The sequence below is a fragment of the Litoreibacter meonggei genome, from assembly GCF_003663885.1.
GTDB classification, from domain to species: Bacteria; Pseudomonadota; Alphaproteobacteria; order Rhodobacterales; family Rhodobacteraceae; genus Litoreibacter; species Litoreibacter meonggei.
Genome location: NZ_RCCE01000003.1, coordinates 297,501 through 410,705 on the forward strand (window position 1 = coordinate 297,501; position 113,205 = coordinate 410,705).

The window sequence follows — 113,205 nt, forward strand, 5'->3', positions numbered from 1 at the left end:
ATTCATCATACCCAGCTTACTGAACCAGGCATGACGTCTTAACCGTTTGGTTGTGCTTGAAGTTATCAAAGATAACAAAAAGCCGTCCAAACAGTGAAGCTGACCTCACATTATCGCCCAATCATCCGAAAACGACCAAACTAGTGAGTTTTGATATGTGACGAGGTTGATCCATCGAAATGGCCAAACCGCCCACATATCTCTTCATGTGTATCTATCAATTTCAAAGAGCGTAGAGACAAAAACAAACCGAAGCGCCTAACGTGTTTGGCGCATCAACCTGCATAAGTCTCTGTTTTTATTCCGCTTTCCGAACCAACCAGCCCGTCCAGCGCCCCGACACTGCATCACTGCCCCGCCGGTGAAGGGGGTTCTAGGCCCACTCGCCCACGCCCGCAACACCTTTTTTCAACTTAATCATCAAAAACTTGAAGTGATCCATATTATCGTTTATTTACAGCACTCTACGGATCAAAATTTCCTAGGAAACCTCAGGCAAATGCTGCAAGTGCAAAGGGGACATTGGCGCGGTTCCCATTTCGACTTGGGGTTATCCACACGAGAACCACAAAATGTGGATTGTTTAGCCGAATCCGAGGGACTCGCCTGCGTTTTAATCTCCGACTCGGCGGCGATTCAGACGTGGGCGACTCAAATGACTCGGCTTCATGGCAAAAGTCTTTTCCCACGCAGGGCCAATAGACTCAAAATCACGGCCAGATAGATCAATGGCTCAGCCTCCCAGACTTTTTGCACCATGACATAATGCACACCGCCCAGAACAATTGCCGGATAACAGAGCTTGTGCAGCCGCTGCCACGCGACCGGCCCCATCAAACGGATCATCGCGTTGTTTGATGTCATCGCAACCGGGATCAGCAGCAAGAAGCCTACCATCCCGATCGTAATATAGGGCCGCTTCAGAACATCCGACCAAGCCTCGGCCCATCGGAACTGGATATCAAGACCAAGCCAGATGCCCAGATGCAGGACCACGTAAAAGAATGTCAGCAACCCCAAGGGACGCCGGAACTTGATCAGTTTCAAGCGGAAGCGATCACGCAGGACGGAAATCAGCATCGTCGCGATGAAGAATTGCAGCGCCAGTTCGCCTAGCCAGTGCTCAATGGTTCGAGCGGGATCGACGCCAAGGCTATTACCAAACACATCATAGATGCCCGACAAAGCCAGCGTTATGCCAACCAATATGTAAATTCCCGGAAGTGCGCCGACCAAATAAACCAGCCAAGTCGGCACTGGACGCAGAACGGCGTTGATCCGTTCCGCTGGGGTCAATGCATGGGACATCAATAACACTTAGAAGTTCTTGGCGAGGTCCATGCCCTCGTACAGACCAGCCACCTGCTCTTCGTAGCCGTTGAACATCGGCGTCGGAATCCGCTTGGCCAGCAGACCGCCACCGACGCGACGCTCGGACGCCTGCGACCAGCGTGGGTGATCCACCTCCGGGTTCACATTACTGTAGAAGCCGTACTCGCGCGCGTTGATCGTGTTCCAACTGGTTTCTGGCTGGGTGTCGGTAAGCGTGATCTTCACGATCGATTTGATCGACTTGAAACCGTATTTCCACGGCACCACCAGACGCATGGGCGCGCCGTTCTGGTTCGGGATCGGCTTGCCGTAAATACCCGTCGCCATGATGGTGAGCGGGTGCATCGCCTCGTCTAGTCGCAGACCTTCGCGGTAGGGCCATGGAACGAAGCGCCGCTTCTGGCCCCACATCTCCTCGGGGCGGAGCAGGGTTTCAAACGCGACGTATTTGGCACCGCTTTGCACGCCCGCCATGTTCAGCAAATCGGCCAGTTCAAACCCATTCCACGGGATGACCATCGACCACGCCTCGACGCACCGGAAGCGGTAGATACGTTCCTCCACGGTCATGGCGGCCATGATGTCTTTGAAGGAATAGGTGCCGGGCTTGTCGACCAGGCCGTCGATCTCGACTTCCCACGGATCGGTGGTCAACGCCGACGCATATTCAGCAGGGTCGGACTTGCCGGTCCCGAACTCGTAGAAGTTGTTATATTGCGTAATTTCATCCCACGCGTTGGGCTCTTCGTCAGTCGAGTATTGCGACGCCAAGGCAGGCCCCGCGATGCCCGTAGCGGCCAAGGCCGAGGCACCAGCCATGAAGGCCCGCCGGTTCAGGAATACGTTTTCGGGAGTGACGTCGTCCCATGTCAGATCAGATTTGAACCGGTTGGCCATACTATAGAGTCCTCGCTATTGCGTGTTCCCTTATGACTTACGCGCCCCGAGGCGCAAAACCAAATGAGGCCTGCTCACGAAACTGTGGGAATGGTGTCATCGTAGCGTGAGCTGTTTCACCTCGCGCGCGCCGACAAGATCAATACAAACGGGTTCTCTCGTCGACAGAATGATCATCTTGCACCTCATCCAAGGTTTGTTTCCGCTCTACAGTTTCAAGAACCCACTCCGCCAACGTGGGGGCGGTTTTACGTGCTGGCCAGCTGTCCGGGTACCAAAGTCGGGACCGAATTAACGATTTGGAGCAGTGCATAAATGCTTCCTGCACCTCAACGACCATGGCCAGAAGCGGCTCTTTGCCATTGATCGCGTGACGTTTGTTAATCGCGCTGTCTCTTACGATGCGAGCTTTGCCTGCAACGCGGAGAGTGTCGCCATGCCCCGGCACAATGAACAAAATAGCTACATTGGGATCTTCAAGAATGTTCTGGAAGCCATCGACACGGTGATTGCCCAATCTATCAGGAATTATCAGCGTTTTGTTGTCATAGACTTCGACAAAACCAGCGGGATCTCCCTTCGGCGACACATCAATCAGTCCGTCCGTGGATTTTGTGGCCACAATAATGAAGGGCGCAGTGGCAATGAACTTCCGTGCGACGTCGTTAAGCTGATCTGTGACTTTGAGAAACGTGTTGGTGAAGCCCTCGGTCGGTAGCAATTCGCGTAGCCGTGACACGCTCGTAATTTCTTCGTCCACTGTCAGCATCGAGAAATCCTTCTTGCGTAATCGCCATGCATTACTTGCCAGCGGGATTACTATAGCAGATTTCAAAGACACTCAGGGGATTAGTCGAAGGGCTCCTGCCCACAAGTTGCGATCAAAGGGGTAAAGCCCCCGTTAACCTGCGTCCTTCACCGGATACAACACATCCATCGGCACCGATTTCCCCGTGTCCTGTACAAGCCGCACATGTTCGCGCCGCATCTGGCGCGGCTCGGGAACGCCGACGGAGTGAGCGATCAGCTCCACCTCCTTCACGATGCTTTTGGCATAGCGGGCGACCTTCTTATATTTGTCCTCCGGCACCAGTCCCTGTTGGAACCTTGGATCGTGCGTGGTGATGCCTGTAGGGCAGGTGTTCTTGTTGCACTTCATGGCCTGAATGCAGCCAAGGCTAAACATGAATCCCCGCGCGGAGGTCACGAAGTCAGCCCCGGCAGCCAGCGCCCAAGCGACATCGCCGGGCACCATCAGCTTGCCGGAGGCAATCAGACGGATGCGGTCTTTTAGGCCATACTCACGCAACAAGTTTGCCACTTCGGGCAGCGCTTCCTTGATCGTGACACCCACCAGATCCATCAACGGCAATGGTGCCGCGCCAGTGCCGCCCTCGCCACCGTCTAGGGTGATGAAATCCGGTGCTTCGTCCCTCTGAAGCACCAGATCGAACAACTCACGGAAGGGCGCGTCCGATCCAAACACGGTTTTGATCCCTACCGGTTTGCCGGTCACTTCACGAATATGAACAATCAAATCGAGCAACTCGCTAGAGTTCGACACTTCTATGTGGCGGTTGGGCGAGATGCTGTCTTGCCCCTCGTCGATCCCGCGAATAACGGCTATCTCGGCTGACACCTTAGCGCCGGGCAAGATACCGCCCTTACCTGGCTTGGCCCCTTGTGCCAGCTTCAGCTCGAACATCTTCACTTGCGGATGCGCCGCAACCTCGCGCAGCTTATCGTCGTTCAGTGATCCATCTTTATTGCGCACGCCATACTTCGCCGTACCGATCTGAAACACGATGTCCGCCCCGCCTGCCAAATGGTAGGGGCTCAACCCTCCCTCGCCGGTGTTCATCCAGATGCCCGCATCTTTAGCCCCACGTGACAAAGCAGTCACGGCAGGACGGGATATCGCGCCGTAGGACATGCCGGACAAATTGAAGAACGATTTGGCCTCATAGGGCTGGCGCGCTGCAGCTCCGATCACCAAGGGTTCGGACGACGCGAATTGATTGTCTAACGGCGGGAAAGCGGCATTCACAAAAAGCGGCGTACCAACCACCGACAGATTGCGGGTGGACCCGAACGCAACGGTATTTCCCTCTCCACTGGTCGCACGCTTCACCCAGTCACGTTGAGCCCTGTTGAAAGGAAGTTCTTCACGATCCATTGCAAAAAAATACTGACGGAAGAATTCGCCCAGCTCGGTAAAGATATGCCGAAAGCGCCCGATAACGGGATAGTTGCGCCTGATGGCGTCACTCGTCTGGGACCGGTCGATGACAAATAGAACCAAGGCAAGAAGGGCTACGATCCCGATAACCCCCACAAAGGCGAGCGCCATCACTTCGATCACCCAGCCCGCCCAATCAAACATCCACATACCGGTTCCCCATTTAATGATGTGCCTACTGTCGGATGCGCCGCCAGAACACGCAAGTGAATGCTCCATACCCCGCGTTGCGATCACGGGCGATAACAAGAATGTCATTGGAAAGCCGGAAAACCGTTTGCTTAGGCCAAGCTCAAGTTTGGTCAAGAATGGAAAAGTGCTGATCGGCGACATCCTGCCGTGGGGTTTGTGCGTATCGGTTCCGATGCTCAATCACGAGCGTCTTTTGTAATGAACAGGAGACTACGAAATGATCCGCAGAACTTTTATCGCTCTGACCGCCGCCGCAGCCCTGACGGCACCAGCCTTCGCAGATGGCCACTCCAAGGACATCGTCGATACAGCCGTCGCCGCTGGCAGCTTCGGCACCCTTGTGGCCGCCGTGCAAGCGGCAGGCTTGGTTGACACTCTGAAAGGCGAAGGCCCGTTCACCGTCTTCGCACCCACGGACGAGGCATTTGCCGCCTTGCCTGAAGGCACGGTCGAAACTCTGCTCAAGCCTGAGAACAAGGATCAGCTAACCGCGATCCTTACCTATCACGTCGTGGCTGGCAAAGTGATGTCGGGCGATCTGTCCGACGGCATGACGGCTGCGACCGTGCAAGGTGGCGATGTAACAATCAAAACCGAGGGTGGCGTGATGGTAAATGATGCCAACGTAACCGCGGCCGACATTGAAGCGTCCAACGGCGTCATCCACGTCATCGACAAGGTCATTATGCCCGCAAGCTAACGGGCCAAACCTGAATAATGAAAGGGCGCCCGAAGGCGCCCTTTTTTACGTTAGTGAACCACCGCGTCGTCCGGCTTTGGTCTGTTGGACGCACTTATGCGCCCACCAACCAGCAATCCGTCCGGCCCTGCGCTCACTTCGACGGTCGAGCCATCAAGCACCTCGCCCGCCAAGATCATCTCGGCCAGCGGATCTTGCAGTGCACGCTGAATGGCGCGCTTTAAGGGACGCGCCCCGAACACAGGATCGTAGCCCTCATCGGCAAGCCATTGCTTGGCATCCTCGTCCAGCGCCAAAGTGATCTTGCGACCAGCAAGACGTTTTTCCAAACGCGCCATCTGGATGTCGACAATCGCGTTCATGTCGTCTCGGGCAAGGCGGTCGAAGATGATGGTCTCGTCCAGACGGTTCAGGAACTCGGGGCGGAAATGCGCCCGCACCGCGTCCATCACGTCGCGCTTGGCAGCCGCGGCGTCTGCACCCTCGGGAAGCTGGCTCAGCGCCTGCGCCCCAAGGTTCGAGGTCAGGATGATCAGCGTCTGCTTGAAGTCCACCGTGCGACCTTGGCCGTCCGTCAGAACCCCGTCATCCAATACCTGCAACAGCACGTTGAACACGTCAGGGTGCGCCTTCTCGACCTCGTCGAACAGCACAACCTGATAAGGCCTGCGCCGCACGGCCTCGGTCAAAACGCCGCCTTCGTCATAGCCGACATAGCCTGGAGGCGCACCAATCAAACGCGACACGGCGTGTTTCTCCATGAACTCGGACATGTCGATACGCACCATCGCGCTATCATCATCGAACAAATACTCCGCCACGGCCTTGGTCAGCTCGGTTTTACCTACGCCGGTTGGCCCGAGGAACAGGAAGCTGCCAAGTGGACGGTTCTCGTCGTTCAGCCCAGCGCGCGCACGACGCACGGCGTTGGCGACCGCCTGCACAGGAAGACGCTGCCCGATCACACGGCGACCCAGCTCTTCTTCCATCTTCAGCAGCTTCTCACGCTCGCCTTCCAGCATTTTGGAGGTCGGAATACCGGTCCAACGTTCAACAACGCTTGCGATCTGCTCAGGCCGCACGGCCTCTTCGACCATCTGCGTTTCTTCGCGGCTTTCGGCCTCGGTCAACGCTTTCTCCAGATTTGGGATCACGCCGTAAGACAGCTCCCCCGCTTTCGCGAGGTTGCCTTCACGTTTGGCGATATCCAACTCGGCCCGCGCACGGTCCAGCTTCTCTTTCAGATCACGCGCGCCTTCCAGCTTGTCGCGTTCCGCTTGCCAAGCCGCCGTCATCTCGGACGACTTTTCTTGCAGCTCGCCAAGTTCCTTTTGCAAGGTCTCCAACCGATCCACCGACGCCGCATCATCCTCTTTTTCCAAAGCGGCAGCTTCGATCTGCAATTGCAGGATCTGGCGGTCCAACGCGTCCAGCTCTTCCGGTTTGCTGTCGACTTCCATCCGCAACCGCGACGCGGCTTCGTCTACAAGGTCGATGGCTTTATCCGGCAAGAAGCGGTCGGTGATATAGCGATGCGAAAGCTCCGCCGCCGCAACCAAGGCACTGTCAGAAATTCGCACCCCATGGTGCAGCTCGTACTTTTCCTTGATGCCCCGCAGGATCGACACCGTGTCTTCAACGGTCGGCTCGGCCACCAGCACAGGCTGGAAACGCCGCGCTAGGGCCGCGTCTTTCTCGACGTGTTTGCGGTATTCATCCAAAGTCGTGGCACCAACGCAGTGCAACTCACCCCGCGCCAAAGCAGGTTTCAGCAAGTTGGAGGCGTCCATGGACCCCTCGCTTGCACCCGCACCGACCAGCGTGTGCATCTCGTCGATGAACAGGATGATTTCGCCCGCTGCCGCTGTCACTTCCGACAGGATCGCTTTCAGACGCTCCTCGAACTCCCCGCGATACTTCGCACCCGCAATCAGCGCGCCCATGTCCAAAGACATCAGCTGCTTGTTGCGCAAGGATTCCGGCACGTCACCATCGACGATGCGCAATGCAAGACCCTCGGCTATCGCAGTTTTACCAACGCCGGGCTCCCCGATCAAAACCGGGTTGTTCTTGGTGCGGCGTGACAGAACCTGCATCGTGCGACGAATTTCTTCGTCACGGCCGATGATCGGATCAATCTTGCCTTCTCTGGCAGCCTCAGTCAGGTCACGCGCGTATTTCTTCAGCGCATCATAGCCTTCTTCGGCATTGGCACTGTCGGCGGTGCGCCCCTTGCGCACGTCATTGATCGCGGAGTTCAGCTTTTGCGCCGATACGGCACCAGCATCCAAAGCATCTTTCGCGGGGCTTTTCACCATTGCCAAGGCGCATAGCATCCGCTCCACCGGCACAAAGCTGTCGCCAGCTTTCTTTGCCAGTTTTTCCGCCTCATCCAGCACTTTGCCGGTTTGGCTGTCCATGTAGACCTGCCCGCCGGAACCGGTGACTTTCGGGATTTTTCCCATCGCCAGTTCAACGGCCTCTTTCACGCGCGCAGGCGCCCCGCCAGCGGCAGAAATCAGGTTGGAGGCAAGCCCCTGCTCGTCATCCATAATCGCTTTGAGAAGGTGTTCAGGGGCAAGGCGCTGATGGTCCTCACGCATTGCGATCGTTTGCGCGGCCTGGATGAACCCGCGGGCGCGCTCGGTGAATTTTTCCAAATCCATTGGGTACGTTCCTTTCATTAAGCCTTTGTCGAATTGTAGCCCGCTAGGCGGCACTGTGCTTTGACAAATCTCAAGTCTTAAATGGGGAGTAGCCTCCACCTGCTCAAGGGGGTGTGATCACAAAATTTCGACGTTACAAGGATTCACTACGTTGTGACCGGCCTTTGGTAGCGACGGAACCTTTTCAACCCTACGTTGTTGTTAGTGAAAAGGAGGTAACTATGAGCAGTTATCAAACAGAAGTGCAGAACTTGAACTACAACGCCGCAACGCGGTGTTTCGAGGCCTTGGTTGTATTTCACGAGGGGCACGAGACCCGCAAGGTCCCGATCTCCACTCCTTTGCCAATCGCCACAGATTTTGAGGCCGTGTCTACCGTTTTAGTTGCGCGCGCGAAGGCGCACCGCTCCAAAGGCCGCGCTAGACTCGTGTCGCGGTCACCCATCCAGAAGTCGGGCCGGCTCATCCACATCAACGACATGATCCGCCAACTCAAAGACACCATGGGTCTGAAGGATATGCCCGCCGCAGCTTGACGACGAAGCGTCAGACAGGCAGCTAGGGAAAAATCCTAGCTGCAAAGGCCCGTTCCCATGTCTGATGACCGTCTGATCGTTGCAATTGACCTCCCCAATGCCCTCGCTGGACTGGAATTGAGCCAGCGCCTCGGCGATAGCGTAAATTTCTACAAAATCGGCCTCGGGATGCTGACCGGCGGTGGCCTTGCGCTCGCCAACGAGCTCAAGGACGAGCATGGCAAGCGCATCTTTCTCGACATGAAACTGTTCGACATCGGGGCAACCGTCGAGGCCGCCGTTCGTGGCCTTGCGCAGTTTGATCATGACTTCCTAACCGTCCACGGCGACCCCCATGTGGTGCGCGCTGCCAAGGAAGGTGCGTCGGGGACCAACATGAAAATCCTTGGCGTTACGGTTTTGACATCGCTTGACCGTGCCGATCTTGATGATGGCTGTATCAAAGCTGGTGACATTCACGAGATTACGCTGGAACGCGCGGCAAAAGCCCTAGAGGCAGGGGCCGACGGCGTCATCGCCTCCCCGCAAGAAGCCGCGATGATCCGCGCCCTCCCCGAGGCCGAGGGTCGTTTGATCGTCACCCCCGGCGTGCGCCCGTCTGGTTCGGCACTTGGTGACCAAAAACGCGTCGCAACTCCAGCCAAAGCTATAAGCGACGGGGCAGACCATATCGTGGTAGGCCGCCCGATCTGGCAAGCAACAAGTCCGCGCGCGGCAGCCCAAGCCATCCTTGACGAGCTGTCATAAGAAAACGGGCTCCTCGGTTAAGAGGAGCCCGCTTTTTTCGGTCTCGGAAGGAGATCGTATTGATTAGTTGCGCGCTGTGCGCTCAGCGGCAGAGTCGTTGCCAAGGGCGAAGAATGCTTGAACGTCGCGGCTAACATCAGCGCCACCGATCATTGCGTTCATTTCAGCTGCGGATTCATTGGCGGAGATACCGACTTTCAGCGCTTTCGCCACGTTGCCAGTGGATGTTTCGCTCACGGTCAGTTCAGCGGCAGAGTCGTTGCCCATGGCGAAGAAAGCTTGCGGGTTGCTCACATCAGCAAATGCAGGTGCGGTTGCGGTCAGGGCGATAACAGTTGCGATAATGGTTTTCATTTTGTGTACTCCGGTTTCGGTTTTTAAGTTCAGCGTTGTTGCTGTTGATGAACCAAACTTGGAGCTTTCCCCGCTCACACTCAATGAACAGCTTCGTGAGAATTGCGCACGATTGGTGCGTGTATGAACAGACTTGGTGCAAGGTTGAGCAGCGGATAACAAGCCCGTTAGAACTGATCAAATCATCAAGAAATTTGAAACTATCTGGTGGCTAGATACGTGAAGGCCCGCACCAAAGGCACGGGCACATGATCTTTTTACTCAGTTGAAAAAAGGAATCAGTTCTCGTTGATATCTTTGTCCCAAACTTTGACCTGACCGTTACGGCGACCAAAGTACTGGCGCAGCCCCAACCAAGTGAGGAGCGACACCGCCCCGTAAACAGATAGCGTTATCGGCAACGAGTCCATCATCATCCCTGCCGGCCAAACCCCGGCTGCGAACACAACCCCCATTGCCGCCGCCGCAAGGGCGAAGCCCAGCAGGATGTATCCAGGCATCAGGATTTCGAACACGCCCAGCAACAACGCCAGCGCGAACCAGACCCAGTATTGGTTCCAAAGAATGAATTGTTCCATCAGGTCCTCCCCTTCAGAAGTTTAAACGCGTCGCCAAAGGCATCCAGCGCGGCGGACGGCAACAACACGGTTTGCTTGCCGGCCCCTTGAGCAACTTCAGACAATGCCTCTACTTGCTTCAAAGCCACTTGATATTGCGCAGCCTCCACGCCGTTTTCCTTGATCGCGACAGCAACCACTTCGGTTGCGTAGGCTTCGGCATCCGCTTCGATACGACGGGCTTTTGCCAGCTGCTCAGCGGCATAAAGCTGGGCATCAGCGTTCAATTCAACCGATCGTTTGGAGCCCTCGGCTTCCGTCACCTGCGCACGACGTGCCCGTTCAGCATTCAACTGCTGCATCATCGCAGCGCGGGTCGCGTCATCAAGATTAACGTCCAAAATCTCGGCCCGGGTCACTTCGATGCCCCAATCATCCACGACTTTTTCAAGCGACGACTGGATGCGTTCGATCAACTGGCCGCGGTTGGACTGGACTTGGTCCAGCTCCAGCGTACCCAACTCGGAGCGCACGATACCAACAACAGTGGTCATGATCGCCGCGTCGATGTCGCGAATACGGTAAACCGTCTTTTCCGGCTCGATGATGCGGTAAAACACGCTGCTTTCGACCTGCACCAACACGTTGTCAGACGTAATAGCATCTTGGCGATTGGTCGGGAGTTGGCGTTCCAGAATGGAAATCTTGTGCGCAACACGATCCAGAAACGGCACGATAAAGTTGATACCAGGCCCAAGCACCGAGCGCAGGCGACCGAAGCGTTCAACCACGAACTTGTCGCTTTGAGGGACGATCCGCACGCCCGCGAGGACGACGACGACCAAAAAGACGAACAACAGCAAGAATACTGCGTTATTGCCCAAAAACCCCAAAATAATGTCTTCCATCAATAAATTCCCTTCACTGTCCTAAAGGTTATATGGGGTGCGCAAGGACCGTTTAGAAGAAAGAAACAATCTGTTTCGGTCGATATCGGCGGCTAGAGTCTTTCCAGATACACCCGCAGGCAGTCCTGCAAATGCGCGATAGCATCGCCGCGGGACAGGTATTCGTCCGGGGACATGAGCGCCCAGCGCTGCCCTTCATCTCCGAAAACTACGCCCAATTCCGCTCCGGCAGGCAAATGAGCTGCGAAGAAATACGAGGTCCCTGCGGGCACGGTTGTCTGATACGCCCTTTTGCCGACCAGTTGATCCGACATCAATGTCAGCCCGAACTCTTCCTTCAGCTCGCGCAACACGCATTCCTCGGGGCTTTCCCCCAACTCTCTTCCGCCTCCGGCAAAATCCCAGCACGCCGGAAAAGGGATGTGATCAAAATCATCGCGCAACGCGACCAACACCCGCTCCCCAATAAAAACCGCTACTTTTGCCCCATGAAATTCCATGCGCCATAGATAGCATAAGATTGCCGCTTACACCCCGCTGGCGTATCACCACCCCATGCCATCGCTTTGCCGAACCTGTTTCCATCAATATGACCAAGGCGCCCGCTGCCCCGCCTGCGGGTCGCCCCGCGTCATGTCACATCCGGAACTGTTCGACCTTTCCATCGCACATATGGATTGCGACGCCTTTTATGCGTCGGTCGAAAAGCGCGATAATCCGGCGCTACGCGACAAGCCGGTGATAATTGGCGGTGGCAGGCGCGGCGTGGTCTCTACCGCCTGCTACATCGCCCGCATTAAGGGTGTGCGCTCCGCGATGCCGATGTTTCAGGCGCTCAAGCTTTGCCCCGAGGCCGAAGTCGTACGCGGCCGCATGGACGTCTATGTAGAGGTCTCGCGCCAAATCCGCGCTTTGATGCAAAAGTTGACTCCCGCTATCGAGCCACTGTCGCTGGATGAAGCATTTCTAGACCTGACCGGAACCGAGAAACTGCACCACGCCCCGCCCGCTGTTATGCTGGCGCGGCTGGTAAACAGGATGGAAAGCGACATCGGTGTGAGCGGCTCCATCGGCTTGAGCCACAACAAGTTTCTCGCAAAGGTCGCGTCCGACTTGGACAAGCCACGCGGCTTTTCTGTTATCGGCAAGGCGGAAACTGACGACTTCCTGCGTGACCGCCCCGTCTCTTTGATCTGGGGTGTCGGCGCGGTGACCCGCGAGAGTCTGGAAAAGGCCGGCATTCGCACATTCGCCGACCTGCTGCGGTGGGACCGCCAAGACCTGCACACGCGCTTCGGCTCCATGGGGAACCGCTTATGGCACCTTGCACGCGGCGAGGACCGCCGCCGTGTGTCCGCTCATGAACCGGTCAAAGGAATCTCGAACGAAACCACGTTCCATGATGACACCGCCGACACTGACCTGCTGGACGGTCACCTATGGCGCATGGCGGAAAAGGTAGCGGATCGCGCGAAGGCCAAGCAAATTGCCGGTCGCGTCGTCACGCTGAAGCTGAAGACCGCCAAGTTCAAACTCATTACCCGCCGCCAATCCTTGCGAGACCCGACGCAACTGGCCGACCGCATTTACCGCACGGCGCGGGATTTGATGACGAATGTACGTGAGGGTCCGTACCGCCTGCTGGGCGTCGGCATTTCGGACCTGATGCCCGAAGACGACGCCGACCGCACCCCGGATTTGCTTGACCCCGACGCCGCAAAGCGCACCGAGGCAGAGCGTGCCACAGACAAAATCCGCGAAAAGTTTGGTAGCGATGCGATCAAAAAAGGCCGCTCCCTGCGCTGAGACCTACTCGGCGGCCAGTGGCAGTTCTTGGCGACCCACATCAGCAATTTCCGCCACGATCCGTTCCATCAATGCCCGGAAGCTGTCGAAGTTGCCGTTCGGCCTGACATATTGCTCGTTCATATAAAGAGCGCGGTCAATCTCGATCTGGACGGCGTGATGGCCCCGCGATGGGCGACCGTAAGCCTGCGTGATGTAGGCCCCAGCAAAGGGCGCATTGCGGCTGACCCGAAGCCCTGCTTCCAGAAAGACAGTCTCGATCAGGTCGACGATTTTTCCGTCCGCCGCCGCCCCGAACCGATCGCCAAGCACAACGTCTGGGCGCGCAAATCCTGTGTGAACCGCGGATTGTACAGCCTCGTGCGGCATGGAGTGGAAGTCGACCAGCACCGCGCGGCCAAAGACGCGGTTGGTGTCCTCCATCAATTGCCCAAGGCGATTATGATATGGACGCCAGTACTGCTCCACGCGTGCGTTGGCCTCCGCCATCGAGAGCTTTCCGGAATAAATCGCTCGCCCGTTCGCCACGACCCTCGGGATCACCCCAAGTCCTGACGCGATCCGTGGGTTGTGGCCAGGGCGGCGCACGTCTTGCACCACTGCGGGGTCCAACTCGTCACAGGCCCGGTTCAGATCAATGAAGGCACGCGGCATATGGGCTGCCAGAAATGGCGCGCCAAACTTGGCGGCGGGGGCCACCAGCCTGTCCATGAATGCATCTTCCGATGAACGGATCTGCAATTCATCCAGAACAGAGCTGCGCAGGAAAGCGCGCGTATAGTTCCGCCCGCTATGTGGACTGGCAAAGACCATGCAGCTGGTCTGGACCTCTGGTAGGGTCAATGTGTAGGCGTCGTTCATCATGCCCGCTCCTGTTGCCATAAGTATAAGGCTAAAATTTGCTCATTCAAAAGCCCTTGAACAGCTTTCCGACTCCTTCTATAGAGCGCGGACCAACGTGCTTCGGCTGCGTCCCCTTTGCTGTGGGACCGGTTCGGAAAATGAAGGTCAGATGGGCGCTTAGCTCAGCGGTAGAGCACTTCGTTGACATCGAAGTGGTCACTGGTTCGATCCCAGTAGTGCCCACCATCTGAAGGAATTTTAATTGAAGGCGCCCTATCGCGCTGGACGAATAGGAGAAGAGACATGAAGGTTAAGAACTCACTTCGCTCCCTGAAGTCGCGCCACCGGGATTGCCGGGTCGTGCGCCGCAAGGGCCGCGTTTACGTGATCAACAAAACCCAGCCTCGCTTTAAAGCCCGCCAAGGTTAATTTCTTGGGCTAAGCTTGAGCGCTTAGGCGTTTTGCTAAAAATTTTAGAGGCCGCTCCTTCGGGGGCGGCCTTTTTCGTTGGGGGGCGACTACTAGAAGAGATCGAGGCCCAAAGTCCGCTATGCGGACAAAACTGCCATTGCGCAATGCAATTCGAATGTCCGCAATGACTGCAGACATTCTGATGTTTAACACGAAAGAATTCCCTCAAAAGTCAGCAAAGTAGTCCAGTGGTACTCATCCTAGGAACCTTGCGAGTGTGGTAACGGATCATATCCCAGCTGCAGCAAAACATGCGGGACATCAACAAACACCCAGTTCTCGACAAGCAGCTCATTTTCCCGTCGCCACCAGTCACAGACACGCATGAATACCCGCTCCTTCGTGGGGCCTTGCCCTAGGAATGGCTTCACGTTGACACCGGTTAGGGATGGCCAACCGCCCGAGCACGTATAATTTCCGTCACCATATCTTGTGAAGTGCTTGGTCATCCCATTGCCCTTGGACCCGCCTGACCATCCGTCAAATTGGGACTCGAATGGAACCTGAAACGATGCAAATTCCTCAATGCCTACAAAACTTCCAAAGGCGCCCGGACCGTACCACATCATATTGTCGTGCCAATAAGGTCGCCATGCTTCGTCCTTGGTTGCAAGTTCTGTGAGCATATCCGTCACGATCTGATAACTGCGTTGGCCCTCGGCTGGATCGGGTTCATTCGTGATGACGCCGTCTTTGCTCGCCGGTCCTTGGATCAACCCAGTATAGCCGCGCGACAGACCCGGCCCAATGGGCAGCGGCCATTGATTGCAGGCGATCATCAATTCCGGGATGTCGAGGTAGATATAGCTTTCGACCGCTTTTCCGTTCTCAATACGGTGAAATTCACCATAGCGTAGATAGCTTAGCGTGCCTGTGGCTTTGATACCGATCCAATCTTGGGCAAAGTGCCCGACGAAGTAGCCTGTGGAACTGATCCAATCCTGTCCTTCAAACTGGCCAGCCATGAAAATGTCGTCGCGTCTGTAAAGCCCTTCGAATGAGTGCTGTAACGGATGCAGAAATTTGTCGAGGTACGCGTCTGCCCCCTGCAATTCATTGAACGGGTGGACAACGTTGATGTCGGCATCCGCGGAGAAGAATGCGGCAATTGCTTCAGACCAATCAGATGGGTGTTGCAGGGCATCTGCGTACCGCAGATAGAGTGAACGGTCATGTGATGACATGATGTTTCCTTTTTGAATGCGTCGATTTGATGTGGTGGGTCAGGTTATTGGTGACCTGGACCCGCACGCATTCTGGAAAAAGGAATGCGACCCGGACGCCTTGACCGCACGGCCAGCAAACGCATGGTTGCGTTCTTGGCGGATGATTGCATCGATTGAAGGCTCTTTGATCCCATACTGTGACCGTAAAGTTTTCGATGCGACAGGCAAGAGTAAACCAGCGTTTTACGGCAGCGCTTCCAAGAGAGAGGAAGCCGAATAGGCGTGAGTCCTGTTTAGAAGCCTTGATCTTGCAAAATGACACCAAACAAAGCCGACTTTCGTGCGACTTGCAGCATCGGTTGTTTTGGGCTCAGAGCCGCCATTCCAACAAACCCCTGCCCGCTAACTCCGCCAGTCAAAGAAGTTCTTGGGTGCCCGTGCGGTCAAACGATCCGCCACGGCACGGCCCATTTCCGCGGCATGCTCAATCGTGGACGTCTCGGCATCGCTCAATGCCTCTGACCCGTCAGGGCGCAAAATCTCGGCACGGAAATTCACTGTGTCGCCATCAAGCTCTGCCAAGCCCGCAATCGGCGTCTCACAAGAGCCTTCCAGTTGCGCCAGATAGGCGCGCTCACACGCCAGCCGCTGGCCGGTGGGAATATCGTGGATCGCCGATAGCATCTCCGCCACGCGGGTGTCATCACCGCGTCGCTCGATCCCGATCGCACCCTGCGCTACGGCTGGCAGCATCTCAGTCGTTTCAATTCCCGTCGCTGGAACGCCATCCATCGCAAGACGGTTCAACCCCGCCATCGCAAGGAATGTGCATGTCGCGACCCCAGCATCCAGCTTCTTCAGCCGAGTTTGCACATTGCCGCGGAACTCCACCACATTCAGGTCAGGGCGACGGTGCAAAATCTGCGCACGGCGACGCAGGGAAGATGTCCCTACAGTATCGCCCTGCGCCAATTCGGCAATGCCCTTCGCTTTCAACGACACAAACGCATCGCGCACGTCCTCGCGCGGCAGGTAGGTGTCCAACAACAAGCCCTGCGGCTGCTCCACCGGCATGTCTTTCATCGAATGAACCGCAATGTCGATCTGGCCCGACAGCAGGTCATCCTCGATCTCGCGGGTAAACAATCCCTTGCCGCCGATCTCTTTCAACGGGCGGTCCAGAATGGCATCGCCTGTGGTCTTGATCACCACAACCTCGAACGCCTCTTCCGGCAAATCGAACGCCGCCATAAGCCGCGCACGCGTCTCGTAGGCCTGCGCCAAAGCCAGCGGCGATCCGCGGGTGCCAATCCGCAAGGGTGAGGTCGGGGTGGGTAGGTTCAATGCCATGACAGCTTGCTTAAATGGGCACACGAATGCTGACAAGCTGTCGCCTTGACATTCGGTCGCCCGAGCGCGGACAAGAGGTCGCAATAGAAGGAGTGTGGCCATGGCCGAGCAGAAGAAAATCATGCGTGCATTGGCAGGCGAAACACTGGATACGCCACCGATCTGGATGATGCGCCAAGCGGGCCGCTATCTGCCGGAATACAAGGCCACCCGTGCGCAGGCTGGCGACTTCCTGTCCCTGTGCTACAACCCCGACCTGGCGACCGAGGTCACGTTGCAGCCGCTCCGCCGCTTCGATTTCGACGCGGCCATTCTGTTCGCCGACATCCTGCTGCTGCCACAGGCATTGGGGGCGGATTTGTGGTTCGTCACCGGCGAAGGCCCGCGCCTATCGACGGTGACCAGCGCCGCCGACTTTGCCAAACTCAAAGGCCCGTCCGACGTGCACGAGCACTTGGCCCCCATCTACCAAACGGTACGCAACCTTGCAGGCGAGCTACCCAAGACCACCACGCTGATCGGCTTCGCGGGTGCTCCATGGACCGTGGCCACCTACATGATCGCAGGCCAAGGCACCCCAGACCAAGGCCCCGCCCACAAGCTGCGCGTCGAGCAGCCAGAGGTGTTCGACGCCCTGATCGACCTGCTGACCAATGCCACCATAGAATACCTGTCCGCGCAGATCGACGCGGGCGCCGAGGTGGTCAAACTGTTCGACAGCTGGGCGGGCTCGCTGTCGGGTGACGCATTCCAGAAATTCGCCCTCGCGCCCACCACTAAGATCATCCGCGCGCTGAAAGCCCGCCACCCGAACACGCCGATCATCGCCTTCCCGCGTGAAGCAGGTGACAACTACATCGGATTCGCAAAGGCGACTGGCGCGGATTGCGTGGCGCTCGACAATTCCGTCTCCGCCGATTGGGCGGCGGCCAACGTGCAGGTTGACGGCTGCGTTCAAGGCAACCTCGCCTCGCGCCACATGGTCACCGGCGGACAGGACTTGGTGGACGAGACCCGCGCCATCGTCAAAGCCTTTTCCAAAGGCCCGCACATCTTCAACCTCGGCCACGGCATCACTCCCGACGCCGATCCCGACAACGTGCAATTGATGATCGACACGGTGCGCGAAACCGCGTCGGCCTAGGCGCATATTTCACTGGAACACCAACCGCCCGTCCCGCTAGGGTCGGGTGCATGATGACTCGTATCCTGTTCGCGCTCTGCGCCGTTTTCGCCCTGTCCTTCCCCGCCCTCTCGCAAGAGGCATCCAGCGAAGGTCAAGACGTCACTTCCCCGTCGCAAGCTGTCTCGGTCGAACCTACGGCACGGGACGAGCAGATCGCTGACCGGATCGTCGGCATCCTGCGCTCGACAGGCTGGTACAAGTTTTCGCGCGTCGAAGTGAAGGACGGCATCGTCTTCCTCGACGGGCGCACCACCAATGACGACCACAAAAGATGGGCGCGCGATCTGGCGTCACAAACCCAAGATGTGGTCGCCGTGGTCAACCGAATACAAGTGGTGCAAGAAGCCAACTGGTCCTTCGGCCCCGCACTGGGGGAGATCAAGTCCGTCGGCAAACGCATAGTCACCTCGCTACCTCTGATCGTGCTGGCGTTGATCGTTCTGCCACTGACATGGTGGCTATCCTCCCTCGCCGCGAGGGGCATCCGCCGTTGGCTTCTCGGCGGCATCGCGTCACCGTTCCTGCGCGACATCGTCAGCCGCGCTATCGCGCTGCCCATCTTCCTGATCGGGTTGTTCGTGGTGTTGCAGGTGGCGGGCCTCACGCAAATTGCCGTCTCCGTTGTCGGCGGCGCAGGGGTGATCGGTATCGTGGTCGGTTTCGCGTTCCGCGACATTGCAGAGAACTTTCTGGCGTCGTTGCTACTATCCATCCGCCGCCCCTTCCAGTCCGGTGACTACATCGAAGTGGCAGGTATGGCAGGCTCGGTGCGCTCGATGAACACACGGTCGACCGTGCTGCTCAGCCCAGAAGGCAACCACATCCAGATCCCCAATGCGACGATCTTCAAAAGCACCATCGTCAACTACACCAGTTCCGCCAACCGCCGCGACACGCTGGTGATCGGGGTCGGATACGATGTGTCAGTTGCCCGCGCCCAAAGCCTGATCCTCGAAGTCATCGCAGGCCACGAAGCCGTGCTGAACCAGCCAGAACCGATGATCCTCGTCGACGGCCTCGGCAGCTCCACGGTGAATATCAAGGCGTACTACTGGGTGAACGCCAAAGACTTCTCCGTGCTCAAGGTCAAATCCGCGCTGCTGCGACAGGTTACCAAGCGGTTGACCGAGGAAGGCGTCTCCATGCCCGACGACGCACGGGAGATCATTTTCCCTCAAGGCGTCCCGGTCCTGCAACTCGAGGGGGCCGCCGAAAAATCCGCGCTCGCCATCGCCAGTCAGGAGTTTTCCGAAGGTGCCAAGCAAGTCGCCGCTGCGGCCGCCGCAGACGATGCGATACCGGAGGTTGAAGGCAATTTGCTCAACGAGCAAAGCGATGTCGAACAAGCGACCGCCGACGCCGTGGTCACCGAAGAAGACGGCGCGGACCTTTTGTCAGACAAAGCCTGACCCCTCCCCGCGTTTCATCTTGGCAAAAATATTCTCAGGGGGTCCGGGGGATGAAATCCCCCGGTCGGTCGACGTGCGCCAGCGCGGCGAAACTCAATACCACTTCGCGACAGGCGGCAGGCTCATCAGAACGGCATTGGCATCATGACCCGTCTCCAATCCGAACTTGGTCCCACGGTCGTAGACGAGGTTATATTCCGCATACAGCCCGCGATGCGCCAGTTGCGCCTCCTTGTCGGCCTCTGACCACGGCGCGTCACGCCATTTTTCAGTGACACCCAGAAAAGCAGGTAGAAACGCGCGGCCCACATCCTGCGTGAACGCAAAGTCCGCATCCCAATCACCGGTGTTCAGATCGTCATAAAAGATGCCACCAACGCCCCGCGCACGGTTGCGGTGTGGAACGTAAAAATACTCGTCTGCCCATTCCTTGAAACGCGGGTAATAACCGGCGTCATGCTTGTCGCAGTACTCTTTCAACACGCCGTGGAAAAACGCAGTGTCCTCCTCCCGCTCAATGCAAGGGTTCAGGTCCGACCCACCCCCGAACCACCACGCACCCGGCGTCCAGAACATGCGGGTGTTCATGTGCACGGCTGGCGTTTGCGGGTTCTGCATGTGGGCCACCAGCGAAATCCCCGCCGCCCAGAACCGCGGGTCCGTATCCATACCGGGCACACCCCGCGCGGCCATGGCCTTCTGCGCCCGCTCGCCCAAGGTCCCGTAGACCGTCGAGACGTTCACACCCACCTTCTCGAACACGCGCCCGCCGCGCATCACGCTCATCAGGCCCCCGCCCGCATCTGATCCGTCGTCAGAACCGCGCGTCGTCTTGGTCACTTCAAATGCGCCTGCTGGCTGGTCCGCAAACGGCCCTTGGGTCTGGGTGTTCTCCAAGCCTTCGAATGCGGCAACAATATCGTCGCGCAGGCTGCGGAACCATGCGGAGGCTTGGGTTTTCTTGGTATCGAAATCGTCCGTCACGGGCTTGTCCTATTTGTTTCACGTTGTGCTAACACTTGCGGGGGACAAGTGTCACGTTCCCTTGCCGTCGCAGCTGGAGTATTATCGCCTTATGAGAACAGTCCTGATCGCCCCGCTCCTCTTGCTGGCTGCTTGCGCCAGCCCTCAAGATACCTGCCTGCAAGATGCGGTCAAAGACCTGCGCATCGTTCAGGCTCTGATTGCGGACACACAGGCCACACTAGACCGGGGCTATGCAATTCAAACCGAGACGCGGACGGTGATTTACACCAACTTCTGCGTTGGAACAGGAATCGGCGGCGACGGGAGATTCAGTTTTTGCAACTATCCTCAGCCGGTTACGACCAAAAAACCGGTTGCCGTCGACCTGGAGTTAGAAAAACGTAAGCTTCGGTCTCTCAGGGCAAAAGAAGCTGAACTAAAGCGTGAAAGTTTGCTGAAACAGCAACGGTGCGAGTTAGAGTTCCCAACAGCGTCCTGATACAAGTTTTCGGACATTTAGTAGATGACAGCCCCACTGCCACTAGATGTTGCTGAGGCACTTCAATGACACCCCTAAACTGCCTGAAACTAAACTGTTTTCTGAATCCGATCTTTGTGCTAGCGGTGTTTCAAAGGTCGGTGATCGGCTGAAAAATAATAAATGGGGATGCAACGTCATTCCCGAGGCAAAATGGGCAGACGTCGTGGTTTTACGTCTTTTGAACGCAGTCCGTGTAGGACTGGTTATTATTGTGGCATCCGCTTGGGCTGGGGCAACCTACGCAGCACCCTATGCGGCGCTTGTGATCGATGCGCGCACCGGTGAGGTGCTTCATTCCCGAAATGCAGACACGCGGCTTCATCCGGCCTCGCTGACCAAGATGATGACGCTCTACGTCACCTTCGATGCAATTCGTCGTGGGGAGCTAACGCTCGACACCAAAGTTAAAATTTCCCGCAAGGCCGCAGCGGAGCAACCTTCGAAATTGGGCCTCAAGGCGGGTCAGCGCATTTCGATCCGCTACCTGATCCGCGCTGCCGCCGTGAAATCTGCAAATGACGCTGCCACAGCGCTCGGCGAAGCTGTTGCCGGATCCGAAGCCGCCTTCGCGCGCCGGATGACTGCAATGGCCAAAGCGCTTGGAATGACAAACACCACCTTCAAGAACGCCCACGGACTGACCGAAAGCGGCCACATGTCTACCGCACGGGACATGACCACACTGGGCCGCCACCTGATCTACGACTATCCACAATACTACAATCTGTTCTCGCGCCAGACGACCCATGCCGGCGTGCGTCAGGTTTCCAATACAAACCGTCGTCTGCTGCAAAACTACAAAGGCGCCGACGGCATCAAGACCGGTTACACCCGCGCCGCAGGCTTCAATCTCGTAGCCTCCGCCGAACGCGGAAACGAGCGTGTCATTGCAACCGTCTTCGGGGGCACCTCAACCGCCGCGCGCAACGCCCGCGTGGCCGAGTTGTTGGACATGGGTTTCAAACGCGCCCCGTCCCGCGCCAAGCTGCGCAAGCCCACGCGGCCAAACCTTGTAACACAACCCGTCAAGCCGAAGGTCATTAAGGTCGCGCCGACTATCACCGCGCGCCGTTCCAGCCCGCGTCCGTTGCAGCGGCCAGACCGCGCCCCGTCCGAGGACATGCTGATGGCTATCGTCGAGAGTGTAGACGACAATGTCAGTCAGGCACGTGCAGAGGTCGCTACTCGCACAGCCCAAAGCACCGAGCTGGCCAGTGTGGGAGCAGTGGTCACACCGATCCGCAAGCCCCAAAATCTGGTTCAGACCGCGATCGACATCACTACGGCCACACGCAAACCCGAACCCCGCAGGATCATCACTCGTGCGTCGACGTCGGGCGGCCGTCATTGGTCTATCTCACTGGGCAAATACACCACCCGCGATAGGGCAGAGCGGCTCTTGCTGAAAACGGCTTTGCAGGAAATCGACACCTTGGATGAAGCCTTGCGCAAAGTTGTGAACCGCCCACGCGGATGGGAAGCAAACTTCGTGGGCTTGTCGCAAAACGACGCCACCCTGGCCTGCCAGCGCCTTAGCGCACGCGGTCATGACTGCGAGGTTCGTGGGCCGGGCGCGTAAGCGCTACCCCGCTTTCAGGTCCAACGCCGCGGCCAGCAATTGCTGGGTGTATGGAACTTTCGGGTTGGCAAACAGCTCTTCGCTGTTGCCGGTCTCGACCACGTCGCCCTGCTTCATCACCAGTACCTTGTGCGACATCGCGCGCACCACCTTCAGGTCGTGGCTGATAAACAGATAGGCCAGTCCGTATTTCTGCTGCAGGTTGCGCAGCAACTCCACGATCTGCACCTGCACCGTCATGTCCAAAGCGCTCGTCGGCTCGTCCAAGACCACCAGCTTGGGCCGCAAGATCATGGCCCGCGCGATGGCAATACGCTGCCGCTGGCCGCCCGAAAACTCGTGTGGATAGCGGTGCATCATCTCCGGCTGCAACCCCACCTCAGTCATGATCTCCGACACCATCTCGCGGCGGTCCCGCCCCGGATCGGTGCCGTGCACGCCCAGCCCTTCAGCGATGATCTGCTCCACCGTCATACGCGGTGACAAAGAGCCATAGGGGTCTTGGAACACGATCTGCATGTCCGCGCGCAACGGGCGCAAATCCTTCGAGGACAGCCCTTGAATGTCGCGCCCCTCGAACTGGATCGGCCCCTTGCTCGAAATCAGCCGCATGATCGCCAGCGCCAACGTGGTCTTGCCAGAGCCGGATTCGCCCACAATCCCCAACGTCTCGCCTGCGCGAACCGACACGGTGGCGGCGTTCACCGCTTTCACATGGCCGGTCGTGCGTTTCAAAAGTCCGGTCTGGATCGGGAACCAGATACGCAACTCCTCGGTTGATACCATCTCCTTCGCGCCCACAGGAACCGGTCCGGGCACGCCTGTCGATTCCGCTTCCAACAACAGTTTCGTGTAGGGATGCTGGGGGTTGTCGAAAATTTCGGCCGTGGGGCCGGTTTCGACGATCTTGCCATGCTGCATGACGCAAACCCTGTCGGCAATCTTGCGCACCACGCCAAGATCGTGGGTGATGAACAGCAGGCTCATCTTTTCGCGCCGCTTGAGATCCGCCAGAAGTTCCAAAATCTGCGCCTGAATGGTCACATCCAGCGCCGTCGTTGGCTCGTCCGCAATCAACAGCTCCGGCCCGTTGGCCAAGGCCATCGCGATCATCACCCGCTGACGCTGCCCACCCGACAATTGGTGCGGGTAGCTCGACAATCGGCTTTCAGCGTTGCGAATACCGACCTTCTCCATCAACTCGATCACGCGCACCCGCGCCGCGTCGCCGCGCAACCCTTGGTGCAGGCTCAGGCTTTCAGTGATCTGCTTTTCCAGCGTATGCAGCGGGTTCAAAGAGGTCATCGGCTCTTGGAAAATGAAGCTGATGTCATTGCCCCGAACCTGACGCAGCTCTCGCTCGCTCGCCGCTGTCAGGTCTTTCCCGTCATAGCTGATCTGCCCGGTTACCGTGGCGCTGTCCGGTAAAAGCTGCACCGTGGACAGCGCGGACACTGATTTGCCCGAACCGGACTCTCCCACCAACGCCACGGTCTCGCCGCGATCCACGTGGAAAGACACCCCCGTGACCGCCTTGGTCACTTCGCCGTCCTGACGGAAGCTGACGGACAGGTCTTTGACCTCCAGAAGTAAGCTCATTGAAAGGTCTTTCTGGGGTCAAACGCATCGCGCACGCCCTCGAATATGAACACCAGTAGCGACAGCATCACCGCGAAGGTTGTGAAGGCGGTAAAGGCCAGCCACGGGGCTTGCAGGTTCTGCTTGGCCTGCAAGGTCAGCTCCCCCAGCGACGGGGCCGAGGACGGCAATCCGAAGCCCAGAAAATCAAGCGATGCCAGCATCCCGATGGTCCCCGTTACAATGAACGGCAGGAAGGTCAGCGTCGCGACCATGGCATTGGGCAGCATGTGGCGGAACATGATGGTGGTGTTCGACACGCCCAGCGCGCGCGCCGCGCGGACATACTCAAAATTGCGCGCCCGCAGGAACTCCGCACGCACCACGCCAACCAAAGCGGGCCAGCCGAACAGGATCGACAGGAACACCAGCAGCCAGAAGCTGCGTCCCAGAATAGCGAACATGATGATGATGACATAGAGGCTCGGCGTGGCCCCCCAGATTTCCAGCACACGCTGGAAGATCAGGTCCACGCGCCCACCAAAGAAACCCTGCACCGCCCCCGCTGCAATCCCGATGATGGACGACACCAACGTCACCACCAGTGTAAATACAATCGACAGCCGGAAGCCATAGATCACCCGTGCCGCGACGTCGCGTGACGTGTTGTCCGTGCCCAGCCAGTTCATCGCATCCGGTGCCGCAGGTGCTGTGCCCGGGCGATCAACAATGGTGGTGTAGCTGAACGGGATAATCGGCGTGATAATCCACCCCTGCTCCACCGACTCGCCCGCAAAGGTGCCGGTAGCGGCTTCCTCCATCACGGCTTCGGGGTCGTCCCAGCAATCCTCGATACCGCCGGTTTTGATCAAGCATTGTATCTCGATATCGCGATAAACCGCTTCGGTCCGCAGATCGCCGCCAAACGCTGTCTCAGGATAGAAGCTGGTAATCGGGGTGAACAACTCACCGCGGTATTTAATCAGGATCGGCTTGTCGTTGGCGATCAGTTCCGCGAACAGCGACAACCCGAACAGCACCGCGAAAATCCACAGCGACCACAAGGCCCGCCGGTTGCGCTTGAAGTTCGTCCAGCGCCGTTGATTGAGCGGGGACAACTTCATGTCTCGCGGCTTTCAAAGTCGATGCGCGGGTCCACGAAGACATACATCAGGTCAGACAGGATGCCGACGATCAGGCCAATCAGCCCGAAGAAATAGAGCGTCCCGAAGACCACCGGATAATCCCGCGCCACCGTCGCCTCGAATGCCAAACGGCCCAACCCATCCAGCGAGAAGATCGTCTCGATAATCAACGATCCCGACAGGAAAATACCTAGAAACAAGCTGGGGAAACCCGCGATCACGATCAACATCGCGTTGCGGAAGACGTGGCCATACAGCACACGGCTTTCCGATAGCCCCTTGGCTTTGGCGGTGACCACATATTGCTTCTTGATCTCGTCCAGAAACGAGTTCTTCGTCAGCAAGGTCAGCGTCGCAAAAGCCGCAATGGTGGAGGCGGTGACGGGCAGTGCGATGTGCCAGAAATAGTCCACCACCTTGCCCATGGCGCTCAGGTCTTCAAAGTTGTCAGACGTCAGCCCCCTCAGCGGGAACCACTGGTAATAGGACCCCCCCGCGAACAAAACCAGCAACACGATGGCGAATAAAAAACCCGGAATGGCATAAGCCACGATGATTATCGCTGACGTCCAAGTGTCAAAGCTTGACCCGTCGCGGATCGCCTTGCGGATGCCCAGCGGGATCGAGATCACATAGGCGATCACCGTGGACCAAAGCCCCAGCGTGATCGACACTGGCATCTTCTCCCACACCAAATCCAGCACGCTGACCGAGCGGAAATAGCTCTCGCCGAAATCAAACCGCAGGTAGTTCCACATCATGTTCAAGAACCGCTCAACCGGCGGCTTGTCGAAGCCGAATTCCTTCTCCAGCTTGGCGATGAATTCTGGCGGCAACCCGCGCGCGCCCTCGTATTTGCTGTCGGTGCTCAGGCTCTCCAACTGGCTGTCATTACTGCCGCCCGAGAAGCCTTCAAAGACGTCGCCTTGGCCCTCCAAGTTCGCAATGATCTGCTCGATCGGACCACCCGGCACGAACTGCGTCAGGGCAAAGTTCACGATCATGATCCCGATCAATGTCGGGATCACCAGCAGTAGCCGTCTGAGGATATATGCGCCCATGTTCGGGTCGTACCGCCTGTTTTTCCGACGCCTCTAAAGGGCGCCTTTTGCCTTCAAGGCCGCAGCCTTGTCGGCGTTATACCACCAAAAATCCAGATGACCCAAGGCCAGTGGCGGCAATTTATCGGGATGCTCGAACATATCATAATACGCGACCCAGAACGTGTCGTTATACCAAGCAGGGATCATGATCCGCGCGGCCCGCAAGATACGGTCCGTTGCCCGCACAGCCGCCTGCATTTCGTCCAGCGTCTCGGCGTCCAGCATCTTCTTGATCAGCGCATCCACGGCGGGCGAGTTGTAGCCCGACGGGTTGAACAAAGAATACTCCGCGTCTTGAGACCCGAACCGCTGCGAAATCCCGTTGTCTTCCTGAATGTAGTTCACATACCCATCGTAGATCATATCCCAATCAAACCCGCGTTCGCGGTTGGTGTATTGAGCTGGGTCCACGCGGGTATATTTGGCCTGCACACCCACGCGTTTGAGGTTTTCGATATAGGGTTGGATCAGCCGGTCATAGGCTGGACTACCGGAGAGAAATTCAATCTCGAACGGCTTGCCATCTTTGGATAGAACCCCGCTTGCATCAGCCTCCCAACCCGCTTCCGACAGCAGTTTTGTCGCCTTGCGCAAATTCTTGCGGTCCAGCTGCCGCGCGCTGCTTTCATGGGCCACGACAACAGGCTCCGTCAGGACGGACTTGTCCTCTAGCAGGTCTTCCACGGATTTCAGGTATTCAAGCTCCAGCCCCTCGGCCACGCCCTCGGCGGCCAAATCCGTGTTCTGCCAAAACGAGTCCCGCTGGGCGAACAAGCCAAATTGCAATGTCTCGTTGGTCCACGTGAAGTTGTACATCAACTGCAACGCTTCGCGCACGCGCGGGTCGTCAAACTTGTCGCGGCGCAGATTGAACACCATGCCGTAAGCTGGCGGAAGGCTACCATTTGCCAGCTCAGCCTTCACAATGTTGCCGTTCTCTATGCCGGGAAAGTCATAGGCCGTCGCCCACTTCAAGGAGCTGCTTTCACGGCGGAAATTGTAGACGCCGCTTTTGAACGCTTCCATCGACGCGGTTTCATCTGCGAAATACTCGATCCGCATCCGGTCGAAATTCCAACGCCCCTTGTTGATGGGTAAATCTGCGCCCCAATAGTCGGGGTTACGCTCGTAAACGATGCGCCGCGGCGGGTCCACTTCGCCTGCCATATACGGACCGGAGCCGACCGCAGATTCCAGCCGTGGTTCTTTGATGTTGGCGTCATTCTCCTCGAACCATTTCTTCGAGAATGCGATGGACGCGCCCGCCTGACTGATCAGACCCTTGCGTGGAATACCTTCGTTGAAGGTGAACTTGATTCGGTGATCGTCCAGCGCCTCGTAGCTTTTGTAGAACTTGGACACGGCTTGCGCGAAGGAGGGCAGCCCATCGGTCAGGAAGGTCTTCACCGTGAAAACAACGTCATGCGCCGTCACGGGTGTCCCGTCCGCGAATTTGGCCTCGGGACGCAGGTTGAAAATGACCCATTCCTGACTTTCGGGGTATTCCAAGCTCTCGCATAGCAAGCAATAGGCCCCGTAAGGATCATCGTCCACGCTCGTCATCAACCGCTCATACGGGATGCTCGACAGCGCTCCGCCGCGCCCCTTGCGGCTAAACGGGTTCATGCTGTCAAACGTGCCTGATGCCGCCACGGAAATTTCGCCACCTTTCGGGGCGTCAGGGTTCACGTAATCCAGATGCGGAAACCCTTCGGCGTATTTCAACTCGCCAAAGTCGGAAAATCCGTGCGCCTTGATGATCGTCTCACTACGCGCCGCCGTCACCGACGTCACTGTCGCCGCCACCAGCATCAAGCCAGCGCCCATCCATTTCATCCGGCTTCTTTGCCGGGAGTGGGATTGCACAAGGGCTTGCGGATGGCGTTTCTTCATTTTGATCCTCCTGAGACCTGTCATGGGCACGACACTAATCAGATAAGACAAAAGAAGTTGGATTTGTTCAACAATCAAGGCCGATTGCGCGATTGTGAGCGGATGAGATCACCTTGAAACGAAAAAGGCCGCCCCAAAAGGGACGGCCTTTCGAAATTCTTACCTCTAACGGACTTAGCCGCCAATGGTCTCAAGATACGCGATCAAGTTCGCACGGTCGTCGATTTTCTTCAGGCCAGCAAAGCTCATCTTCGTGCCCGGGGCATATGCTTTAGGGTTTTCAAGGAAGGCTTGCAGCTCTTCTGGGGTCCAAGCACCGCCATTACCGGACAGCACGTCGGAATATCCGAAGTCACCAACAGCAGCAACGTCACGTCCAACGACACCATACAGGTGCGGGCCCGTGCCGTTTGCGCCGTCTTCCAGCTTGTGGCAGGCTTTGCACTTGGAGAAGACCTTGGAGCCTTTTTCCGCATCGGCTTCAGCCATTACCGCTGCGAAGTCTATTTCTTCGACTTCTTCTTCGACTTCAGCCTCGCCACCTTCAACTTCGATAACATAGGCTTGCTGATGCTCGTCCCCGTGACCGCCTTCGCCGCCGTGGTAGATCAGGTCGGCAGCCCAGCCACCCAGCAGGAACACCAGAAGCGATCCGCAGAGCGCACCCAGAACTTTGGTCATTGTCATCGTGTCAAACATGTCTGTCTCTCACCCGTTTGGCGTTTGCGCGGTATCTATCGTCTTCCCATACGGTTCTGCAAGGGCTAGACACCGCGACTAAACGCCTTTTTGCGGGAAAATGCACTATGACTCAGAAAATTGCGTTCCAAGGGGAGCTCGGCGCCTATTCTCACGAGGCCTGCGTACGTGCGCGCCCCGATATGGAGCCGCTGCCCTGCACCACGTTCGAAGAGGTGATCGACGCCGTCCGCACGGGCAATGCCGCCCTTGCCATGCTGCCCGTCGAAAACACCACCTATGGCCGCGTGGCGGACATTCACCGCTTGCTGCCGGAATCCGGCCTGCACATTATCGACGAGGCCTTCGTGCGCGTCCGCATCGCGCTCATGGCCCCCAAAGGCACCTCGCTCGACAGCATCAAGTGTGTGCGTGCGCATCTGGTCCTGATCCCGCAATGCCGCGCCTTTCTCGAATCGCATGGCATCCGTGGCGAGGCCGCCGCCGACAGCGCCGGTGCCGCAGCAGAACTTGCCGCGCATCCGGAAGCAGGCATCGGCGTGCTGGCCTCCGAGATGGCCGCCGACACCCACGGCCTCGAAGTGCTTGCCCGCGACATCGAGGATCACGACACCAACACCACGCGCTTCCTGATTATGTCGCCTAAAGCCGACATGTCGCGGCGCGGCGACACCCATATGATCACGTCCTTCGTGTTCAACGTCCGCAACATCCCCGCCGCGCTCTACAAGGCGATGGGTGGCTTCGCGACCAATGGCGTCAACATGACCAAGCTGGAAAGCTACATGGTCGACGGCGAGTTCACCGCGACGCAGTTCTACGCGGACATCTCCGGCCACCCCGATGATATCGGTGTGCAGCACGCGATGGAGGAGCTGGAGTTCTTCACCTCCGAGATCAAAGTCCTCGGCACCTACCCCGCTGCCTTCGCCCGTGACTGAGCCACGCCGCCCCAAACTCGGGGCGATTGCCGTGGTCGTGCACGAAGGCCAAACGCTGTTGGTCCAACGCCGCAACGCGCCAAACGCGGGTCTCTGGGGCTTCCCCGGTGGCCATGTGGAACTGGGAGAAACCGCGCTGGACGCGGCCGCCCGTGAATTGCTGGAGGAAACAGGCGTCATCGCGACCCCCTCGAGCTACCTCACGAATATCGACGTCATTGCGCAAGCGGACAACGGCGTGGTGCTACACCACTACCTGCTCGCCGCTGTGCTCTGCACATACGTCTCAGGCGCCCCCGTCGCCGATGACGACGCGATGGACGCCGCATGGGTGCCAGTAGAGGCAGCCCTGTCAGGGGACCGCCCGATGTCGGAAAACGTGGATAAAGTGTTGCGCCTCGCCCTCGACCTTAACCGGACGGTGGCATCTGGGGAAACTTAGGCAGGTCGTCATTGATCCCATGCCATTTCGGCGCGGACGAGACATAGATATGCATCTCCGGTTCAAGGTCGGAATTGTCGTCCAACGCGCCCAGCTTCAACGCGAAAAATGGCTCATGTGCAGGAATGCTCCATAACGGGGTGCCGCAGTCACCACAAAATGCCCGACCAATGGTCCCGCCACTGCTCCCTTCGGATTGAAAGATGGACGGTTGCCCTTGGGTAACCTCCAACCCGTCTTTCGGGGTCAGGGCGACGTAGTTCGGGCCACCACCCGATGCTTTCTGACATTTCGTGCAATGGCACATGCCGACACCGATAAACGGCGCGGTGATATTGAAATGAATAGCGCCACAGGCGCAGCTGCCGGTTCGGGTCATTGGAAAACTCCTGCTCGATTGATTCGAAGGGGAGTTATAAGTCACGCCTCCTGACAGGTATTGTCAGGAGTGTTTTCTCCGGACAAAGAAACTGCCTCACGCTCACGCCGTAGTAGCGCGGAGACCTTTTTTGTAACGGTCCTCGAGATCGCTGGCAAAATGCGCAATCCGAGTTTTGTAGCGGCGGTTGAGCTTATTGCGTGCAAGCTTGGCCGATTGCATCAACAACCTCGCCGACAGCGTTTGCGGCCGCGCGTCCAACTCCACCCGCATCCGCGTGCGGGTCCGTGACATGGCTACCAGCTCCACTAGAAAGGTCGCGGCCATATTTTTCGTAGTCACGTCGAACAGCATCTGGTTGGGGCGATCAAACTCGACCAGTTTTACGACAAAATCACGCTTCTTGCCACGCATAGTGGCACGCGCGTTCCACGTCATACCCACGCCTTTACTGCTCATTTTGTCGGATCTTGATACATCGGCCCCATGGCGCAAAATGGCACGTTCGAAACCGTCGAAATCCGACAACATCTCGAACACGTCATCAATGGGTATCTCAAGATCTTCCTTGGTGGAAAACTTCATGTCGGCCCGCTCATCAATTTTCAGTCTAGTCTAACGTGTCCCGCAGCCAGTTAAGCAACAGAAAATGCGCGATTGCGCCTTTGCGGGCGGCTTTCATTTTCGGATTGTTGCCTGCAAACGTCTCCATCATCTCTTCGCGCGTGACCCAGAACGCATCTTCGATTTCTTCAGGGTCGATGGTGATGTCCGTGCTGATCGCATGACCGCGACACCCGAACATCAGCGACGCTGGAAACGGCCAGGGCTGGCTCGATAGATACTCCACCTCGCCCACACGAATGCCGGATTCCTCGAAGGTCTCGCGACGCACGGCGGCCTCGATGGTCTCCCCCGGCTCCACAAAGCCGGCAAGGCAGGAATACATCCCCTCGGGCCATCCCGGAGAGCGCCCCATTAGCACCGAATTGCCATGGGTAACCAGCATGATCACCACCGGATCGGTGCGCGGGAAGTGATGCGCACCGCAGGCGTCGCAATCGCGCTGCCAGCCCGCCATCGAAATCGTGCTTTTCGCGCCGCATCGGGCGCAATACCCGTGCGTCTCGTGCCAGCTGCCAATGGCCTTTGCCGCTGCAATCAACTCCGCATCGCGCGGCGTCAGATGCGTCATGATCGCCCGCAACTCCGAGAACCGCTCGTCGTCGGGCAACCCCGGATAATGCTGCTCGGACGGGTCAAGAAACTGGTTCAGCGTGTCCAAATTCTCGTCCGGCTCCCAGCCCGAGATATCACGCGCAAACCGCGCGACCCCGTTGTCCAGACCCAAGAATATCGGCGCCTCGTCCGCCTCGGAAAAAATCGGGTGGTTTGCAGATTGCCATGCAGGGCGGTCACGATCTTCGCCGCCAATCAAGGGCTTACCCCGCCAAACGGGCAACACACCCGTATCCGGATTGTCCAGCAATGCGCTCAAAGCGTCCGCATCACCACGCAAATGCGCCGCGCGATCCAGCCCGGAGCCGCCAAAGGTAACCGTTTCCGCAAGTTTCACCGTAAGTCCCTCGTTTGATTGCCCCGCTTCTGGCACGGGAACACAAAGTTGGCAAACCTTGCGTTCGCGAGAATCTGTGCCTATATCGGGCTTGAGGGGTTGGCGCGGGCAAGTGCCTCGCCAACCTGGTCAGATCCGGAAGGAAGCAGCCACAACGAGCCCCACTTGGGTCGATGTCCAACCTCTCACCCAGCGCGCCTGATCTATGGCGCGCTTTCTTCTTTCCATCACCGCTCGAAGCCCTATCCTTGCCAACTATGAGCAAAGATAACCAAGACCTCGCCGAAGAGCGTACCGACTGGGCCGAAGATCGCACGATCATGGCGAACGAGCGCACTTTCGCCAGCTGGATGGGTACAGGGCTGGGTGCAATCGGTGTCGCCATTGGCCTGAAAGCGGTGTTCGGCGATTTTGACCCCACTTGGGCCGCCAAGATAGTAGCCTCGATGTTCCTGATCGTCGCGATCCTGATCTTCTGGTCCGCCCAGAAGCAGGCCACCAAAACATGGGAGCGCCTCACCGAAACCCATGCCGAAGCAACGCCCAGCCGAAATTTCCGTTTTCTTGCCCTCCTGATGAGCCTCGCCGCCGCCGCCGTCGGCGCAGTGCTATGGAGTCTCTAGTGGACCTTGTCGCCTCCGCGAATTAGGCTCCGGGACGACCCGAATCCAAGGAACTCCCATGACTGAAACGACCAGCGGCGGCTATCAGGTTCTGGCGCGGAAATACCGCCCTGCGACGTTTGCCGACCTGATCGGGCAGGACGCCATGGTCCGCACCCTGAAAAACGCCTTCGACGCGGGCCGCATCGCGCAGGCCTTCATCATGACGGGCATTCGCGGCACCGGCAAAACCACCACCGCGCGGATCATCGCCAAAGGCATGAACTGCACCGGCGCGGACGGCACTGGCGGCCCAACCACGGAGCCTTGCGGCACCTGCGACAACTGCGTCGCCATCGCCGAGGGTCGCCATGTCGACGTCATGGAAATGGACGCGGCGTCCCGCACCGGCGTCGGCGACATCCGCGAAATCATTGACTCGGTGCATTATCGTGCCGCCTCCGCCCGCTACAAAATATACATCATCGACGAGGTGCACATGCTCTCCACCTCCGCCTTCAACGCTTTGTTGAAGACGCTGGAGGAGCCGCCCGAGCACGTCAAATTCATCTTCGCCACCACGGAAATCCGCAAGGTGCCGGTCACCGTCCTGTCGCGCTGCCAGCGCTTCGATCTGCGCCGGATCGAGCCGGAGGTAATGATCGCCCACCTGCAATCCATCGCCGCCAAGGAAAGCGCCGAAATCGCCGAAGACGCGCTGGCCCTGATCACCCGCGCCGCCGAAGGCTCCGTCCGTGACGCCATGTCTCTGATGGATCAGGCCATCTCCCACGGCGCGGGCGAGACCACCGCGCCGCAAGTTCGCGCCATGCTGGGCCTCGCCGACCGTGGCCGCGTGCTGGACCTGTTCGACCTCATCATGAAGGGCGACGCCGCTGGCGCGTTGCAGGAACTGTCCTCGCAATATGCCGACGGTGCCGACCCAATGGCTGTCCTGCGCGATCTGGCCGAAATCACCCACTGGGTCTCCGTCATCAAGATCACGCCCGAGGCCGCCGACGATCCCACCGTCGGCCCGGACGAGCGCACCCGCGGCGCACAAATGGCCGAGGCCCTGCCGATGCGCGCCATGTCCCGCATGTGGCAACTTCTGCTGAAATCCTTGGAGGAGGTCGCCAGCGCCCCCAACGCCATGATGGCCGCCGAAATGGCGATCATCCGCCTCACCCACATGGCCGACCTACCCTCGCCCGAGGAACTGGTGCGCAAGCTGCAAGACACACCGCCGCCACCTACGCCACCCGCAGGCACCACCGCCCCACAAGGCGGCATGACCACCGCACGGGCGCAAACCCAAACGGTCAGCGCAGGCGGCGGCACCTCCGCCGCACTCGACCTGTCGGCGGAAACCGCACTGGCCCACTACCCCACCTTCAACCACGTGGTCGGCCTGATCCGCACCAACCGCGACATGAAACTGCTGGTCGAGGTCGAAGGCTACGTCCAACTCGCCCACTACTCCCCCGGCCGCATCGAGTTCGTCCCCACCGACAACGCCCCCCGCGACCTCGCCGCCCGCCTCGGCGCGCGCTTGCAGCAATGGACGGGTCAACGCTGGGCCGTCACGCTGGTCAATGAGGGCGGCGCGCCCACGCTGGCCGCCGAACGCGACGCAGAGGCCAACGCGCTGAAAGCCGAGGCGACGGAACACCCGCTCATGCAAGCCACCTTGCAAGCCTTCCCCGGTGCGAAAATCATCGACATCCGCACCGCCGCCGATCTGGTGCAGGAAGCCGCCGTCGAGGCCCTGCCAGAAGTCGAAGACGAGTGGGACCCGTTCGAGGACGACTAGTCACAGCCGCTTGTGGCCCCTATATGCCCACTGTCATAACCACCCCAAACACGATTTCCCAACTGGAGACTCTCAGATGCTCAAAGGATTAGGCAGCCTCGGCGATATGGCCGGAATGATGAAAAAAGCCAAAGAAATGCAGGACAAGATGACCCAGATGCAGGAAGACCTGCAAAACATCGAAGTCCAAGGCGAAAGCGGCGCAGGTCTGGTCAAGGCCACAGCCACCGCCAAAGGCATCCTGACTGGCCTCGACATCGATCCGTCGATCTTCCACCCCGACGAAAAGGAAGTCGTCGAAGACCTGATCCTCGCCGCCATCAAAGACGCGCAATCGAAAGCCGCCGCCAAAGCCGAAGCCGAGATGAGCAAGCTCACCCAAGAAATGGGCATCCCCGCGGGAATGAAGCTCCCCTTCTAACCTATCATTGCTTCAAAAATACCTCCGCCGGAGGCTCCGACAGCAACACAAGGCGCGCCCGTTTGAGTAGCACGAAAGATATCGACGCATTGATCGAGATGATGGCCAAGCTCCCCGGGCTTGGCCCCCGCTCGGCCCGTCGCGCGGTGTTGCACATGATCAAGAAGCGCGCGCTGCTGATGATCCCGCTCTCCGACACCTTGCAAAACGTCGCCGCCACCGCGCGCGAATGCCTCAACTGCGGCAATATCGGCACGTCAGACGTCTGCGACATCTGCACCTCCCACAAGCGCGCCAACGGCGAGATTTGCGTCGTCGAAGACGTGGCCGATCTCTGGGCGATGGAACGCTCCGGCGTCTTCAAGGGTCGTTACCATGTGCTCGGCGGCACGCTCTCAGCGCTGGACGCAGTCGGCCCCGAAGAACTCCGCATCCCGAAGCTGATGACCCGCGTCGCAGACGAGCACATCACCGAAGTGATCCTCGCCCTGAACGCCACGATCGACGGCCAGACCACGGCCCATTACATCGCCGGAGAGCTTGAAACACGCGGCATCCAAGTCACGTCACTCGCTCAAGGCGTCCCCATCGGGGGGGAGCTGGATTATCTCGACGACGGCACAATCTCCGCCGCCCTGAAAGCCCGCAAAGCGCTTTAACGCAGCACGGAATCCGCCAGCAATCGCACCAAGGTTTGCTGGTTCAGGAACCCAGTGCGCGGCAGGTTTCGCGCCTCTTGATACCGTCTGATCGCACGACGGCTGTCATCATCAAATGTTCCGTCCACGGCACCGGGTTTCAACCCCAGTGACTCCAGTCGATCCTCGACCAATCGCCGTGTGGTGCCGTTCAACCCCAGCCGTTCCTCGTTGCGTTGCGCCGCTTCCAGTGCGCCCGCGTTCTTCGCCTCGAATTCCAGCTCGGCAATCTTCGCGCGGGCTTGCTCGACAAACGCCCCTTCGGGGTTCGCCTGAACATAGCCTTCATAGGCCGCGAGCGACCCTACCGATTCCGCCGCATCCCAAGCCGCACGATCCTGCTCTGCCGCCGCAGCGCGACGCGCCTCTTCAAACGGCTCCAACCGCGCGGTGGCAATCTCTGCGAATACGCCGTCAGGATAGCGCTCCAGATAGGCGCGCAGCCCGGTCTCGTCACCACCTTGACCGGTCGCTCTCCAATAGGCGCGGTCTTTGCGTTCCAGTTCAATCTTGCGTTTCTCGGCCTCTATTTCCAATTCCTGCGCACGGCGGTCCGCCTGCGCGCCCAGCCGTTCAATCTGCGGTTGCGTCACGAAGCCCGTCGCAGTTTCGCCATTCACGTTCTGCCATTTCTGAATCGCCGCACGCGATCCTCGCCCGAAAATTCCGTCGATCCCTTTGGGGTCATACTCCAGCAGCGACAGCGCCCGCTGAATTTCCCGCCGCCGGTCACGGCTCAGGTTCAGCGCCTTTTCACCCTGCTCCGCCAACAGCAAGGGTTCCGCCTTGATCTTGTCAATCTCCGCACGCGCCTCGCTTGCAAACAGCCCGTCAGGATGGCGCTTCAGATAGGCCTCAAACGCGTCCATCGTGTCGATATCCTGCGTCACCTTCCAGAACGCCTTTTGCTCTGCATCAGGGTCGGCTTTTGCGACGACAGGCGGGGCCGCCCCGTCACTCGGCAGGAACGGTACCAAAGGCGCCATGAACCCCGAGCCGGTCAAACTCGGCCAAGCATTTAGCGCGTTGGCAATCGACTGCCCCTTCACGCCTAAGGCATCCTTAGCGAAATCCGCCACGTCACCCGAAGGGCCGGTAATGACACTCACGCCTTGCGGAATATCCAAATCGCCTAACCCAGAATTCACACCAGCGCCAAACTCAAACTCTGCCTCTTCCACGCCAAGTGCAACAACCGCGCCTCCCGGTGCGCGGGCCGCGATGTCCATCAGAACGCCCAAAGAAACTGACTGCGCAGCAACAGCACCCAAATCCGGCCCATCTGCATCCGCGCCAACGAACCAACTCCCGCTCAAACTATTCCCGAAATGCCCCGACAAGGCGATCAGCACCCGACCCGACCCGCCCACCTTGGCGTTCAGCTCGGACACCAGTCCCGCCAACGCCCCCGCCGTCAGATCAGACCCGCTCAGCACCTCGAACCCCGCCTCTTCCAGCGGCGCGACCGCGTCCAGCATCTCGTCCGCTGCGCTCAAATCGCGCCCGTTGGCATAGTCTTCGTTGCCGACGACAAGGGCCACATCCCCCGCCCAAACCGGCACCGACGTCATCAACAAAGCGGTTAGGCTGGCACGAAATCTCATGGCAAAATCCTTATCTAGTTGTAGCTGCGTTGGTCCTCGATCACGAGGCCATCGTTGGGCAGGCTGCCCACAGGGACAACGTCCACCGCGCCTTTTAGTTTCAATACATCCGCAACCGAGGCCGCATAGGCGTCCGCATTCCCGCCCTCAGCCTCGATCAAAACACGCATCGTGTCCATCTCGCCGTCACGGGCGGCAACAACCCGCGCACGGGCAATCTCGGGGTGTTTCGCCACCAAGTCGGCCACCTGTTCGGGCCGCACGAACATGCCCTTGATCTTGGTCGTCTGGTCGGCACGTCCCATCCAGCCCTTGATCCTCATATTCGTCCGCCCGCAAGGCGAGACGCCCGACATCACGGCGCTCATGTCGCCCGTGCCAAAGCGGATCAGCGGATAATCAGGATTCAGCGAGGTCACCACGATCTCACCTACCTGCCCTTCGGCCACAGGGACACCCGTGCCGGGCGTCACGATCTCCACGATCACGCCCTCGTCGACGATCATCCCGTCCATCGCGTCCGACTCGTAGGCGATATGCCCCAAATCGGCGGTGGCGTAGCATTGCAGACATGCAATCCCGCGATCCGCATAGCCCTGCCGCAGCGACGGAAACAGCGCCCCACCGGACACCGCCGCCTTGGTGAAGCCCAAGACTTCCCCCATCTCGTCGGCTTTCTCCAAAATCACGTTCAGGTAATCCGGCGTCCCCGCATAGGTCGTAGCACCCACGTCCTTGGCCGCCCGCACCTGCAATTCCGTCTGCCCCGTACCCGCAGGCAACACCCGCGCCCCCACGGCCCGCGCACCGTTCTCGAACATCATCCCCGCAGGCGTCAGGTGGTAGCCAAAGCAATTCTGCACCACATCCGTGCGGCCAATCCCGCAGGCATGCAAAAACCGCCCGAAGCGCCACCAGTCATGGCTCACCCCACCCGGCTCATAGATCGGCCCGGGCGACTGGAACACATGTGCCACGTCGCCTACATTCATGCCGCCAAACGGCGGTTGCGCCTTCTGCTTGGCCGATAGATCAGACTTGCGCAAAACCGGCACGCCAGCCAGCTCCGCCAAGCTCCCCAGCTTCACCCCAAGCGCACCCAAAGCCGCCAGATGAGCCGCTTCCCGCGCATCCGCGCTGCGGGTCTCCAGATCGTCATAGAATCCCACGTCACGTCTCCATTTGGTTTAAAATTCTCGAAAAAGCTACGACAGCCACCGCTTGCGGCGCCGGTAGCTGCGCACATCGCGGAACGATTTGCGCCCTTCATCCGACATGCCAAGGTAAAACTCCTTAACATCCGGATTCTCCCGCAACTCCGCCGCAGGTCCGTCCATCACCACGCGGCCGCTCTCAAGAATATACCCGTAATGCGCAAAGCGCAGCGCCACGTTGGTGTTCTGCTCGGCCAGCAGGAAGGACACGCCTTCTTGCTCATTCAGCGACTTCACGATGCCGAAAATCTCTTCCACAAGTTGCGGGGCCAATCCCATCGACGGCTCGTCCAGCAGGATCGTTTCCGGCTTGGCCATCATCGCGCGGCCAATCGCCACCATCTGCTGCTCCCCGCCTGACGTATAGCCCGCCTGCGACGTCCGCCGCTCCCGCAAACGCGGGAAGTACGCATAAACCTTCTCCAGATCAGCCGCCACAGCGCCGCGCCCGTCAGACCGCGTATAAGCCCCCGTCATAAGGTTCTCTTCAACCGTCAGGTGTTCGAAGCAATGCCGCCCTTCCATCACCTGAATAACCCCGCGCTTCACCATGTCCGCAGGGTCCAGCCCGGCGATGTGGTCACCGCGATAGATGATTGAGCCCTTGGTGACTTCGCCCCGTTCCGAATGCAGCAGATTCGATACCGCTTTCAGCGTCGTCGACTTTCCTGCCCCGTTGCCACCCAATAGCGCGGTAATCCCGCCTTTGGCCACTTTCAGAGACACGCCCTTCAGCACCAGAATGACGTGATTGTAAATCACCTCAATGTTGTTGACCTCCAAGAGGGTCTCGGTTTTGGAACCATCCAGCATTTCAACATCCCGTTAAGGTTAACACGGCCCGCGTCATTATACGGAACGTCGTGGTTTCATCTTGGCAAAAATATTCAAATTCCCCGGCCCGCCACAACAGCAGGCCGGGGAAATTTCACGGCTTACTTACAGCCAGCCTCGATACCGGCTTCCGCGGCAAACGCAGCGCTGTCTTCGTCGATCAGCGGCTGGATCACGTCTTGATCAGAGCCTTCATAGCCTGTGATCAGCGACCATTTCTTCGCTGCTGCATCCCATTGCGCCACAGCCCCAAGACCGTTGCCGCCGTGGTTCTGGCAGGACACTTTGAATTCAGGACCAAAGCCCGGAAGGCCGATTTCAGCCATTTTGGCTTCGGTCATTTCCAATGCTTCCATGCCGTCGCGCATCATCGCAGGTGTCAGGTTTACGTCACCCGAAAGCTCCTGTGCGGTTTTGGCAGCTTCCGAGGCCAGCATCGCCGCATACATGCCGCGGTTATACAGCGCTGTGCCAAGCTGATCGCCAGCACCCGCCGCTTTGCCCGCATCGACCACGTATTTGCGCAGATCGTCATACAACGGATAGTCGTCGCCCAAGTTGTGGAACGTCAGCGCCTTGTAGCCGTTGGCGCGGTCGCCCGCTGGCAGCACGTCATTCTCGGAACCCGACCACCAGATGCCGATGAAATTCTCCATCGGGAAGCGGATGTTCGCGGCTTCCTGAATGGCAACCTGGTTCATAACGCCCCAGCCATACATGATGACATTGTCAGGCTTTTGTTGGCGAATTTGCAGCCATTGCGACTTCTGCTCTTGGCCGGGGTGGTCGACTGGCACCAGCATCAGCTCGAAGCCATGCTTCTTGGACAGCTCTTCCAGCGTGCGGATCGGCTCCTTGCCATAGGCAGAGTTGTGATACACCAGCGCGATTTTCTTACCCGAGATGTCGCCAAGCGACATGATGTGGTTGATCGCGTGCGACGCACCATCCCAGTAGTTGGCGGGGTAGTTGAACACGTTGGAGAACGTCTCGCCGTTCTTCGCAGATGTCCGGCCATACCCCATCGTGTGCATCGGAATGCCGTCCGCCGTTACTTTCGGGATCAGCTGGTAGGTGATGCCGGTCGACAGCGGTTGATACACCAATGCGCCTTCGCCTTTGGTGGCCTCATAGCATTCAACGCCCTTCTCGGTGTTGTAGCCGGTTTCGCACTCGATCACTTTGATCGGGACGCCACCAATGCCACCGTCACGCTCGTTGAGCAGGGTGAAGTAGTCCTCATAGCCATCCGCGAACGGGATGCCGTTGGCCGCGTAGGGGCCGGTGCGGTAAGACAGCGACGGGAACACAAGGTCCGCCATCACCGGGCTGGCTGCCATCACGGCTGCCACTGCAAGTGTCGTAAGTTTCATCTTTAGTATCCTCCCTTGGATTTCTAAGTAGGCGGGCTTCCCCGCCACACCGCTAATGCGGAAACGGCCAGAGCCGTAGTTTCTCTTTCGCGACCCGCCAAAGCTGCGCCAGCCCGTGCGGTTCCAGAATCAGGAACACGATGATCAGGCCACCGGACACGATAAACTGCAAGTGCGCAGCCAGATCGGTGGGCCAGCCCAGCATCCCCACAAACACGTTTTTCAGGAACACCGGCAGCAGCACCATGAACGCCGCCCCCGCGAACGATCCGAAGATCGAGCCCAGCCCGCCAATGATCACCATGAACAGCACCAGAAACGATTTATCGATCCCGAAGCTTTCACCCACTTCGGCGGCCCCCAGATACACGCTGAAGAACAGCGCCCCTGCGATGCCGATGAAGAAGCCCGACACGGCAAACGCGGTCAGCTTGGCCATCATCGGGTTCACTCCGATAATCTCGGCGGCAATATCCATGTCGCGGATCGCCATCCACTTCCGACCGACCGAGCCGCGCGTCAGATTGCGCGCGATCAGCGCCGCCAGTGTCACGAAGATCAGGCAAATCATGTATTTCGCCCAAGCCTCGGTGTTCGGTCCCGTCACGATAATCCCGAACACACTGCGCTCCGGCGACGATATCTGCCCCGAGGCCGAGTAGTTGTAAAACCACGGCACCTTGTTGAACAGCCACACCAGAAAGAACTGCGCTGCCAGTGTCGCCACCGCCAGATAGAACCCTTTGATGCGCAAACTTGGCAGGCCAAAGATCGTCACGACCCCCGCCGTCACCAGCCCCGCAAGCGGAACATGGATCAGCATCGACACTTCGGGGAACGCGGTCATCAGCTTGTAGACCGCATAGGCCCCCACAGCCATAAACGCCCCCGTGCCAAGCGATACCTGTCCGCAATATCCGGTCAGGATGTTCAACCCGATCGCCGCCGTGGCGTAGATCAGGAACGGCACGAATACCGCGTTCGCCCAGTAATCATTGATAAAGAACGGCACGACCAAAAAGGCCACCGCCAACACCAGATAGTAACGATACCGATCAAACTTGATCGGGAAAGTTTGGCTGTCTTCGGAATAGGTGGTGCTGAAGTCGCCTGATTCACGGTAGAACATTAGGTGACTCCCTCGTCAGTTTCCCGAAGATGCTCGGGCACGCGGTTGCGCGGTTTGGCATAGCCAGAGGCCTCGGAGTGGCGCACCAATTGCAAATAGGTGAACAGCCCGACAGCGGCACCGGCCACGGCCAGCAATCCGGCGACCATGATCTGTGTGGTGTTCGCACTGTCGGCGCTCAACGCCAAATACCCGAAGGCCCAAAAGCCCGACCACGCAACGACATTCAGAATGGCGATAAGTTTGTTCATCGTCACACCCTCTCGATAATCTTCTCGCCGAACAGCCCTTGCGGGCGGAACACGAGGAACAACAAGGCCAGCACATAGGCGAACCAGTTCTCGGTCGCCCCGCCGACCATCGGGCCGATCAGGAACTCGAACAGCTTCTCTCCCACGCCGATAATCAACCCCCCGACAATCGCGCCGGGGATCGAGGTAAACCCACCCAGCATCAACACTGGCAACGCCTTCAGCGCAATCAGCGACAGTGAGAATTGCACGCCCGATTTGGCGCCCCACATGATCCCGGCAACCAGCGCCACAAAGCCAGCAATCGACCAGACCAGAACCCAGATGAAGTTCAGCGAAATCCCCACGGACAAGGCCGCTTGGTGGTCATCGGCAACGGCGCGCAAGGCGCGGCCCTGCTTGGTGTATTGCGAAAACATGATCAGCGCCGCCACCAGGAAAACCGCAACAATCGTGGCCGAGATATCAAGGTTGTCGATGAAGAAGCCGTAGCCAAATGCCTCAAACGTCGTGACGTCGATCCAGTCGTTGATCCCCTGCGGCAGGCCCACATCCAGCTTTTTGATGTCGGAGCCCCACATCAGATCGCCTACGCCCTCAAGGAAATACGCCAGCCCGATGGTCGCCATGAACAAGATGATCGGCTCTTGGTTGACCAGATGCCGGAAGATGTATCGCTGCACCAGCCACGCGAAGACCACCATGACCCCTGCGGTCAGAATGATCGCCAGCAAGGCAGGCACGTGCCAGCCGAAATGGTGCAACTCCGTTCCGAAGATCGCGTTGATGATGTGGCTGAACGGTATTTGCCCGTCCATAATCCCCACCAAGGTCAGCGCCGCAAACAGTGCCATGACGCCTTGCGCATAGTTGAAGATGCCGGATGCTTTGAAGATCAGCACAAAGCCCAAGGCCACCAGCGCATAAAGCACGCCGGCCATCAGCCCGTTCAGGATGACTTCCATCGCAAAGAGAAACTGCTCAGGCATTGGAGCCTCCATTTAGTGGTTCACGATTCAAGGTCAGTCTCCTCAACGCGCAAGGTGAACTGGCCACCCTTCATCTGCATGCTCAGCGACACATCAATTTTCGGCTCACGCCACTGGGTGCTACGCACGACAAAGCCAAGCACCGGCTCGCCGATCAAATTATAACGCTCATCAGCTTGGGCGCGTGCGCTCCATTCGAATCCCGCATCCATCAATTCCCGCGCCTGTTCACCCCGAAGAGTCACACGACACCATTTGGGCTGGTTTGCACGCCCGTCAGAGATCGCCAGTTTCACGTCACCGATGCGGTAGGTCGAATACGTGTCACCGTCGTTTTTGAATTTCTTGTCGTGGCGCAGATCATCCGGCTGCACCAGTGCGACATTCTCCATCGGCACCAAACACCGCGTCTCGAACTCTTCCCAAGCGCCTGCCTGCGCGCCGGAGGCGGCCAAAAACACCACCCATAGCGGTCCGGCAACCTGCCCGACGCAAAGCCGACGCTTTGCCGACGTTATGCAGACGCCGAATTTAGTCATGCGCCACACCTAGATAGGCGTCGATCACCTCTTGGTTGTTGCGCACCTCATCCGGTGTCCCGTCGCCGATCTTTTTGCCGTAATCCATGACGACCACACGGTCGCTAAGGTCCATAACCACGCCCATATCATGCTCAATCAGCGCAATGGTCGTTCCAAATTCATCATTAACATCAAGGATAAAGCGGCTCATGTCCTCTTTTTCCTCGACGTTCATCCCCGCCATAGGCTCATCCAGCAACAGCAGTTTCGGCTCCGCTGCCAAGGCCCGCGCCAGCTCCACCCGCTTCTTCAAGCCATAAGGCAAACGGCCAACAGGGGTTTTGCGAATGGCCTGAATTTCAAGAAAATCAATAACTTTTTCAACAACTTCGCGATTTTCCGTCTCTTCCTTCTCGGCCTTGCCCTTCCAGATCATCTGGCTCAGCATCCCCGATTTCATATGCGTCAGGCGCCCCGTCATGACGTTGTCCAGAACGCTCATCCCTTCAAACAAGGCGATGTTCTGAAACGTCCGCGCAATCCCTTGCCGCGCCACTTGGTAAGGCCGCATCTGGGGGCGCTTTTTGCCATGGAACCAAACCTCGCCCTCTTGCGGGTTATAGAAGCCGGAAATCACGTTCAGCATCGACGACTTACCGGCCCCGTTTGGCCCGATAATAGCGCGAATTTCACCCTCATTAATATCGAAAGAGATATCCTTGATGGCCACCACCCCACCAAAGCGCAGAGTGATATTCTTCATTTCCATCATGGTATTACCGATCTTGCGGCCGTCCGCAGTCGTGTAATTTCCACCTGTCAAAGCGTTCATAGGGCTACCTCACGGGATGGCGGGCGGGGCGATGATGAAATCGAGCGACGCACCGTCATTCCGCCGCAACTTTCCGGATTTCAAATACTCGGGCATCGCGCACCTCAAGTGTCGCTTTGATCGACCCTTTGCGCCCGTCTTCATAGGTCACTTCCGTCTCGGTCGAAATCTCCGGCGATCCATCATAAAGCGCCGCGATGATATCCGCGAACTTCTCTTCAATGATCCGGCGTCGTACTTTCAACGTCCGCGTCAACTCCCCGTCATCCGCATCAAGCTGTTTGTGCAGCACCACAAACCGATGCACCTGACATCCAGACAGCATTGGGTCTTCCGCAACGCTCGCATTCACCTCTTCCACGTGGGACTGCATCGTCGCCAGTACCTCAGGATGGCCTGCCAACTCTTGATAGCTGGAATAGGCGATATTGTTGCGTTCCGCCCAATTCCCCACAGCCGTCAGATCAATATTCAGGAACGCCGTGCAGTACTCTTTGCTGCTGCCAAAAACCACGGCTTCCAGTACATTCGGGAAAAACTTTAGTTTGTTTTCAACGTATTTAGGTGCGAACAGCGATCCGTCCGCCATTTTGCCAACATCTTTTGCCCGGTCAATGATCCGTAAATGACCACTGCCTTCTTCGACAAAACCCGCGTCACCCGTCGCGACCCAGCCTTCCGCATCCTTGGTCGAGGCGGTACTTTCGTCATTCTTGAAGTAGCGCACAAAAACGCCCGGAGAACGGTAGAACACCTCGCCGTTATCCGCAATTTTCAGCTCAACTCCGGGGCTAGGGACACCTACGGTATCGGAGCGCACTTCGCCATCAGGCTGCTGCGTAATAAACACTGACGCTTCGGTCTGGCCATAAAGCTGTTTCAGGTTGATCCCGAGCGAGCGGTAGAAATCAAAAATCTCGGGCCCGATCGCCTCACCCGCCGTGTAGCCCACGCGCACCCGCGTGAAGCCAAGCGTATTTTTTAAAGGCCCGTACACCATCAACTCGCCCAGTTGGTATTTCAGCTTATCGCCAAGCCCGACATCTTTGCCATCCAGCAAATCCGGCCCCACTTTTTTGGCATGCGCCATGAAGTGATGGAACAGCCATTTCTTAAAGCGTCCCGCATCCTCCATCCGGATCATCACGTCAGTCAGCTGGGTCTCGAACACCCTCGGAGGCGCGAAGTAATATGTCGGCCCGATCTCACGCAGATCACTGTGCATTGTGGCTGGGCTTTCAGGGCAGTTCACGCAAAAACCGGTCCAAAATGCCTGCCCGATGGAGAAGATGAAATCACCCACCCATGCCATTGGCAGATAGGCTAGAATTTCGTCATCAAAGCGCAGGTCATCAAAAGCGGAAGATGCCTTGGATGTCTCGATGATGTTGCGGTTCGAGAGAACAACGCCCTTGGGTTTGCCCGTCGTACCCGACGTATAGAGCATGACGCATGTGTCGTCGTAGGTTTGCTTGTCAAGGCGGCGGTTCAGTTCAGCACGATCACCGTCAGCGCGACCTTTCTCTTGCAGTACTTGGTATTTTGTCAAAGCCGTGTGGTCGTATTTCCGCATGCCCCGCGGATCCAGATAGACCATGTGCTCAATACCCGGAAGTCGGTCATGCACCTCAAAGACCTTGTCGATTTGCTCTTGATCCTGCGCGATCACAAAACGTGCGTCGCAATGGTCCAACACATAGGCAATCTCTTCAGCTACTGAATCTTGGTACAGCGGTACTGGTACAGCGCCGACCATTTCTGCGGCGACGAAGCTCCAATAGAGATATGGACGGTTTCGGCCAATGATCGCTATGTGATCACCTTCGTTCACCCCGAGGGTAAGAAGACCCAAGGCAAGCGCTTCAATTTCCTCCGCAACTTCAGACCACGTCCAGCTTTGCCAGATGCCAAACTCTTTTTCGCGATACGCTGGCTTGTCGCCAAACTTATCGACATTGCGCGCCAAAAGACGAGGCAACGTATCCAGACCAGCCGAAGCAGATGTTGCGTGAACCAAATTTCCCTCCCAGAGCCGGAATAACCGACGGTAGAGCTAAGCGCTCCCTGTTGCGGGAATATTGAGCGGCGAGCGGTGACACGTCAAATGTTTTTTTGAACGATCGTTCAGATAGCGCTACCAAGCATCTAAATCCCTAAGAAATAGGGGGAGATAAGCGAGCGTCATGCACAAGCGCATTGAAACCACGCCAACTCTCGCCGCCAAAATGGCGAAAGACGCTTGCCCTCGAAAGGTCAGAATCAGTAACCCTGCAGAAATCTACTCTGCTGGAACGGGTTGATCTGCCTTCTCAGCCCGGACCGCGGAAAACTTGAATTCGGGGATTTTTCCGTAAGGATCGACCGCCGGATTGGTTAAGATATTGGCCGCCGCTTCAACATACGCAAAAGGCAGGAACACCATGTCGGGTGCGACTGCACGGTCAGACCTCGCCATGACATTGATCGTGCCGCGTCGCGTTGTCAGCCGCAACATGCCACCGGGTTCCACCCCAAGCTTGCGCAATGTGGACGGGTGCAGTGAACAGTTGGCCTCTGGCTGCAATGCGTCCAAAACCGAGGCGCGGCGGGTCATAGACCCTGTGTGCCAGTGCTCCAGTTGGCGACCGGTCGTCAGAATCATCGGATACTCGGCATCAGGAACTTCATCCGGCGCAATAACGTTAGCGGGAGTGAATTTCGCACGGCCATCAGCACGCGGGAATCCGTCACCAAACACAATCGGTTGTCCGGGGTCCGTAGGGGAAAGTGACGGATAGGTCACCACGCTTTCCGTCGCCAAGCGGTCCCACGTGATGTTGTCTAGCGAGCCCATGTTCTTTTTCATCTCGGCAAACACATCCTCAGGGCCACCGTAGTCCCAGCCCAGACCAAGGCGCTTTGCCAGCTCAACCTCGATCCACCAATCCTCTTTCGCGTCGCCCGGAGGCGAGAGCGCAGGACGCCCCATTTGCACCTGCCGGTTGGTGTTGGTCACGGTACCGGATTTTTCTGCAAAGGCAGACGCGGGCAGGATGACATCAGCAAAGTTCGCAGTCTCGGTCAGGAAAATGTCTTGAACGACCAAGTGATCCAGTTTCGCCAACGCGTCACGGGCGTGCTCCACATCAGGGTCCGACATCGCCGGATTTTCGCCTAATATATACATCGACTTAATGTCGCCCGCATGAACCGCATCCAATATCTCGGTCACAGTCAGGCCCTTCTCGTTCGAGAAGTCTTCTGAGCCCCAAACTTCGGTGAAGGCAGAGCGCACGCCGTCATCCATAACGCTTTGGTAATCCGGCAAGAACATCGGCACGAGCCCCGCATCCGACGCGCCTTGCACGTTGTTCTGTCCACGCAGCGGGTGAAGACCGGAACCCGGGCGACCCACCTGACCTGTCATCAACGCAAGGCTGATCAGGCAGCGGGAATTGTCGGTGCCGTGAATGTGTTGCGAAACCCCCATGCCCCAGAAAATCATAGCCGCTTTGGCACCCGCAAAAGTACGGGCCACGTCGCGCAACATTTCAGGGGAAATACCACAAATCTCGCTCATCTTCTCAGGGGTGAACCCCGCAAGATGGGCCTTCTCAGCCTCCCAATTCTCGGTATAGGCATCGATATATTGCTGATCGTAGAGGCCTTCCTCCACGATCACATGCATGATCGCATTCAGCATCGACACATCCGCACCAGGGCGGAATTGCAGCATGTGGCTAGAATGGCGTTTCAACGCTTGTCCGCGCGGGTCCATGACGATCAGCTTGCCGCCGCGCTTGGCGAATTGCTTGAAATACGTCGCCGCGACAGGGTGGTTTTCCGTCGGGTTCGCACCAATTACGATCGCAACGTCTGCGTTCTCGATCTCGTTGAACGTCGCGGTCACAGCACCGGACCCCACGTTCTCCATCAGCGCCGCAACTGACGACGCATGGCACAGCCGCGTGCAGTGATCGACGTTGTTGTGGCCAAAGCCCTGACGGATAATTTTCTGAAACAGGTAGGCCTCTTCGTTGGTGCATTTGGCCGAGCCAAAACCAGCGACCTCACGGCCGCGACCCTTCATACCACTCGCAGCTTTATCCAGCGCCTCGTCCCATGTTGCCTCGCGGAAGAACTCCTGCCAGTTGCCGGGGTCGACATTCAGCCCCTTTGCAGGCGCGTCCTCACGGCGAATAAGCGGCTTGGTCAAACGGTGGTCATGGTGGATGTAGTCAAAGCCAAAGCGCCCTTTGACGCACAGGCGACCTTCATTGGCAGGGCCATTAATGCCATCCACATATTTGACTTTGCCGTCTTTGACCTTCAGCGAGATTTGGCACCCGACACCACAGAACGGGCAGATGCTTTCCACTTCGCTGTCAAAATCCTTGCTATCGCCAAACTGGTTACCATCGGTCACCGTCGCCGGCATCAACGCACCGGTCGGGCAGGCTTGCACACATTCGCCACAAGCCACGCAAGTGCTATCGCCCATCGGGTCCGCGAAATCGAAGGTCGGGTAGGAATCGTGACCACGGCCCGACATACCGATCACGTCGTTCACCTGAACCTCGCGACAGGCGCGTACGCACAGGCCGCACTGGATACATGCATCCAAGTTCACCGACATCGCCACGTGGCTGTCATCCAGCAACGGGATGCGGCCTTCCTCCAGCTTCGGGAACCGGCTTTCCGACACGCCCTGCATCGCCGCCATGTCCCAAAGGTGGGAGGATTTATCATGCGCTACGTCTGACGCAGGCTGATCCGCTACCAGCATCTCGACAACCATTTTGCGCGCAGTTTCAGCACGGTTGGAGTCGCTGGTGACAACCATCCCATCGCTAGGTTCGCGAATGCAGGACGCCGCCAAAACCCGCTCGCCCTCGATCTCGACCATACACGCACGGCAGTTACCATCGGGGCGATACCCGGGCTCAGGTTTGTGGCACAGGTGCGGGATCACAAGGCCACGGCCATTGGCCACCTCCCAGATCGTCTCGCCCGCTTGGGCCTCTACCTGCTCACCGTTGAGCGTGAATTTGATCGTGTCGGTCATTGGCGTGTCTCCCTGCGTGCGCCAAGTTAAAGCATCGGGCGGGCAATTTCAGAGCATCATGCGCGACCTCAAACACCGTATTTGCGTCAGCCTGTTTCCCATAAGCTCATGGGGTGGCGCGTATTGGCGGCCTCGCGTAAGTCTTAATGTAGCACGTGAGGGGAAGCTGACATGACACATCTTTGGGTTCGATCCGAAAGCCGCGACCACGAACAACGGGTCGGCGTGACGCCTGAAGGGGTCAAATCCCTGATGGATGCGGGGCTTCGAGTCACCGTCGAGCATAGCACGTCTCGTGCCATTCCAATCGACGGTTACGTCGCGACCGGTTGCGAGATTGCGCCCGAAGGCAGCTGGACCGACGCCCCCCGTGACGCGATCATTTTCGGCCTCAAAGAGCTGTCCGAAGACGGCACGCCACTGCCGCACCGCCACATCATGTTCGGTCACGCCTTCAAAGGGCAACCCTCTGGCCGAGTGCTTCTTGATCGCTTCAAAGCAGGCGGCGGCTCCCTCTATGATATCGAATATCTCGTAAGCGATGATGGTCGCCGCGTTGCGGCTTTTGGATACTGGGCAGGCTATGCGGGTGCCGCCGTCAGCCTGCTGTGCTGGATCGCGCAGCAAGAAGGCACCGTCGCAGGGCCAGTGGGCGTCTACCCCTCTTCCAAGGCCATGCAAGACGACCTGCGCAATCAGTTGGCACCGCTTGGCAACAAACGACCCTCCGCCCTGATTATCGGCGCATTGGGTCGTGTAGGCACAGGCGGCGCAGACCTGTGCACCTCAATGGATATTCCCGTGACCAAATGGGACATGGCCGAAACGGCCAGCGGCGGGCCTTTCCCAGAAGTTCTGGAGCACAACGTTTTCCTGAACTGCATTCTCGCGCGCCCCGGCACTCCGGTCTTTGTTCCGGCCTCCGCAAAAACCGCGCCACGCACTTTGTCGGTCATCGGCGATATCGCTTGCGACCCCGACAGCGACTTCTCCCCGATCAAGGTTTATGATCGCGTCACCACTTGGGACGCCCCTGCGCTGCGGGTCCACGATGATCCGACGTTGGATGTGACAGCAATCGACAACTTGCCGTCGATGCTACCAGTGGAATCGTCAGACGACTTTGCAAGTCAGCTGCTGCCAAGCCTTCTAACGCTGGGGGCGCTAAATGAAGGCGTTTGGGGTCGCGCAAAAACCACCTTCGACCAACATATCTAAAGAAGCTCTTCTTCCGCATCCGATAGATCGAGGCCCATCATTTCCGCACCATTCTCAAGATGGTCGGCGATATGGGGCATTCCTAACAGGTAGTTTTCTGTCGGGCTGACCTTCTCTTGCCGCGCGGTTGTTAAGGCTTCGTCCCAATCACTTGCATCAAAGCTGCCGCGCCCGATCCATGCCAGTGCTACCAGCTCTGCTTGTTCGTCCTCGTTCAAACCGTCGATAAAGGCGCGAAGCTCGTTTTCGGCACGGTCGATTTCGTGGGCGAACAGAACCACCTGCGCGATCTTGTGTAGGGAAATGTCCATCGACAATGCTCCTCCTTGTTGATGATTCACTCTAGGAGGCAACATAGTCGCGTCCCATGATATGGATCAAATGTGAACTCAGGAAAAGATGCGGAAATACAGCCAATCCGGCAAGAACTGACTGCCCCTGAATACCAGGCTGAACAAGGTCGGAAAGCTGCGCTTAAAGCGGCTTGATTTCATATGGTCAAACACCTCCTGCGCCGCGCCCTCCGGCTCCATGATAAAGGGCATGTTGAAATCGTTCTTGTCGGTCAGCTGAGTCTTTATAAAACCCGGATTTACCACCTGCACGTCGACACCGGTCTTGCGCAAGTCGGCATACATGCACTCGGCCAAACTCATAGTGGCAGCCTTGCTGGCCGTGTAGCCGATCGAGCCCGGGAGACCGCGAAACCCCGTAAGGCTGGATGTGATGACGATATGCCCGCGGTCGCGCTTCGCCATCTCGGGCACAACCTGCCCCAGAACCCGTACCATTCCGGTAAAGTTGATGTCGCACATGGCGTTCACCTGATCTGCGTCCCACTCCTTTGCACCTTGTGGCCAATAGACCCCAGCCAGATGCACATAGCCGTCAACGTCGCCGACCTCGCTTGCCGCACGGATTACGTCGCCGTTGTCGGACACATCAAGCACAACGTAGGATGCTTTCGGACCAATCTCGGACACAGCCTGTTTCAACTCATCCTCGCCGCGCGCGGATAACACGACCTCCGCCCCGGCGGCGACCAGCTTGTCCGCTAGGGCACGCCCCAATCCCGCTGATGCCCCGACCAGCCAGTAGCGTTTTCCCTCGAATGATCTCACGCCGCTTCTTTCTTTCGCATCGTCGCCACCAACTCCGCCACCTTGATCCCGTATTTGCGAAATTGGCTACGGTTCATGATCGTGCCATTCTCGACCAAATACATCCAATCCACCGTATCCAATTCATGCCCGCCAGAGCTTTCGGGAAGTTTGATGCGATACTTCAACTGAACAGCAGAGCCTTTCTGCATCCCGATCCCGACACCAATAACATCCGGGGCCTCCGCTCTGATCGCGCCGTCATTGCCCACAGTTAGCGTCCATTGACGCTGCTGGCGCTCGCCGCTGTCGTACAGAAAGTCTTCACGCATCACGCCGACGTTTCCGTTCCATTTAACGTCCATGTCAGCCACAAAGCGCGACGTCACCTTGCCAGTTGGGCCGTAGATCATGCCTTCGCATTGTATTGGTCCGCTTAGGTGCGTGCGCAGATCAAACGCTGGTCCGGTGGCCTCATAATCATCAGGACGCTGCCCCAGAAACGAGAATTTGCGCGAAAAGATTGCCATAAGCGTCGACAACAACAGCATGCCAAAAAGTGTGAATCCGAGCATTTCCACGATCATCATTCCTTCAAAGGGGTTGCAAGCAATAGCCCGATAGCAACCAGTTTTAATGCGCAGGGCACCAAGGCGTAGAGAACTGTCAGTGTAATCAGCGCGGCCCCGGTATTCTCCGCCACACCTGCGCTGAATCCCTGCGTTTCCAATATCGGCAACAAAATGGCCGCAGCAAAGGCTAGGGTGAATTTGTTGACCAGAGACCAGAGGCCGAAACCCTGTCCCCCGCTGGGGGAAATGACTGCCATCCGGCGCGCAAACAACGCGGGCAACAGCGTCAAGTCGGCCCCAATTGTCGCGCCGGTTGCGATGCAGATCACGGCGAAGAACAAAACATCCCCACTCCCCAACATCGTCACACATCCGAAGGCTACGATCGCCACACACATCGCTAGAAGCAGCGTTGATTTCTCTCCCCATCGAGAAGCCAGACTGGCCCAGAGTGGCGCGGAAAGTGCCGCAGCAAGGAAGAACAAGACCAAAAGCGGGCCTTCCCAACCCGGCGCGCCGAGGCGACTTTCAACGTAAAACAAGAACAGCGTGGAAGACACGGCTAGAGGAGTCGCATTGACAAGCGCCAGAAGTAGTAGTCGGCGCGCGGTCATGTCCTTCAATATCGCGCCGATTTGGGTTGGTTCGTGGTCTATACGCCCTGACCATTCCGGTGCCATCAAAGCCGCCGCGATCACGGTAACACCCGCGAACCCCGCCGCGAATGCTGCGAACGGAGCTTCCACGACACCTTGCAGCAAAGTTGGCGTTATCGCCGCCACACAGACACCCAGCAAAGCGCCGGTTTCGCGCCACGCAGCGACTGTGGTGTGGCTTCCGGAAACCGCTCCTGCTTTGGTAATGCCTTGTGCGTAAAAGTTGATCGTCAAGAAACTAAACGCAGTGAATAGCCCTGTGATCGTAAGGCCAAACCACCAGAGCGGTGCAATTGGTGGGGCAACTCCGAACAGCCCGATCATCGACACTGCTAAAAGTGCGGCGACGGAAGCCATCGCAGCCTTTCGCCATGCTCCCAACCGCTCACTTATCCAACCCAGCACAGGATCTTGCACCACGTCGAATAACCTCAGGCCAAAAAGAACCGCTGCAAGGGCAGCGAGACTGACACCGTAGGTATCTGCATAGTATTTTGGTGCATAGATATAGATCGGCAGACCTGCGCCAGACAGCACCGCAGCAAAGAGCGAGTAAGCTGCCAGCCGCTCGCCCGTACGGGGCAAACTCATCACCATCACCGCGACACCTTGTCGGACGGCGGTGCGGAATGCGCGCGGAATTTGGCACCCTTCCACCACAGCTTCAAAGCCTGCCAGTGGATCAAGCCCAACACGCGGCGCGAGCCAAATGGCCGGCGCAGACAAGCACGTAGGATCGACATATTGGTCAAAGGAGTTCGCTTGCCGGTCAGTGTCGCCAGCAGCCCGCTGTTGCCCGTCGTATAATCAATCCATACCCCGACCTTGTCGTCAGTGAAATCAAACCGGAAGGTGTATTCCCCCTCGACCGGCTGAAATGGCGAGACGTAGAAAACCTTGCGGGCGGTCAGGCGATCTGCGGGGGCGATAACTCTGTGATCGTCGTGAAAGCACAGGTAGCAGTGCCGGTCGCCGTAGGTGTTAGACACTTCGGGGATAACGGCCCGCAAGTCCCCCTGTGCATCATAGCCAAGCCAAAAGCTAACGGGATTGAAAACATGCCCCAACACGCGCGGCTGCGCGAGCAGTTCGATACGGTCGACGACATTCATCAAGCCTTGGGTTTCCAACAGATCACGCGCCCAGACAAGACCGGCACCCCGCCTCGGCTCCCCACCATGGTCACAGTCGTATAGGGAGGCTAAGTTTGCCCTGTTGCGCGAGAATAGCGTCGGGAGCTTCAGATCCTTCGCCGGATCAAACAGAACATAGTCCACGCCGTACTTGAAAGCATTCTCGACTGCTCCCTTGCGCCCGTGAAAGGTCACACCCGCGATATGGCTGATCCCGCTCACGCGGCCTCGACGGCTTCAAATTTAGACGCAAACGCCCGAGCCACATCGACTGCACTGGACAGCCCGTCCTCGTGGAAGCCATTCTTCATCCAAGCACCACAGAACCACGTTCGGTTGGTTCCGTTCATCGCGCTGATTGCATCCTGAGCCTTCAATGCAGCCACGTCATAAACTGGGTGATAAAAGGTCTTGGTGTCGTAAATCAGCTCTTCGCGTATCGTGCGGGTCGAGTTCAGCGTCACAAACAGAGGATCATCGTCGGGGATCGATTGCAGGGAGTTCATCCAATAGGTCAGGTCAATCTTGTCCGAAGACTTATGTTTGTCTTCGCAATAGACCCAGCTTGCCCAGACCTTGCGCCGCTTTGGCATCATCGAAGCATCCGCATGCAAAACTGCCTCGTTTGGTTGATACCGCACCGCGCTCAAAGCCCCTCGTTCTGTCACCGAAGCGTCCGACAGCATTGCCAGGCTCTGGTTGGAATGTGCGGCGAAAACCACCTCATCAAATCGCTCTGGCGTTCCGCCAATCGGGGTTACTTCGACATGGGTTAACGCACGTGTGACTGAACTTATCGGGGCCCCTAAACGGATATCCACGCCTTGGTTTCGTAGCCGTGTTTCCAATTTCGAGACATATTGCGTCGAGCCATTTTTGACCGTGTGCCATTGGTGTTGATCGGAATACCCCAACAGCGCGTGGTTTTGCATGAAACGGATCATGGCTTGCGCGGGGAAGGACTCCATCCGCTCAATCGGCGTAGACCAGATTGCGCCTGTGAATGGCAGCAAGTACTTATCCTTGAACCAAGAGCCAGTGCCAAGCTGCCCAAGCAGTTCCGATATTGAGATGCCTGGATCCTTGGCAACCTCGACAGCACGGGCGTTAAAACGAACTATATCGCGGATCATACGCAGGAAGCGCGGGTCCATTGCATTGCGGCGTTGCGCGAAGATGGCGTCGATGCTGTGCAATCCGTACTCAAGCTTGCCACCTCCGATCGACGCGCCAAAACTCATGTTACTTTTGACAGTCTCAACCCCAAGTTCGGCGAACAAGTTTACGAGATGTGGGTAATTTTTCTCGTTAAAGACGATGAACCCTGTATCAACCGGTTGATCACCGCGTTTTCCCGCAACAATTGTCCGTGCATGGCCACCCAAACGAGGCTCGGCTTCAAATAAAGTAACGTGGTGCGATTTTGACAGCATATACGCTGCCCCCATCCCAGAAATGCCAGCTCCAATCACGGCGATACACTTTGGGGCTACGGTCATGGGCTCAAAAGGCATTCAGGTCTCCAGCACGAGTAAATTAGTCATATGAAGTGTTACGTCAGCCATCGCCAAATGGATCACAAACCAAAGTGATCCGAATTAGATTCAGGCGCGTAAAAGGTTTATGTTGACGGCAGGCACCAGTTTTGACGACTCTTACGTAGCACCGGCAGGCGTCTGCACACCGGTTTGCTGCACGCTCGAAGCCAGAAAGGGTCGATACAGAAAAGTGTCCACCAAAGAACAAGAAGATTTGCGGTTGGTCGAATGTGTCCTCTTGATCCGGGATGCCCAAGACAAAGCCGCATTTGCGGAAGTTTTCAGACGTTTCGCGCCACGCGTGAAAGCGTATCTAATAAAGTCAGGATCCGACGCCTCTATGGCGGAAGAGTGCGCGCAGGACGTCATGGCAACGCTCTGGCACAAGGCGCATCTGTTCGACCCTACACGGGCCAGCGTGAGTACATGGGTGTTTACGATCGCCCGCAACCGGCGGATCGACATGATCCGCAAGCAGCGCCGGCCCGAGCCGGACGAATTGACATGGGGCCCAGAGCCAGAGCCGAATGCGGCCGACGTGATGGAGCTTCAACAGGAAAGTAACCGTTTGGTTCAGGCCCTGTCTGAACTGCCGGATAAACAGAGGGATTTGATCCAGAAGGCCTACTTTGGCGACCTGACTCATAGCGAAATTGCTGATGAGACGGGGCTGCCACTGGGAACGATCAAGTCGAGAATTAGATTGGCGCTGGAAAAGCTGCGCCACGCAATGAAGTGAAACGGTACATGAGCAAGATCAAACATCATCTGAACGACGCACTGCTAATGAGCTACGCGGCAGGCAGCCTGCCCGAAGCCTTCGGCCTCGTGGTCGCCACTCATATCAGCATGTGCGACGATTGCCGCGCCCGTCTTGGGGCGTTCGAAGCGGTTGGCGGTGCAATGTTGGACGACGTCGCCACTTCGCAGGACGTTGATTTGAAAGCAACATTAGCCCTGATAGAAAAAGGTCCGAAAGCTCCCATCCGCGTGGACGTCACTAAATTGGGTTTGTTCCCGTCCGCCCTGCAAGACTATGTCGGCGGTGATCTGGATGCGGTCAAATGGCGTGCAGTTGGCATGGGCGTCCGGCAGGCCATTTTGCCAACGTCCAAGGATGCGAGCGTCCGCCTGCTTCATATCCCTGCGGGTTGCGCGGTGCCGGATCACGGCCACCGCGGAACAGAGCTGACGCTGGTTTTGCAAGGCGCTTTTAAGGACGAGTTTGACCGCTTCGGACCCGGCGATCTGGAAATCGCCACCGAGGAAGACGTGCACACGCCCGTGGCCGAGGAAGGCGTCGACTGTATTTGCCTTGCAGCAACTGATGCGCCGCTGAAATTCCGCGGTCTAGTGCAGCGAATTGCGCAGCCGTTCTTGCGGATTTAGTCGTTAGGCTTTCCGAGTGGAACGACATTGGTCTCTTCCGGTGCCAACTCCTCAAAGTCGAAATTATCCAAACGATCTGCCCGCTTGCCTGCACGGGTGGCGGCGGTCAGCACACCAGCAACGTCGTCTCCGGCCTGACGCAGGTGGGTTTCCAATTTACCCGCCTTCTCGCCAATGATCTCCACATCGCGGTGAAGCTGGCGCAGGGCTTTACGAATTTCACCCGTCTGCTCCCGCATCCGCGAGTCCTTCAGGATCGAGCGCATGGTGTTCAGCGTCGCCATGCAAGTCGTCGGGGACACGATCCATACACGTGCCGCAAACCCTTCGCGCACGATGTGGGGCAAACGGGAATGCAACTCTGCGTAGACCGCCTCCGACGGCAGGAACATCAACGCGCCATCGGCGGTTTCGCCCTCGATCAGGTAGCTCTCGGATATCTTCTTGATATGGACCCGCACGGCCTGCCCCAAAGCCGTCAAAGCCCGCGCCTGATCCTCTTTGGTATCAGCCGCGACAAGCGCCTCGTAGGCTTCCAGCGGGAACTTGGCATCAATCACAATCGGGCCCGGCGGGTTGGGCAAATCAATCAGACAATCCGCACGACGCCCATTCGACAGGGTGGCTTGGAAGGCATAGCTGTCCGACGGCAAGGCTTTGGACACAATGTCGTTCAGCTGGATTTCCCCGAACGCTCCGCGTGTTTGCTTGTTTGACAAGATGTCCTGCAAGGACAGCACGTCGCCCGACAGCTTTTCAATATTGGTCTGCGCCTTGTCGATGGTCGCCAAGCGCTCCTGCAATTGCGTCAGTGACTTCGTCGTTTTCTCGGACGAGCCGTGCAACGTATCGTTCATCCGCTCTTGCAGATCAGACAGGGACCGCGCCGATTTCATCGCGTTCTCATGCAACCGCTCCGCCATCTTTTGCTGCACTTCGGCCAACCGGACCTCCATGGTCTGGATCGTCATGCTCTGACTTTTTGACAGGCTCTCCAGCCCGCCTGTCAATTGCGCCTGCCCCGTGCCAAGGCTTTGCACCGTCTGGTTCAACTGCCCCATCTGCATCATCATCGGCTGAGCCATCTCCGCCGCGCGGCCAGCAGAGCGCACAACCGTGATCAGCAAAATGACCATCAACAACAGCACCGCGACACCCACAAGGCCCGCAATCACCAGCGGATCATCCCACTGCAAAACCATATCGCCAATCTTGATCATTTGCGTCCGAACAACCGTTCTATATCGGCCAATTTCAGCTCCACATAAGTGGGGCGGCCGTGGTTACATTGGCCCGAATGGGGCGTGGCTTCCATCTCGCGCAGCAGGGCGTTCATCTCATCCGCGCGCATCCAGCGCCCCGAGCGGATTGAGCCGTGACAGGCCACACGGCTCAGCACCGCTTCGATTTTGTCAGCCACCAGTTGCGTATCCCCAAGGTCGTCCAACTCGTCCAGAATGTCGCGTACCATGGCTTCGGCGTTGACCTCGCCAAGAATAGCAGGGGTTTCGCGCACGGCGATTGCCCCCGCACCGAACGGTTCCAGCGTTAGGCCCAATTTAGACAGCGCGTCGGCATGGGTCAGCAAAGTGGCGGCATCTGCATCGGACATTTCCACGATCTCTGGGATCAGCAAAGCCTGTGCGGCAACACCGTTCTCGGCCATCTGCTTCTTTAGTTTCTCGTAAACCAACCGCTCATGCGCGGCGTGCTGGTCCACGATGACCATCCCGTCTTTGGTTTGCGCGATGATGTAATTCTCGTGCACCTGACCGCGCGCAGCTCCCAACTGTTGATCGACGGGTTCTGCGGCTACAGGCTCAACCACATCCACGCGGCTATAAACGGCCTGCGTCTCCGCAAATCCGGGCGCTTGCGCCTGATAAGACGCGCGCATGGCGCCCAGCGATGGGCGGTCCATTTGGTAAACAGGCCGGTCCGTGCGTTCCGGTTGGAACGCCCCCAAGGTCGCGTTTGCCACCGTGGTCGAGGCGCGGTGCCCCGCATCCGCCAGCGCATGTTTCAGCGCCGATACGATCAGCCCGCGCGCCAGCCCCGGATCGCGGAACCGCACTTCGGCTTTGGCGGGATGGACATTCACATCGACCTTCGTCGGCTCCAGCTCCAGAAACAGGGCGACCACAGGGTGACGGTCGCGGCTCAGGAAGTCCGAATACGCCCCGCGCAACGCGCCAACCAGCAGCTTGTCCCGCACAGGACGCCCGTTCACGAACAAATACTGCGAAATGCTGTTGCCGCGTGAATAGGTCGGAAGGGCCGCATACCCCGTCAACGTGATCCCTTCGCGCTCCGCATCAATCGGCAAGGCGTTGTCTGCAAATTCAGCCCCAAGGATCGCGCGTAGACGACCACTCAGCGCGTCGAACATATCGCCGGTTTGCGCATCGGCGCGGAAAGTCACGCGGCCAGTATCATCCCGTGACAGGTCGCGAATGGTGAAGCCCACGTAAGGCTCCGCCATGGCCAATTTCTTCACCACATCCGAAATCGCGCCCATCTCGGCGCGATCCGTGCGCAGGAATTTCAGCCGCGCGGGTGTCGCATAAAACAGGTTGCGCAGCTCGACCACGGTGCCCTTCGACAGCGCCGCCGGAGTAACCGCACCCATGGCACCACCATCAACAACGATCTGCGCTGCATCCTCGCCCGCGACGCGCGAGGTGATCGTCATGCGCCCCACAGCCGCCATCGACGGCAGCGCTTCGCCGCGAAAGCCGAAAGTGTGGATGTTCAGCAAATCAGAGCCGTCGATTTTCGACGTGGCATGGCGGGACAAGGCCAGCGGCAGGTCTTGCGCAGGGATGCCGTGGCCGTCATCCGTCACGCGGATCAACGTCTTGCCGCCGTCCTTCACGCATAGCTCGATGCGCGTAGCACCGGCGTCCAGCGCGTTCTCGATCAGCTCTTTAACCGCGGAGGCAGGCCGCTCCACCACTTCGCCAGCGGCGATGCGGTTGACCGCGACATCATCCAATTGCTTGATCTGAGGCCGTTTTGCGGGCTGGCTATCGCCTATGTTGGGGGTCTGAGCGTTCATACCCCAACTTGTAGCACGCCAAATCCCGATTCGGCCATGACACTTGGCTAGTTGGACGCATCCAATCCGGTCGGTTGACCGACCACGACGAAATGCAAGTCCTCGGGCTTCAGCAGCCTCTTGGACACCCGCTTGATGTCCTCAAGCGTCACCGCCTCGACCTTCGAATTCCGGGTGTCGATGTAGTCAATTGGCAAGTGGTCAAACTGCATGGCAGCAAGGATATTCGCGATCCGCGCATTGCCGTCAAAGCGCAGGGGATAGGCCCCTGTCAGATAGGTTTTCGCCTTTTCCAGCTCCTGCTCGGTCACGCCATTCTCGGCCATCTTCGCCCATTCATCACGGATCACCGAAATGGCCTCCGCAATGCTGTCATTTGACGAGGACACTTGCCCCATCATCAGGTTCGCATGTTCACGCAGGGCCAGATAGGAATAGACGCCATAGGTAAGTCCGCGCTTCTCGCGCACCTCGTCCATAAGCCGGGACCCGAAGCCGCCCGACCCCAGAACCTGGTTCATCACGAATGCCGCAAAGAAGTCCGGGTCGGTCCGCTCGATCCCTACATGGCCAAACCGTGCCACAGATTGCGGGGTGTCGTAGGGAACAACGGTTTCGCCACCGCTCAGAAGAAACGGGGCAGCAGACGGCAGGTCTGGTCCGCTTGCAGGCAATGCACCCAGCAGTTGGTCAACGATAACGCCAAGCTCTTCAGCGGTGATGTCCCCCACCGCGCCAACATAAACGCGGTCGCGGGTCAAAAGGGCTTGGTGTGACGCGACCAAATCATCGCGGGTCAGGGCTTTCACGGACTCAGCCGTGCCTTCAATCTTGGTGGCATACGGGTGGTCGCCATAGGCCAGCGATGCGAAAGTTTTCCCTGCGATATCGTTGGGGTCTTCGTCATCGGTTGCGATGATCGACAATACCTGTCCGCGCACACGGTCCACCGCGTCCTGATCAAAACGCGGCTCATTGATCGCTTTGCGTAAAAGCTCAAGCGAGGCATCGCGGTTCTCGGACAAAAACTGCGCCGAGATCGAAAAGCCGTCCGAGAACGCGTCGAAGTCATACTTCAACGCCAGCTCTTCCGCGGCCAATGCAAACTCGGTCGACGTCAAATCGCCCGCACCCTCATCCAGCAGACCCGACATCAAATAGGCCGCTCCGCGTTTGCCATCGGCGTCCAACGACGCGCCGCCTTTGAAGCGGATTTCCAGCGCCGTGAACGGGATAGACGCCTCTTCGACCAACCACGCCTTGATGCCACCCGGAGAGGTGACTTCCTTGATATCAATCGCCGCCGCAGGCAGCGCGATCAGCGCAAAGCAAGTCGCCAGAACAACACGGATCATTGGGACACCTCCTGCGTCATCGGCTTACGGAACCAGCCGGTTACCGCTTTCTTGCGATCAAACACCAAGCGCGCGGCTTCCATAATGTCTTCCTCGGTTACAGCATCCAGAATAGCCGGCCATTCTTGCACGTCCTTAACGGTTAGACCCGATGTCAAAGCTGCACCATACTCGCGACCAAGGGAGGCCACGTCGTCTTGCCCATAGATCAACGAGGCGCGAATTTGTGACTTCACGCGGGTTAAATGCTCTGGGTCCACGCCATCTTCCATGAACTTGGCAATGACCGCATCCATATCGTCCTCGCCTTCTTGCAAGGTCACGCCGGGAGCAGGGACGATGAACACTCCAAATGTCGTGTCGTCGTAGTTGACCCCTGAGTAGAACGCGGATGTATACACCGCCTTGTTGCTTTCAAATTGCAACGCACGCCCCAGCACCGACGTCTGTCCCGTCCCGCCAAGAATTTCGGCAAGCATGGTCAATGCAGCCGCGGTTTCTTGATCGCCTGCATCACGCTCGGGTGCGATATAGGTGCGGATCACATAAGGCTGCGCGGCTTGCGGGTCTTCGTAGACAATGCGCCGCTCTGCACGTTGCGGGGGTTCTTCGGGACGCGTACGCGCCTCCAAGCCTACGGTAGGCTCAAGTGGACCATAGTGCTTCTTGGCCAACGCCTCGACTTCGGCGGGATCAACGTCACCTGCAACGATCAAAACGGCAGCGTTCGGGGCATAATATTTGCGATAAAAAGTGAGCGCATCGTCGCGGCTTAGCTCGGATGCCTCGTGACGCCAGCCGATAATCGGGCGGCCATACGGGTGGTTAAGATACTGTGCGGCCTTGCGTTGCTCACCGAACAATGCGCCCGGATCGCTATCTGTGCGCTGTGCGCGCTCTTCAAGGATCACCTTGCGCTCGGTCTCCACGTCTTCGCCGGTAAGCCGGATGTTGCGCATCCGATCCGCCTCCATTCCCATCATCAAATCAAGGCGATCCGCCGCGATCCGCTGGTAATAAGCGGTGTAGTCCCAAGAGGTGAACGCGTTGTCCGAGCCGCCATTGGCCTCGACCACTGCGGAGAACTCACCAGCCTCCAGCTTGTCCGTGGCCTTGAACAACAAGTGTTCAAGAAAATGCGCGATGCCGGAGACGCCCGGGGCTTCATCAGCGGCACCAGCTTTGTACCAGAGCATATGCACAACGACCGGCGCGCGGTGATCTTCCAAAACGACGGCTTCAAGGCCATTGTCTAGCGTGAATGTCGTGATCTTCTCGGCCGCTACGGCGGGAAAGGCCATCATGGCCGGAGCAAGCAAGCAGGCAATTAGGCGGCGCATAGGCATCCCTTCAAAAACACATTTGTAGAGAACATGACATTAGTTGCGGAGAATTCAACCGAAGCCACGGCCTTGTGACTGGCCTGACTATTCGTAGCCCTCGGGCGGTGCTGAGTTCGTGCGGACGCCAAGACGGCGTAAACGCTCAAGCTCGGCATATTGATCCAGAGATTGCTTGCGGTAAGCCTTGAAGTAGACGTTCACGTTGAACAGGCGTTCCAGCAGACGGCCATCGTTCTTGCGGCGGAACTCCAGATCTTCGGTAGCCAGCGCGGTGCGGATATTCGGCGTGACACCGTAGCGCGACGCATAATTTACCAGACCACCATCACTTATGCCAGCACTTGGGTTGCCGCCTAGCGCCACAACAGCATCGTCAAGTGGTGTGACGTCAGTGCGGTTCGTTCCGCCCTTGTTCGGCACCGGAAGGGCGGCATAATCGTCCGGAAGCGTAAGGGGCTTGTTGGGCAGCACCGCAAATTCGTCCGGCCCTCCCTCCTGATTGGATTTCACATTGAGCAACTGGGGTTGTTTGTTCCGGTCACACGCCGACAGCGCCAGAGCGGCGCTGACCATCCCGACAAGGATCATCGCTTTGCGTTGCATGAAAGACCACTCCTGCTCTTCTTTTGGGGTGTTTTAACCCAATCCGGCGCGGGCGTCACGAGGGTTCTTCACCCTTTCGGTTGCTCGCCCTTGGTGTCGTCGAATGCAATCAATGCGAAGGCACCCGCAAAAATGAAGATGTCAGCTATGTTGAAAGTGTACGGGTTGCTAATACCACAGCACGACATGTTCAGAAAATCCGCGACTGCGCCGTAAATCACACGATCCAGCGCGTTTGCCAACGCACCGCCAATTATGGCCCCCGCTCCAAGACGCGTAATCGTCCGGCCAAGGTTGCGGTTACCCCACCAAAGCAGGAAGCCCGACACTATTATCGCCAATCCAATCAGCACATAGCGCATGATCTCAGGGCTATCCGAAAGCAGGCCAAAGTTAATTCCGGTATTCCATCCCATGCGGAAATTCAGCAACGGGGGAAGCACATCAATCGAGCGTATTTCGATCAGGTTCATTTTGTGAACCACCGCCCACTTGGACAGTTGATCGACCCCGAAAACGGCCAGTGCAGAAAGAAGCATAACTCTCATGATTAATGCCTGAAATGGCGCATGCCGGTGAAGACCATAGCCAAACCCAACTCGTCGGCAGCGGCAATCACTTCATCGTCACGCATGGAGCCGCCGGGCTGGATCAACGCAGTCGCACCCGCTTCAGCAGCGGTCTGCAAACCGTCAGCAAACGGGAAGAACGCATCGGAGGCCACTGCGGAGCCAATCGTGCGCGGCTCAGTCAGCTTCAACAGCTCCGCCACGTCTTGCGCCTTGCGCGCCGCGATGCGGGAGCTGTCGACCCGGCTCATTTGCCCAGCACCGATGCCGACCGTCGCACCATCCTTGACATAAACGATAGCATTAGACTTCACATGTTTTGCCACGCGCCACGCGAACAGCATATCGGCGAGTTCCTGCTCGGTCGGTGCGCGCTTGGTCATCACCTTCAGATCGCCCGACCTGATCCGGCCATTATCTTTGTCTTGAACCAGCAACCCACCTGACACTTGGCGCACGGTTAGCGCAGCGGCCACGGGATCGGGCAAACCGTCTGTTGTCAGCAAACGCAGGTTCTTCTTCTTGGCAAAAATCGCGCGGGCGTCGTCGTCCGCACCGGGGGCAATCACCACCTCGGTAAAGATGCCGCTGATTGCATCAGCGGTCGCCCCATCCAGCGGTTGGTTCACCGCGATGATACCGCCAAACGCTGATGTCTGATCGCACTCAAACGCCTTTTGGTAAGCCTCAGCCACGGTTGCACCACGCGCCACGCCACATGGGTTGGCGTGCTTGATGATCGCTACGGCTGGGCCATCCTTGGGGTCAAACTCGGCGACCAGCTCGAACGCGGCGTCCGTGTCGTTGATGTTGTTGTAAGACAGCTCCTTGCCTTGGTGCTGCTGGGCGGTTGCAACACCCGGACGGGCAGAGCCATCCGTGTAAAACGCCGCCTGCTGATGCGGGTTTTCGCCATAGCGCAAGGTTTGGGCCAGTGTACCCGCAAACGACTTGCGGCGGGGCGTCTCGCCCAATGCACCAGCCATCCAGCCGGAGACCGCAGTGTCATAGGCCGCCGTGCGCGAATACGCGGTCAGCGCGAGCCGCTGGCGAAAGGCGTAAGATGTCGCGCCTTCATTAGCGCCCATCTCGGACAGCACCGCTTCGTAATCCTGCACATCAGTCACCACATTCACAAACTGGTGGTTCTTCGCGGCAGAGCGCAGCATTGCAGGCCCGCCAATGTCGATATTCTCGATGCAGGTCGCGTAATCCGCGCCTTTGGCGACGGTTTCCTCGAACGGATAGAGGTTCACCACCAGCAGATCGATCGCGCCGATGCCGTGTTCATTCATTGAACCCACATGACCTTCATCATCGCGCAACGCCAGCAGGCCACCATGCACAATTGGATGCAGCGTTTTCACGCGACCATCCATCATCTCAGGGAAGCCTGTCACCTCGGACACATCTTTCACGTCCAAACCAGCGTCACGGATCGCGGCGGCAGTGCCGCCTGTCGAAAGCAACTCAACACCGTGACCTGCCAAGGCGCGGGCAAAATCAATCAGGCCGGATTTGTCGGATACAGAAAGCAGCGCGCGGCGCACGGGTACGAGATCGGTCATAGCAGTCCTTAAAGCTCAAGCAGCAGAGGTCAGTTCAGCGCCAGCTCAAGGTCCTCGTCCACATCGCGCAAGTAAGACGGAGTGTCCTGCGCTTTAGCCAAAGACCAACTGACTTGGCTCGCATACTCCATCACGCGCGAGGATAAAACGATCTGTTTGGACGCACGTGGCTTTAATCGCCCTTTTTCGAGGTAAACACTGGGTTCAATCGTCATTTTCGCTGCGAATGACGGCCTGAACACCCAAACTTCACCGCTTTTGAGGGCTAATGATACTGCGGTTCCGCCCATGTCCAGAGAGGCGTCGACCTCTGGATGCAAATGGAACCGGACCGAATACGGCACGCCCTGAAGTGAGATTTTGTCCATATGTGCGTCGAACCGAACACGGTCGGGGTCGGACAAGGCAGCCAACGTATCCTCGCCAGTGATCCGCCCGCCGTCGAAGCTAACCTCCATTTTACGAACGTGGGTCAGGCCATATTCCGTGCAATAGCTATTGTGGCTTGAGATGATTTCAGACGCGTTGTCGGTCACCGTGCGTTGCTCTGTTACCTTCGTGGGGCCGGACGTCAGGAATTCACCTTGTGGATGCACAGTCAGTTTAGCGGAAGAAACCCCGTCAATGGACAGCGTCGAGTGCGACGGCGTCGCACGCCCCGCCCTGCGCCATTCGGCACCGAACGGCGCACCGGATCCGCAATTCACAATCAATGCGCGACGGCCAGACGTTAGCTCGAATGCCAAACTACTGGCATGTGCCGCGCGTGAGGCATTTCGGGCAGGCGGTGTGCTGACATCAGCGATCATTGTGGTGCGTCCACCTGACAGCCGCGCGTAGCCCATGGCCAACCCTTCCAAATGGGCCGCCTTCACACCGGAATTGGCCAAGGCATGGTCCAATCGGCCTTCCAGACCGCGACCACCGCCATTAAATCGGGCCAAACCTCCATCCGCATGACGCAATGCGCGCAGGGTGGGCGCAATCCTCTCAATAGCATCCAAATGGGCAGGCAATGGCGTGCGCTCTGCCTCGGTCAAAGCCGCCGCTGCCCATGTCAGCAGGGTAAAAACCTCCAGCAATTCTTCTGGATTTCGCGTTGGGATTCCGCCTTCGGCATCAATCTGATCCGCACATTCACGCGCAAGCGCGTTGGTTGACGGCGCCGCATATCGTTCCATGCCGCCAAGGCTGAGCGATGCATATAGTAGCCCCGTCAACGCCTCAAAACGCGGCAGACCGCGCGATGCGACGGCCCAGCGCCGCCCGAGATAGGCCGTCTGGTGCGCCAGCGATTTGTAGTACAGGTCATTGGTCTCAGGCGCCTGGCCGTTCATCAGAAACAGCGCGTGGTTGATCCAGCGGATCAGCCTGCGTCCCGTCAGATCCGGCGACCACCCTAACCCGCGACCACGACCAAACCGTTCAATCCACTCATGCATCCAAGCCTGCGCCATCAACCGCGACTTGCGGTCCCCGACCGAGGCAAGATCGTCGAGCCAGGTGAAGCCGTTGAGTTCCGCCTCATACATGGCATCCGGCGGCGTGATTTCCCAAAGGGACCGCCCTTCCGCCTGCACCAAATGGCCGCCAAACTGGAAATTTCCGGCGGCAAGCTGTTTGCCCTTGGCAAACGATCCAATCGTGCGAGGCTCAGGTTGCGAGACAAAGCCCGTCGCCTGCGCCCGCATGGCGCTCAGCCGTGCATGCACCTTGTCCATAAACGTTATGCTGCGCTCCACCCCGATGGATGGCGCGACTTTGGCCTCAATGCTCATATCACCGACTTTTCGCCTGCTTCTTTTGCCACGTTTCTACGCGGGCAAGGCGGGCCTGTCACCGATTATTCAGGCTTGCGCAGCGCAATCATGAAAAAGCCGTCCATTCCGCCACGGTCCGCCCAGTAGCTGGGGGACAAACGCAACCCGCCAACGCGGCTGCCCCATTCGGGCTCAATGCCTTTCAGGTCCGGCTCGATCTCGGTCAAACCATGCCGTGCCATCGCGGTTTTGGCCTGACGCTCGCCCTCGTCAAACAGCAAGGAGCAGGTGCAAAAGACCAAGCGCCCACCGGGCTTCAACAGGCTCACCGCCGTGTCGATCATATCCGCTTGCAGCGCGAACAGCTCGTTCAGCTGCGTGCCGTCCTTGGCATAGGGCAAATCAGGATGACGGCGGATGGTGCCGGTGGCCGAGCACGGCGCGTCCAAAAGGATCGCGTCATAAAGCACATCGTCAGGAGCGTTCAGCGCGTCCTCGATCATCAGCTTGGCAGTCAGTCCGGTGCGTTGCAGGTTCTCTTCCACCCACGCCATCCGGTCGGCTGAAATATCCAGCGCAGTCACATCGGCACCGGTCGCCGCCAGTTGCATCGTTTTGCCACCGGGCGCGGCGCACATGTCCAATACAGCCTCGCCCTTTTGGGCATTCAGCATACGTGCAGCAATGGCCGCGGCGGCATCCTGAATCCACCAAGCACCCTCTGCAAAGCCCGGAAGCTCCGTCACTTGGACCGAGCGATCAATGCGCAAGGACCCAGTCGGCAGCAGCTCAGCGCCCAACTGCTCGGCCCAATGCTCGGCCTTCTCCTCGTCGCGTAGGGTAATATCCAAAGGTGCCCCAGCGAGATGCGCGGCTTCAATTGCCTGCACAGTCGCCTCATCGAACAAATGCACCACGCGCGGGCGCAGCCATTTCGGCATCGGGGAGGCGGGAATATCCGCCCACATCTGCGGACCCTCAGTCGCAACTTTACGCAACACAGCGTTCGCCAGTCCCGCCATGCGAGGCGAGCGGCCGGAGCGCTTCATCAGGTTCACCGCACTGTCCACGACACCGTGCGGGGCTTCGCCCTCGACGCACAGCTCCACCACCGCCAAACGCAGGATATTCAACGCCACTTCGGGCGGCATCTTCTCGACGAATTGCGAGATCACCACATCGGCCCGCCCCAACTCCCGCAAGGTCGTCGTCGCTAAACGTTGTGCGCGGGCGCGATCAGCGGGTTCCAGACGGTCCAGAACACCACTGCCCAGCAGAACGGAAAGCTGTTCTTTTTCCTCCAGTACGCCCCGAAGCAGTTGAACCGCTGCACGGCGGGCATGAAGTCCGGAAGAGGGCGAGGTGTGGTCTTGCGTCATACTTGTCTCCTTGCCCATGGGCCGTATATCAAGTGCAGGACCGGAACAAGGACGTGGGACATGACAGACAAACAAGACCTGCCCCCAGAGGCCCTTCGCGCATTGGAAGAGGCCGCTGCGCGCAGACAAGCCAAGGGTGATCTGGAGTTACCAAACGAGCTAGGCGGTCGCGACGGGCCAGAGCCTGTGCGCTATGGCGATTGGGAACGTAAGGGGATTGCGGTCGATTTTTGACGGCGAACGCAGCATCAAACCCTCACCGACCTGTCTGCGCGCTTCAACTAACCCTTAAGCAACGTGCTTCATTGACTTCGGTCAAGGTGTCACTCCCAAGACCGACTATGCTGGTTTCGTTACGACAACCTTTCTAATGCAAAGGAGTTGAGCGATGTCCCAGTCTCCACGTTGGGTGCGCCCTGTGGCGGTTGTCGCCGCAGTTTTCGGCCTACTGACAATCTACTCTGGCGGTACTGCCCTGTTTGGGAGTGCTGCCAGCAAAGCTGCGGTGGGCGACGCAGTTCCCCTAGTCCTATGGTTCAATTTTCTAGCTGGGTTCGCTTACGTGATAGGCGCGGTTACGCTCTTTCAGTTTGCACCAGTTGCGCTGCGAATTGCTTGGCTTATTGGACTTAGCACTCTGTTGGTGTTCGCAATTTTTATCGTCTTGGCCATTACCGGCACCCCGTTTGAATGGCGCACAATTGGCGCGATGGTGTTGCGGTCCGGTTTCTGGTTGGCAATTGCGGTCGCGCTTTCAAAAGGGTCCTGAGAAAAGTACGAAGTGAGAGTGGCCGCCGCCCGTAAGAAGGCCAAGAGTGATCTGGAATTGCCAATTGAGCTAGGCGGTCGCGACGGGCCAGAGCCTGTGCGCTACGGCGATTGGGAACGTAAGGGGATTGCGGTCGATTTTTAGGGGGGACGTATTGAGTCCTACTAAGTCATTCATTCCATTCCCAGGCGTCGCATCCACAACTGGGCCTAAAGTGCTACCCATAGTGACCAAAATCTATTCATTGCAGTCACTCAACATCCTCGCCAACACATCTTTCGACTCATCAAATACCGCCAAGCCATAGATATGCGTCGCAAAACAAGTATCACTTACGGGAAAGCCTACTTCATCCGCATCGCGATCGAAAAAATAGAGAAACAGCCTAAGCGGTCGGGTTGGTCCATCAAATTGTGCAGATAGGTCAAACGTTTTAGCAACGGCTCTAGGATCGGTCAGAATTACGGCTTCTAGGTTTTCAATCTCATCGTAGATTGGAAGCTTCCGAAAATCCGCCTGCGATTTCAGAAAAATTATTGCCAAATCTGCCTCTGATAGAGCAACTGGTTGAGCGATGTCGTCTAACAATTGTGCAGAGTCAGCAGCAAGAAACTCCGGTCTAAAACTGTCCGGTGCGTTCCAATAGGCTACTTTTAATCTAGCTTGGGTCTTCCAAGTGAAGTTTGGAAGTTTGCGAAGTTCTAGGCCAAAAATATCGTGCGCATACCCAGGAATGGTAAAGGCGGCCAATGTGAGTGCGCCAAGTAGCGTTGGAAGTCGCGCGAATGACACCAATCTTTGCGACAGCCCCAATCTGAAAAAATGGGAAAAACCGCCGATTTGCAATTCGTTTCTCATCTAAAGCCCCAGCACATCCAGCATATCGTATTCGCCCGGACCTTTGCCCTGCCCCCAGAGCGCTGCCTTGAGTGCACCGCGCGCAAACACCGCGCGGTCGGTTGCTAGGTGGCGCAAGACGATGCGTTCGCCGTCGGCGGCGAAGATAACGTCGTGCTCTCCGACCACATCCCCACCACGGATGGCCGCAAAGCCGATGTCGCCGCGTTTGCGTGCGCCTGTGATGCCATCACGGCCACTGTCTTTGACGTCGTTCAAGTCAACACCGCGCCCCTCGGCGGCGGCCTCGCCCAGCATCAGGGCGGTGCCAGACGGCGCGTCGACCTTGTGGCGGTGATGGGCCTCGACCACTTCGATATCGTAATCCTCGTCCAAGGCGGCGGCGACCTTCTTGGTCAGTTGCACCAAAAGGTTCACCCCAAGGCTCATGTTGCCCGCCCGCACAATCGGCGCGTGGCGGGCGGCGGCTTTGATCTTGGCGAGATCACCGTCGCTAAGCCCGGTAGTCCCAATCACATGTACCGCGCGGGCTTGTGCGGCCAGCTCTGCCATAGCGACGGAGGCGGCAGGGGAAGTGAAATCAATGATGGCTTGCGCGTCTTTGACGACCTCGATGGCGTCGGACACCACGGGCACGCCCATCTCGGACTGACCCATGGCGACGCCCAGATCTTGGCCAACCCACGGGTGGCCTTCGCGCTCGGTCACGCCGACAAGATGGGCGTGGTCCGACGCCTCAACGACCTTAATCAGCATTTGCCCCATACGGCCGGATGCGCCTGTAATCACGATGCCAGTCATTGAAAAACCCTCATATACTATAGCCCGAACGGTGTAGGACCTGTTGCAAGGGGCTGGCAAGGGGCTTAAGTGCGGGCGTATGGCCAAGAAATCAAAATTCGCGGGCGCAGGCCCATCGCAACGGCAACTTCGTGTGGGCGAGCTTATCCGCCGCACCTTGTCGGAGATCCTGAGCCGTGGAGAAATCCACGATCCGGACCTGAACCGCATGTCGATCACCGTGAGCGAGGTGCGTGTGACGCCTGATTTGCGCATTGCGACGGCGTTCGTGCTGCCCTTGGGCGGTAAGAACCAAGAAGAGGCGATTGCGGCCCTTGCCCGCAACAAAGGGGAAATCCGGCATGCGATCACGAAGCAGATGTCGGTGAAGCATTCGCCCGACATCCGGTTCCTGATCGACGACACATTCGACCGCATGGACGAGACCAACCGGTTGTTCGCCCAAGAAGGCGTGCGCCGCGACTTGGCTGCGGGTGACGATGCTGGCGAGGATTAAATACGCCCTGCTGGCGTGCCTCCTTGCAGGCCCCGCTTTGGCGGACGGGTGTCGCGACCTGACGCATCTGGGCGACAGCTATACGGTGTGCACCGTTGAAAACCCTGACACGATCAACCTTTGGCTGAATGACAACGACGGGTTTGTCATCGGCGAGTTTTTTGCCCTGCAAGAGCAATTGGCAGAGCAAGGCCAAACGCTGACCTTCGCGATGAATGGCGGGATGTACCATGAAGACCGTCGCGCTGTTGGGCTGTTCATTGCCGACTTCAAAGAACAAGCGCGCATTGTGACCCGCGAGGGGCCGGGCAACTTTGCCCTGCTGCCGAACGGGGTGTTTTGCGTCGCGGGCCAAACGGCGCAGGTAATCGAGAGCCGTGCTTTTGCGGCCAATCCCCCTGACTGCCGCATTGCGACCCAATCGGGGCCGATGCTGGTGATTGAAGGCAAGTTGCACCCCAAGTTTACCCCCGACAGCACCTCCAAGAAGCGGCGCAATGGCGTTGGCGTGGACAAGCAAGGGCGGTCGCATTTTGTGGTCTCGAACGGCTTCGTGCGCTTCCATGACATGGCGACGCTGTACCGTGACGTGCTGGACAGCCCGAATGCGCTGTTCCTCGATGGAACCGTGTCGCGCCTGTATTCCGCCAAGCTGGGCCGGTCCGACGCCGGTGCGCGGATGGGGCCGATTATCGGGCAGGTTCTGCCGTCGCAATAAGCTAGGGATTGACGCCCCGCACGACCCGCAATAGCACCCGATCGTTGAGCACAGGAGCACATCATGGGACGCCGCAAAAAAGGCCGCGACATTTCGGGTTGGGTTGTCATCGACAAACCTGCCGGGATCACTTCCACCGCCGTGGTGAGCAAGGTGCGCTGGGCGTTTGACGCCAAGAAAGCGGGCCACGCTGGCACGCTTGATCCTGATGCGACTGGCGTTTTGGCGATTGCCCTTGGGGAAGCGACCAAGACGGTGCCGTTCGTGACGGACGCCATGAAAGCCTACCGTTTTACTGTGCGACTTGGACGGGCCACCAACACCGATGACGCGGAAGGCGAAGTCGTGTCTGAAAGCGATGCCCGCCCGTCCGATGATGAGATCATCGCCGCCCTACCCGCGTTTACGGGCGACATCATGCAGGTTCCGCCGCAGTTTTCTGCTGTGAAAATTGACGGGCAGCGCGCGTACAAGCTGGCCCGCGATGGCGAAGACGTCGAAATCGCTGCGCGTCCGCTGTTTGTAGAGTCCCTGACCTTTATCGAGCGCCCCGACGAAGATCACGTCACGCTAGAGATGGTGTGTGGCAAGGGCGGCTACGTGCGCTCCATCGCGCGCGACTTGGGCGAAGCGTTGGGTTGCTTTGGTCACGTTCGCGAATTGCGCCGGATTTGGTCGGGGCCGTTTGACGTTGAAGACGGCGTGACGCTGGAAGAGCTGGAAGCTGTCGCCAAAACCGACGCGATTATGGAATTTCTTGGACCGCTCGAAATCGGCCTAGTTGACCTGCCGGAACTACCCACCACCGAAAGTGGTGCGGTGAAACTGCGCAATGGCAATCCGGGCATGGTGATCGGGTCTGGCGTGCAATATGGCGACGAAGCTTGGGCCTCGCTGAACGGTCAAGCGGTCGCCGTGGGCCGCTATAAAGCGGGCGAGTTGCACCCTTCGCGGGTTTTCGTGGTTGGTAACCTGTAACAATCTCGACCCGTTCGACCGCTGCCTCACGCAGATGTGGGGGTTTGTTTCATGAAAACCCACCGAATTGTAACAAACCACGCCGCATCATCGCGCAGACCACGCAATCGCGTGAGGTATCTGTTCGAAAGCGCACATCGCAGACAAGATGGCCCCAACACGTAATTCTGGAGCACATCATGCAACGTCAAATCTGGACTATCCTTCTTGCGGGCGCCCTTAGCACCGTCGCGTTCGATCTTTTCGGGCAGGGGCTGTCCCCTGCCTTCGGGTTCGCCAAGCTGGCGCCTGTGGGCCTTGCCACAGCGACACTTAAAACCGTCTTCGGGAGCATCCCAAAGGGTGCGGGGGATATCCTGCACATTCTGACGGGCATGTTCGTCTACTCGCTGGGCTACTTGCTGGTGGCGCGCCCTATTCAACAAAAGATCATCCCACGCCTGCACTGGGCGATTACCGCGACGGCTTACGGCATCGGGCTTTGGATCTTCGCGCTGTATTTCGTGGCCCACCTGATCGCTGGCAACCCTCCGTTCCTAGGCTTCACGGGCATCACTTGGGTCGCCTTCTGGGGACACATTGTCTATGCGCTGGTCGCCGTCTACGTGATCGAGCGCGGCCCGTTTGCGGATAAAGCAGAGGCTTGAACCAAGCGTCATGGGCTGGCACAACCCAGCCCATGATTACCCGCACACATATGAAGGACGACGCGGCCTCGACGGCGGTCTATTCGAACTGCGAACGCTACCGCTATATGCTGTCGCGCGTTTGGGATGCGCAGGGCCGTAAGGTCTCTTTCGTCATGTTGAACCCCTCCACTGCGACGGAAGTGCAGAACGACCCGACCGTCGAGCGCTGCGAGCGCCGCGCGCGCGCCTTGGGGTTCGGGGCGTTTCGTGTGTGCAACATTTTTGCGTGGCGCGACACGGACCCGTTCAAGATGAAAAAAGCCGCCGAGCCGATTGGGGCTGCGAATGATGCAACCATTACTGACGCTTGCACTTGGGCAGACACGGTGGTCGCTGCGTGGGGCACCCACGGGGCGCATTTGCAGCGCGGCCCACAGGTCGAAGCGCTGATGCGCGCGACGGGCAAGCCGCTGTACCATCTGGGGCTGAGCAAAGCCGGCCACCCCAAGCATCCGCTCTATATTGCCTACGTCAAGCAGCCGGAGCTTTGGGATTAACCGACTTGATCGCTCCTTCGCTTCGCGCTCCTATGAGGGCGCAATATCGGAGAGCATCATGACCGCATCGAACCTACCGGGATTTACCCGCCACACCATCAACGTCGGCGGGGTTAATATATCCGTGCATGTTGCGGGCAATGGTCCGGCTTTGATGCTGCTGCACGGCTACCCGCAAAACCATATGTGCTGGCTGAACATTGCCCCGCATTTCGCCAAGGACTTCACCTGTATCGTGCCGGACCTGCGTGGCTACGGGGACAGTGACGCGCCTGAAGATATCAGCGCGGACCATTCGACATATTCCAAACGGCAGATGGCACTGGACCTGATTGGTGTGCTCGATTACTTGGGGCACGACCGCGCCCATGTGCTGGGTCACGACCGCGGCGGGCGTGTGGCGTATCGCTTTGCGTTGGATCACCCTGACCGGCTGGATCGACTTGGCATTATCGAGATCGTGCCCACTGGTGATTTCTGGCGGTCTTGGAATGCCGAGCTTGCCTATAAGGCGTATCACTGGACGTTTCTGGCGCAGCCGCATCCGCTGCCCGAGAGCATGATTAACGCGGACCCCGTATCCTATATCGACCACACCTTAAAAAGCTGGGTCAACGCAAAGTCGTTGGACATCTTTCCGAAACCCGCGCTGGACAGCTATCGCGCGCAGGCACTGGATCCCGCCCGCATTCATGCCATGTGTGCTGACTACCGGGCAGGTGCGACGTTTGACAGGCAGCTGGATGAGGCAGACCGTGTGAATGGGAAGAAAATCGCGGCACCACTGCGCTTCTTGTGGGCCGAGGGTGGTTTTCCGGGGCAGACCGGCAACCCCGAAGGGCTTTGGAGCAACTGGGCAGATCAGGTGAGTGCGCAATCTTGCGTCAGCGGGCATTTCGTAATGGAAGAAAACCCCGAAGCGGTACTCGACTGCTTCGGGGCCTTTTTCGGGTCGGACTGAGTAGTTGGCGGGTTAAGCCGCAACTGGTGCCGTCAGGTTCAGGGAAGCAACCAGTTCGATATCTGTAACCACCAAATCTCCGGGTGTCGTGACCTTGAGGACCACTTCGCCGTCAAGAGTGATGTCTGCCGAGCCGTCTGCATTGGTGACAATAGCAACGACAGGCGCGGCGGCTGCGGCGCTACTATATCGCAACTCGATAGTGTCTTCGTCAGGATCGAAGTCTGTCACGACCCCAGCCGTTCCGGCATTGATGAAGGTCCCCGTGGCGAACGTGTCAGCGCCGTCTCCACCAGTGGCGACGTCACTATTGCCAATATATATGAAGTCATCGCCTTCGTTACCGAACAGTTGATCGCCGTCATCCTCTTCGTCGCCAGTGGTAAGCGAGAAGGCGGTGCCGACGACGACGTCGTCACCTTGGCCGCCGCGCAGCGTGTCTACGCCCAAGCCACCGCCCAACTCGTCATTGCCAACCCCGCCACCGACGATGTCGTTGCCGTCGCCGCCAGCTAGGAAGTCGTTGCCTGTACCACCGGCAAGAGTATCATTTCCTGCACCACCCAAGATTGAGTCGTCGCCCGCTTTACCCTCAATGACATCATCACCTGCGTCACCAGCCAAGCGATCTTGCCCGCTGCCACCGTCGATTGCATCATTGTCGTCACCGCCAGAAATCAGGTCATCACCCGCGCCGCCGCGGATAGTGTCATCACCTGCGCCACCCATAATAGTGTCTGCGCCGTCTACACCCGCGAGAATGTCGTCGCCTGCGCCGCCCGCAATCCGGTCGTCGCCATCGCCACCATTGATTTTGTCGTCGCCGTCTTCACCCGCTATGTCGTCGTTACCAAAACTGCCGCGAAGGTCGTCGTTTCCGTCGCCGCCAAGCACGGTGTCATCGCCGCGTCCAGCTGCAATTGTGTCGTCACCCGCAAGGCCAGAGATCACATCATTTCCGGCGTGGCCTTCCATGATGTCGATATCCATGGTGCCGGTCAGCACATCGTCACCGTTGGTGCCGACAAGATCGTTGGGGTCTACGGGATCAACCGGTGCAACATCATCGCTGTCAGAATCAAAAATCACGCCAAGCAAACCAACAAGTGCTAATAGACCTACTACTCCGAACATCGTATTCATTCCCCCTGAGGACGGTTACAAAACAAACTTTGTTAATCATATGTTAAGATTTGAGGGGGCTGCCAGATAAATCGCCTCATTTAGAACAAACTTTTGCCACACTCCCCTCATTGTTTCCGAAAGCGAGACAGAATGATCATGGGCTTGATTTTATGTCATATTTTTGGGCAAAATCGCACGATTCCAGCATGACCCCGACAGGAATACCCGCCTTGGCATGCTGCAAAGATTCGGGCTTCCCTTTCGCGCGCATTCGCCCTATACGCGCCCATCCGCAATAGGTTTGCGGTGCACTCCATGGGCCCTGCTGGACGACATCCCGGCCTGCGCCATCCACACTAACTTACAAAGGAGACCCCGATGTCGATTACTCCAGAGCTCAAAGCGAGCCTTATGAAAGAATACGCAACGAAAGAGGGCGACACCGGTTCGCCTGAGGTTCAAGTTGCAATCCTGACGTCACGCATCACCACGCTGACCGAGCACTTCAAAACCCACAAAAAAGACAACCACGGTCGTCGTGGTCTTTTGAAAATGGTTGCTCTGCGTCGTAAGCTTTTGGATTACACCAAAGGCAAAGACGAAGCACGCTACCAAGACCTAATCAAACGCCTCGGCATTCGTCGCTAGACAATTCCAGCGTTCGGTGTGGTCGGTTTCCTAGGAAACTTGCGTACCGCTACAGGTTGAAATCAATAGAACGCCCGCCTCACTTGGCGGGCGATTTTACATTTCAGGCGCTGTATCCTGTCGATTTGGCCCTAACGAAGCGCCCCGCCTGTCAGCCGGTCATAAAAACATCGTAGCGCGTTGATTTCCCCAGTATTTGATGGGAACACGCTCGTATCCCCTCGATTGCGTCCGCCTTTGCTGGCCACTTCAAAACCACTCGATTGCGTGCGTTCGCAAGCGCCACGCGCACCAAATCAGCGGCGTCATCATCCGTTCCAACAATTTCGCGAACCTGACGTAGCTCGCGCTTCACCAAAGCAGAATTTTTGCGCGGCGGGTGCATCGGGTCGATCAGGATTGCCTCACAAGACAGGTCAGGCAGCACGTCTTTCGCATCGCCTTTCAACAGTGTCATGCGGCTAACAATATCGCGAAACTCGCCCCCTTCTTTGAGGGCGCGGTCCATGCCCTGCGCCAACAACGCATGCATGTGCTCCGATCGCTCGATCAAGGTGACCTGTGCCCCCAGAGACGCCAGCAAGAATGCATCGCGACCCAAACCGGCCGTTGCATCGACAATGGCAGGCGTCTTGCCCGCGCGTAGCCCCATGGCTTTCGCCAGTGCTTGCCCCCGCCCCCCTCCGAACCGGAGGCGATGCGCGACAGCCCCGCTGACAAAATCAACGCGCAACTCTCCTGCACTCTGCGTCATGCTCGGTTCATCACAAATTTCCGCATTGCATTCAAAAGCCTCCTTCCTAGGCTCGTAACCGATTTTCTTCGGCTGTCATATGCTCCGAATGCCGATTTTGAAGTTCAAACACTTGGCGAGCCTGCACAGCCTAACTACGCAAATTAGGGTTGTTGGGCGGCTTTGGCGCTCTGCCTAAGCTCCCCACTTCCCAAACGGCTCAAACCCCTATATAGCCCGCACATCTGAGACTGTGCGCCCTGACCCTAGGCGTATGCATAAAGGATAGGGGTCGGCGGCAATGGGGCCGCCATTTACACGGGAGACCCGGAACGCCGGGAGTGCTCCCATATAGGAAACGACACATGTTTAACGTGACTAAAAAATCCATCGAGTGGGGCGAAGAAACGCTGACACTCGAAACCGGCAAGATTGCCCGTCAAGCTGACGGCTGCGTGATTGCCACTTACGGCGAGACCTCCGTTATGGCCGCCGTGACTTTTGCCAAAAAGCAAAAGCCGGGTCAGGACTTCTTCCCGCTGACCGTTCACTACAACGAGAAATACTACGCCGCGGGTAAAATCCCAGGCGGTTTCTTCAAGCGTGAGGCCCGCCCCACCGAGAAAGAAACACTGACATCGCGCCTGATCGACCGTCCGATCCGCCCGCTGTTCGTCCCCGGCTTCAAAAACGAAGTTTTGGTGATCTGTACTGTTTTGTCCCACGATCTTGTTAACGACCCTGACATGGTTGCAATGATTGCGGCCTCCGCTGCGCTGACCATTTCCGGTGCACCGTTCATGGGCCCAATCGCTGCCTGCCGCGTGGGCTTTGAGGATGGCGACTACATCCTGAACCCCGAACTCGATGACATGCACAACCTGCGCTACAACCCAGAGCAGCGTTTGGACCTTGTTGTTGCAGGCACCAAAGACGCCGTGATGATGGTTGAATCGGAAGCCTACGAGCTGTCCGAGGAAGAAATGCTTGGCGCTGTTACTTTTGCACACGAGCAAATCCAACCGGCTATCGACCTGATCATCGACTTTGCAGGCGAATGCGCCAAAGAGCCGTTTGACTTCACGCCTCCTGACTACTCCGACCTGTACAAGGCCGTTGCCAAGTCTGGCGAAAAAGCCATGCGTGCTGCTTATGCGATCTCCGACAAGCAAGAGCGCACCGCTGCGGTTTCTGCTGCAAAAGAGACTGCAATGTCGAAGCTCTCCGAAGAGCAACTGGCTGACGAGAACCTTGGTTCGGCGCTGAAGAAACTCGAATCCACCGTCCTGCGTGGCGACGTGGTGAAGAACAAGAAGCGTATCGACGGTCGTAACCTCGACGAGATCCGCGACATCGTATCCGAAGTTGGCTTGCTGCCACGGACCCACGGTTCCGCCCTGTTCACACGTGGCGAAACCCAAGGTCTGGTTGTCACCACTTTGGGTACCGGCGACGACGAGCAGATGATCGACAGCCTGCAAGGCATGTATAAGTCGAACTTCCTGCTGCACTATAACTTCCCACCCTACTCGGTTGGTGAAGTGGGTCGTTTCGGCCCTCCAGGTCGTCGTGAAATCGGTCACGGTAAACTTGCATGGCGCGCCCTTCAGGCCGTTCTGCCAGCCCCAACCGACTTCCCGTACACGATCCGTCTGGTCTCCGAGATCACCGAATCCAACGGCTCCTCTTCGATGGCGTCCGTTTGTGGTGGCTCCTTGTCCATGATGGACGCTGGTGTGCCTTTGAAAGCGCCGGTTGCCGGTGTGGCCATGGGTCTTATCCTAGAAGAAGATGGCTCCTACGCGGTTCTGTCGGACATTCTGGGTGACGAAGATCACCTAGGCGACATGGACTTCAAAGTGGCTGGTACCGAAAACGGCATCACCTCGTTGCAGATGGACATCAAGGTTGCGGGCATCACGCCTGACATCATGTCCAAAGCACTGGATCAGGCCAAAGCTGGCCGTTTGCACATCCTTGGCGAGATGAACAAAGCGCTGTCCTCGGCTGGCGACTTCTCGGTTCACGCCCCACGCATTGAGACCATGCAGATCCCAACGGATAAAATCCGCGAAGTGATCGGGTCCGGTGGTAAAGTCATCCGCGAGATCGTGGAAGTGTCTGGTGCCAAAGTGGACATCAACGACGAAGGCGTCATCAAGATCGCGTCGCCGAACGGCGAAGCCATCAAGAAAGCCTACGACATGATCCACTCGATCGTGGCAGAGCCTGAAGAAGGTGCGGTCTACACCGGTACCGTTGTGAAAATCGTCGACTTCGGCGCTTTCGTGAACTTCTTCGGCAAACGCGACGGTCTGGTCCACGTGTCCCAGATCGAAAACCGCCGTTTGAACCACCCTTCGGACGTCCTGAAAGAGGGCCAAGAAGTGAAGGTCAAACTGCTGGGCTTCGACGATCGCGGCAAGGTTCGCCTATCGATGAAAGTTGTCGATCAGGAAACTGGCGAAGAGGTCAAAGAAGAGAAGAAAGAGGACTAATCCTCCCCTTTCTTTCCAACAACTTGTGGCCCCGGTGGAAACGCCGGGGCCTTTTTCGTGACTCTCCGGGATATTCGGCGATAGATTGCGCGTGACGAGGTCAACTTACCCCACGTTATACTCGGCTTCGGCCCGAAGATGCTTCCTAGACGCGCTTTGTCTGCCTAGCCTTTCAGTAGGGTCTGCAAGGATTCTGAAACTGGGAGGAAATAATGAAATCATATCTGATAGGAACGGTCATCGCCGCATGCGTGGCGACTTCAGCCGCGGCATCGACGCTGACCAACACGTTCACAAGCTTTGTCGTTCTGGGTGATAGCCTCAGCGACAATGGCAACCTGCCGCCCACAGCTGCTCCTCCACCACCTTACTTTGCAGGCAAGTTTACCAATGGCGACGTCTGGAACGAAGCCATTGCAGCTGAGTTCACCGCAGCTGGCCTGCTGTCACAGAACTTTGCCTTTGGCGGCGCAAAAACGACTAGCGGCGGTTTCGCCCCTCCGTCACTTGACGAACAGGTGGCCCTTACATTCTCGAACATCCCACCCGCGGCACTGGGCGACAATCCACTGTTTTCCATATGGGCGGGGGCGAACGACATATTCGGACCATTGGATGCAGGAACGCCAGAACTGGCGCCAGCAATTGCAGAGGCTGCGGCTGACAACGTGGCTGCCACGATCTTCGATTTGTCTTTACTTGGTGTCGACGATTTCCTCGTGTTCAACCTTCCTGATATTGGCCAAACCCCATCCTATCCCGGCGATGCTGACGCCAGCTTAGCCAGTGCTGTGTTTAACACGAAGCTGGCCGATAATATTTTAGGTCTTGAGGCAATCGGGCTGAACATTATCGAGGTCGACATTGCATCACTGTTTAAGGACGCAGTGGCAAACCCAGCCTCGTATGGTTTAACCAATGTGGACGATGCCTGTGTCTTCAACTTGTTTACAACTTGCGATCCAAACAGCTGGCTGTTTTGGGATACCGTCCACCCCACAGCCTTTGGGCACAAAATTGTGGAGACGGAAGTTCGGGCTGTCTTGAACGCCGAACTGTCAGCCGTACCGGTACCCGCGGCCCTTCCTCTGCTGTTTGCAGGGATTGCCGCGCTCGGCCTTTTTGGCCGTCGCGGAAAAGTAGCTTAAAAACGAAGCGAAACGCGTTGCAAGGGCCCAGCTTTACGCCGGGCCTTTTTGCATAGCAGGCAATCACGTGGCTGTTATTGCCCCTTTCAGCAATTCTCCGCTACAATGTGGAAACATCGCCGCCGCTCTGACGTTTAGCGGGGACAGGAAGGGACACGAAATGATCAACCGCCGCACATTGCTGACCACATCTTTGGCCGCAGCAGCCCTTGGAACGCCTGCGCTCGCGCAACGCAAGCCATGGGTCATGCCGGAGCAATTCAAACCCCGTGTGATCACCTTGCAAGGTGATTTGCCGGCCGGTGAGATCCATGTCGACCCGCGCGCTTTCGCTCTTTACTGGACACTGCCGGAAGGCAAAGCCATCCGCTATACTTGCGGCATTGGCAGAGCAGGGCTTTATGAGTCTGGCAAGTTCCACGTTGGGGCCAAGAAGCACTGGCCAGCATGGACGCCAACCCAGGAAATGATCGAACGTGACCCGGGTTCCTACAAGAAATTCGAAGACGGGATGCCAGGCGGCCCTAACAACCCACTTGGGTCACGCGCGCTGTATCTGTTCACGCCGGGCAAAGGCGACACTTTCCTGCGTATCCACGGCACGTCTGCACCTTGGACAATTGCCTCTGCGGTTTCCAACGGTTGCGTGCGGTTAACCAACGCCCATATCGCGCATCTGTATCAGCAAGTGCCTCAAGGCGCGCGCGTCGTGCTGCACTAAGCAAGCATCGTAAACGTAAAAGGCCGACCCATCGGGTCGGCCCTCATGTCGTCCAAAATACGCTTAGGCTGGCGCTTTAACCGTCCGCAGGTAGGGCAACACTTCTGTAACATTGCCAAATTTAGCGGTCGCGTCCTCGGTGCTGACAGCTGGTGGTACGATCACGTCTTGGCCCAACTGCCAGTTAGCAGGGGTCGCCACACCTTTGGCGGACATCTGCAAACCGTCCAATGCACGCAGGATTTCCGCAAAGTTACGACCGACGGTCATTGGGTAGGTCATGGACAGCTTTAACTGTTTATCCGGCCCCACGATAAAGACAGACCGCACGGTGGCGCTGTCAGCAGGCGTGCGACCGTCGGGCAAATATGCCTCTGCGGGCAGCATGTCGAAGGCTTTGGCCATCTTGAGGTCTTCGTCGGCAACAATTGCGAATTCAGCCTTGGCGTTGGCCACTTGCTCGATGTCGCGCTTCCATTTGACGTGCTCTTCGACGCCATCAACCGACACGCCAAGAACTTTTGTGCCACGCTTGGCCCACTCGTCTGCGAGTTGCGCGACCGCGCCGAACTCAGTTGTGCAAACAGGGGTGAAGTCTTTTGGATGCGAGAAAATAACTGCCCAGCTGTCGCCCACGAAGTCGTGCAGGCTAATGTCGCCCTGATCAGTCGTCACCGTGATGTTCGGAATAGTGTCGTTAATGCGCAGGCCCATGGCGGTCCCCTTCCATTTGTGGTTTCTGTTCCCAATATAATACCGACAAATACCATACACACCCCCGAACGGAGCATCCCATGTCCAATCTCAAGAATTTCTACATTAACGGTCAATGGGTCGCACCCTCTGCGGCGAACGACTTTGATGTAATCAATCCATCTAACGAAGAAGTTTGCGCGACGATCTCTCTGGGTAGCGAAGCCGACACCAACGCCGCCGTCGCAGCAGCGCGCGCAGCCTTTGAAAGCTGGGCCTTCACGCCAAAGGCCGAGAAGATGGCGCTGCTCCGCAAGCTGCTCGATATCTACAAAGCGCGCTCCGAGGAAATGGCGCAAGCCATGTCAATGGAAATGGGTGCGCCAATCAAGCTATCCCGCGCCCAACAGGTCGGTGCCGGATCCTGGCACCTGGAAGGCTTTATCAACGCGTTCGAGAAGTTCGAGTTCGATACCCCCTACACCGCCACCGAGATGACCCTGCGCGAGCCTATCGGCGTCTGCGCTCTTATCACTCCGTGGAACTGGCCGATGAACCAGATCGTGCTGAAGGTCATTCCGGCCATTGCGGCTGGTTGCACAGTGGTGCTGAAACCGTCCGAAATTGCGCCGCTGTCAGGCGTTCTGTTCTCGGAGTTCATGGACGAAGCTGGCTTCCCCGCCGGCGTCTACAATATGGTCAATGGCGATGGTCCGGGCGTTGGCTCGCAGCTCTCCGCGCATCCCGATGTCGACATGGTATCATTCACCGGCTCCTCTCGCGCGGGCAAGCTGATTTCAAAGTCCGCTGCCGACACGCTGAAGCGCGTCTCGCTGGAGCTAGGTGGCAAAGGTGCGAATATCATTTTCGCAGATGCGCGCGACAATGCCCCGGCTGATGGCGCAGCGCGCTGCTTCCGCAACACAGGCCAATCTTGCAACGCACCTACTCGGATGTTCGTGGAAGCCTCTCGTTTCGCCGAAGCCGTAGAGCAGGTGAAAGCCACTGCTGAAGCCACCAAAGTTGCCCCAGCATCTGAGGACGGAGGCCACATCGGCCCGCTGGTGTCCGAGATGCAGTTCAACAAGGTGCAGGACCTCATCCAAAAAGGTATCGACGAAGGGGCAACATTGTTGGCAGGCGGCACAGGTCGCCCAGATGGTTTGAACCGAGGCTACTACGCCCGCCCAACGGTCTTCACCGACGTGACACCCGACATGACGATCTACAAAAAGGAAATATTTGGTCCTGTTATGTGCCTGATGCCGTTCGACACGGAAGAAGACGTCATCGAGATGACCAATGACACGCCTTACGGCCTGACCAACTACATCCAGACCGAAGACACCGAAAAACGTCGCCGTGTGGCGCGTCGCTTGCGGTCCGGCATGGTGGAAACCAACGGATCCGGCTTTGCCCAAGGCTCGCCCTTTGGCGGCTACAAGCAGTCCGGAAATGGCCGCGAGGGCGGCGCGTTCGGGATTGAGGAGTTCCTTGAGGTAAAAGCGGTTTCTGGCTGGAACGACTAAATTCATCGCTGTTGCGCTACTTTTTAGTGCAACAGCGGCCGACTTTCGCGACAATCATTTGGTGAATGTTGATGACGGTTTGGGCAATGGAATTTGTTCTGGCTTTCAAAATTTACACGAAAGAGGTTTAACGTCATCGGGGTTTGATTTCGCTGCCGACAGTTGAGACACTGCCAAAAATCTTAGGAGCTAAACATGTCCGGATACCTAACCACCCATGTCCTAGACACCGCCCGTGGCTGCCCAGCTGAGGGGATTAAAATTGATCTCTACCGCATCACCAAAGGCGAGCGTGAGCACCTAAAAACTGTTGTGACAAACGATGACGGTCGTACCGACGCGCAGATATTGCCATCTGATGAATTCGAGATCGGCACTTATGAGCTGGTGTTTCATGCGGGCGATTATCTGGACCGCACCGGAACGCCGCCCGAGGAACCTCGCTTCCTGAATGTCATTCCCCTGCAATTTGGCATGTCTGAAGCACTACACTATCACGTGCCTTTGCTTCTAAGCCCGTTTGGCTACTCGACCTACCGCGGGAGCTAGTCACCGGGCTTTGCCTCTTAGTCTACAGCAAGACCGCTTGGCACTCGGACGGGAATCCCGAAGACGGGGGACCCAAGCGAACTTCCTGTAAGCGCAGTCAGAAACGCAACTAGATATCCAATCTCGGCGTCAGACAACGACGGACTGCGTGGTGTTAGCACGCGCTGTTGTCGCGCGATTTCTGCACTGTCTTGCCATATCAAGAAGTCTGCATGTTGCAGCCAACGAACCTCTGGCAATTTCGCCTTGGTTGGCGTCCATGTTTTAAACATGGCTTGTGGGTCCACGTGCTGGCGGATCATATCTGCCAACGTTTTGTGCGCTCCGTTATGCCCGTAAGGCGCACTGAGGGCGACGTTGCGCAGCATCGGTGTTCGGAACTTATACGCGTCCTCTAACCGGTCGCTTTCGCCCAACCGCCCAACGTCACGGGCGATCAGATCAAACTTGCGCGTCCGGCCCGGACCAAATGGCGGTAGGCCAATGGCGTGGAAGCTTTGGTCCGAAAGCAACGGCCCGCTGTGACACGATGCGCATCCGGCCTTGCCATAGAACAGATCGAACCCGCGTTTTTGCGCGCCGTTCAATGCGCTTATGTCACCCGCCAAATACTGGTCAAAGGGGCTGTCGATACTTTGGAATTCGACCGCTTGGAACGCCGCCAACGCGTTGGCGATATCGACAATCGTGACATCCTCGGGGGTGGTGACATGGTCAAAGGCATCAACGAAAAGCTGCCCGTATTCGGGAATGATCCGCACCCTTTTGGCGATGATCAGCCAGCCGTTGTCGATCCGGTCGTTGACCGCGCCCGCGACCTCGTTTTCACCGGAGCCTCCGGCCATTTCCGTCTCGGACGTCAGCGGGAATAGCGCTTGCGCGGCAAGAACCGTGTCGATGCCATCCGGCAGCCATTCCTCGGCGGGGGTGTTAAAGCCGTTGCCATAAGTCTCCGCGCGACTGATCCGCCCGTCATGCATCAGCGTGTGCACATCGCGCGCGCCCAGGTTCCATAAGGCAGGCGCGTTTCGTGGGACGCGCCGTTCGATCCGGCTATCACCAACGCCAGCATTGCGGTCGGTGCCAAGGCCCGCACCACCCTCACCAATCCCCAAGGACCAACCGTCCGAGGTGCCAAACTTGGGATGGTGACAGGTGCCGCAGCTGATATTCTTGTTCCCCGACAGTATTTTATCGTAGAATAAAAGCTGCCCAAGCGCCGCCTGATCTTGGTCGCCGGGATTGAAATCAGCGGCTGTCAAAGCAGTCGGAAAAGGATCGGCGAGCACTATCGCTGGTGCCATCGCAACGAAGAAGAAAGCCGCGCCCCAATGAGAACCCTGATTGCCTTGCTGCTGAGTGTGTCGCCAGTTTTTGCCGACATCGAGAACGCGCGCGACCTTATGGAGAGCGGTGAGTTTACCAAAGCCTATGACGAACTTGCCCCAGCGGCCTTGGCCGGAAATGCCGATGCGGAGGAGCTGATCGGCATCATGTACGCGATGGGATTGGGGGTGGAGCGCGACGACGAGCGGGCGTTTGAATGGTATTTGCGCAGCTCCATGAAGGGGCATCCGGGCTCGCAATCCGCAATCGGCTGGTATTATGAGGTCGGGCGCGGTTTGCCGAGCCCTGATCTGACCCGCGCTTATATGTGGTACACGCTGTCGGCCATTGGCGGCGATCCCGACGCGGCGATCAGCCTTGAGGAAGTGGTCAAGAAAATGACGCCTGAGATGATCAAGAAAGCGCATGTACTTGTCGCCGACTATAAGGGCTGGATGTACCCGTTCAGGTAAATGAGGCAGCGCGATTAGGTCGCGCTGCCCCGCTTGGTCTTAATTCAGGTCGCGTGCGTAGCCGGCAGTAAGATCGGCCTCGGCCTCACCCACGGCCGCCACCAAGGCGTCCAGAATTTCACCGCCACCGTCGACATTGCCACGGAACCAGTCTTGAACCGGAGCCGCTGCTGCCGCGAAGGCTGCTTTCTCTTCAGGGGTCGGCACGTAGAGATCACCGCCGCCTGTGACAAACGCTTCATAGGCTTCAATCGACTTGCGCTTGGGCGACGCAAATGTCGCCTGCTGCAACTGGCTGAACCCGTCGACCACGACGCGACGCAGGTCTTCCGGCATTGCCATGAAGTTGGCGTTCGACATCCACCATAGCGCGCCCATGTAGGCGTGACCGTCCAGAGTCATATACTGTAAACCCGCATCCGGGAATTTCATCCCCATGATGTCGGTGATGCCGTTTTTGGAGCCTTCCACGACGCCGGTTTGGAACGATGTGAACAGCTCCGGCCAAGGGATCGGCGTCGGGGACGCGCCCATCGCGCGGACCAGTTCTTGCGGCAGGTCGGCCACAACGGTGCGGATTTTCAGGCCTTCCATGTCGGACGGCTTGGCCACGCGGCGCTGTGTGTTGGCAAAGTTGCGCCAGCCGCCGGTGTTGCCGATGGTCATCAGGCGGATCGCGCCGTCAGATGTCTCCAACGCCATGTCGCGCATTTTGCGGGTGAAGTCACCTGTCAGCACGGCTTCTGCCACACGGTCGTTGGCCATCAGATATGGCAGGTCCAAAACCTGCACATATGGGAAGATGCCCGCCGCACCACCTGACGTGGAGATATAGACGTCGATGGAGCCTTCCGCCACGCCTTCAAGGCATTCCGCGCCGGTCGCGCAAAGTTGCGTGCCGATGAACAGCTCCACGCCCACGCGCCCGTTGGAGGCCGCTTCGACGTAGTTCTTGAACACGACAAGACCGTCATAGTCCTCGTCATTCTCGTTGGAGTTGGCCGTGGCGCGGATGGTGAAATCCTGCGCCCATGATGCGAGCGGGGTCGCCAGAAGCGCAGCAGTCATTGCCACTTTGGTTAGGTTTTTCAGCATTGTGTCCTCCCTATGGATGCTGTTGGAGACGCTTTTGCGCCTTTATTGATTGTGTCTACGGTGGTCACGGTGATGGGCTTATGCAAGCCGAGAAACCGACCTCGGGGCCGCAGCCCAGAAAACCGGCAAGATATGGCACCGTCATGGAAATGGCGGGGACATAGGTGATGAGGAAAATTACGACGACCTCTACCGCAAGGAACGGCAGAATGGCCCGCGAGATTGTTTCGACCTTCTCGCCGGACACCGACGAGGCCACGAACAGCACCAGCCCCATGGGCGGCGTCGCAAGGCCGACGGTCAGGTTCACCGACATGATGATCGCGAAATGTACGGGGTGCACGCCAAGGTCGACGAAGATCGGGCCAAGGATTGGCCCGAGGATGATGATGGCCGGCCCCGCATCCAGAAACATGCCGACGATGAACAGCAAGATGTTGATCAAGAACAGCAGCACCAGCGGGTTGTTGGACAGGGACAGGATGTAGTCCGACAAAATTTGCGGCGCGTAGGACAGCGACACGACCGTTTTGAACGACACCGCCGCCCCCACCAATAGCAACACCGCCGAGGTTGATAAGGCCGAGCGCGTCAGCACGTCGATCAGGTCGCGCCCGTTCATGGAGCGCAGCACGAAAAAGCTGATGATCAGCGCGTAGGCCACGGCGACAGCAGACGCCTCGGTCGGGGTGAAGACGCCAATGAGGATGCCACCCAGAATGATGATGGGCGTTTGCAGCGGTGCGACGGCTTTCTTGCAGACCAACCGGAAGTCGTTGGAGACGCGGGCCTTGGTGGCTTGGGCGATGGCATGCGCGATGGGCAGTGCTACGCCGAAGATCAGCCAGCCGTTGACCTCCATCGGGAACATCCATGTTACCAAACCCGATACCGCATAAAGGATCCCCGCGATGTTGATGCGGATCAGCACAAAGCTGACAGCGGATTCCAGTGGTGTAATGGATTGGTCCTTGCGCACGATACGCTCGGCCTTGGGCAGGTCATAGCGGTCCGCCATCAAGCGCACCATGACCATGAGGCCAACGCCCACCAAGATGCCCGGCACGATGCCCGCAAGAAACAGCGAGGCCACGCTTTCGCCCATGACATAGGCGTAGATGATCATGATGCCCGACGGCGGGATGATCGGCCCGATGACCGAACTTGCCGCCGTGATCGCCGCCGCGAATTTGCGGGTGTAGCCGTTCTTTTCCATCGCCGGAATAAGAGTGGAGCCAAGGGCAGATGTATCCGCCACCGCAGAGCCGGACAGGCCCGCGAACAAGATGGACGCCAAGATATTCACATGGGCCAGCCCGCCGCGCAGATGCCCCATGAAGGCTTGCGAAAACTCGACGAGGCGCAGCGTGATGCCGCCACGATTCATGATCTCGCCCGCCAGCATGAAGAACGGCAAAGCCATCAACGGGAAGCTGTCCATGCCATTATAGAGGTTGCGGTAGAGGCCCGCGACGACGTTGCGTTGATCACCTTCCAGCATGATCAGCGCGATGGGCGAAGCCAGCAGCGCGAAAATCACCGGCAGGCCGATCATGATCAGCAGCAAGAAGATGGGCAGGAACCAAAGGAGCATCAGTCAGCCCCCGCCAGTGCGTCGTTATTAATCACCGGCAGCTTGTCGGCCTGCCCGAGCAGCGTGACCACCTGACGGATGATCAACTCGATATTCACGAGGATAAGCAGATTCACCCCGACCCAGAGCGCCGCGTATTGATAGTTGTTCTGGAATTTTGCACCGCATTTTCCGATCTCGATGCCAAAGGGCCAACGCAATGACGACGAACACCCCCGGCCCGACAAGGTGTCGACGTGGTTGTTGAGCCCGCGATCCCACGCGATAAAAAGCACCCATAGCGAAATGCCAAGCAGCAGGATGCCTAGCAACTGCGCCAGAAGTCGCGGCAGAGCGGCTTCCAGCATGTCGATGGCGACGAACCCGCCCTTGCGGTAGGCCAGCGGCGCCACCAGCCCCGTCATCCAAAGCATGCCAAAGCGTGCGCCTTCTTCGGTCCAGTTGGGGGCGTCGTTCAAGGCGTAGCGGAAAAACACCTGCCCAAGGATAAGGCAGACCATGATCGCCAAGGCGGTGATCCCGATCCAACGGCCCATCGCCAAAACGCGGCTATTGACCCAATGAAGCAGACCGGCGGCTGCCAACAGTATCTGCATCTTTTTCCTCCCCCCGACCCTAATCAGTGCGCCGTAAAACGCCCCACCTGTCCTTTGTAGAAGGCAAGTGGATCGCCCTCTTCGCGCATCTCGGCGCGGTTTACCTGACCAAGCATGATCACGTGATCGCCGCCCTCATAGACGGCAGTTTTTGTGCATTCAAACCGCGCCAGACAGTTCTCTAGCACCGGTACACCTTCCGCGTTCAGCTTCAGATCGCGGTCGTTCAAAGCATAGACGTCTTTTGCCACGGCCCAGCACAAATCGTCCTGATCCGCCGACAAGACGTGCACGGCATAGCTCGTGGCGCTCTCGAAATAGGAAAACCTGCGCGAGTTTTTGTCGGGCGACCACAGCACCAAGGGCGGCGACAGGGAGACCGACGAGAAGCTGTTTGCTGTGATTGCCGCCACGCCGTTTTCGGTGGCCGCCGTCACAATTGTCACGCCTGTCGCGAACCGCCCGAACGCGTCACGCAGCAGACGGGTGTTGCTGTCATCCGGCACAAACGCATTCGAAACAGGGGCGTGAAGCGACATCACGCGACCTCCCGACCCAAGGCGGCTTCATAGAGTGAGAACCATGTTTCACGGTCCAACTGCACCTTCAGCGCGTCCGAGATTTTGGCAATGCGCTCCAAGTTATTGGTCCCCAATACCGGCAATATATTTGCGGGGTGGTGCAGCAAGAAGGCCACGGCAACCGCTGCACGGTCCACGCCTTGGTCCGCCGCAATGGCGTCCAACCGATCCGCAACATCGCCTTTGCCCGTCATCAGGCCACCCCCGCCAAGCGGTGACCACGCCATGAGCGGCTGACCTTGACGTTGGTGGAATGCGATATCGCCGTTGGTGAACGGCGCGACCTCGGCCAATGAAATCTCGATCTGGTTGGTGGCCAGTTGCGTCTTCATACCCGCTTGCAAAAGCTCCCAATCATAGGGACGGAAATTCGATACGCCGACGCTGCGCACCTTGCCGCTTTGCACAAGATCATCAAGCGCGGCCCCCGTCTCGTTGTGGTCCATCAGCGGATCAGGGCGGTGGATCAGCAGCAGGTCGATATGGTCGATGCCCATGTCACGCAGGGAGCAATCGACCGAATATTCGATGTGTTTGCGCGATGTGTCATAGTGCTTTACCCGCGCGTCCGAGTAGCGGCCAGCGGGGGCAACGATATCGCATTTCGTTACAATCTCCATCTTCGCGCGCAGCGACGGGTTCGCCTTTAGCGCCCCGCCAAGAACGGCCTCCGCGACGTAGCCGCCATAGATGTCGGCTTGGTCGAACGTGGTGATGCCTTGATCCAGACAAGTCTGAATTTTTGCCTCCACATGGGTAGGGGACGTATCGGCGTCGTCTGCCACGCGCCACATGCCATAGACAAGGCGGCTGAAGGTAAGGTCGGACGTGAGGGAAACGCGATCCATTAGCGGCGGACTCCTGCGGCAAGTGGGGTTGCGGGGGACGTTGATGGAACGCGGCCATAGGCTTCGGGCAAGGAGCAGGTTTTCATCTGCGGCAGCACGCGGGTCCCGAAATGTTTGGCCTCGTCGATATGTGGATAGCCCGACAGGATGAACGCACGGATACCCATCTTCTGATACGTCTCCAGCTTGGACAGCACCTGATCGGTCGAGCCCACGATAGCCGCTCCACAGCCAGAACGCGCACGGCCAACGCCAGTCCACATATGTGGCTCAATATAGCCATGGTCATCGGCCACGTCGCGGTTTTTGGCTTGGTGACTGACGCCCAAGGACTTGGCATCAAGGGCGCGCTCGCGGATAGTAGCACCCTGATCGTCGTCCAGTTTGGACACGATGTAGTCTGCGTATTCCTTCGCCTCCGCCTCGGTGTCGCGCACGATGACATGCGTGCGCAGCCCGTAGTCCAGCGTGCGGTTGTGGCGCGCGGCGGCCTCGTTGGCGGCTTTCATGCGGCCTCCGAGTTCCTCGATCTTTTCGGGCCACATCAAATAGACGTCGCAATACTCGCCGCACAGCTCCAGCGCGTCGGGGGAGTAGCCGCCGAAATACAGCATCGGCCCACCGGTTTGGTATGGGCGCACGGGATCGGTGGTCAGGCCTTTGAAATCGTAGATTTCGCCAGTGTGGTTAATCTCGTCTTGGGTCCACGCCTGCTTGAGGATTTGCACCACCTCGCGGGAGCGTTGGTAGCGGTAGGGGCTTGGCTCTTTTTGGCCCGGGAAGTCGGAGGAGATGATGTTAACCGTCAGCCGCCCTTCCAACATGTGATCAAGCGTAGCCAGCGTGCGGGCCAGCATGATCGGCTGCATCTCACCGCAGCGCACGGCGGCCAGCAGGTTGATCTTGGATGTGATTGGGGCGCAGCCTGCAACGAAGCTCAGCGTGTCTTGGCCGACTTGATAGGACGACGGGCAAAGGATGTTGCGAAAGCCTTGATCTTCGGCGGTTTTCACGATGTCCGAGCAATGCGCCCAAGACGATCGAAGATCGCCGTCTGGCACACCCAAAAACTGATAGTCATCAGAGCACAGGGCCGAGAACCAAGAGACCTCTGCCGCGTTCAAATCTGGTGATGTCACCGGAACAACTGTCATGTGATTCCTCCCAAAACCCCGTCGCAATTTCTTCTTGCGTAACGCTGTCCTTGATGTAGATCAATGGGGTATCAATTTTTACGCACGGAGGCGGCCCGCAGATGTATGAGCGTCACGACAGCCCAGCCGCCCTTCCGATTTACGCTCAGGTCAGCGAAGTATTGATCCGCGAGATTGCGTCAGGACGGTTGGCGGATGGTCAACGATTGCCGCCAGAACGGCAGCTGGCCGCAGCGCATCAAGTGACCGTTCGCACCCTGCGAAAGTCCCTGAAAATGCTGGAGAACAAGGGGCTTCTGGAACGCGTTCAAGGCTCGGGTAACTACGTCAGGTCCAATCCTGAAGCGCAGAGTATCTATTCGATGTTCCGGATTGAACTTCTGGCGGGGGGCGGACTGCCGACGGCGAAGTTTTTGGACATATGCGAGTGTGAGAAACCTGCGGAGCTGCCAAAATTTGGCACATCCAAACACGCGACGCGTATGCGGCGATTGCGGTTTCTCAACAAGGTGCCGGCGGCCCTGGAGGAAATATGGCTCGACGCGGACAGCGGAGCTGTGCTGCCGGAACAGGCGTCGGATTCTCTTTATCACTACTATCAGGTGAAGCTTGGCTTCTGGATCACGCGGGCCGAAGACTACGTCAGCATAGGGCAGACGCCGGACTGGACGCCGCCCGAGTTTGGCAAGACCGCTGGCGCGACAACAGGCTTTATCGAGCGTTTGAGCTGGGAGCAAAAACCGCGCCCCGTCGAGTATTCGCGCACTTGGTTTGACACTGACACCGCACGATATGTGCAACGACTGAAATAGGGAATTCGACATGGCTCAACAGGTCAATTACGGCGTCATTGGATGTGGCATGATGGGGCAAGAGCACCTTCGCAACATCGCGCTTCTGCCTGACACACGCGTGTCCGCGATCTTCGAGCCGGATGCGGAGATGGCGGCGGAGACCTTGGAATTTGCGCCGACCGCAACCGTTGTGGACAGCATTGACGCGCTGTTGGAAGTGGCGGATCTGGACTGCATCCTGATCGTCAGCCCCAACTTCCGGCATGTCGAGCAACTGGAGGCCTTGGCCGAAAAACGCCCCCTGCCCGTTTTGGTCGAAAAGCCCCTGTTCACCGACCCGAACGACGTCCAACGTATGGAAGCGTTTCGCGCGCGCTACCCCGCACCCGTTTGGGTGGCGATGGAGTATCGCTACATGCCACCCATCGCCGCATTCTTGGCAGAAGCAGCCGACGCCACGGGCGGGGTCAAAATGCTGACAATCCGAGAGCACCGCTTCCCGTTCCTGCCCAAGGTTGGTGACTGGAACCGGTTCAACCGCAACACCGGCGGCACCTTTGTCGAGAAATGCTGCCATTTCTTCGACTTGATGCGTCTGGTGATCGGGTCCGACCCTGTCCGCGTCATGGCGTCGGGGGGACAAGATGTGAACCACTTGGACGAGACTTATGACGGCGAGACTCCGGACATTTTCGACAATGGCTATGTGATCGTGGATTTCGAATCCGGTGCGCGCGCCGTTCTGGAACTGTGCATGTTTGCCGAAGGTGCACGCTACCAAGAGGAAGTGTCCGCCCTTGGGCCAAGGGGCAAGATCGAGGCATTCGTACCCGGCCCCGATCGTTTCTGGCCGGAGCATTTGGGTGCCGCGCCCGTTCCTCAAGTGATTATCAGCCCGCGCGATCCGAAGGGCCCGTATGTGCGTGACGTTCCAGTGGACCCGACCATTCTAGATGCAGGCGATCACAACGGATCAACGTTCTACCAGCACCAAGGCTTCGTCGATCTGGTCCGTGGCATTCGCAGCGCGCCGGAGGTGGATCTGAATGACGGTATGATAGCGGTCATCATGGGGATGGCCGCCCAGACATCGATGAATGAGCACCGTGCGGTCCGTATCGACGAGTTCACCTAGACGCGCTGCACAGTTTCTCTGCGTTCACCAAGGTTGCTCTGTCCATGCGACCGAATAAACTGGCTTGCAAAGAGGAGCTCCAGCAATGCAGAAAATTCAGTCACAGGGCATCCATCATATTACGTTGATGGGCGCTGACAGGCAGACATCGATTGATTTCTGGGAAGGCGTGTTGGGAATGCCCTTCGTATTCGAACAGCCCAATCTGGATGACCCAAACGAAGACCACTTGTATTTCGACCCCGGCGACGGGCGGTTGATCACCATCTTCACCAATGAGACCCGCACGCGCGCGCATGGCCGCACGCCGACTGATGCTGGATGTGTGCATCATCTGGCAATCAACGTCAGCCTCGCCACTTTCCGCCAAATCGAGATTCGCCTGAACGACCGTGCCATCCCGCATTCCGGCCATAAAGATCGGGGCTTCATGGATAGCATCTATTTCAAAGATCCGCTTGGCTTCTTGATCGAATGTGCCTGCTACAAGTTTGAGCCACCCCTCGGATGCACCCACGCAGACGTGATGATCCAAGCCCATAAACTGCGTTTGAAAGCCGGTGATGACAGTATCGGTGAAATCCATCTTGCGGATGCGATTGAGGTGCTCGTCGCTCGCTCACAAGACTCGCTCTCGACCGACCGCAGCCCGAAGGCGCCTTATTAGAACGGCACTTTTGCTTTAAACTCGACAGCCCTGCCCCCTTGCGGATGGCGTAGTTTGAGGCTTTCGGCATGCAACATCATGCGCGGATACAAGTCGGCATCATCGGAGTAGAACGGATCGCCTAGAATGGGATGGCCCATGGCTTGCATATGCACTCTGAGTTGGTGCGAGCGCCCAGTATGCGGTGAAAGCCGCATCCTCGTGGTTCCGTCCTTCACTGCGCCGCGACGCCACTGCGTAACCGCCTGCTTGCCATGCTCAAAGTTCACATGTTGAAGCGGCCTGTTCGGCCAGTCGACAACCATAGGCAAATGGATTTCACCTGTCTTACCCTGCACTTCGCCATGCACCAAAGCCATGTATGTTTTCTTGGTGTGGCGGCGCTCGAACTGAAGCCCCAAATGCCGCTGCGCCGATTTCGTCAGCGCAAAAACCATGACGCCAGACGTGTCTCTATCTAGGCGGTGAACAAGTAGTGCCGTCGGGAAAACCTGTTGAGCACGCGATATCAGGCAGTCGGCTAAATGCGGTCCTTTTCCAGGCACCGACAATAGACCTGCGGGCTTATTGACCAACAAAAGCTCGGAATCCTCGTGGATCACATCCAATGGATCGGAGGGCGGACTATAGTCGCTACTTATCACGGTTTCGCACCATAGAGTATGTGTACAGAACCAGTGCAGCCCAGATCATCGGAAATGCAATGCCCCGTGCTGTCCCGAACGGCTCGCCGAAGACAAACACCGCCACAATAAAGATCATTGTCGGGGCAATATACTGAAGGATCGCGATGGTAGACAGCCGCAACCGTTTGGCACCATTGGCATAAAGCATCAGGGGAACGGACGTGACGACGCCGCATCCTAACAACAACCACATGTCAGTCGAAAAATGGCTTTCCCCGGTCCCGCCAAGATAGGCCCAATACCCTATGGCCGGGATCGACAAAATCAAAACTTCCAGCAAGAATCCTTGGTTTGGGCCAATGGGCAGGGACTTCTTGAAGAACGCGTAGAAACCCCATGTCACAGTCAAACCGATCGCCGCAAGCGGCAAGCGACCTGCATCAACGGTAAGGACAACCACAGCCGCAAAGGCGAGTGCAATCGCGGCCCATTGCAGGCGTGTTAGACGTTCTTTTAGCAACGCAAAGCCGAGGAACACCGAAAACAGGGGGTTAATGTAATAACCGAGTGCTGCGTCCAATGTGTGATTGGTACTGATAGCCCACAAATATATACCCCAATTTACCGAGATCAGCGCCGCTGTTACGCATCCCATAGCAAGTATTTTGGGCGAGGTTAGAGCCTCTTTTATGTCCTTTGTGCGCCCGAGAAAAATCAACACCAATCCGGCGACCGGGATCGACCAGATCACACGGTGGGCAACCACCTCGGCTGCCGACACATGCGAGAGCGCCTTCATGTAGAGCGGAAGAAACCCCCACAGGAAATACGCTGAGACGGCAAATGCCAACCCTGCGGGGCTGTCGTCCGATTGAGCGGGAATATCATTAAAACGGGCCATGGTCTCATTCATCACCATGGCCCGACAGTTGCAAGGCTTAGACTTTCACGCGTTCCGATTTTGGATCATAAAACGGCTTGGACGAGACCTCTGCTTTTACGCGCGTGCCCGCGACGTCGATCTCGTAGGTGGACGCCAGAACATCCGCTAAGGCTTCACCCCGACACGGGATGTAGCCCATGCCCATTGCGGCGCCCAAATGGTGGCCGTATGAGCCGGAGGTCAAATAGCTGACGATCTCGCCATCGCGCATAACTGGCTCGGCGTGGTAGAGAAGTGGCTCGGCATCGGTTAACTTAAACTGCAGCAACCGCATGTTTAGGCCCTTCTCCGCTTTCTCCAGCACGGCTTCACGCCCTATGAAATTCGGTTTGTCCTTCTTCACAGCAAAGCCAAGTCCCGCTTCCATCACATGGTCCTCGGAGGTGATATCGTGGCCAAAATGGCGGAAACCCTTTTCCATTCGGCAACTATCCATCATGTGCATGCCACACAACTTCAGGTCCATGCCCCGTCCGGCGTCGCGAAGCGTCTCGAAGACATGTGCCGCTTGATCTGCGCCGACATAAATTTCCCAACCCAATTCCCCCACATAGGTGACGCGATGCACACGAGCGAGGCCCATGCCGATCTCGATCTCTTGCGCAGTGCCGAACGGGTTTACGGCATTCGAGAAATCAGCAGGTGAGACCTTCTCAAGCAAAGTGCGGGCATTCGGGCCCATCACAGCCAAAACGCCCTCGCTAGAGGTCATGTCGGTGATTACAACGTTAAAGTCGCCGATATTGCGGCGCATCCATATCTCATCTGCAAGCCGCGTAGCCGCAGGCGTTACCACCAGATAGGCCGTTTCAGACAGCCGTGTGACCGTCACGTCAGCCTCAATTCCAGCCTGCGCATTCAGGAATTGCGTGTAAACGATCTTGCCAACAGGCACGGAATAATCCCCGCCACCGACATAGTTCATAAACGCCTCAGCGTCGCGCCCTTCGACCCTGATCTTGCCGAAAGAAGACATATCATACATGCCGACATTGCTGCGGATCGCGTGGTGTTCGCGGGCTACGTTGTCGAAGAAATTTTGCCGTTTCCACGAATATTGGTATTCACGCTCCTGCCCTTCATCCGCAAACCAGTTGGCTCGTTCCCAACCGGCAAGTTCGCCCATGACGGCTCCATTTTCGACGAGTTGCTGATGAAACGGCGTGCGACGAACGCCACGTGCTGTCTTCTTTTGCAGATAGGGAAAATGGTCTGCATAGAGCAGTCCTAGAGTCTCTTTGGAGCGCTCGAACAGATAGGTCCGGTTCCCCTGAAACGGCTGCATCCGGCTGATATCCACATCGCCCAGATCGAAAGGCTTCTGCCCCGCATCCATCCATTGCGCCAGCGCGGAGCCCGCGCCGCCCGCAGATTGTATTCCGATAGAGTTAAAACCTGCCGCGACCCAGAAGTTATCCAGCTCCGGCGCAAGGCCCAGATGGTAAGCGTCATCGGGGGTGAAGGATTCCGGGCCGTTGAAGAAGGTGTGAATGCCAGCCTCCGCCAGCATCGGAAGGCGCTCGACCGCCGCCTCCAAGATCGGCTCGAAATGGTCAAAATCTTCGGGAAGTTGATCGAACTCGAAGTCTTTGGGTATCTCTAACTTCCACGGCTTCGACACCGGTTCGAACGCGCCCAGCAGCATCTTGCCTGCGTCTTCCTTGTAGTAGGCACACTCGTCCGGCACCCGCAGTACCGGCATTTGCGTGAGGCCGGGTATCGCTTCGGTGACGATGTAGAAGTGCTCACACGAATGCAGCGGCACGTTGACGCCTGCCATTTTACCCACTTGATAGCCCCACATGCCGCCGCAATTGACGACGTGTTCGGCTTGGATAGAGCCTGTTTCACCGTTCTTATCCTGCCAGCTCACCCCCGTGACGCGACGGCCTTCTTTGTGGATATCGGTGACCAGATATCCCTCTTTTACCAACGCGCCATTCTGGCGCGCACCTTTGGCCAAAGCGTGCGCAATATTGGCAGGATCGCCCTGCCCGTCGAGCGGCAGATAGACACCCCCGGTAACCCCATTGATGTTGAGATGCTCGTAGCGGTTTTTTACCTCTTGAGGTGAAATAGGCTCTGCTTCAACGCCGAAAGACCGCGCCATGGCGGCTTGGCGGTTGATCTCTTCCAGCCGTTCTTCGGTCAATGCCACGGTTATAGAGCCGCACCGTTTGAAGCCCGTGGCGACGCCTGTTTCGGCCTCCAGATCGCCATAGAGTTCTTGCGAGTATTTCGCGAGCTTGGTCATATTTTTCGTCGCGCGCAATTGCGCGATAAGACCAGCGGCATGCCAAGTTGTGCCGGATGTTAGTTGCTTGCGTTCCAACAAGATCACATCTTTCCAGCCAAGTTTGGCCAGATGATAGGCAACCGAGCATCCGATAACGCCCCCGCCAATGATGACGACACGTGCATGCGTGGGAAGTGTCATGTTGGAGTTCCTTTAAAGCGTCGCGATAGCTCGCGAATATGGGCTGGGCCAACTTCACAGCAGCCACCGATTAGCGTCGCCCCTGAGGCCACCCAGCGATCTGCAAAGTTCGCGTAGACTTCTGGCGTCAGATCATTGCGTGCGGACAGCATGTCTACTGTCGCGCCAACCTCCGAGAAGTCACTGCTGATCCCAGTGAAGCCATTGGCGTAGGCTCCGAGGGGTATGCGACAACCAGCCAGCAACGGCACAGCCTGCGTCACTGACTCCGGCGTTGAACAGTTTATCAACACGGCGGTGGGCGCGTATTCTGCTAGCAGCGGCAATATCTCGATCAACTGCTCGCCAGATCGAAGCTTCGTCCCATCTTCATCATCGACAGAAACCGCAACCCAGACGGGCTTGCCTGTAACACCACCCCCCATCAACGCGCCTTTGAGTTGATCGACAGAAGCCATGGTTTCGAAGATATGCGCATCGACGAGCGGTGCCTGAATTTTTGCAAGTTTCGCATAAACCTCAGCAGCTTGTTCCGCCGGAGGAGCCTTGTCAGGCTGATATGAGAAACCCAGCGGTCCAAGTGCCCCAAGAACCTGCCCAGACCCCTGCGCATCACGCGCCTCGCAAGCCAAAGTGCAGGCGAGGATTTCAAGTGATTCCAACTGTCCTAAAATTCCGTGCGCCTCGAAGCGATCTGGCAGGACCGAATAGCTGTTAGTTGTCGCAACTTCCGCACCGGCAGCGAAATAGTCGTCATGCACCGCGCGCACCATTTCAGGATTGTCTATTAGGGCTTGAACGGACCAAAGCGACGTCGCGCGACCTGCCCGCGCGATCAACTCTTGGCCCATTCCCCCGTCTAGAATCGTGACACTCATGCGCGGATTCGCGTGTTTTCGGGATCCCATAGCGGTTGATCTTCCTGAACCACTGCTTTGCAACGCACGCCAAATATTTCCACTTCGAGTTCGGTGCCGGGTTTAGCGGCTTCCGCCTTCACCACGCCCAAAGCAATGGACTTGTTCACGCGGTAGCCCCAGTCTCCGGAGGTAGTTTCCCCGACGATTTCACCCCCCGACCAAACAGGCGACATGTAGGGCGCATCAGCGTCGCCTGCGTCAACTATCAGGGTAACAAAGCCCTTCTTAGAGCCTTGTTGCACCTCGCTGGCCAAAGCGGCCTTGCCCGGGAAGTCCTGTTCTTTGTTCAAGCGCAGGAACCGATGCAAACCGCCTTCCAGCAAGGTGTAGTCAGTGGAGAGATCGCCTTTCCACGTCCGATACCCCTTCTCTATCCGCATGGAGTTCAACGCGTACATTCCAAACGGGATTGCGCCCGCGTCGCGAAGGGCCTCATAGACCACCGCGCTATCGTCGAACGACGTGTGCACCTCCCAACCCAGTTCGCCTGCGAAGGAGATACGCATTAGCTTGGCGGGCTTACCCGCGACCGTGGCGTCTTGAACGGTCAACCAGCCAGCAGTCAGGTCAGCGTCCTGGACCAGCCCCTGCATCAGTTCGCGCGATTGCGGCCCTGTAACCAACGCGGTCGACCAATCGCGGGTGATGTCAGTCATAGTAAGCGACCCATCGGTGGGTAAACGGCTTTGCAAAAACTCGAAGTCATGCCATTGCGCCACAGCAGCTGTCATGATCCAAAAGTCGTCCTCAGCCCAACGGATGATCGTCACTTCTGTCACGATCCGACCGCGACTGTCGGTGAAGTAGCCAAGGTTCATACGGCCTGTTTTGGGCAGCGCGCCCGCGATTTGTCCGCGCAGCCACTCAGCGGCACCTGCACCCGTCAGCGTGTAGCGAGAGAAGCCCGGCATATCGAGCACGCCGGTGCCAGTCGTGCAGGCTTCAACCTCCTCCTTGATACGCTGTTCCCATGGGCCTTTGCGGCCCCATGTCTGGGTCGCCTCTTCGGACGTGTCATCCCCGCCTTTGGCGAACCAATTCGCGCGTTCCCAGCCGTTATAGGCGCCCATTTGCGCGCCGGACGCTAACAACGACGCGTGGTTCGGCGACAACTTCTTATCGCGACCAGCGGGCCATTCATGTCGCGGGAAGTGCATCGCGTATTCATGGCCGTAAGTCTCTAGTGCCTTCGCGTGACAGTAGTCATGGTCGGCAAAGTCGGTGTAGCGGCGCGGATCGACGGACCACATATCCATTTCGGTCTCGCCGTGCATGATCCACTCGCTTAGCACCTTGCCCGCGCCGCCGCCTTGGGCGATGCCGAAGGTGAAACTATGGCCCTCGAAGGCGTTTTTGACGCCGGGCATGGGGCCAATCATCGGCAGGCCATCGGGGGCGTAAGGAATTGGGCCGTTGATGTTGCGGCCAACGCCCGCCTCGCCGAGCAGCGGGACGCGTGCCATGGCATCTTCGATATAGAATTCGAGCCGCTCCAGATCGTCGGGGTAGAGTTGGAAGGAGAAATCCTCCGGCATAGGGTCGTCTGGCGTGACCCAATGGGCTTTGCAATTGCGCTCGTAGGGACCAAGGTTGAGGCCGTATTTATCCTGACGCAGGTAGTAGCTGATGTCGACGTCGCGGACGAGCGGCACCTTGTGGCCTTTTTCCTTGGTCCAAGCTTCCAGCTCCGCGATTGGTTCGGTCAGGAAATACTGGTGGGACATGACGACCATCGGCACGGTGCGGCCACCGAAGGGCTTGAACATCTCGCCCACGCGCTGCGCGTAGTAACCGGCACAATTGACGACTATTTCGGCTCTAATATCGCCCTTTTCGGTCTTTATGATCCACTCGTCGCCATCTCGATCAAGGCCAATAATGGGGCAGAACCGCTCGATGCGCCCCCCTGCGGCGCGCGCACCTTTGGCCAAGGCTTGTGTCAGCTGCGCCGGGTCAATGTCACCGTCGAGCGGATCTGACATGCCGCCCGCGAGGTCGTGAATTTCGAGAAACGGGTGGTGATCATGCAACTCCTTCGGGGTCAGAATGTCCATTTGTAGACCCTGATAACGGGCTTGAGAGGCAACCTTCTCGAACTCCTGCATCCGCTCTTTCGTGTGCGCCAGTCGCAAAGAGCCCGTGACGTGGTAATTCATTGGATAGTCCACATCCTCGGCCAGCGTGCGGTACATCTCCAACCCAAAGCGCTGCATGTTCATCACAGCCCAGTTGGGCGCGAAGTTCGGGCAGTTGCCAGCCGCGTGCCAAGTGGAGCCCGCCGTAAGTTCGTTCTTTTCCAGAAGAACACAGTCGGTCCAGCCTGCTTTCGCGAGGTGATACAATGTCGACGTGCCGACCACCCCGCCCCCGATAATTACGACCCGTGCGGTTGTTGGAAAATCACTCATCTTCTTGCTCCTCCTGCCGGACTTGGTCCGTGATTTCGTAGTAATCGCCTTGATCGGCGGTAAATATGTGGCGCTCTAGCTTGAGGCCCGTCGGTCCATCCATCGCCCCTAAGGCGACACCGGTATCTGCGTCGGCATCAGACTTCCAAAACAGGAAAGAGCCGCATGTGGGGCAAAAGCCGCGCTTTGCCGAGGGGCTGGATTGGTACCACTTCACCTCGCCCAGTACGCGCAACTTGTCGTCGTCGATCTGCACCGCGGCCCAGTAGTGGCCTGATTGCTTGCGGCATTGGGTGCAGTGGCAGGCTGCTGGGTCGCGCGCGGCGCCGTCTGCTTCGAAACGCACATTCCCGCAAAGACAGCTTCCTGTCAGCATTAAACTCTCCCCGGTACTGGTGAGCTGCCGAGCAACACGCCGTAGACAATGAAACACAGCGCCATGACGCGGCGCACCCAGACGTTGAGCACGGCACCCATTGCGGCACGGCCAAGGCCGGCGCCGATGGCGGTGAAGCTGGTGTAGCTTAGGGTGGTGATTGCCAATGCGGTGGGCATGATGACCCACATTTGCGACCAAACGGGAATGTCGGGCTGCACGAATTGGGTGAAAGCCGCGAAGTAGCCAGCCACCGACTTGACGTTGATCGTCGCAATCAAAAATGCCCGCCCGTAAATAGAGCGTGCAGAGACATGGCGCGGTGTCACGGGCTTGCCAGCATTCAACAGGCCCCTGACTCCTAGGAAAACCAAAAACCCAGCGCCGATGAGCTTGCCCCAGAAGAACGCTTCGGGGGCCTGTGCCAATAAAGCTGTGACGCCAGCGGCTGAAAGGAGCAGGAACAGGGTCGCTTGTGTCAAGATTCCTAAGACGCCCCACAGAGACCGCTTAAATCCGTGGGCCATGCCATTCTGGATACAATTCACCGCATTTGGCCCCGGCGTGGATACGAAAACCACCCAGAACAGCGCGAATATGATCCATCCCTCCCAAGACATCTTAGTACACCGGCGGGGCGATAACCCAAATCACCACGGCGGGCGTCGAGTATGGGTTCATCCAGCGAAAAGGCTCTCCACGGATGCGGAAGCTATCGCCGACGTTTAACGTGAAGTTGGTGCCAGCAATCCATAGGTCGAGCTTGCCGGACACCACATAGCCCACTTCCTGCGTGGGTCGGCTAACAGGCTCTATTATTGTGCTATTCGGCTCGAATGTGGAATGAACCACCTCAAAGTCGTCTGTCAGATCGGGGGACAGGAGTTCCTCGGTCAACCCAGCCTCATGCGAGCCAATGGGGCGGCGGGACGCGGCCCTGACGATGAACCCCTGCTCGTCGGCAGCGGATGCCGCCTGCCGGAACAGGCTCGAGACTGACACGTTGAGCGCCTTTGCCATATGACGCAGGTCCGTGATCGACGGCTCGGATAAATCGCGCTCCACCTGACTGAGCCACCCGACCGAGCGATCTAAGGTTTCTGCAAGTTCGGCAAGGTTCAGCCCGCGCGCCTTGCGTAGCGCGCGAAGGTCGGCGCCTAAGGTGATTGCTTTGCTGGGGTGAGAATGCTTCATTTGGCTTTCGTGAAATTTTGTGTCTTTTTTTCACCAAAGTACAAAACTCACGAGTCGCGCAAGAAAAATTTAGGCGCGAGGGTCAAATTTTACCAAAAACGTCTTTCAAGATTTGCGCCATCTGGTCTGCGTCTTGTTGCGTGAACGCGTCGGGCAGATCGCTATCAATATCAAAAACAGCGATTAGCTTGCCGGACTTACCCCAAACCGGCAGCACAAGCTCGGAACGAGTGGAAGAGGCGCAAGCGATATGTCCCGGGAACGCGTCCACATCGGGCACCAACTGGGTTTCTTCCAGTCGCGCCGCAGCACCGCATACCCCGCGTGCGAAAGGGATAACCAAGCAACCGTGACCACCCTGATACGGGCCGATCTTCAATAACTCAGGTGCGACCACACGGTAGAAACCCGTCCAGTTGAAGCGGTCATCCGAGTGGTGCACCTCGCAAGCTACAGTCGCCATTAATGACACGGCGTCAACTTCGCCGTCGGTCAGCGCGGCCACGGTTTGGGCCAGCGACGTGTAGTCGACCATCAAACGCGCTCGATCGCGATGGCTGTCCCTTCGCCACCGCCGATGCAAATCGCGGCGACCCCGCGCTTGAGGCCGCGCGTCTCCAATGCGTTGAGCAACGTCACGATGATACGCGCACCGGACGCCCCAATCGGGTGGCCCAAGGCACAAGCGCCGCCGTTAACGTTCACAATATCGCGCTCCAGCCCCATCTCGTGCATGAAGGCCATTGGCACGACTGCAAAGGCTTCGTTTACCTCCCAAAGGTCAACATCAGAGACGCTCCACCCGATGCGCTCCAACAGTTTACGGGCCGCAGGCACGGGTGCCGTCGTGAACAGGCTGGGCGCTTGCGCGTGGTTGGCATGTCCCACAACACGGGCGCGCGGCGTGAGGCCATGTGCTTTGACCCCAGCTTCAGACGCCATGACCAGTGCAGCAGCACCGTCAGAAATCGACGATGAGTTCGCCGCCGTGACAGTGCCACCATCGCGGAAGACGGGTTTAAGCTGCGGAATCTTCTCGGGACGCGCTTTGGCAGGCTGCTCATCCTCTGACACGGTGAATGGCTTGCGTCTGCCGACTTCTACCGCAGTAATCTCTGCCGAGAACGAGTTATTCTCCTGCGCCGCCAACGCGTTCGACAGGGAGCGCAGCGCGTATTCATCTTGCGCGTCGCGGGTGAACTGGAACGCCTCGGCGCAATCCTCGGCAAAAGTGCCCATCAGACGGCCCTTATCATAGGCGTCTTCTAACCCATCAAGGAACATCGAGTCCTGAACCGCTTGGTGGCCTATCCGCGCACCACCCCGCATTTTTGGTAGCAGGTACGGCGCATTGGTCATGCTCTCCATTCCACCCGCGACCATCGTCTGCGACTGGCCAAGGGCAAGTTGGTCGAAGGCCATCATCGCGGCCTGCATCCCGGAGCCGCACATTTTATTGAGCGTCGTGGCAGGCACTTCTTCCCCAAGACCCGCTGAAAAACCGGCTTGCCGCGCGGGTGCTTGGCCCTGACCCGCAGGCAGGACACAGCCCATCAGCAATTCGTCCACAGTTGCAAGGCCAGATTGCTGCATCGCTGCTTTTATTGCGGCTCCACCAAGCTGTGGGGCGTCAACGCCACTAAGAGCACCTTGGAAACCGCCCATCGGGGTCCGGCTCGCGCCAGTGATATATACAGACATTTTGAAACACCTTTGCTGATAGTGACCCCTGAATGCATACCGAATGGTAACGTTTGGCGTCTAGTCCAAGACCCTGAAAAGATCAGGAGAGTGGACCATGATGCAGATAAACGAAACCTCAAGCGGCGTTCTCGTCCTGACTTTGACGGCGAAACGTATTGATGCCGCCAGTGCAGTCCATTTTAAAGACGATTTTCGAGAGGCAACAGCCGCGCATAGCGGGCGTGTCGTCATGGACCTCGGATCCGTCACATTCATGGACAGCAGTGGGCTAGGCGCGATGGTCGCCGCATTGAAGGCCATGGGTGGGCGCAAGCTGGAGCTGTGCAAAATGACTGCCGCGGTGGACAAGGTTTTCCGACTGACCCGGATGGATAAAGTTTTCCTTTTACACGCAGACGTCGAACACGCCTTAAGTTTTAATGACTCTAAAGATGTAGACGCCGCGTGACCAGTTTGGCCCGAATGCCAAGCTCTTTTGGTGCGCCACGCCTACATTTCGAAGAAACGATCAACGCAGATCCCATTTCTGTGCGCGACGCGATTCTGGAAATCATGAGACGGATTCAACACGAATTTCCGGCGCAATCCGAAGGCATTGTCAGCACTGAAATCGTGCTGGCTGAGGTATTGAACAATATCGCTGAACATAGTTATCAGGACTCAAATCTTGGCGATATTATCGTTTCGGTGTTGTGTACAGATGTCATGATCTCTTTTGAAACAAGAGATTATGGCTTGCCTATGCCCGGACTAACCCCGCCCGAGACTGAGCTTGAGGCGCTACCCGTGGGGGCAGAAGACCTGCCAGAAGGTGGATTTGGCTGGTTCTTCATACGCAGCCTGTCGTCCCATATGGAATACCTGCGCACGGGATCACAAAACATCTTTTGTGTGCAGATTCCCACGGCACCTGAAACTGACAACTAACAACTCAATAGCCGCGAACTGTTTCCAAAATGAGAACAGTTCACAGATGGGCCACAATTATCGCGCCGAAAGACCAATATTTGCTCGTTGAGGTGACATATTCGAATGCGACACGTCGGGGGTAGCTGCAGAGCTTCACTCGGCGTCGCGTTTATCAGCCCCCACCCAGATGCGCGACGCCGAGGACCATTCTTGCACTGCCCCCATCCCTGCAATCGCCCATAGACTTTCGCGGATCGCCGCTTATCCTCATTCCGGCAACAGCAAGGGATGCGATTTAGATGCGCGATTTTCAACAGCCCGGACGATCCACAGTCTTTTCGACAAACGGAATGTGCGCCACCTCCCATCCACTGGCCGCCAAAGTCTCGATACAGATGTTGGAAGCAGGCGGGAACGCCGTCGATGCCGCGATTGCCGGAGCAATATTGTTGGGCCTGTGCGAGCCTCAGATGACCGGAATAGGCGGTGATTGCTTCGTGTTGCTCGATAAACCTGGCGAAGCAGACGTCATCGCCTTGAATGGCTCAGGACGGGCACCGAAAGGACTATCCGCGGCCAATATGCGCGACAACAAGCTGACAAACGTCCCAATCGACTCGGTTGAAGCAGTAACCCTCCCGGGTGCAATCGACGCGTTTTGCCGACTCAGTCGAGATCACGGCAAACTGGGGATGAAGGCACTCCTCGCTCCGTCCATTTACTACGCAGAGGTCGGCGTTCCAGTTAGCCCGCGGACCAGTTTCGATTGGGCCCTGGCTGCAAATACGCCGAAGGGAGTGGCGGTCGACTACTATCTTTTGGGCGGCAAAGCTCCAAAACCCGGCCAGCTATTCCGCTCACCACAGCAAGCTGAGGTGTTGAGACGCATCGCCGAATTCGGGCGTGCCGGATTTTACGAAGGCGAAGTAGCAGAAGACATGGTGGCGTCACTGCAGGCCGCAGGGGGCACACATACTCTTGAGGATTTCGCGGAAACTTTTTGCGAATACACGACTCCGATCACTGGCTTCTACAAGGGGACGGAGTTGGTCGAGCATCCACCGAACGGGCAAGGTGCCACGGCAATTCTGATGAACAACATCCTTGGCCATTTTGATTTGGCGTCGGTGGCTCCATTGGGCTCAACACGCGCTCATATTGAAGCAGAGGCTACGAAACTGGCATATGATGCGCGTAACCGTTTCCTAGCTGACTTAGATTTCACAACCTGCACCGAACACATGCTCGCGCCGGAAACCGCCCGAAAGTTGGCAGCGTTGATTGATCCCAAAAAGGCCATGGCCAATCCACACAAACTTTCCGAACAAGTGCACAAGGACACTGTTTATATTACCGTGGTCGACAAGGATCTCATGTCCGTGTCATTGATCTATTCGATCTTTCACAGCTTCGGCTCTGGTATCGCGTCAAACAAGTTCGGCGTTTTGTTTCAGAATCGTGGGTGCGGCTTTACGCTTGACGAAGGCCATCCGAACGAGGCGGCTGGTGGTAAACGGCCGATGCATACTATTATTCCCGGGATTCTGCGTCAGGATGGAGACGTCGTTATGCCATTCGGCGTGATGGGAGGTGCCTATCAACCAGCTGGGCACTCCCGCTTTTTAACCAACATCGTTGATTTCGACATGCACCCTCAGGCCGCTATTGATGCCCCCAGAAGCTTTTTCGATGCGGGCGAGCTAAGGGTAGAACGTGGTTATTCCGACATGGTCAGGCAGGAACTAAGTGATTTGGGCCATACAGTTGTGACACCAGACGGCCCGATTGGTGGTGCTCAGGCGATTTTCATCGACCGTGCGAATGGCGTCCTTCACGGCGCCTCTGATCCACGAAAAGACGGTTGCGCCTTAGGCTACTAGTTGAAGTCAAACTGAAGTGGGTACTTCCCGCGCCCGTCGTAGTCACCAAACATGGCGCTCAGGTCGGGATGGTCAATCGGCTCACCCGTCAAGTCGGCGGCAAGGTTTTGCTCCGACACATACGCTACGTAGTAGCTGTCATCATTCTCGGCGAGCAGATGATAGAACGGTTGATCCCGGTTCGGGCGGCTCTCTGCTGGAATGTTATCATACCACTCTTCAGAGTTGGAAAACTCCGCATCCACGTCAAAAATTACCCCTCGAAAGGGATGTTTTTTGTGGCGCACGATCTGGCCTAAAGTGAATTTTGCCCGCGTTTTTAACATAACATTGCAACCTTTACCCCTCGTAGATAGACCCTCGGCAGGTGGTTTGTCCATGAATGGACAGTGCTTTTTAAGGAAACAGTCTGTGAACCTAATTTTTACGGTGTTGGAGATTGTCGCCCCGGTGTTCATCCTTGCAGCCATCGGCTTCACTTGGGTGAAGCTTGGGTTTGACTACCGAATCGAGTTCGTAACACGACTGGCAATGACCCTGTCGGTGCCGTGCCTGATCTTCTCTGCGCTTATGAGAACTGAGATCGCACCTGATGCGCTAACCACCGTTTCACTGGCCGCCGCGGCCGCTTATGGCCTTGTAACTGTTGGATGTTTTTTGCTTGTTAAGCTTGGGCATATGGATGTCCGCACCTACCTTGCTCCTTTGATTTTTGGCAATACGGGTAACCTGGGTCTGCCCTTAGCCCTGTTTGCCTTTGGGGATGAGGGGCTTGGCTACGCGGTCGTCATTTTCGCCATTATGGCGATTTATTCGTTCACGTTCGGCGTTTGGTTGGTATCCGGCGGTGGATCTATCACGAAAGTCATCAAGGAGCCTTTGGTCGGCGCAACTCTTCTCGGTGCGGTATTTCTCGTCATGGACTGGGAAACACCGCGGTTTTTGACAAACTCCATTGATCTGATCGGCCAGATGGCGATTCCCATGATGCTGATCACCCTTGGGGTGGCGGTCGCTCGGTTGAAACCACGCGGCGTGACGAAAGCTGTCACCGCGTCTATTCTGAAGGCCTGCATTTGTATTGCCGCCGCCACGGCCGCAGGTTTGTGGTTTGAATTACCTCAGATCCCGTTTGCGGTGCTGATTCTACAGGTCTCCACACCCGTTGCCGTTACATCTTACCTGTTGTCAGTGAAGTACGAGGCCGACAGCGATGCCGTTGCAGGCCTAGTTGTAGTGTCCACCTTGCTGTCGGTCATCTATATCCCGCTCACATTGGCGTTTTTGGTCTGATCACGACGATTGGACGGTTTGCCTAAGGCAGGTTTTGCGCTAAGATTTGAAAAAGCCAAAGAGGCAAAAAGCCCAAATCAAGGCGAGCAGGTACCATGAAAAAACTCTTTACCGCGTTAGCGTTCGTTCTATTCGTGGCCGCATGTGGCGGTGGTGGCGGCAGCGCGCCGCGCAATCTCGATAACGCGTGCTCAATCGTGTCGCAGCGCGCCGGCTGGCTGAAGGATATGAAGGCCGTGGAGCGTAAATGGGGCGTTCCGGTCCATGTGCAAATGGCGACCATCCACCAAGAAAGCAAGTTCGTGAGCGATGCGCGAACACCATTCCGCTACGCAATCGGAGTGATACCTATGGGGCGCCAAAGCTCGGCTTACGGATTTAGCCAAGCCCTTGATGCAACTTGGAAAGAATACCAGAAAGACCAAGGCCGCTATAGCGCCAAACGCGATAAGTTCCGCGACGCGGTCGACTTTATGGGTTGGTATATGAATGGCAGCACCGACCGGCTGGGCATCTCCAAATACGACGCGCGCAACCAGTATCTTGCCTATCACGAAGGCAGAACGGGATTCGCACGTGGATCATATAACCGAAAGTCATGGCTGCTGCGGGTATCTCAAGCGGTTGCGGATCGGTCGGATATGTATCGCTACCAGCTAATCAGCTGCGGCAAAGCGTAGGGCCTTAGTTAAGCCCTCTCGCCTGTATTTCCTGGGGAATATTGAACGGTCGCGCGCCGATCTTTACGCCCTTCTGCAGACCACCCAAAATAACCGTGGTTTCGCCACCCGCGTCGTTTGTGATTACCCACTGGCGCAACTCGATCGGGTTTGACGTGAACTTCAGCTGAATGTTCCCGTATTCTGGATGCTGTGGATCCTGCAATTTCACCACGGTTGCGGTTCCATCGTCGCGATGCCCGACAACCATGTTGGAGCGGTTGAAATCAACGTTCCTAGCCAAGATAAGGTTCAGCGGAGTCCGTTTGAGTGGAAACTGCTCGGGAGGTACGTTCGATTTCGGGTCAAAAACAGCAACCTGACTACCACCTGCAATGACAAGGCTGTCGTCAGGCGGGGCGTAGTCAAAACGGACGCGCCCAGGGCGCTTGATGAGGATTTCACCAGTGGTGACCGATCCATCTTCATTTATTTGCGTAAAGTCGCCCTTCGCAGTCTGGAAGCTGTTCAGAAAGCTAGAGATTTGCGAAAGCGAAATCTTTTCGGCCATTGCTGGCACCGCCAAAGCGAGCGACAGGACTGGGGCAAGGATCAGGTGTTTTATCATCATTCCCTCAAGATAAGCAAAAGGCCGGGGATTTAAACCCTCGGCCCTTCACGAAGCTGACATACAGCGCAATATTGCGCATGAGTTAGTGTTGTTCTGGCACCAAAATCTCACGCTTCCCAACGTGATTGGCCTGAGAAACAACGCCTTCTTCTTCCATTTGCTCAACCAGACGCGCGGCTTTGTTATAGCCAATCGCCAGTTTGCGCTGGATATAGGATGTCGAGCATTTGCGGTCTTTCAACACGATCTGAACCGCCGTGTCGTACAAAGCATCCTCACCATCAGTGTTACCGCCAAGGCCTAGAACCATGTCAATATCACTGGATTTTTCGTCGGCCGGGCCTTCGACCACACCCGACATATATGTCGGTGGTCCGAAAGACTTGAGGTGATTGACGATTTCCTCAACCTCTTCGTCAGACACAAACGGGCCGTGGATGCGGGTGATTTTCGAGCCGCCAGCCATATAGAGCATGTCGCCCATACCCAGCAGTTGTTCTGCACCCATTTCACCAAGGATAGTTCGCGAGTCAATTTTCGACGTCACCTGGAAGGAAATCCTTGTGGGGAAGTTGGCCTTGATCGTACCGGTGATGACATCCACCGACGGGCGCTGTGTGGCCATAATCAAGTGAATCCCCGACGCACGCGCCATTTGCGCCAAGCGTTGGATGCAGGCTTCGATCTCTTTGCCTGCAACCATCATCAGGTCGGCCATCTCGTCCACCACGACCACAATATATGGCATGGTTTCCGGCTGGAACTCCTCGGTTTCAAAGATCGGCTCTCCGGTTTCGTCGTCGAATCCAGTCTGTACCGTCCGCGTGAACATCTCGTTTTTGGCAAGCGCGTCTTTCACGCGGCTGTTGTAACCGTCGATGTTCCGCACGCCCATCTTGGACATTTTGCGATAGCGTTCTTCCATCTCCCCAACAGTCCATTTCAGGGCTACGACCGCTTTTTTAGGATCGGTCACAACAGGGCTTAGAAGGTGCGGGATGCCGTCATAGACGCTGAGTTCAAGCATCTTGGGGTCGATCATAATCAGGCGGCATTCCTCTGGCGTCAACTTATACAGCAGCGACAGGATCATCGTGTTGATCGCCACCGATTTACCGGAGCCGGTTGTACCCGCAATCAGCAGGTGAGGCATCTTAGCTAGGTTCGCGACGACAGGCTCACCACCAATGTCTTTGCCCAGCGCCAGCGGCAGCTTCTGGTTGCCATCGCCAAAATCACGAGCTGCAAGGATTTCACGCAGCACGACCATTTCGCGCTTCTCGTTTGGCAACTCGATTCCGATCACAGTACGACCCGGAACCGTGGAGACACGTGCCGACAAGGCCGACATAGAGCGCGAGATATCGTCAGACAGCCCGATCACACGGGACGCTTTCAAACCCGGTGCGGGCTCCAGCTCATACATGGTGACGACAGGACCGGGACGAACCGATACGATTTCCCCTTTTACGCCGTAGTCGTCCAGAACGGCCTCTAGCATCCGCGCGTTTTCTTCCAAAGCTTCGTCGCTCAGAACATGGCGCTCCACGGTGGAGGCGCTGGTCAAAAGGTTCAACGGAGGCAGTTCGAAATCGGAGTTGTTGTCTTCAAACTGAAGTTTTGGTTGGGCCTCGGCAACTGCGCGTTTAGATGGCGCTACAGGCTTGCGAACGGGTTGTTTCACGACCGGTTTGGTCAACGGCGCACCCATACGGCTAATAGCGGGCGCTGGCGGAACAGACTCAATCAACTCTTCTTCGTCTGCATATTGGGACGGAGCTTCG

General features: G+C 57.6%; 113 protein-coding genes, 1 tRNA gene, 1 other RNA gene and 1 pseudogene (1 of these 116 cut by a window edge). 44 read left to right on the forward strand and 72 right to left on the reverse strand.

Annotated features, from left to right (window positions below; genetic code table 11):
• Positions 1-666: 666 nt before the first annotated feature.
• The 4 genes from BCF46_RS09895 to BCF46_RS09910 form a co-directional block, all read right to left on the reverse strand.
• On the reverse strand, positions 667-1,308 hold the full coding sequence (locus BCF46_RS09895; RefSeq protein ID WP_121024494.1) for a protein-methionine-sulfoxide reductase heme-binding subunit MsrQ: 642 nt from the start codon (positions 1,306-1,308) through the stop codon (positions 667-669).
• Positions 1,309-1,317: 9 nt separating this feature from the next.
• Positions 1,318-2,229, reverse strand: a complete 912-nt coding sequence (gene msrP / locus BCF46_RS09900) for a protein-methionine-sulfoxide reductase catalytic subunit MsrP (protein WP_121023757.1) — start codon at positions 2,227-2,229, stop codon at positions 1,318-1,320.
• A gap of 139 nt (positions 2,230-2,368) precedes the next feature.
• Entirely contained in the window at positions 2,369-2,998 is a 630-nt protein-coding gene (locus tag BCF46_RS09905; protein ID WP_121023759.1) for an MSMEG_1061 family FMN-dependent PPOX-type flavoprotein, read from the reverse strand.
• A 132-nt stretch (positions 2,999-3,130) separates the two neighbouring features.
• A complete protein-coding gene (locus tag BCF46_RS09910) occupies positions 3,131-4,618 on the reverse strand; it encodes an FMN-binding glutamate synthase family protein (protein ID WP_121024496.1) in 1,488 nt (495 codons plus the stop codon).
• 259 nt (positions 4,619-4,877) lie between these two features.
• On the opposite strand from BCF46_RS09910, the gene BCF46_RS09915 reads away from it, so the two are divergent.
• On the forward strand, positions 4,878-5,360 hold the full coding sequence (locus BCF46_RS09915) for a fasciclin domain-containing protein (protein WP_121023761.1): 483 nt from the start codon (positions 4,878-4,880) through the stop codon (positions 5,358-5,360).
• 50 nt (positions 5,361-5,410) lie between these two features.
• On the opposite strand, the gene clpB is transcribed toward BCF46_RS09915, so the two are convergent.
• Positions 5,411-8,026 carry an ATP-dependent chaperone ClpB gene (gene clpB, locus BCF46_RS09920; RefSeq protein WP_121023763.1) on the reverse strand — a complete coding sequence of 872 codons (2,616 nt, stop codon included), beginning with the start codon at positions 8,024-8,026 and terminating at the stop codon, positions 5,411-5,413.
• 221 nt (positions 8,027-8,247) lie between these two features.
• Here clpB and BCF46_RS09925 point away from each other — a divergent pair, with 221 nt between their 5' ends.
• Positions 8,248-8,562 carry a hypothetical protein gene (locus BCF46_RS09925; protein ID WP_121023765.1) on the forward strand — a complete coding sequence of 105 codons (315 nt, stop codon included), beginning with the start codon at positions 8,248-8,250 and terminating at the stop codon, positions 8,560-8,562.
• 57 nt (positions 8,563-8,619) lie between these two features.
• A complete protein-coding gene (pyrF, locus tag BCF46_RS09930; RefSeq protein ID WP_121023767.1) occupies positions 8,620-9,309 on the forward strand; it encodes an orotidine-5'-phosphate decarboxylase in 690 nt (229 codons plus the stop codon).
• Between the two features lie 63 nt (positions 9,310-9,372).
• Here pyrF and BCF46_RS09935 read toward each other — a convergent pair whose 3' ends face one another.
• The 4 genes from BCF46_RS09935 to BCF46_RS09950 all read right to left on the reverse strand — a co-directional run bounded on the left by BCF46_RS09935 (position 9,373) and on the right by BCF46_RS09950 (position 11,628).
• Positions 9,373-9,663 carry a hypothetical protein gene (locus tag BCF46_RS09935; protein ID WP_121023769.1) on the reverse strand — a complete coding sequence of 97 codons (291 nt, stop codon included), beginning with the start codon at positions 9,661-9,663 and terminating at the stop codon, positions 9,373-9,375.
• A gap of 278 nt (positions 9,664-9,941) precedes the next feature.
• Positions 9,942-10,241: an NfeD family protein gene (locus BCF46_RS09940; protein WP_245989986.1), complete on the reverse strand. Its 300-nt coding sequence runs from the start codon at positions 10,239-10,241 to the stop codon at positions 9,942-9,944.
• A complete protein-coding gene (locus BCF46_RS09945; protein WP_121023771.1) occupies positions 10,241-11,128 on the reverse strand; it encodes an SPFH domain-containing protein in 888 nt (295 codons plus the stop codon). Before BCF46_RS09945 ends, BCF46_RS09940 begins: the two co-directional genes overlap by 1 nt.
• A gap of 92 nt (positions 11,129-11,220) precedes the next feature.
• Complete coding sequence (locus tag BCF46_RS09950; RefSeq protein ID WP_121023773.1) at positions 11,221-11,628, reverse strand: NUDIX hydrolase; 408 nt, start codon at positions 11,626-11,628, stop codon at positions 11,221-11,223.
• Between the two features lie 55 nt (positions 11,629-11,683).
• On the opposite strand from BCF46_RS09950, the gene BCF46_RS09955 reads away from it, so the two are divergent.
• On the forward strand, positions 11,684-12,934 hold the full coding sequence (locus tag BCF46_RS09955) for a DNA polymerase IV (protein WP_121023775.1): 1,251 nt from the start codon (positions 11,684-11,686) through the stop codon (positions 12,932-12,934).
• Positions 12,935-12,937: 3 nt separating this feature from the next.
• Here the strand turns inward: BCF46_RS09955 and BCF46_RS09960 are convergent, their stop codons facing one another.
• Positions 12,938-13,798 (reverse strand): N-formylglutamate amidohydrolase, encoded by an 861-nt coding sequence (locus BCF46_RS09960; RefSeq protein ID WP_121023777.1) that lies wholly within the window; start codon positions 13,796-13,798, stop codon positions 12,938-12,940.
• A gap of 150 nt (positions 13,799-13,948) precedes the next feature.
• Here BCF46_RS09960 and BCF46_RS09965 point away from each other — a divergent pair.
• Both BCF46_RS09965 and ykgO read left to right on the forward strand, forming a co-directional pair.
• Positions 13,949-14,023 (forward strand) — tRNA-Val (locus BCF46_RS09965).
• A gap of 57 nt (positions 14,024-14,080) precedes the next feature.
• Positions 14,081-14,206 (forward strand): type B 50S ribosomal protein L36, encoded by a 126-nt coding sequence (ykgO, locus tag BCF46_RS09970; protein ID WP_048864290.1) that lies wholly within the window; start codon positions 14,081-14,083, stop codon positions 14,204-14,206.
• A gap of 242 nt (positions 14,207-14,448) precedes the next feature.
• Here ykgO and BCF46_RS09975 read toward each other — a convergent pair whose 3' ends face one another.
• Together BCF46_RS09975 and hemC are read right to left on the reverse strand one after the other, a co-directional pair.
• Positions 14,449-15,432 carry a nuclear transport factor 2 family protein gene (locus tag BCF46_RS09975; RefSeq protein ID WP_121023779.1) on the reverse strand — a complete coding sequence of 328 codons (984 nt, stop codon included), beginning with the start codon at positions 15,430-15,432 and terminating at the stop codon, positions 14,449-14,451.
• A gap of 384 nt (positions 15,433-15,816) precedes the next feature.
• On the reverse strand, positions 15,817-16,764 hold the full coding sequence (gene hemC, locus BCF46_RS09985; RefSeq protein ID WP_121023784.1) for a hydroxymethylbilane synthase: 948 nt from the start codon (positions 16,762-16,764) through the stop codon (positions 15,817-15,819).
• Positions 16,765-16,864: 100 nt separating this feature from the next.
• Between hemC and hemE the strand changes: the two genes are divergently transcribed.
• Both hemE and BCF46_RS09995 read left to right on the forward strand, forming a co-directional pair.
• A complete protein-coding gene (hemE, locus tag BCF46_RS09990) occupies positions 16,865-17,908 on the forward strand; it encodes a uroporphyrinogen decarboxylase (protein WP_121023786.1) in 1,044 nt (347 codons plus the stop codon).
• 50 nt (positions 17,909-17,958) lie between these two features.
• Entirely contained in the window at positions 17,959-19,359 is a 1,401-nt protein-coding gene (locus tag BCF46_RS09995; RefSeq protein WP_121023788.1) for a mechanosensitive ion channel family protein, read from the forward strand.
• 93 nt (positions 19,360-19,452) lie between these two features.
• Here the strand turns inward: BCF46_RS09995 and hemF are convergent, their stop codons facing one another.
• Complete coding sequence (hemF, locus tag BCF46_RS10000; protein WP_121023790.1) at positions 19,453-20,343, reverse strand: oxygen-dependent coproporphyrinogen oxidase; 891 nt, start codon at positions 20,341-20,343, stop codon at positions 19,453-19,455.
• Between the two features lie 91 nt (positions 20,344-20,434).
• On the opposite strand from hemF, the gene BCF46_RS10005 reads away from it, so the two are divergent.
• Positions 20,435-20,824, forward strand: coding sequence for a hypothetical protein (locus tag BCF46_RS10005; RefSeq protein ID WP_121023792.1), 390 nt, complete (start codon positions 20,435-20,437; stop codon positions 20,822-20,824).
• A 253-nt stretch (positions 20,825-21,077) separates the two neighbouring features.
• On the forward strand, positions 21,078-22,445 hold the full coding sequence (locus tag BCF46_RS10010) for a D-alanyl-D-alanine carboxypeptidase family protein (protein WP_245990058.1): 1,368 nt from the start codon (positions 21,078-21,080) through the stop codon (positions 22,443-22,445).
• Between the two features lie 3 nt (positions 22,446-22,448).
• Here BCF46_RS10010 and BCF46_RS10015 read toward each other — a convergent pair whose 3' ends face one another.
• The 5 genes from BCF46_RS10015 to BCF46_RS10035 form a co-directional block, all read right to left on the reverse strand.
• Complete coding sequence (locus BCF46_RS10015) at positions 22,449-24,044, reverse strand: ABC transporter ATP-binding protein (RefSeq protein ID WP_121023796.1); 1,596 nt, start codon at positions 24,042-24,044, stop codon at positions 22,449-22,451.
• Positions 24,041-25,147 (reverse strand): ABC transporter permease, encoded by a 1,107-nt coding sequence (locus BCF46_RS10020; RefSeq protein WP_121023797.1) that lies wholly within the window; start codon positions 25,145-25,147, stop codon positions 24,041-24,043. Before BCF46_RS10020 ends, BCF46_RS10015 begins: the two co-directional genes overlap by 4 nt.
• Positions 25,144-26,229, reverse strand: coding sequence for a microcin C ABC transporter permease YejB (locus tag BCF46_RS10025; protein ID WP_121023799.1), 1,086 nt, complete (start codon positions 26,227-26,229; stop codon positions 25,144-25,146). Before BCF46_RS10025 ends, BCF46_RS10020 begins: the two co-directional genes overlap by 4 nt.
• 33 nt (positions 26,230-26,262) lie before the next feature.
• Positions 26,263-28,164, reverse strand: coding sequence for an extracellular solute-binding protein (locus BCF46_RS10030; protein WP_121023801.1), 1,902 nt, complete (start codon positions 28,162-28,164; stop codon positions 26,263-26,265).
• 174 nt (positions 28,165-28,338) lie between these two features.
• Positions 28,339-28,863 (reverse strand): c-type cytochrome, encoded by a 525-nt coding sequence (locus BCF46_RS10035; RefSeq protein WP_121023803.1) that lies wholly within the window; start codon positions 28,861-28,863, stop codon positions 28,339-28,341.
• Positions 28,864-28,970: 107 nt separating this feature from the next.
• Between BCF46_RS10035 and BCF46_RS10040 the strand changes: the two genes are divergently transcribed.
• Entirely contained in the window at positions 28,971-29,804 is an 834-nt protein-coding gene (locus BCF46_RS10040; RefSeq protein WP_121023805.1) for a prephenate dehydratase, read from the forward strand.
• Complete coding sequence (locus tag BCF46_RS10045; protein WP_281272089.1) at positions 29,797-30,246, forward strand: NUDIX hydrolase; 450 nt, start codon at positions 29,797-29,799, stop codon at positions 30,244-30,246. The genes BCF46_RS10040 and BCF46_RS10045 overlap by 8 nt, the downstream gene beginning before the upstream one ends.
• On the opposite strand, the gene BCF46_RS10050 is transcribed toward BCF46_RS10045, so the two are convergent.
• The 3 genes from BCF46_RS10050 to nudC form a co-directional block, all read right to left on the reverse strand.
• Positions 30,215-30,625 (reverse strand): GFA family protein, encoded by a 411-nt coding sequence (locus tag BCF46_RS10050; protein WP_121023809.1) that lies wholly within the window; start codon positions 30,623-30,625, stop codon positions 30,215-30,217. The genes BCF46_RS10045 and BCF46_RS10050 overlap by 32 nt on opposite strands.
• 102 nt (positions 30,626-30,727) lie before the next feature.
• Positions 30,728-31,210, reverse strand: coding sequence for an SRPBCC family protein (locus tag BCF46_RS10055; protein ID WP_121023811.1), 483 nt, complete (start codon positions 31,208-31,210; stop codon positions 30,728-30,730).
• A 25-nt stretch (positions 31,211-31,235) separates the two neighbouring features.
• Positions 31,236-32,201: an NAD(+) diphosphatase gene (gene nudC / locus BCF46_RS10060; protein WP_121024500.1), complete on the reverse strand. Its 966-nt coding sequence runs from the start codon at positions 32,199-32,201 to the stop codon at positions 31,236-31,238.
• 92 nt (positions 32,202-32,293) lie between these two features.
• Between nudC and ffs the strand changes: the two genes are divergently transcribed.
• The 5 genes from ffs (at position 32,294) to recR (ending at position 35,696) form a co-directional block, all read left to right on the forward strand.
• An RNA gene (gene ffs / locus BCF46_RS10065) (signal recognition particle sRNA small type) lies at positions 32,294-32,392 on the forward strand.
• Positions 32,393-32,458: 66 nt separating this feature from the next.
• The gene (locus BCF46_RS10070; protein ID WP_121024501.1) at positions 32,459-32,824 is read left to right on the forward strand and encodes a YidH family protein; all 366 of its coding nucleotides are present in this window, start codon (positions 32,459-32,461) and stop codon (positions 32,822-32,824) included.
• A gap of 58 nt (positions 32,825-32,882) precedes the next feature.
• Positions 32,883-34,616 (forward strand): DNA polymerase III subunit gamma/tau, encoded by a 1,734-nt coding sequence (locus BCF46_RS10075; RefSeq protein ID WP_121023813.1) that lies wholly within the window; start codon positions 32,883-32,885, stop codon positions 34,614-34,616.
• Positions 34,617-34,692: 76 nt separating this feature from the next.
• Positions 34,693-35,037, forward strand: a complete 345-nt coding sequence (locus BCF46_RS10080) for a YbaB/EbfC family nucleoid-associated protein (RefSeq protein WP_121023815.1) — start codon at positions 34,693-34,695, stop codon at positions 35,035-35,037.
• Between the two features lie 62 nt (positions 35,038-35,099).
• Positions 35,100-35,696, forward strand: coding sequence for a recombination mediator RecR (gene recR, locus BCF46_RS10085; protein ID WP_121023817.1), 597 nt, complete (start codon positions 35,100-35,102; stop codon positions 35,694-35,696).
• Here recR and BCF46_RS10090 read toward each other — a convergent pair.
• The 11 genes from BCF46_RS10090 to fdhF all read right to left on the reverse strand — a co-directional run bounded on the left by BCF46_RS10090 (position 35,693) and on the right by fdhF (position 49,526).
• Positions 35,693-37,339, reverse strand: a complete 1,647-nt coding sequence (locus BCF46_RS10090) for a peptidoglycan-binding domain-containing protein (protein WP_121023819.1) — start codon at positions 37,337-37,339, stop codon at positions 35,693-35,695. The two genes, recR and BCF46_RS10090, sit on opposite strands and share 4 nt — an antisense overlap.
• Before the next feature lie 14 nt (positions 37,340-37,353).
• Entirely contained in the window at positions 37,354-38,508 is a 1,155-nt protein-coding gene (locus tag BCF46_RS10095; protein ID WP_121023821.1) for a phenylacetate--CoA ligase family protein, read from the reverse strand.
• 36 nt (positions 38,509-38,544) lie between these two features.
• On the reverse strand, positions 38,545-39,366 hold the full coding sequence (locus BCF46_RS10100; RefSeq protein ID WP_121023823.1) for an ABC transporter ATP-binding protein: 822 nt from the start codon (positions 39,364-39,366) through the stop codon (positions 38,545-38,547).
• Between the two features lie 122 nt (positions 39,367-39,488).
• On the reverse strand, positions 39,489-40,760 hold the full coding sequence (locus tag BCF46_RS10105; RefSeq protein ID WP_121023825.1) for an ABC transporter substrate-binding protein: 1,272 nt from the start codon (positions 40,758-40,760) through the stop codon (positions 39,489-39,491).
• A 52-nt stretch (positions 40,761-40,812) separates the two neighbouring features.
• Positions 40,813-41,889 (reverse strand): branched-chain amino acid ABC transporter permease, encoded by a 1,077-nt coding sequence (locus BCF46_RS10110; protein ID WP_121023827.1) that lies wholly within the window; start codon positions 41,887-41,889, stop codon positions 40,813-40,815.
• Positions 41,889-42,140, reverse strand: coding sequence for a hypothetical protein (locus BCF46_RS10115; protein WP_121023829.1), 252 nt, complete (start codon positions 42,138-42,140; stop codon positions 41,889-41,891). The genes BCF46_RS10110 and BCF46_RS10115 overlap by 1 nt, the downstream gene beginning before the upstream one ends.
• A 2-nt stretch (positions 42,141-42,142) precedes the next feature.
• A complete protein-coding gene (locus BCF46_RS10120) occupies positions 42,143-43,129 on the reverse strand; it encodes a branched-chain amino acid ABC transporter permease (protein ID WP_121023831.1) in 987 nt (328 codons plus the stop codon).
• A 20-nt stretch (positions 43,130-43,149) separates the two neighbouring features.
• Positions 43,150-43,668 carry a hypothetical protein gene (locus BCF46_RS10125; protein ID WP_121023833.1) on the reverse strand — a complete coding sequence of 173 codons (519 nt, stop codon included), beginning with the start codon at positions 43,666-43,668 and terminating at the stop codon, positions 43,150-43,152.
• The gene (locus BCF46_RS10130) at positions 43,661-44,482 is read right to left on the reverse strand and encodes an ABC transporter ATP-binding protein (protein ID WP_121023835.1); all 822 of its coding nucleotides are present in this window, start codon (positions 44,480-44,482) and stop codon (positions 43,661-43,663) included. The genes BCF46_RS10125 and BCF46_RS10130 overlap by 8 nt, the downstream gene beginning before the upstream one ends.
• A gap of 55 nt (positions 44,483-44,537) precedes the next feature.
• A complete protein-coding gene (locus BCF46_RS10135; RefSeq protein ID WP_245989991.1) occupies positions 44,538-46,499 on the reverse strand; it encodes an AMP-binding protein in 1,962 nt (653 codons plus the stop codon).
• 261 nt (positions 46,500-46,760) lie between these two features.
• Positions 46,761-49,526: a formate dehydrogenase subunit alpha gene (fdhF, locus tag BCF46_RS10140; protein ID WP_121023837.1), complete on the reverse strand. Its 2,766-nt coding sequence runs from the start codon at positions 49,524-49,526 to the stop codon at positions 46,761-46,763.
• Positions 49,527-49,697: 171 nt separating this feature from the next.
• Here fdhF and BCF46_RS10145 point away from each other — a divergent pair, with 171 nt between their 5' ends.
• Positions 49,698-50,744: a saccharopine dehydrogenase gene (locus BCF46_RS10145; protein ID WP_121023839.1), complete on the forward strand. Its 1,047-nt coding sequence runs from the start codon at positions 49,698-49,700 to the stop codon at positions 50,742-50,744.
• Here BCF46_RS10145 and BCF46_RS10150 read toward each other — a convergent pair.
• From BCF46_RS10150 to BCF46_RS10175, 6 genes are all read right to left on the reverse strand, one after another.
• A complete protein-coding gene (locus BCF46_RS10150; protein WP_121023840.1) occupies positions 50,741-51,055 on the reverse strand; it encodes a DUF3775 domain-containing protein in 315 nt (104 codons plus the stop codon). The genes BCF46_RS10145 and BCF46_RS10150 overlap by 4 nt on opposite strands.
• Before the next feature lie 78 nt (positions 51,056-51,133).
• On the reverse strand, positions 51,134-51,865 hold the full coding sequence (locus BCF46_RS10155) for an SDR family NAD(P)-dependent oxidoreductase (protein ID WP_121023842.1): 732 nt from the start codon (positions 51,863-51,865) through the stop codon (positions 51,134-51,136).
• Positions 51,862-52,419: a DUF3833 domain-containing protein gene (locus tag BCF46_RS10160; protein WP_121024506.1), complete on the reverse strand. Its 558-nt coding sequence runs from the start codon at positions 52,417-52,419 to the stop codon at positions 51,862-51,864. Before BCF46_RS10160 ends, BCF46_RS10155 begins: the two co-directional genes overlap by 4 nt.
• Before the next feature lie 11 nt (positions 52,420-52,430).
• Entirely contained in the window at positions 52,431-53,663 is a 1,233-nt protein-coding gene (locus tag BCF46_RS10165; RefSeq protein WP_121024508.1) for an MFS transporter, read from the reverse strand.
• A gap of 5 nt (positions 53,664-53,668) precedes the next feature.
• A complete protein-coding gene (locus BCF46_RS10170) occupies positions 53,669-54,427 on the reverse strand; it encodes a DUF1365 domain-containing protein (protein ID WP_121023844.1) in 759 nt (252 codons plus the stop codon).
• A complete protein-coding gene (locus BCF46_RS10175) occupies positions 54,424-55,719 on the reverse strand; it encodes an NAD(P)/FAD-dependent oxidoreductase (RefSeq protein WP_121023846.1) in 1,296 nt (431 codons plus the stop codon). Before BCF46_RS10175 ends, BCF46_RS10170 begins: the two co-directional genes overlap by 4 nt.
• 214 nt (positions 55,720-55,933) lie before the next feature.
• Here BCF46_RS10175 and BCF46_RS10180 point away from each other — a divergent pair, with 214 nt between their 5' ends.
• Together BCF46_RS10180 and BCF46_RS10185 are read left to right on the forward strand one after the other, a co-directional pair.
• Complete coding sequence (locus tag BCF46_RS10180; RefSeq protein WP_281272090.1) at positions 55,934-56,482, forward strand: sigma-70 family RNA polymerase sigma factor; 549 nt, start codon at positions 55,934-55,936, stop codon at positions 56,480-56,482.
• Positions 56,483-56,490: 8 nt separating this feature from the next.
• Positions 56,491-57,132, forward strand: coding sequence for a ChrR family anti-sigma-E factor (locus tag BCF46_RS10185; protein ID WP_121023849.1), 642 nt, complete (start codon positions 56,491-56,493; stop codon positions 57,130-57,132).
• Here BCF46_RS10185 and BCF46_RS10190 read toward each other — a convergent pair.
• The 9 genes from BCF46_RS10190 to BCF46_RS10230 form a co-directional block, all read right to left on the reverse strand.
• Entirely contained in the window at positions 57,129-58,352 is a 1,224-nt protein-coding gene (locus BCF46_RS10190) for a DNA recombination protein RmuC (RefSeq protein ID WP_121023851.1), read from the reverse strand. The genes BCF46_RS10185 and BCF46_RS10190 overlap by 4 nt on opposite strands.
• Positions 58,349-60,190 (reverse strand): DNA mismatch repair endonuclease MutL, encoded by a 1,842-nt coding sequence (gene mutL, locus BCF46_RS10195; RefSeq protein WP_121023853.1) that lies wholly within the window; start codon positions 60,188-60,190, stop codon positions 58,349-58,351. Before mutL ends, BCF46_RS10190 begins: the two co-directional genes overlap by 4 nt.
• Positions 60,191-60,237: 47 nt before the next feature.
• A complete protein-coding gene (locus BCF46_RS10200) occupies positions 60,238-61,545 on the reverse strand; it encodes a M16 family metallopeptidase (RefSeq protein ID WP_121023855.1) in 1,308 nt (435 codons plus the stop codon).
• Positions 61,542-62,891, reverse strand: coding sequence for a M16 family metallopeptidase (locus BCF46_RS10205; RefSeq protein ID WP_425454418.1), 1,350 nt, complete (start codon positions 62,889-62,891; stop codon positions 61,542-61,544). Before BCF46_RS10205 ends, BCF46_RS10200 begins: the two co-directional genes overlap by 4 nt.
• 81 nt (positions 62,892-62,972) lie before the next feature.
• A complete protein-coding gene (locus BCF46_RS10210; RefSeq protein WP_121023858.1) occupies positions 62,973-63,491 on the reverse strand; it encodes a DUF3035 domain-containing protein in 519 nt (172 codons plus the stop codon).
• Between the two features lie 68 nt (positions 63,492-63,559).
• Positions 63,560-64,039, reverse strand: a complete 480-nt coding sequence (gene lspA, locus BCF46_RS10215; RefSeq protein ID WP_121023860.1) for a signal peptidase II — start codon at positions 64,037-64,039, stop codon at positions 63,560-63,562.
• A 2-nt stretch (positions 64,040-64,041) separates the two neighbouring features.
• A complete protein-coding gene (gene purH, locus BCF46_RS10220) occupies positions 64,042-65,628 on the reverse strand; it encodes a bifunctional phosphoribosylaminoimidazolecarboxamide formyltransferase/IMP cyclohydrolase (protein ID WP_121023862.1) in 1,587 nt (528 codons plus the stop codon).
• 29 nt (positions 65,629-65,657) lie between these two features.
• Positions 65,658-67,406, reverse strand: coding sequence for a heparinase II/III family protein (locus tag BCF46_RS10225; protein WP_245989996.1), 1,749 nt, complete (start codon positions 67,404-67,406; stop codon positions 65,658-65,660).
• A 65-nt stretch (positions 67,407-67,471) separates the two neighbouring features.
• Entirely contained in the window at positions 67,472-68,767 is a 1,296-nt protein-coding gene (locus BCF46_RS10230) for an RsmB/NOP family class I SAM-dependent RNA methyltransferase (protein ID WP_121023864.1), read from the reverse strand.
• A 60-nt stretch (positions 68,768-68,827) separates the two neighbouring features.
• Here BCF46_RS10230 and BCF46_RS10235 point away from each other — a divergent pair, with 60 nt between their 5' ends.
• The 3 genes and pseudogenes from BCF46_RS10235 to BCF46_RS10245 all read left to right on the forward strand — a co-directional run.
• A complete protein-coding gene (locus BCF46_RS10235) occupies positions 68,828-69,001 on the forward strand; it encodes a DUF1674 domain-containing protein (protein ID WP_121023866.1) in 174 nt (57 codons plus the stop codon).
• A gap of 154 nt (positions 69,002-69,155) precedes the next feature.
• On the forward strand, positions 69,156-69,536 hold the full coding sequence (locus BCF46_RS10240) for a hypothetical protein (RefSeq protein ID WP_121023868.1): 381 nt from the start codon (positions 69,156-69,158) through the stop codon (positions 69,534-69,536).
• 30 nt (positions 69,537-69,566) lie between these two features.
• Positions 69,567-69,680, forward strand: a pseudogene (locus BCF46_RS10245) (DUF1674 domain-containing protein); the annotation flags it as partial.
• 93 nt (positions 69,681-69,773) lie between these two features.
• On the opposite strand, the gene BCF46_RS10250 reads toward BCF46_RS10245, so the two are convergent.
• Both BCF46_RS10250 and dapB read right to left on the reverse strand, forming a co-directional pair.
• Positions 69,774-70,394, reverse strand: coding sequence for a hypothetical protein (locus BCF46_RS10250; RefSeq protein ID WP_121023871.1), 621 nt, complete (start codon positions 70,392-70,394; stop codon positions 69,774-69,776).
• Entirely contained in the window at positions 70,395-71,195 is an 801-nt protein-coding gene (gene dapB / locus BCF46_RS10255; RefSeq protein WP_121023873.1) for a 4-hydroxy-tetrahydrodipicolinate reductase, read from the reverse strand. It lies immediately after the preceding gene.
• A gap of 79 nt (positions 71,196-71,274) precedes the next feature.
• Here dapB and rbfA point away from each other — a divergent pair, with 79 nt between their 5' ends.
• The 6 genes from rbfA (at position 71,275) to BCF46_RS10285 (ending at position 75,534) form a co-directional block, all read left to right on the forward strand.
• Positions 71,275-71,691, forward strand: a complete 417-nt coding sequence (gene rbfA, locus BCF46_RS10260) for a 30S ribosome-binding factor RbfA (protein ID WP_121023876.1) — start codon at positions 71,275-71,277, stop codon at positions 71,689-71,691.
• Positions 71,675-72,409: a phosphodiester glycosidase family protein gene (locus tag BCF46_RS10265; protein ID WP_121023878.1), complete on the forward strand. Its 735-nt coding sequence runs from the start codon at positions 71,675-71,677 to the stop codon at positions 72,407-72,409. The genes rbfA and BCF46_RS10265 overlap by 17 nt, the downstream gene beginning before the upstream one ends.
• A 63-nt stretch (positions 72,410-72,472) precedes the next feature.
• Entirely contained in the window at positions 72,473-73,387 is a 915-nt protein-coding gene (truB, locus tag BCF46_RS10270; RefSeq protein ID WP_121023880.1) for a tRNA pseudouridine(55) synthase TruB, read from the forward strand.
• A 179-nt stretch (positions 73,388-73,566) separates the two neighbouring features.
• A complete protein-coding gene (locus BCF46_RS10275; RefSeq protein WP_121023882.1) occupies positions 73,567-74,034 on the forward strand; it encodes a hypothetical protein in 468 nt (155 codons plus the stop codon).
• Positions 74,035-74,066: 32 nt separating this feature from the next.
• The gene (locus tag BCF46_RS10280; protein ID WP_121023884.1) at positions 74,067-74,573 is read left to right on the forward strand and encodes a DUF1643 domain-containing protein; all 507 of its coding nucleotides are present in this window, start codon (positions 74,067-74,069) and stop codon (positions 74,571-74,573) included.
• Between the two features lie 58 nt (positions 74,574-74,631).
• A complete protein-coding gene (locus BCF46_RS10285) occupies positions 74,632-75,534 on the forward strand; it encodes an alpha/beta hydrolase (protein WP_121023887.1) in 903 nt (300 codons plus the stop codon).
• Positions 75,535-75,546: 12 nt separating this feature from the next.
• Here BCF46_RS10285 and BCF46_RS10290 read toward each other — a convergent pair whose 3' ends face one another.
• Positions 75,547-76,668, reverse strand: a complete 1,122-nt coding sequence (locus BCF46_RS10290; RefSeq protein WP_170157910.1) for a calcium-binding protein — start codon at positions 76,666-76,668, stop codon at positions 75,547-75,549.
• Between the two features lie 369 nt (positions 76,669-77,037).
• On the opposite strand from BCF46_RS10290, the gene rpsO reads away from it, so the two are divergent.
• Positions 77,038-77,307, forward strand: coding sequence for a 30S ribosomal protein S15 (rpsO, locus tag BCF46_RS10295; RefSeq protein ID WP_121023891.1), 270 nt, complete (start codon positions 77,038-77,040; stop codon positions 77,305-77,307).
• A 151-nt stretch (positions 77,308-77,458) separates the two neighbouring features.
• On the opposite strand, the gene BCF46_RS10300 is transcribed toward rpsO, so the two are convergent.
• On the reverse strand, positions 77,459-78,061 hold the full coding sequence (locus BCF46_RS10300; protein WP_121023893.1) for a class I SAM-dependent methyltransferase: 603 nt from the start codon (positions 78,059-78,061) through the stop codon (positions 77,459-77,461).
• A gap of 344 nt (positions 78,062-78,405) precedes the next feature.
• Here BCF46_RS10300 and pnp point away from each other — a divergent pair, with 344 nt between their 5' ends.
• From pnp to BCF46_RS10315, 3 genes are all read left to right on the forward strand, one after another.
• Positions 78,406-80,538: a polyribonucleotide nucleotidyltransferase gene (gene pnp, locus BCF46_RS10305; protein ID WP_121023895.1), complete on the forward strand. Its 2,133-nt coding sequence runs from the start codon at positions 78,406-78,408 to the stop codon at positions 80,536-80,538.
• A 212-nt stretch (positions 80,539-80,750) separates the two neighbouring features.
• The gene (locus BCF46_RS10310; RefSeq protein ID WP_121023897.1) at positions 80,751-81,686 is read left to right on the forward strand and encodes an SGNH/GDSL hydrolase family protein; all 936 of its coding nucleotides are present in this window, start codon (positions 80,751-80,753) and stop codon (positions 81,684-81,686) included.
• Positions 81,687-81,846: 160 nt separating this feature from the next.
• On the forward strand, positions 81,847-82,407 hold the full coding sequence (locus BCF46_RS10315) for a L,D-transpeptidase (protein ID WP_121023899.1): 561 nt from the start codon (positions 81,847-81,849) through the stop codon (positions 82,405-82,407).
• A gap of 63 nt (positions 82,408-82,470) precedes the next feature.
• Here the strand turns inward: BCF46_RS10315 and BCF46_RS10320 are convergent, their stop codons facing one another.
• A complete protein-coding gene (locus BCF46_RS10320; protein ID WP_121023901.1) occupies positions 82,471-83,121 on the reverse strand; it encodes a peroxiredoxin in 651 nt (216 codons plus the stop codon).
• 80 nt (positions 83,122-83,201) lie between these two features.
• Here BCF46_RS10320 and BCF46_RS10325 point away from each other — a divergent pair, with 80 nt between their 5' ends.
• Both BCF46_RS10325 and uraH read left to right on the forward strand, forming a co-directional pair.
• Entirely contained in the window at positions 83,202-84,629 is a 1,428-nt protein-coding gene (locus BCF46_RS10325; protein ID WP_121023902.1) for an aldehyde dehydrogenase family protein, read from the forward strand.
• A gap of 195 nt (positions 84,630-84,824) precedes the next feature.
• Positions 84,825-85,178 carry a hydroxyisourate hydrolase gene (uraH, locus tag BCF46_RS10330; protein ID WP_121023904.1) on the forward strand — a complete coding sequence of 118 codons (354 nt, stop codon included), beginning with the start codon at positions 84,825-84,827 and terminating at the stop codon, positions 85,176-85,178.
• Positions 85,179-85,195: 17 nt separating this feature from the next.
• On the opposite strand, the gene BCF46_RS10335 is transcribed toward uraH, so the two are convergent.
• On the reverse strand, positions 85,196-86,482 hold the full coding sequence (locus tag BCF46_RS10335) for a cytochrome-c peroxidase (RefSeq protein ID WP_121023906.1): 1,287 nt from the start codon (positions 86,480-86,482) through the stop codon (positions 85,196-85,198).
• A 27-nt stretch (positions 86,483-86,509) separates the two neighbouring features.
• On the opposite strand from BCF46_RS10335, the gene BCF46_RS10340 reads away from it, so the two are divergent.
• A complete protein-coding gene (locus BCF46_RS10340; RefSeq protein ID WP_121023908.1) occupies positions 86,510-86,977 on the forward strand; it encodes a tetratricopeptide repeat protein in 468 nt (155 codons plus the stop codon).
• A gap of 39 nt (positions 86,978-87,016) precedes the next feature.
• Here BCF46_RS10340 and BCF46_RS10345 read toward each other — a convergent pair whose 3' ends face one another.
• From BCF46_RS10345 to BCF46_RS10370, 6 genes are all read right to left on the reverse strand, one after another.
• Positions 87,017-88,072, reverse strand: coding sequence for a TRAP transporter substrate-binding protein (locus tag BCF46_RS10345; protein ID WP_121023910.1), 1,056 nt, complete (start codon positions 88,070-88,072; stop codon positions 87,017-87,019).
• A gap of 64 nt (positions 88,073-88,136) precedes the next feature.
• Positions 88,137-89,666 carry a TRAP transporter large permease gene (locus BCF46_RS10350; protein WP_121023912.1) on the reverse strand — a complete coding sequence of 510 codons (1,530 nt, stop codon included), beginning with the start codon at positions 89,664-89,666 and terminating at the stop codon, positions 88,137-88,139.
• The gene (locus tag BCF46_RS10355; protein WP_121023913.1) at positions 89,666-90,262 is read right to left on the reverse strand and encodes a TRAP transporter small permease; all 597 of its coding nucleotides are present in this window, start codon (positions 90,260-90,262) and stop codon (positions 89,666-89,668) included. The genes BCF46_RS10350 and BCF46_RS10355 overlap by 1 nt, the downstream gene beginning before the upstream one ends.
• Before the next feature lie 23 nt (positions 90,263-90,285).
• On the reverse strand, positions 90,286-90,801 hold the full coding sequence (locus BCF46_RS10360; RefSeq protein WP_121023915.1) for a flavin reductase family protein: 516 nt from the start codon (positions 90,799-90,801) through the stop codon (positions 90,286-90,288).
• Complete coding sequence (locus tag BCF46_RS10365; protein ID WP_121023917.1) at positions 90,801-91,691, reverse strand: aldo/keto reductase; 891 nt, start codon at positions 91,689-91,691, stop codon at positions 90,801-90,803. Before BCF46_RS10365 ends, BCF46_RS10360 begins: the two co-directional genes overlap by 1 nt.
• Positions 91,691-92,845 (reverse strand): LLM class flavin-dependent oxidoreductase, encoded by a 1,155-nt coding sequence (locus BCF46_RS10370; RefSeq protein ID WP_121023919.1) that lies wholly within the window; start codon positions 92,843-92,845, stop codon positions 91,691-91,693. The genes BCF46_RS10365 and BCF46_RS10370 overlap by 1 nt, the downstream gene beginning before the upstream one ends.
• 101 nt (positions 92,846-92,946) lie before the next feature.
• Between BCF46_RS10370 and BCF46_RS10375 the strand changes: the two genes are divergently transcribed.
• The 3 genes from BCF46_RS10375 (at position 92,947) to BCF46_RS10385 (ending at position 95,441) form a co-directional block, all read left to right on the forward strand.
• Positions 92,947-93,657, forward strand: a complete 711-nt coding sequence (locus tag BCF46_RS10375; protein ID WP_121023921.1) for a GntR family transcriptional regulator — start codon at positions 92,947-92,949, stop codon at positions 93,655-93,657.
• A gap of 10 nt (positions 93,658-93,667) precedes the next feature.
• Positions 93,668-94,774, forward strand: a complete 1,107-nt coding sequence (locus BCF46_RS10380; RefSeq protein WP_121023923.1) for a Gfo/Idh/MocA family protein — start codon at positions 93,668-93,670, stop codon at positions 94,772-94,774.
• 85 nt (positions 94,775-94,859) lie between these two features.
• Positions 94,860-95,441 (forward strand): VOC family protein, encoded by a 582-nt coding sequence (locus BCF46_RS10385; RefSeq protein WP_121023925.1) that lies wholly within the window; start codon positions 94,860-94,862, stop codon positions 95,439-95,441.
• Here BCF46_RS10385 and BCF46_RS10390 read toward each other — a convergent pair.
• The 10 genes from BCF46_RS10390 to BCF46_RS10435 all read right to left on the reverse strand — a co-directional run bounded on the left by BCF46_RS10390 (position 95,438) and on the right by BCF46_RS10435 (position 106,046).
• Positions 95,438-96,082, reverse strand: a complete 645-nt coding sequence (locus tag BCF46_RS10390; RefSeq protein WP_121024512.1) for an RluA family pseudouridine synthase — start codon at positions 96,080-96,082, stop codon at positions 95,438-95,440. The genes BCF46_RS10385 and BCF46_RS10390 overlap by 4 nt on opposite strands.
• Positions 96,075-96,968, reverse strand: coding sequence for an EamA family transporter RarD (gene rarD / locus BCF46_RS10395; RefSeq protein WP_121024514.1), 894 nt, complete (start codon positions 96,966-96,968; stop codon positions 96,075-96,077). The genes BCF46_RS10390 and rarD overlap by 8 nt, the downstream gene beginning before the upstream one ends.
• 37 nt (positions 96,969-97,005) lie before the next feature.
• Complete coding sequence (locus BCF46_RS10400; RefSeq protein WP_121023927.1) at positions 97,006-99,447, reverse strand: GcvT family protein; 2,442 nt, start codon at positions 99,445-99,447, stop codon at positions 97,006-97,008.
• Positions 99,444-100,325 (reverse strand): homocysteine S-methyltransferase family protein, encoded by an 882-nt coding sequence (locus BCF46_RS10405; RefSeq protein WP_121023929.1) that lies wholly within the window; start codon positions 100,323-100,325, stop codon positions 99,444-99,446. The genes BCF46_RS10400 and BCF46_RS10405 overlap by 4 nt, the downstream gene beginning before the upstream one ends.
• The gene (locus tag BCF46_RS10410; RefSeq protein WP_121023931.1) at positions 100,322-102,775 is read right to left on the reverse strand and encodes a GcvT family protein; all 2,454 of its coding nucleotides are present in this window, start codon (positions 102,773-102,775) and stop codon (positions 100,322-100,324) included. The genes BCF46_RS10405 and BCF46_RS10410 overlap by 4 nt, the downstream gene beginning before the upstream one ends.
• Positions 102,768-103,151, reverse strand: a complete 384-nt coding sequence (locus BCF46_RS10415) for a GFA family protein (RefSeq protein ID WP_121023933.1) — start codon at positions 103,149-103,151, stop codon at positions 102,768-102,770. Before BCF46_RS10415 ends, BCF46_RS10410 begins: the two co-directional genes overlap by 8 nt.
• Positions 103,151-103,771 (reverse strand): LysE family translocator, encoded by a 621-nt coding sequence (locus tag BCF46_RS10420; protein ID WP_121023935.1) that lies wholly within the window; start codon positions 103,769-103,771, stop codon positions 103,151-103,153. The genes BCF46_RS10415 and BCF46_RS10420 overlap by 1 nt, the downstream gene beginning before the upstream one ends.
• Position 103,772: 1 nt before the next feature.
• On the reverse strand, positions 103,773-104,345 hold the full coding sequence (locus tag BCF46_RS10425; RefSeq protein ID WP_121023937.1) for a helix-turn-helix domain-containing protein: 573 nt from the start codon (positions 104,343-104,345) through the stop codon (positions 103,773-103,775).
• Between the two features lie 82 nt (positions 104,346-104,427).
• Complete coding sequence (locus tag BCF46_RS10430; RefSeq protein WP_425454419.1) at positions 104,428-104,880, reverse strand: GAF domain-containing protein; 453 nt, start codon at positions 104,878-104,880, stop codon at positions 104,428-104,430.
• Positions 104,880-106,046: a thiolase family protein gene (locus BCF46_RS10435; RefSeq protein ID WP_121023941.1), complete on the reverse strand. Its 1,167-nt coding sequence runs from the start codon at positions 106,044-106,046 to the stop codon at positions 104,880-104,882. Before BCF46_RS10435 ends, BCF46_RS10430 begins: the two co-directional genes overlap by 1 nt.
• Positions 106,047-106,143: 97 nt before the next feature.
• Here BCF46_RS10435 and BCF46_RS10440 point away from each other — a divergent pair, with 97 nt between their 5' ends.
• The 3 genes from BCF46_RS10440 to BCF46_RS10450 all read left to right on the forward strand — a co-directional run bounded on the left by BCF46_RS10440 (position 106,144) and on the right by BCF46_RS10450 (position 108,838).
• Positions 106,144-106,497, forward strand: coding sequence for an STAS domain-containing protein (locus BCF46_RS10440; protein ID WP_121023944.1), 354 nt, complete (start codon positions 106,144-106,146; stop codon positions 106,495-106,497).
• A 14-nt stretch (positions 106,498-106,511) separates the two neighbouring features.
• The gene (locus BCF46_RS10445; protein WP_121023946.1) at positions 106,512-106,976 is read left to right on the forward strand and encodes an ATP-binding protein; all 465 of its coding nucleotides are present in this window, start codon (positions 106,512-106,514) and stop codon (positions 106,974-106,976) included.
• A gap of 281 nt (positions 106,977-107,257) precedes the next feature.
• Positions 107,258-108,838: a gamma-glutamyltransferase family protein gene (locus BCF46_RS10450; protein ID WP_121023948.1), complete on the forward strand. Its 1,581-nt coding sequence runs from the start codon at positions 107,258-107,260 to the stop codon at positions 108,836-108,838.
• On the opposite strand, the gene hspQ is transcribed toward BCF46_RS10450, so the two are convergent.
• Positions 108,835-109,164: a heat shock protein HspQ gene (gene hspQ / locus BCF46_RS10455; RefSeq protein ID WP_121023950.1), complete on the reverse strand. Its 330-nt coding sequence runs from the start codon at positions 109,162-109,164 to the stop codon at positions 108,835-108,837. The two genes, BCF46_RS10450 and hspQ, sit on opposite strands and share 4 nt — an antisense overlap.
• A gap of 85 nt (positions 109,165-109,249) precedes the next feature.
• Here hspQ and BCF46_RS10460 point away from each other — a divergent pair, with 85 nt between their 5' ends.
• Complete coding sequence (locus BCF46_RS10460) at positions 109,250-110,131, forward strand: AEC family transporter (RefSeq protein WP_121023951.1); 882 nt, start codon at positions 109,250-109,252, stop codon at positions 110,129-110,131.
• 95 nt (positions 110,132-110,226) lie between these two features.
• The gene (locus BCF46_RS10465; protein WP_121023953.1) at positions 110,227-110,811 is read left to right on the forward strand and encodes a transglycosylase SLT domain-containing protein; all 585 of its coding nucleotides are present in this window, start codon (positions 110,227-110,229) and stop codon (positions 110,809-110,811) included.
• A 4-nt stretch (positions 110,812-110,815) separates the two neighbouring features.
• On the opposite strand, the gene BCF46_RS10470 is transcribed toward BCF46_RS10465, so the two are convergent.
• Both BCF46_RS10470 and BCF46_RS10475 read right to left on the reverse strand, forming a co-directional pair.
• Positions 110,816-111,421 (reverse strand): LolA family protein, encoded by a 606-nt coding sequence (locus BCF46_RS10470; RefSeq protein ID WP_121023955.1) that lies wholly within the window; start codon positions 111,419-111,421, stop codon positions 110,816-110,818.
• A gap of 82 nt (positions 111,422-111,503) precedes the next feature.
• Positions 111,504-113,205: the 3' portion of a DNA translocase FtsK gene (locus BCF46_RS10475; RefSeq protein WP_121023957.1), read on the reverse strand. Its footprint extends 1,088 nt past the window's final position; 1,702 of the gene's 2,790 nt are visible here — the last part of the coding sequence; the start codon falls outside the window, past its right edge; its stop codon occupies positions 111,504-111,506.

Coding starts and splice junctions, on each gene's coding strand:
- BCF46_RS09895 (WP_121024494.1), bottom strand. CDS start 1,308: ATGTCCCATGCATTGACCCCAGCGGAACGGATCAACGCCGTTCTGCGT.
- msrP (WP_121023757.1), bottom strand. CDS start 2,229: ATGGCCAACCGGTTCAAATCTGATCTGACATGGGACGACGTCACTCCC.
- BCF46_RS09905 (WP_121023759.1), bottom strand. CDS start 2,998: ATGCTGACAGTGGACGAAGAAATTACGAGCGTGTCACGGCTACGCGAA.
- BCF46_RS09910 (WP_121024496.1), bottom strand. CDS start 4,618: ATGTGGATGTTTGATTGGGCGGGCTGGGTGATCGAAGTGATGGCGCTC.
- BCF46_RS09915 (WP_121023761.1), top strand. CDS start 4,878: ATGATCCGCAGAACTTTTATCGCTCTGACCGCCGCCGCAGCCCTGACG.
- clpB (WP_121023763.1), bottom strand. CDS start 8,026: ATGGATTTGGAAAAATTCACCGAGCGCGCCCGCGGGTTCATCCAGGCC.
- BCF46_RS09925 (WP_121023765.1), top strand. CDS start 8,248: ATGAGCAGTTATCAAACAGAAGTGCAGAACTTGAACTACAACGCCGCA.
- pyrF (WP_121023767.1), top strand. CDS start 8,620: ATGTCTGATGACCGTCTGATCGTTGCAATTGACCTCCCCAATGCCCTC.
- BCF46_RS09935 (WP_121023769.1), bottom strand. CDS start 9,663: ATGAAAACCATTATCGCAACTGTTATCGCCCTGACCGCAACCGCACCT.
- BCF46_RS09940 (WP_245989986.1), bottom strand. CDS start 10,241: ATGGAACAATTCATTCTTTGGAACCAATACTGGGTCTGGTTCGCGCTG.
- BCF46_RS09945 (WP_121023771.1), bottom strand. CDS start 11,128: ATGGAAGACATTATTTTGGGGTTTTTGGGCAATAACGCAGTATTCTTG.
- BCF46_RS09950 (WP_121023773.1), bottom strand. CDS start 11,628: ATGGAATTTCATGGGGCAAAAGTAGCGGTTTTTATTGGGGAGCGGGTG.
- BCF46_RS09955 (WP_121023775.1), top strand. CDS start 11,684: ATGCCATCGCTTTGCCGAACCTGTTTCCATCAATATGACCAAGGCGCC.
- BCF46_RS09960 (WP_121023777.1), bottom strand. CDS start 13,798: ATGATGAACGACGCCTACACATTGACCCTACCAGAGGTCCAGACCAGC.
- ykgO (WP_048864290.1), top strand. CDS start 14,081: ATGAAGGTTAAGAACTCACTTCGCTCCCTGAAGTCGCGCCACCGGGAT.
- BCF46_RS09975 (WP_121023779.1), bottom strand. CDS start 15,432: ATGTCATCACATGACCGTTCACTCTATCTGCGGTACGCAGATGCCCTG.
- hemC (WP_121023784.1), bottom strand. CDS start 16,764: ATGGCATTGAACCTACCCACCCCGACCTCACCCTTGCGGATTGGCACC.
- hemE (WP_121023786.1), top strand. CDS start 16,865: ATGGCCGAGCAGAAGAAAATCATGCGTGCATTGGCAGGCGAAACACTG.
- BCF46_RS09995 (WP_121023788.1), top strand. CDS start 17,959: ATGATGACTCGTATCCTGTTCGCGCTCTGCGCCGTTTTCGCCCTGTCC.
- BCF46_RS10005 (WP_121023792.1), top strand. CDS start 20,435: ATGAGAACAGTCCTGATCGCCCCGCTCCTCTTGCTGGCTGCTTGCGCC.
- BCF46_RS10015 (WP_121023796.1), bottom strand. CDS start 24,044: ATGAGCTTACTTCTGGAGGTCAAAGACCTGTCCGTCAGCTTCCGTCAG.
- BCF46_RS10020 (WP_121023797.1), bottom strand. CDS start 25,147: ATGAAGTTGTCCCCGCTCAATCAACGGCGCTGGACGAACTTCAAGCGC.
- BCF46_RS10025 (WP_121023799.1), bottom strand. CDS start 26,229: ATGGGCGCATATATCCTCAGACGGCTACTGCTGGTGATCCCGACATTG.
- BCF46_RS10030 (WP_121023801.1), bottom strand. CDS start 28,164: ATGAAGAAACGCCATCCGCAAGCCCTTGTGCAATCCCACTCCCGGCAA.
- BCF46_RS10035 (WP_121023803.1), bottom strand. CDS start 28,863: ATGTTTGACACGATGACAATGACCAAAGTTCTGGGTGCGCTCTGCGGA.
- BCF46_RS10040 (WP_121023805.1), top strand. CDS start 28,971: ATGACTCAGAAAATTGCGTTCCAAGGGGAGCTCGGCGCCTATTCTCAC.
- BCF46_RS10050 (WP_121023809.1), bottom strand. CDS start 30,625: ATGACCCGAACCGGCAGCTGCGCCTGTGGCGCTATTCATTTCAATATC.
- BCF46_RS10055 (WP_121023811.1), bottom strand. CDS start 31,210: ATGAAGTTTTCCACCAAGGAAGATCTTGAGATACCCATTGATGACGTG.
- BCF46_RS10070 (WP_121024501.1), top strand. CDS start 32,459: ATGAGCAAAGATAACCAAGACCTCGCCGAAGAGCGTACCGACTGGGCC.
- BCF46_RS10075 (WP_121023813.1), top strand. CDS start 32,883: ATGACTGAAACGACCAGCGGCGGCTATCAGGTTCTGGCGCGGAAATAC.
- BCF46_RS10080 (WP_121023815.1), top strand. CDS start 34,693: ATGCTCAAAGGATTAGGCAGCCTCGGCGATATGGCCGGAATGATGAAA.
- BCF46_RS10090 (WP_121023819.1), bottom strand. CDS start 37,339: ATGAGATTTCGTGCCAGCCTAACCGCTTTGTTGATGACGTCGGTGCCG.
- BCF46_RS10100 (WP_121023823.1), bottom strand. CDS start 39,366: ATGCTGGATGGTTCCAAAACCGAGACCCTCTTGGAGGTCAACAACATT.
- BCF46_RS10105 (WP_121023825.1), bottom strand. CDS start 40,760: ATGAAACTTACGACACTTGCAGTGGCAGCCGTGATGGCAGCCAGCCCG.
- BCF46_RS10110 (WP_121023827.1), bottom strand. CDS start 41,889: ATGTTCTACCGTGAATCAGGCGACTTCAGCACCACCTATTCCGAAGAC.
- BCF46_RS10115 (WP_121023829.1), bottom strand. CDS start 42,140: ATGAACAAACTTATCGCCATTCTGAATGTCGTTGCGTGGTCGGGCTTT.
- BCF46_RS10120 (WP_121023831.1), bottom strand. CDS start 43,129: ATGCCTGAGCAGTTTCTCTTTGCGATGGAAGTCATCCTGAACGGGCTG.
- BCF46_RS10125 (WP_121023833.1), bottom strand. CDS start 43,668: ATGACTAAATTCGGCGTCTGCATAACGTCGGCAAAGCGTCGGCTTTGC.
- BCF46_RS10130 (WP_121023835.1), bottom strand. CDS start 44,482: ATGAACGCTTTGACAGGTGGAAATTACACGACTGCGGACGGCCGCAAG.
- fdhF (WP_121023837.1), bottom strand. CDS start 49,526: ATGACCGACACGATCAAATTCACGCTCAACGGTGAGCAGGTAGAGGCC.
- BCF46_RS10145 (WP_121023839.1), top strand. CDS start 49,698: ATGACACATCTTTGGGTTCGATCCGAAAGCCGCGACCACGAACAACGG.
- BCF46_RS10150 (WP_121023840.1), bottom strand. CDS start 51,055: ATGGACATTTCCCTACACAAGATCGCGCAGGTGGTTCTGTTCGCCCAC.
- BCF46_RS10160 (WP_121024506.1), bottom strand. CDS start 52,419: ATGCTCGGATTCACACTTTTTGGCATGCTGTTGTTGTCGACGCTTATG.
- BCF46_RS10165 (WP_121024508.1), bottom strand. CDS start 53,663: ATGAGTTTGCCCCGTACGGGCGAGCGGCTGGCAGCTTACTCGCTCTTT.
- BCF46_RS10175 (WP_121023846.1), bottom strand. CDS start 55,719: ATGCCTTTTGAGCCCATGACCGTAGCCCCAAAGTGTATCGCCGTGATT.
- BCF46_RS10185 (WP_121023849.1), top strand. CDS start 56,491: ATGAGCAAGATCAAACATCATCTGAACGACGCACTGCTAATGAGCTAC.
- BCF46_RS10190 (WP_121023851.1), bottom strand. CDS start 58,352: ATGATCAAGATTGGCGATATGGTTTTGCAGTGGGATGATCCGCTGGTG.
- mutL (WP_121023853.1), bottom strand. CDS start 60,190: ATGAACGCTCAGACCCCCAACATAGGCGATAGCCAGCCCGCAAAACGG.
- BCF46_RS10200 (WP_121023855.1), bottom strand. CDS start 61,545: ATGATCCGTGTTGTTCTGGCGACTTGCTTTGCGCTGATCGCGCTGCCT.
- BCF46_RS10205 (WP_425454418.1), bottom strand. CDS start 62,891: ATGCCTATGCGCCGCCTAATTGCCTGCTTGCTTGCTCCGGCCATGATG.
- BCF46_RS10210 (WP_121023858.1), bottom strand. CDS start 63,491: ATGCAACGCAAAGCGATGATCCTTGTCGGGATGGTCAGCGCCGCTCTG.
- lspA (WP_121023860.1), bottom strand. CDS start 64,039: ATGAGAGTTATGCTTCTTTCTGCACTGGCCGTTTTCGGGGTCGATCAA.
- purH (WP_121023862.1), bottom strand. CDS start 65,628: ATGACCGATCTCGTACCCGTGCGCCGCGCGCTGCTTTCTGTATCCGAC.
- BCF46_RS10225 (WP_245989996.1), bottom strand. CDS start 67,406: ATGAGCATTGAGGCCAAAGTCGCGCCATCCATCGGGGTGGAGCGCAGC.
- BCF46_RS10230 (WP_121023864.1), bottom strand. CDS start 68,767: ATGACGCAAGACCACACCTCGCCCTCTTCCGGACTTCATGCCCGCCGT.
- BCF46_RS10235 (WP_121023866.1), top strand. CDS start 68,828: ATGACAGACAAACAAGACCTGCCCCCAGAGGCCCTTCGCGCATTGGAA.
- BCF46_RS10240 (WP_121023868.1), top strand. CDS start 69,156: ATGTCCCAGTCTCCACGTTGGGTGCGCCCTGTGGCGGTTGTCGCCGCA.
- BCF46_RS10250 (WP_121023871.1), bottom strand. CDS start 70,394: ATGAGAAACGAATTGCAAATCGGCGGTTTTTCCCATTTTTTCAGATTG.
- dapB (WP_121023873.1), bottom strand. CDS start 71,195: ATGACTGGCATCGTGATTACAGGCGCATCCGGCCGTATGGGGCAAATG.
- rbfA (WP_121023876.1), top strand. CDS start 71,275: ATGGCCAAGAAATCAAAATTCGCGGGCGCAGGCCCATCGCAACGGCAA.
- BCF46_RS10265 (WP_121023878.1), top strand. CDS start 71,675: ATGCTGGCGAGGATTAAATACGCCCTGCTGGCGTGCCTCCTTGCAGGC.
- truB (WP_121023880.1), top strand. CDS start 72,473: ATGGGACGCCGCAAAAAAGGCCGCGACATTTCGGGTTGGGTTGTCATC.
- BCF46_RS10275 (WP_121023882.1), top strand. CDS start 73,567: ATGCAACGTCAAATCTGGACTATCCTTCTTGCGGGCGCCCTTAGCACC.
- BCF46_RS10280 (WP_121023884.1), top strand. CDS start 74,067: ATGATTACCCGCACACATATGAAGGACGACGCGGCCTCGACGGCGGTC.
- BCF46_RS10285 (WP_121023887.1), top strand. CDS start 74,632: ATGACCGCATCGAACCTACCGGGATTTACCCGCCACACCATCAACGTC.
- BCF46_RS10290 (WP_170157910.1), bottom strand. CDS start 76,668: ATGTTCGGAGTAGTAGGTCTATTAGCACTTGTTGGTTTGCTTGGCGTG.
- rpsO (WP_121023891.1), top strand. CDS start 77,038: ATGTCGATTACTCCAGAGCTCAAAGCGAGCCTTATGAAAGAATACGCA.
- BCF46_RS10300 (WP_121023893.1), bottom strand. CDS start 78,061: ATGACGCAGAGTGCAGGAGAGTTGCGCGTTGATTTTGTCAGCGGGGCT.
- pnp (WP_121023895.1), top strand. CDS start 78,406: ATGTTTAACGTGACTAAAAAATCCATCGAGTGGGGCGAAGAAACGCTG.
- BCF46_RS10310 (WP_121023897.1), top strand. CDS start 80,751: ATGAAATCATATCTGATAGGAACGGTCATCGCCGCATGCGTGGCGACT.
- BCF46_RS10315 (WP_121023899.1), top strand. CDS start 81,847: ATGATCAACCGCCGCACATTGCTGACCACATCTTTGGCCGCAGCAGCC.
- BCF46_RS10320 (WP_121023901.1), bottom strand. CDS start 83,121: ATGGGCCTGCGCATTAACGACACTATTCCGAACATCACGGTGACGACT.
- BCF46_RS10325 (WP_121023902.1), top strand. CDS start 83,202: ATGTCCAATCTCAAGAATTTCTACATTAACGGTCAATGGGTCGCACCC.
- uraH (WP_121023904.1), top strand. CDS start 84,825: ATGTCCGGATACCTAACCACCCATGTCCTAGACACCGCCCGTGGCTGC.
- BCF46_RS10335 (WP_121023906.1), bottom strand. CDS start 86,482: ATGGCACCAGCGATAGTGCTCGCCGATCCTTTTCCGACTGCTTTGACA.
- BCF46_RS10340 (WP_121023908.1), top strand. CDS start 86,510: ATGAGAACCCTGATTGCCTTGCTGCTGAGTGTGTCGCCAGTTTTTGCC.
- BCF46_RS10345 (WP_121023910.1), bottom strand. CDS start 88,072: ATGCTGAAAAACCTAACCAAAGTGGCAATGACTGCTGCGCTTCTGGCG.
- BCF46_RS10350 (WP_121023912.1), bottom strand. CDS start 89,666: ATGCTCCTTTGGTTCCTGCCCATCTTCTTGCTGCTGATCATGATCGGC.
- BCF46_RS10355 (WP_121023913.1), bottom strand. CDS start 90,262: ATGCAGATACTGTTGGCAGCCGCCGGTCTGCTTCATTGGGTCAATAGC.
- BCF46_RS10360 (WP_121023915.1), bottom strand. CDS start 90,801: ATGTCGCTTCACGCCCCTGTTTCGAATGCGTTTGTGCCGGATGACAGC.
- BCF46_RS10365 (WP_121023917.1), bottom strand. CDS start 91,691: ATGGATCGCGTTTCCCTCACGTCCGACCTTACCTTCAGCCGCCTTGTC.
- BCF46_RS10370 (WP_121023919.1), bottom strand. CDS start 92,845: ATGACAGTTGTTCCGGTGACATCACCAGATTTGAACGCGGCAGAGGTC.
- BCF46_RS10375 (WP_121023921.1), top strand. CDS start 92,947: ATGTATGAGCGTCACGACAGCCCAGCCGCCCTTCCGATTTACGCTCAG.
- BCF46_RS10380 (WP_121023923.1), top strand. CDS start 93,668: ATGGCTCAACAGGTCAATTACGGCGTCATTGGATGTGGCATGATGGGG.
- BCF46_RS10385 (WP_121023925.1), top strand. CDS start 94,860: ATGCAGAAAATTCAGTCACAGGGCATCCATCATATTACGTTGATGGGC.
- rarD (WP_121024514.1), bottom strand. CDS start 96,968: ATGGCCCGTTTTAATGATATTCCCGCTCAATCGGACGACAGCCCCGCA.
- BCF46_RS10400 (WP_121023927.1), bottom strand. CDS start 99,447: ATGACACTTCCCACGCATGCACGTGTCGTCATCATTGGCGGGGGCGTT.
- BCF46_RS10405 (WP_121023929.1), bottom strand. CDS start 100,325: ATGAGTGTCACGATTCTAGACGGGGGAATGGGCCAAGAGTTGATCGCG.
- BCF46_RS10410 (WP_121023931.1), bottom strand. CDS start 102,775: ATGAGTGATTTTCCAACAACCGCACGGGTCGTAATTATCGGGGGCGGG.
- BCF46_RS10415 (WP_121023933.1), bottom strand. CDS start 103,151: ATGCTGACAGGAAGCTGTCTTTGCGGGAATGTGCGTTTCGAAGCAGAC.
- BCF46_RS10420 (WP_121023935.1), bottom strand. CDS start 103,771: ATGTCTTGGGAGGGATGGATCATATTCGCGCTGTTCTGGGTGGTTTTC.
- BCF46_RS10425 (WP_121023937.1), bottom strand. CDS start 104,345: ATGAAGCATTCTCACCCCAGCAAAGCAATCACCTTAGGCGCCGACCTT.
- BCF46_RS10430 (WP_425454419.1), bottom strand. CDS start 104,880: ATGGTCGACTACACGTCGCTGGCCCAAACCGTGGCCGCGCTGACCGAC.
- BCF46_RS10435 (WP_121023941.1), bottom strand. CDS start 106,046: ATGTCTGTATATATCACTGGCGCGAGCCGGACCCCGATGGGCGGTTTC.
- BCF46_RS10440 (WP_121023944.1), top strand. CDS start 106,144: ATGATGCAGATAAACGAAACCTCAAGCGGCGTTCTCGTCCTGACTTTG.
- BCF46_RS10445 (WP_121023946.1), top strand. CDS start 106,512: ATGCCAAGCTCTTTTGGTGCGCCACGCCTACATTTCGAAGAAACGATC.
- BCF46_RS10450 (WP_121023948.1), top strand. CDS start 107,258: ATGCGCGATTTTCAACAGCCCGGACGATCCACAGTCTTTTCGACAAAC.
- hspQ (WP_121023950.1), bottom strand. CDS start 109,164: ATGTTAAAAACGCGGGCAAAATTCACTTTAGGCCAGATCGTGCGCCAC.
- BCF46_RS10465 (WP_121023953.1), top strand. CDS start 110,227: ATGAAAAAACTCTTTACCGCGTTAGCGTTCGTTCTATTCGTGGCCGCA.
- BCF46_RS10470 (WP_121023955.1), bottom strand. CDS start 111,421: ATGATGATAAAACACCTGATCCTTGCCCCAGTCCTGTCGCTCGCTTTG.